At 66.1% G+C, this 115,343-nt stretch carries 93 protein-coding genes and 1 pseudogene (2 of these 94 only partly in view); 46 read left to right on the forward strand and 48 right to left on the reverse strand.

What is annotated here, in order from left to right; translation table 11 throughout:
* Both ABE543_RS01190 and ABE543_RS01195 read right to left on the reverse strand, forming a co-directional pair.
* Window positions 1-527, reverse strand: partial view of an aldose epimerase family protein gene (locus ABE543_RS01190; RefSeq protein WP_253118501.1) — the start only. The gene continues 616 nt to the left of window position 1, outside the view; 527 of the gene's 1,143 nt are visible here — the first part of the coding sequence; it begins with the start codon at window positions 525-527; the stop codon falls past the left edge of the window.
* Between the two features lie 104 nt (window positions 528-631).
* Window positions 632-1,561: a 2-dehydro-3-deoxygalactonokinase gene (locus tag ABE543_RS01195; RefSeq protein WP_346475155.1), complete on the reverse strand. Its 930-nt coding sequence runs from the start codon at window positions 1,559-1,561 to the stop codon at window positions 632-634.
* A 104-nt stretch (window positions 1,562-1,665) separates the two neighbouring features.
* On the opposite strand from ABE543_RS01195, the gene ABE543_RS01200 reads away from it, so the two are divergent.
* Window positions 1,666-2,667, forward strand: a complete 1,002-nt coding sequence (locus ABE543_RS01200; RefSeq protein WP_346475156.1) for a glycoside hydrolase family 43 protein — start codon at window positions 1,666-1,668, stop codon at window positions 2,665-2,667.
* A 131-nt stretch (window positions 2,668-2,798) separates the two neighbouring features.
* Here the strand turns inward: ABE543_RS01200 and ABE543_RS01205 are convergent, their stop codons facing one another.
* A complete protein-coding gene (locus tag ABE543_RS01205; RefSeq protein WP_346475157.1) occupies window positions 2,799-3,725 on the reverse strand; it encodes a hypothetical protein in 927 nt (308 codons plus the stop codon).
* 192 nt (window positions 3,726-3,917) lie between these two features.
* Here ABE543_RS01205 and ABE543_RS01210 point away from each other — a divergent pair, with 192 nt between their 5' ends.
* From ABE543_RS01210 to ABE543_RS01220, 3 genes are all read left to right on the forward strand, one after another.
* Window positions 3,918-4,079 carry a hypothetical protein gene (locus ABE543_RS01210; protein ID WP_195840294.1) on the forward strand — a complete coding sequence of 54 codons (162 nt, stop codon included), beginning with the start codon at window positions 3,918-3,920 and terminating at the stop codon, window positions 4,077-4,079.
* 78 nt (window positions 4,080-4,157) lie between these two features.
* Complete coding sequence (locus ABE543_RS01215; RefSeq protein ID WP_346475158.1) at window positions 4,158-4,859, forward strand: lasso peptide biosynthesis B2 protein; 702 nt, start codon at window positions 4,158-4,160, stop codon at window positions 4,857-4,859.
* A gap of 13 nt (window positions 4,860-4,872) precedes the next feature.
* Complete coding sequence (locus ABE543_RS01220) at window positions 4,873-6,714, forward strand: asparagine synthase-related protein (RefSeq protein ID WP_346475159.1); 1,842 nt, start codon at window positions 4,873-4,875, stop codon at window positions 6,712-6,714.
* On the opposite strand, the gene ABE543_RS01225 is transcribed toward ABE543_RS01220, so the two are convergent.
* From ABE543_RS01225 to ABE543_RS01240, 4 genes are read right to left on the reverse strand one after another with little or no spacing between them, the layout of a single operon-like run.
* Window positions 6,711-7,421 (reverse strand): ABC transporter ATP-binding protein, encoded by a 711-nt coding sequence (locus tag ABE543_RS01225; RefSeq protein WP_346475160.1) that lies wholly within the window; start codon window positions 7,419-7,421, stop codon window positions 6,711-6,713. The two genes, ABE543_RS01220 and ABE543_RS01225, sit on opposite strands and share 4 nt — an antisense overlap.
* Window positions 7,422-7,430: 9 nt before the next feature.
* Window positions 7,431-8,789, reverse strand: coding sequence for an ABC transporter permease subunit (locus tag ABE543_RS01230; RefSeq protein WP_346475161.1), 1,359 nt, complete (start codon window positions 8,787-8,789; stop codon window positions 7,431-7,433).
* Window positions 8,786-10,249, reverse strand: coding sequence for a DUF3526 domain-containing protein (locus ABE543_RS01235; protein ID WP_346475162.1), 1,464 nt, complete (start codon window positions 10,247-10,249; stop codon window positions 8,786-8,788). The genes ABE543_RS01230 and ABE543_RS01235 overlap by 4 nt, the downstream gene beginning before the upstream one ends.
* 5 nt (window positions 10,250-10,254) lie before the next feature.
* Window positions 10,255-12,618 carry a TonB-dependent receptor gene (locus ABE543_RS01240; RefSeq protein ID WP_346475163.1) on the reverse strand — a complete coding sequence of 788 codons (2,364 nt, stop codon included), beginning with the start codon at window positions 12,616-12,618 and terminating at the stop codon, window positions 10,255-10,257.
* Window positions 12,619-12,756: 138 nt separating this feature from the next.
* Between ABE543_RS01240 and ABE543_RS01245 the strand changes: the two genes are divergently transcribed.
* Window positions 12,757-14,439, forward strand: coding sequence for an ABC transporter ATP-binding protein (locus ABE543_RS01245; protein WP_346475164.1), 1,683 nt, complete (start codon window positions 12,757-12,759; stop codon window positions 14,437-14,439).
* 116 nt (window positions 14,440-14,555) lie between these two features.
* The gene (locus ABE543_RS01250) at window positions 14,556-15,374 is read left to right on the forward strand and encodes a trypsin-like serine protease (RefSeq protein ID WP_346475165.1); all 819 of its coding nucleotides are present in this window, start codon (window positions 14,556-14,558) and stop codon (window positions 15,372-15,374) included.
* Between the two features lie 12 nt (window positions 15,375-15,386).
* Here the strand turns inward: ABE543_RS01250 and ABE543_RS01255 are convergent, their stop codons facing one another.
* The 3 genes from ABE543_RS01255 to ABE543_RS01265 form a co-directional block, all read right to left on the reverse strand.
* Entirely contained in the window at window positions 15,387-15,665 is a 279-nt protein-coding gene (locus ABE543_RS01255) for a hypothetical protein (RefSeq protein ID WP_053515798.1), read from the reverse strand.
* 187 nt (window positions 15,666-15,852) lie between these two features.
* Entirely contained in the window at window positions 15,853-16,209 is a 357-nt protein-coding gene (locus ABE543_RS01260) for a hypothetical protein (RefSeq protein WP_197570996.1), read from the reverse strand.
* A gap of 469 nt (window positions 16,210-16,678) precedes the next feature.
* The gene (locus ABE543_RS01265; RefSeq protein WP_346475166.1) at window positions 16,679-17,674 is read right to left on the reverse strand and encodes a LysR substrate-binding domain-containing protein; all 996 of its coding nucleotides are present in this window, start codon (window positions 17,672-17,674) and stop codon (window positions 16,679-16,681) included.
* On the opposite strand from ABE543_RS01265, the gene ABE543_RS01270 reads away from it, so the two are divergent.
* The 5 genes from ABE543_RS01270 to ABE543_RS01290 all read left to right on the forward strand — a co-directional run bounded on the left by ABE543_RS01270 (window position 17,673) and on the right by ABE543_RS01290 (window position 22,421).
* Window positions 17,673-18,701 carry a glutathione S-transferase C-terminal domain-containing protein gene (locus tag ABE543_RS01270; RefSeq protein ID WP_263174251.1) on the forward strand — a complete coding sequence of 343 codons (1,029 nt, stop codon included), beginning with the start codon at window positions 17,673-17,675 and terminating at the stop codon, window positions 18,699-18,701. The two genes, ABE543_RS01265 and ABE543_RS01270, sit on opposite strands and share 2 nt — an antisense overlap.
* Window positions 18,698-19,324, forward strand: a complete 627-nt coding sequence (locus ABE543_RS01275) for a LysE family translocator (protein ID WP_346475167.1) — start codon at window positions 18,698-18,700, stop codon at window positions 19,322-19,324. Before ABE543_RS01270 ends, ABE543_RS01275 begins: the two co-directional genes overlap by 4 nt.
* A 119-nt stretch (window positions 19,325-19,443) precedes the next feature.
* On the forward strand, window positions 19,444-20,082 hold the full coding sequence (locus tag ABE543_RS01280; RefSeq protein WP_053515927.1) for a TetR/AcrR family transcriptional regulator: 639 nt from the start codon (window positions 19,444-19,446) through the stop codon (window positions 20,080-20,082).
* Window positions 20,083-20,160: 78 nt separating this feature from the next.
* Complete coding sequence (locus ABE543_RS01285) at window positions 20,161-21,147, forward strand: MDR family oxidoreductase (protein ID WP_065175658.1); 987 nt, start codon at window positions 20,161-20,163, stop codon at window positions 21,145-21,147.
* A gap of 176 nt (window positions 21,148-21,323) precedes the next feature.
* The gene (locus ABE543_RS01290; protein ID WP_346475168.1) at window positions 21,324-22,421 is read left to right on the forward strand and encodes a hypothetical protein; all 1,098 of its coding nucleotides are present in this window, start codon (window positions 21,324-21,326) and stop codon (window positions 22,419-22,421) included.
* A 99-nt stretch (window positions 22,422-22,520) separates the two neighbouring features.
* Here the strand turns inward: ABE543_RS01290 and ABE543_RS01295 are convergent, their stop codons facing one another.
* The 4 genes from ABE543_RS01295 to ABE543_RS01310 form a co-directional block, all read right to left on the reverse strand.
* Window positions 22,521-22,919 (reverse strand): hypothetical protein, encoded by a 399-nt coding sequence (locus tag ABE543_RS01295; protein WP_111186954.1) that lies wholly within the window; start codon window positions 22,917-22,919, stop codon window positions 22,521-22,523.
* The gene (locus ABE543_RS01300) at window positions 22,900-23,295 is read right to left on the reverse strand and encodes a hypothetical protein (RefSeq protein WP_346475169.1); all 396 of its coding nucleotides are present in this window, start codon (window positions 23,293-23,295) and stop codon (window positions 22,900-22,902) included. Before ABE543_RS01300 ends, ABE543_RS01295 begins: the two co-directional genes overlap by 20 nt.
* 119 nt (window positions 23,296-23,414) lie before the next feature.
* On the reverse strand, window positions 23,415-25,721 hold the full coding sequence (locus tag ABE543_RS01305) for a TonB-dependent siderophore receptor (RefSeq protein WP_346475170.1): 2,307 nt from the start codon (window positions 25,719-25,721) through the stop codon (window positions 23,415-23,417).
* Between the two features lie 203 nt (window positions 25,722-25,924).
* A complete protein-coding gene (locus ABE543_RS01310; RefSeq protein WP_111187015.1) occupies window positions 25,925-26,776 on the reverse strand; it encodes a helix-turn-helix transcriptional regulator in 852 nt (283 codons plus the stop codon).
* A 199-nt stretch (window positions 26,777-26,975) separates the two neighbouring features.
* On the opposite strand from ABE543_RS01310, the gene ABE543_RS01315 reads away from it, so the two are divergent.
* The 12 genes from ABE543_RS01315 to ABE543_RS01370 all read left to right on the forward strand — a co-directional run bounded on the left by ABE543_RS01315 (window position 26,976) and on the right by ABE543_RS01370 (window position 41,131).
* A complete protein-coding gene (locus ABE543_RS01315) occupies window positions 26,976-28,172 on the forward strand; it encodes a GAF domain-containing sensor histidine kinase (RefSeq protein WP_346475171.1) in 1,197 nt (398 codons plus the stop codon).
* A gap of 458 nt (window positions 28,173-28,630) precedes the next feature.
* A complete protein-coding gene (gene paoA, locus ABE543_RS01320) occupies window positions 28,631-29,278 on the forward strand; it encodes an aldehyde dehydrogenase iron-sulfur subunit PaoA (RefSeq protein WP_065182255.1) in 648 nt (215 codons plus the stop codon).
* Window positions 29,275-30,225: a xanthine dehydrogenase family protein subunit M gene (locus ABE543_RS01325; protein WP_053515781.1), complete on the forward strand. Its 951-nt coding sequence runs from the start codon at window positions 29,275-29,277 to the stop codon at window positions 30,223-30,225. The genes paoA and ABE543_RS01325 overlap by 4 nt, the downstream gene beginning before the upstream one ends.
* The gene (gene paoC / locus ABE543_RS01330; protein WP_346475172.1) at window positions 30,225-32,429 is read left to right on the forward strand and encodes an aldehyde oxidoreductase molybdenum-binding subunit PaoC; all 2,205 of its coding nucleotides are present in this window, start codon (window positions 30,225-30,227) and stop codon (window positions 32,427-32,429) included. Before ABE543_RS01325 ends, paoC begins: the two co-directional genes overlap by 1 nt.
* A gap of 9 nt (window positions 32,430-32,438) precedes the next feature.
* On the forward strand, window positions 32,439-33,500 hold the full coding sequence (locus tag ABE543_RS01335) for an XdhC family protein (RefSeq protein WP_346475173.1): 1,062 nt from the start codon (window positions 32,439-32,441) through the stop codon (window positions 33,498-33,500).
* Entirely contained in the window at window positions 33,476-34,099 is a 624-nt protein-coding gene (locus ABE543_RS01340; protein WP_346475174.1) for a nucleotidyltransferase family protein, read from the forward strand. Before ABE543_RS01335 ends, ABE543_RS01340 begins: the two co-directional genes overlap by 25 nt.
* 523 nt (window positions 34,100-34,622) lie before the next feature.
* Window positions 34,623-35,255, forward strand: a complete 633-nt coding sequence (locus ABE543_RS01345; RefSeq protein ID WP_346475175.1) for a hypothetical protein — start codon at window positions 34,623-34,625, stop codon at window positions 35,253-35,255.
* Window positions 35,252-36,382: a hypothetical protein gene (locus ABE543_RS01350; protein WP_346475176.1), complete on the forward strand. Its 1,131-nt coding sequence runs from the start codon at window positions 35,252-35,254 to the stop codon at window positions 36,380-36,382. The genes ABE543_RS01345 and ABE543_RS01350 overlap by 4 nt, the downstream gene beginning before the upstream one ends.
* A 393-nt stretch (window positions 36,383-36,775) precedes the next feature.
* Complete coding sequence (locus tag ABE543_RS01355) at window positions 36,776-37,978, forward strand: SIR2 family protein (RefSeq protein WP_346475177.1); 1,203 nt, start codon at window positions 36,776-36,778, stop codon at window positions 37,976-37,978.
* Window positions 37,965-39,869 (forward strand): DUF87 domain-containing protein, encoded by a 1,905-nt coding sequence (locus tag ABE543_RS01360; RefSeq protein ID WP_346475178.1) that lies wholly within the window; start codon window positions 37,965-37,967, stop codon window positions 39,867-39,869. Before ABE543_RS01355 ends, ABE543_RS01360 begins: the two co-directional genes overlap by 14 nt.
* A 4-nt stretch (window positions 39,870-39,873) precedes the next feature.
* Entirely contained in the window at window positions 39,874-40,092 is a 219-nt protein-coding gene (locus ABE543_RS01365) for a KTSC domain-containing protein (protein WP_346475179.1), read from the forward strand.
* Between the two features lies 1 nt (window position 40,093).
* Entirely contained in the window at window positions 40,094-41,131 is a 1,038-nt protein-coding gene (locus tag ABE543_RS01370; protein WP_346475180.1) for a hypothetical protein, read from the forward strand.
* 150 nt (window positions 41,132-41,281) lie between these two features.
* On the opposite strand, the pseudogene ABE543_RS01375 reads toward ABE543_RS01370, so the two are convergent.
* Window positions 41,282-42,139, reverse strand: a pseudogene (locus ABE543_RS01375) (site-specific integrase).
* A gap of 327 nt (window positions 42,140-42,466) precedes the next feature.
* Here ABE543_RS01375 and ABE543_RS01380 point away from each other — a divergent pair.
* Window positions 42,467-42,715, forward strand: a complete 249-nt coding sequence (locus ABE543_RS01380; RefSeq protein WP_164152119.1) for a DUF3653 domain-containing protein — start codon at window positions 42,467-42,469, stop codon at window positions 42,713-42,715.
* 207 nt (window positions 42,716-42,922) lie between these two features.
* Here the strand turns inward: ABE543_RS01380 and ABE543_RS01385 are convergent, their stop codons facing one another.
* Window positions 42,923-43,906 (reverse strand): LacI family DNA-binding transcriptional regulator, encoded by a 984-nt coding sequence (locus tag ABE543_RS01385; RefSeq protein WP_111186961.1) that lies wholly within the window; start codon window positions 43,904-43,906, stop codon window positions 42,923-42,925.
* Window positions 43,907-44,065: 159 nt separating this feature from the next.
* On the opposite strand from ABE543_RS01385, the gene ptsP reads away from it, so the two are divergent.
* The 4 genes from ptsP to ABE543_RS01405 all read left to right on the forward strand — a co-directional run bounded on the left by ptsP (window position 44,066) and on the right by ABE543_RS01405 (window position 50,645).
* Entirely contained in the window at window positions 44,066-46,576 is a 2,511-nt protein-coding gene (gene ptsP / locus ABE543_RS01390) for a phosphoenolpyruvate--protein phosphotransferase (protein WP_346475181.1), read from the forward strand.
* Window positions 46,573-47,529, forward strand: a complete 957-nt coding sequence (locus ABE543_RS01395) for a 1-phosphofructokinase family hexose kinase (RefSeq protein ID WP_111186963.1) — start codon at window positions 46,573-46,575, stop codon at window positions 47,527-47,529. The genes ptsP and ABE543_RS01395 overlap by 4 nt, the downstream gene beginning before the upstream one ends.
* 83 nt (window positions 47,530-47,612) lie before the next feature.
* The gene (locus ABE543_RS01400) at window positions 47,613-49,313 is read left to right on the forward strand and encodes a fructose-specific PTS transporter subunit EIIC (RefSeq protein WP_053516393.1); all 1,701 of its coding nucleotides are present in this window, start codon (window positions 47,613-47,615) and stop codon (window positions 49,311-49,313) included.
* 78 nt (window positions 49,314-49,391) lie between these two features.
* Entirely contained in the window at window positions 49,392-50,645 is a 1,254-nt protein-coding gene (locus tag ABE543_RS01405; RefSeq protein WP_346475182.1) for a carbohydrate porin, read from the forward strand.
* Between the two features lie 48 nt (window positions 50,646-50,693).
* Here the strand turns inward: ABE543_RS01405 and ABE543_RS01410 are convergent, their stop codons facing one another.
* The 7 genes from ABE543_RS01410 to ABE543_RS01440 are packed head-to-tail and all read right to left on the reverse strand — an operon-like array spanning window position 50,694 to window position 62,660.
* Window positions 50,694-51,545: an aldose epimerase gene (locus ABE543_RS01410; RefSeq protein ID WP_053516389.1), complete on the reverse strand. Its 852-nt coding sequence runs from the start codon at window positions 51,543-51,545 to the stop codon at window positions 50,694-50,696.
* A complete protein-coding gene (locus tag ABE543_RS01415) occupies window positions 51,535-52,572 on the reverse strand; it encodes a glycoside hydrolase family 43 protein (RefSeq protein WP_346475183.1) in 1,038 nt (345 codons plus the stop codon). Before ABE543_RS01415 ends, ABE543_RS01410 begins: the two co-directional genes overlap by 11 nt.
* Before the next feature lie 16 nt (window positions 52,573-52,588).
* Complete coding sequence (locus tag ABE543_RS01420; protein ID WP_262100664.1) at window positions 52,589-54,073, reverse strand: MFS transporter; 1,485 nt, start codon at window positions 54,071-54,073, stop codon at window positions 52,589-52,591.
* Window positions 54,060-56,765, reverse strand: coding sequence for a glycoside hydrolase family 3 C-terminal domain-containing protein (locus ABE543_RS01425; RefSeq protein WP_346475184.1), 2,706 nt, complete (start codon window positions 56,763-56,765; stop codon window positions 54,060-54,062). The genes ABE543_RS01420 and ABE543_RS01425 overlap by 14 nt, the downstream gene beginning before the upstream one ends.
* A complete protein-coding gene (locus ABE543_RS01430; protein ID WP_346475213.1) occupies window positions 56,765-58,447 on the reverse strand; it encodes a glycoside hydrolase family 43 protein in 1,683 nt (560 codons plus the stop codon). The genes ABE543_RS01425 and ABE543_RS01430 overlap by 1 nt, the downstream gene beginning before the upstream one ends.
* A gap of 59 nt (window positions 58,448-58,506) precedes the next feature.
* Entirely contained in the window at window positions 58,507-60,489 is a 1,983-nt protein-coding gene (locus ABE543_RS01435; protein ID WP_346475185.1) for a sialate O-acetylesterase, read from the reverse strand.
* Window positions 60,486-62,660 (reverse strand): alpha-glucuronidase family glycosyl hydrolase, encoded by a 2,175-nt coding sequence (locus tag ABE543_RS01440; RefSeq protein WP_346475186.1) that lies wholly within the window; start codon window positions 62,658-62,660, stop codon window positions 60,486-60,488. Before ABE543_RS01440 ends, ABE543_RS01435 begins: the two co-directional genes overlap by 4 nt.
* Before the next feature lie 92 nt (window positions 62,661-62,752).
* Here ABE543_RS01440 and ABE543_RS01445 point away from each other — a divergent pair, with 92 nt between their 5' ends.
* Window positions 62,753-63,811 carry a LacI family DNA-binding transcriptional regulator gene (locus ABE543_RS01445; protein WP_053516379.1) on the forward strand — a complete coding sequence of 353 codons (1,059 nt, stop codon included), beginning with the start codon at window positions 62,753-62,755 and terminating at the stop codon, window positions 63,809-63,811.
* A gap of 73 nt (window positions 63,812-63,884) precedes the next feature.
* Here the strand turns inward: ABE543_RS01445 and ABE543_RS01450 are convergent, their stop codons facing one another.
* From ABE543_RS01450 to ABE543_RS01485, 8 genes are all read right to left on the reverse strand, one after another.
* The gene (locus ABE543_RS01450) at window positions 63,885-66,434 is read right to left on the reverse strand and encodes an exo 1,3/1,4-beta-D-glucan glucohydrolase (RefSeq protein WP_346475187.1); all 2,550 of its coding nucleotides are present in this window, start codon (window positions 66,432-66,434) and stop codon (window positions 63,885-63,887) included.
* Between the two features lie 5 nt (window positions 66,435-66,439).
* On the reverse strand, window positions 66,440-67,864 hold the full coding sequence (locus tag ABE543_RS01455) for a sugar porter family MFS transporter (protein ID WP_180875208.1): 1,425 nt from the start codon (window positions 67,862-67,864) through the stop codon (window positions 66,440-66,442).
* Between the two features lie 30 nt (window positions 67,865-67,894).
* Window positions 67,895-69,229: a xylose isomerase gene (gene xylA, locus ABE543_RS01460; protein ID WP_053518508.1), complete on the reverse strand. Its 1,335-nt coding sequence runs from the start codon at window positions 69,227-69,229 to the stop codon at window positions 67,895-67,897.
* Between the two features lie 46 nt (window positions 69,230-69,275).
* On the reverse strand, window positions 69,276-70,769 hold the full coding sequence (gene xylB / locus ABE543_RS01465; RefSeq protein ID WP_111186972.1) for a xylulokinase: 1,494 nt from the start codon (window positions 70,767-70,769) through the stop codon (window positions 69,276-69,278).
* Window positions 70,770-70,966: 197 nt separating this feature from the next.
* A complete protein-coding gene (locus ABE543_RS01470) occupies window positions 70,967-72,499 on the reverse strand; it encodes a tryptophan halogenase family protein (protein WP_111186973.1) in 1,533 nt (510 codons plus the stop codon).
* 8 nt (window positions 72,500-72,507) lie between these two features.
* Window positions 72,508-73,524, reverse strand: a complete 1,017-nt coding sequence (locus ABE543_RS01475; protein WP_262218096.1) for a cupin-like domain-containing protein — start codon at window positions 73,522-73,524, stop codon at window positions 72,508-72,510.
* 9 nt (window positions 73,525-73,533) lie between these two features.
* Window positions 73,534-74,292, reverse strand: coding sequence for a SapC family protein (locus tag ABE543_RS01480; RefSeq protein ID WP_283219304.1), 759 nt, complete (start codon window positions 74,290-74,292; stop codon window positions 73,534-73,536).
* Between the two features lie 137 nt (window positions 74,293-74,429).
* Window positions 74,430-77,567, reverse strand: coding sequence for a TonB-dependent receptor (locus ABE543_RS01485; protein WP_053518517.1), 3,138 nt, complete (start codon window positions 77,565-77,567; stop codon window positions 74,430-74,432).
* A 402-nt stretch (window positions 77,568-77,969) separates the two neighbouring features.
* Between ABE543_RS01485 and ABE543_RS01490 the strand changes: the two genes are divergently transcribed.
* From ABE543_RS01490 to ABE543_RS01500, 3 genes are all read left to right on the forward strand, one after another.
* Entirely contained in the window at window positions 77,970-79,217 is a 1,248-nt protein-coding gene (locus ABE543_RS01490) for an arsenic transporter (RefSeq protein WP_340044848.1), read from the forward strand.
* A gap of 173 nt (window positions 79,218-79,390) precedes the next feature.
* The gene (locus ABE543_RS01495; RefSeq protein ID WP_346475188.1) at window positions 79,391-81,586 is read left to right on the forward strand and encodes a hypothetical protein; all 2,196 of its coding nucleotides are present in this window, start codon (window positions 79,391-79,393) and stop codon (window positions 81,584-81,586) included.
* A gap of 66 nt (window positions 81,587-81,652) precedes the next feature.
* Window positions 81,653-82,138 carry a TspO/MBR family protein gene (locus ABE543_RS01500; protein WP_111186977.1) on the forward strand — a complete coding sequence of 162 codons (486 nt, stop codon included), beginning with the start codon at window positions 81,653-81,655 and terminating at the stop codon, window positions 82,136-82,138.
* A 13-nt stretch (window positions 82,139-82,151) separates the two neighbouring features.
* Here ABE543_RS01500 and ABE543_RS01505 read toward each other — a convergent pair whose 3' ends face one another.
* Window positions 82,152-82,406 carry a hypothetical protein gene (locus tag ABE543_RS01505; protein ID WP_181452142.1) on the reverse strand — a complete coding sequence of 85 codons (255 nt, stop codon included), beginning with the start codon at window positions 82,404-82,406 and terminating at the stop codon, window positions 82,152-82,154.
* Between the two features lie 240 nt (window positions 82,407-82,646).
* On the opposite strand from ABE543_RS01505, the gene ABE543_RS01510 reads away from it, so the two are divergent.
* The 4 genes from ABE543_RS01510 (at window position 82,647) to ABE543_RS01525 (ending at window position 88,377) form a co-directional block, all read left to right on the forward strand.
* Window positions 82,647-83,189, forward strand: coding sequence for a biliverdin-producing heme oxygenase (locus ABE543_RS01510; protein ID WP_231108703.1), 543 nt, complete (start codon window positions 82,647-82,649; stop codon window positions 83,187-83,189).
* A 97-nt stretch (window positions 83,190-83,286) separates the two neighbouring features.
* Window positions 83,287-85,524: an ATP-binding protein gene (locus ABE543_RS01515; RefSeq protein ID WP_346475189.1), complete on the forward strand. Its 2,238-nt coding sequence runs from the start codon at window positions 83,287-83,289 to the stop codon at window positions 85,522-85,524.
* Entirely contained in the window at window positions 85,521-85,988 is a 468-nt protein-coding gene (locus ABE543_RS01520) for a response regulator (protein WP_053518529.1), read from the forward strand. The genes ABE543_RS01515 and ABE543_RS01520 overlap by 4 nt, the downstream gene beginning before the upstream one ends.
* Complete coding sequence (locus ABE543_RS01525) at window positions 85,981-88,377, forward strand: response regulator (RefSeq protein ID WP_346475190.1); 2,397 nt, start codon at window positions 85,981-85,983, stop codon at window positions 88,375-88,377. Before ABE543_RS01520 ends, ABE543_RS01525 begins: the two co-directional genes overlap by 8 nt.
* Before the next feature lie 21 nt (window positions 88,378-88,398).
* Here ABE543_RS01525 and ABE543_RS01530 read toward each other — a convergent pair whose 3' ends face one another.
* The 3 genes from ABE543_RS01530 to ABE543_RS01540 are packed head-to-tail and all read right to left on the reverse strand — an operon-like array spanning window position 88,399 to window position 90,400.
* Window positions 88,399-89,067: an NAD(P)H-binding protein gene (locus ABE543_RS01530; protein WP_346475214.1), complete on the reverse strand. Its 669-nt coding sequence runs from the start codon at window positions 89,065-89,067 to the stop codon at window positions 88,399-88,401.
* A gap of 32 nt (window positions 89,068-89,099) precedes the next feature.
* Window positions 89,100-89,780, reverse strand: a complete 681-nt coding sequence (locus ABE543_RS01535; RefSeq protein WP_193396570.1) for a ChrR family anti-sigma-E factor — start codon at window positions 89,778-89,780, stop codon at window positions 89,100-89,102.
* Window positions 89,777-90,400, reverse strand: a complete 624-nt coding sequence (locus tag ABE543_RS01540) for a sigma-70 family RNA polymerase sigma factor (RefSeq protein ID WP_065182216.1) — start codon at window positions 90,398-90,400, stop codon at window positions 89,777-89,779. Before ABE543_RS01540 ends, ABE543_RS01535 begins: the two co-directional genes overlap by 4 nt.
* 131 nt (window positions 90,401-90,531) lie before the next feature.
* On the opposite strand from ABE543_RS01540, the gene ABE543_RS01545 reads away from it, so the two are divergent.
* The 9 genes from ABE543_RS01545 (at window position 90,532) to ABE543_RS01585 (ending at window position 98,585) form a co-directional block, all read left to right on the forward strand.
* A complete protein-coding gene (locus tag ABE543_RS01545) occupies window positions 90,532-91,299 on the forward strand; it encodes a hypothetical protein (RefSeq protein ID WP_128988607.1) in 768 nt (255 codons plus the stop codon).
* A 93-nt stretch (window positions 91,300-91,392) separates the two neighbouring features.
* Window positions 91,393-92,343, forward strand: a complete 951-nt coding sequence (locus tag ABE543_RS01550; RefSeq protein ID WP_164152110.1) for an acyl-CoA desaturase — start codon at window positions 91,393-91,395, stop codon at window positions 92,341-92,343.
* Window position 92,344: 1 nt separating this feature from the next.
* Complete coding sequence (locus ABE543_RS01555; protein WP_193396567.1) at window positions 92,345-93,622, forward strand: FAD-dependent oxidoreductase; 1,278 nt, start codon at window positions 92,345-92,347, stop codon at window positions 93,620-93,622.
* Complete coding sequence (locus tag ABE543_RS01560) at window positions 93,619-94,386, forward strand: DUF1365 domain-containing protein (protein ID WP_346475191.1); 768 nt, start codon at window positions 93,619-93,621, stop codon at window positions 94,384-94,386. The genes ABE543_RS01555 and ABE543_RS01560 overlap by 4 nt, the downstream gene beginning before the upstream one ends.
* The gene (locus ABE543_RS01565) at window positions 94,383-95,642 is read left to right on the forward strand and encodes a cyclopropane-fatty-acyl-phospholipid synthase family protein (protein WP_180875144.1); all 1,260 of its coding nucleotides are present in this window, start codon (window positions 94,383-94,385) and stop codon (window positions 95,640-95,642) included. The genes ABE543_RS01560 and ABE543_RS01565 overlap by 4 nt, the downstream gene beginning before the upstream one ends.
* Before the next feature lies 1 nt (window position 95,643).
* Entirely contained in the window at window positions 95,644-96,192 is a 549-nt protein-coding gene (locus tag ABE543_RS01570; RefSeq protein ID WP_346475192.1) for a DUF2878 domain-containing protein, read from the forward strand.
* Window positions 96,189-96,974, forward strand: a complete 786-nt coding sequence (locus ABE543_RS01575) for a DUF1295 domain-containing protein (protein WP_346475193.1) — start codon at window positions 96,189-96,191, stop codon at window positions 96,972-96,974. The genes ABE543_RS01570 and ABE543_RS01575 overlap by 4 nt, the downstream gene beginning before the upstream one ends.
* Window positions 96,971-98,044 (forward strand): cyclopropane-fatty-acyl-phospholipid synthase family protein, encoded by a 1,074-nt coding sequence (locus ABE543_RS01580; protein ID WP_346475194.1) that lies wholly within the window; start codon window positions 96,971-96,973, stop codon window positions 98,042-98,044. The genes ABE543_RS01575 and ABE543_RS01580 overlap by 4 nt, the downstream gene beginning before the upstream one ends.
* A 7-nt stretch (window positions 98,045-98,051) precedes the next feature.
* On the forward strand, window positions 98,052-98,585 hold the full coding sequence (locus tag ABE543_RS01585) for a lipocalin family protein (protein WP_065175694.1): 534 nt from the start codon (window positions 98,052-98,054) through the stop codon (window positions 98,583-98,585).
* A gap of 52 nt (window positions 98,586-98,637) precedes the next feature.
* Here the strand turns inward: ABE543_RS01585 and ABE543_RS01590 are convergent, their stop codons facing one another.
* The 13 genes from ABE543_RS01590 to ABE543_RS01650 all read right to left on the reverse strand — a co-directional run bounded on the left by ABE543_RS01590 (window position 98,638) and on the right by ABE543_RS01650 (window position 115,016).
* Window positions 98,638-99,390 (reverse strand): SapC family protein, encoded by a 753-nt coding sequence (locus ABE543_RS01590; RefSeq protein WP_346475195.1) that lies wholly within the window; start codon window positions 99,388-99,390, stop codon window positions 98,638-98,640.
* Window positions 99,391-99,500: 110 nt separating this feature from the next.
* Window positions 99,501-99,773: a hypothetical protein gene (locus ABE543_RS01595; RefSeq protein ID WP_019659661.1), complete on the reverse strand. Its 273-nt coding sequence runs from the start codon at window positions 99,771-99,773 to the stop codon at window positions 99,501-99,503.
* Between the two features lie 156 nt (window positions 99,774-99,929).
* Window positions 99,930-101,966, reverse strand: a complete 2,037-nt coding sequence (gene fusA, locus ABE543_RS01600) for an elongation factor G (RefSeq protein ID WP_346475196.1) — start codon at window positions 101,964-101,966, stop codon at window positions 99,930-99,932.
* A 370-nt stretch (window positions 101,967-102,336) separates the two neighbouring features.
* Window positions 102,337-103,104 (reverse strand): heme ABC transporter ATP-binding protein, encoded by a 768-nt coding sequence (locus tag ABE543_RS01605; RefSeq protein ID WP_346475197.1) that lies wholly within the window; start codon window positions 103,102-103,104, stop codon window positions 102,337-102,339.
* Window positions 103,101-104,144, reverse strand: coding sequence for an iron ABC transporter permease (locus tag ABE543_RS01610; protein ID WP_053518563.1), 1,044 nt, complete (start codon window positions 104,142-104,144; stop codon window positions 103,101-103,103). Before ABE543_RS01610 ends, ABE543_RS01605 begins: the two co-directional genes overlap by 4 nt.
* Entirely contained in the window at window positions 104,141-105,193 is a 1,053-nt protein-coding gene (locus ABE543_RS01615) for an ABC transporter substrate-binding protein (RefSeq protein ID WP_262218073.1), read from the reverse strand. Before ABE543_RS01615 ends, ABE543_RS01610 begins: the two co-directional genes overlap by 4 nt.
* A gap of 51 nt (window positions 105,194-105,244) precedes the next feature.
* Window positions 105,245-106,633: an ATP-binding protein gene (locus ABE543_RS01620; RefSeq protein ID WP_128988579.1), complete on the reverse strand. Its 1,389-nt coding sequence runs from the start codon at window positions 106,631-106,633 to the stop codon at window positions 105,245-105,247.
* Window positions 106,634-106,755: 122 nt separating this feature from the next.
* Entirely contained in the window at window positions 106,756-107,784 is a 1,029-nt protein-coding gene (locus tag ABE543_RS01625) for an alpha/beta hydrolase-fold protein (RefSeq protein ID WP_065182201.1), read from the reverse strand.
* A 201-nt stretch (window positions 107,785-107,985) separates the two neighbouring features.
* Entirely contained in the window at window positions 107,986-108,375 is a 390-nt protein-coding gene (locus ABE543_RS01630) for a DUF805 domain-containing protein (protein ID WP_197571038.1), read from the reverse strand.
* A gap of 81 nt (window positions 108,376-108,456) precedes the next feature.
* The gene (locus tag ABE543_RS01635; protein WP_227255445.1) at window positions 108,457-109,734 is read right to left on the reverse strand and encodes a replication-associated recombination protein A; all 1,278 of its coding nucleotides are present in this window, start codon (window positions 109,732-109,734) and stop codon (window positions 108,457-108,459) included.
* A 186-nt stretch (window positions 109,735-109,920) separates the two neighbouring features.
* Window positions 109,921-110,559, reverse strand: coding sequence for an outer membrane lipoprotein chaperone LolA (gene lolA / locus ABE543_RS01640; protein WP_065182198.1), 639 nt, complete (start codon window positions 110,557-110,559; stop codon window positions 109,921-109,923).
* A 111-nt stretch (window positions 110,560-110,670) separates the two neighbouring features.
* The gene (locus tag ABE543_RS01645; RefSeq protein WP_346475198.1) at window positions 110,671-112,614 is read right to left on the reverse strand and encodes a DUF3857 domain-containing transglutaminase family protein; all 1,944 of its coding nucleotides are present in this window, start codon (window positions 112,612-112,614) and stop codon (window positions 110,671-110,673) included.
* A gap of 38 nt (window positions 112,615-112,652) precedes the next feature.
* A complete protein-coding gene (locus tag ABE543_RS01650) occupies window positions 112,653-115,016 on the reverse strand; it encodes a DNA translocase FtsK 4TM domain-containing protein (RefSeq protein ID WP_346475199.1) in 2,364 nt (787 codons plus the stop codon).
* A 233-nt stretch (window positions 115,017-115,249) separates the two neighbouring features.
* On the opposite strand from ABE543_RS01650, the gene trxB reads away from it, so the two are divergent.
* On the forward strand, window positions 115,250-115,343 hold the start of the coding sequence (gene trxB, locus ABE543_RS01655; RefSeq protein WP_053517948.1) for a thioredoxin-disulfide reductase. Its footprint extends 878 nt past the window's final position; only the first 94 of its 972 coding nucleotides appear in the window; it begins with the start codon at window positions 115,250-115,252; its stop codon lies off the right edge, out of view.

The raw sequence follows: 115,343 nt of genomic DNA on the forward strand, positions 1-115,343 counted from the left end.
TTCAATGCGTAGGTTGCCGTGACCGTGAGCGTGCCCGGATAACCCTGGTCGCCGTCAGGGCTGACATGCTGCAGGGTGGCGTGATCGGCGGCGGCGTCGACGATCTTCCACACCACCTTGTCGAAGCCGCGGGTGCCGCCGTGCAGGCTGTTCGGCCCATTGTTGACCGGTACCTGATAGGTCCTGCCATCCAGGGTGAAGCGACCCTTGGCGATGCGGTTGGCGAAGCGGCCGACGATCGTGCCGAAGTACTGCGGATTGTCGAGCGTCGCCTTGAGCGTCGCGTCGCCAAGCAGTACATCGGCGTATGCGCCATCACGGTCCGGCACTTCCAGTGAATGCAGTGCAGCGCCCAGCGTCAGTACCGTGGCCTGCATGCCGGTGCCGTCACGCAGCAGGATCGACTCCACCACGGTGCCATCGGCCGTCCGGCCTACCACAGCGCGTTCCTGTGCCTGACCTGCGCCCACTGCAGACAGTGCCAGTACGCCGATCAGCCCTGCCGTCTTCCCCTTGCCAGCACGCATTGCTCAAGACCCCTCTCGATGTCGTGATGCGCACAAAAACATATAATCAGACAATACGCACGTTGCGACGCAGCACGTGATCGGACCGCCGTGCCCACCCGTGGTCAACGCGCAGTCGCGGTCATCGCGTGCAGTGCGGAGAAGCCGCACACCACGGCGTCGGCGGACGCCACCGCGTGCGTGGCGATGCCGATTTCCGACAGCGCCGCCTGGTACAGCCGGGTGACCGGTCCGGAGCCCACCAGGGGCACCGACGCCGACCTCAGCCCGGGGAACAGCGCCAATGCGTCTGCAATCTCCGCACCGGCCAGCAGTCCGCGCAGGTAAGCGCTGGTCGCCGTGCGCGGCAGGGTGCCGCGGATCATCCGTGCCCGCACACCGAAGAGCAGCGCACCCAGGCCCAGTCGGCGGTCGGCGCCTGCATGCACACCCTCGGCGAAGGCCGGTCCTGGCTCACCCGGTCCGTCCAGCACCGAGGCAAGCAGGCCGCCACTGGCCAGTCGATCGAACAGTTCGCCGGACATCGAGGTCATGAAGCTCTGCACCTGGCCGTCGATCAGCTGGATCCACTTGGTATGCGTACCCGGCAGCGCCACGATGGCATCGGGGCCGACATCGCCGCCGCGCAGCAGCCCCAGCAGCTCGGTCTCCTCGCCGCGGAGCACGTCCGGCATGCCATCCACGGGGCGCACGCAGGCCATGCCGGGCACGATGCTCACGGACAGCCCGCCGATCCGGGTCGGCACCAGCTGCTGCGCGATCGAGGCAACACCTGCAGGGCACTCCACGTAGCCGGCATCGATCCAGCCGACATTCGACCCGATCATGCCCGCCGCATAGGCGTGGCGTGCAGCCGGCCAGCGTGCGCGGATCGTGTTGGCGGCCACCACCATGTCGTCACGGTCCAGCGTGGCCACGCCCGCGGGCATTTCATGGGCATCAAGCCGCTCACCGTTGGGTCCGATCAGATAGGCGCGCAGATTGCTGCTGCCCCAGTTGATGCCGATGATGCTGTCGGGGTGTTCCTGCTGCATGGTGGTTCCTCGGAGCGATGGTGTTGCCTATTGTCTGATTATATGGTTTGGTTGCCGCTCGCTGGCAAGCCTGCCGGCGCAGTTCCAGTCGGGAGGGGAACGCAATGAACGGCACGCTTTCCATGGCGCTTGCAGCGCTGCTTCAGGTATCGACGAACGCGTCCGCCGCAACGCCGGCGGTGGACAATCCGCTGCTGGACTCCGGGCCGGACCCGTGGATCACCCGCGATGGGGACGTGTTCTATTACATGGGCACGCACGGTGATCGCCTCGCCATCCGCGCCACCCGCGACCTTGCGCACCTGGCTGACGCGCGCGAAGTCACGGTGTGGCGTCCGCCGGCAACGGGGGCGAATGCCAAGTCGATCTGGGCGCCGGAACTGCATCGCATTGATGGGCGCTGGTACATCTACTACACGGCGGCAGCGGGCGATGCACCCGAAGGCCAGGAAGACGCCCATCGGGGGGTGTTCGTGCTGGAGAACAGCAATGCCGATCCGACCCGGGGTACATGGACCGATCGCGGACGGCTGGCCACGGCACACCCCGGCATCGACGGCACCACTTTCTTAACCGGCGGCAAGCGCTACTTCGTGTATTCACCCTACGTGGGACCGGACAGCGTGCTGGCCATCGTGGCCATGGCCAACCCCTGGACCCTGCGGGGCAGCGAAACCATCATTGCGCGGCCCGACCAGGCGTGGGAGCGACAGGGCGGGCGGCAGATCCTGGAGGGGCCGGAGTTCCTGCAGGGCCCACGCGGCGATCTGTTCCTGACCTATTCGGGCAGTGCGTGCTGGTCGGATGACTACGCGATTGGACTGCTGCACGCCAAGGCGGGCGCCGATCCGCTGGATGCGAGCGCGTGGCACAAGGCGAAGCAGCCGATCCTTGCCAAGCATCCTGCTGGCAACGTGTACGCGCCGGGGCACAACGGTTTCTTCCAGATGGCCGACGGCGCGTCGTGGATCATCTACCACGCCAACCCGGGGCCGGACATGGGCTGCACCGCCAGGCGCTCGCCGCGCATCCAGCCGGTGCATTGGAGCCAGGACGGCATGCCGCTGCTGGATGCGCCGTACGGGCGCGGAGTCGGGGTGAAGTGATTGCGTCGGCGGTCGAATGCTCTCACGCTTCTTCAGCAGCCTTGTCTGGCGCCAGGGCGGCCGCGCGGCTGTGATGAAACGCCGCCGCAGGGCTGGAGGTGGGAGGTGCCGGATTGTTCCGATGCTTTGCGCTACACCGCCGGCACCGTGATCCTCTGCAGGTCCAGCGTGGCCCGCAGCGCATAGTTCTTGCGGATTACCGGCACGATGCGGGTCAGGCGTGGATCGAAGTAGTCCCTGAACAACGGCGGCCGTGCCGAGCCCAGATAGAACGCACGGTCCTGCTTGACTGCTGCCGGCAACAGCACGTCACTGAAGTCGCTGTCGGAGGCGTCAGTCACCAGGCACGGTACATGGCGGAGCCCAAGCTGGCGCAGCAGGTACAGGCGATGGGAGCCATTGGTCAGGATCAGGCGGTTGCCGATCCGGGTGGCACTGACGAGGTTGTCGCTGAAGCCCAGATAGATGACCAGCGCGTGGCTGGCTGCACCGAAGGGTTCGTAGCCGGCGATGGCGGACGGGTCGATCGTCGCCACGTCCAGAAAGCGCAGGTCGTTGGAGCTGGACGCAAAGGTGTAGCTGCCTTCGGACCGGGACGCGCGGACCGGCGGGTGAGCGTGCCGCCCGTTGCGTGCAACCAGCTCCATGATGTCCTGTGCCGTGGGGGAGGCGGGGAAGGCGGCGGCAAGCTCGCCGACATGGCGCAGGTTGATGCACTCCTGGAAGACCACCAGCCGGTCGATCTCGACCATCTGCCATGCGCGCGGCACGTTGTTCGTCATGCGGTGCATCGACGGTTGGCGTGGCGCGTGGTCGGCCAGCGCCGCCATCTCCGCAGGAAGTGCATGCACCTCGACCGCGTCGGCGTCATTGGCCTCTTCCTTCAGCTGGCGCAGCGCGTCGGCGCGGGCGTTCTTCCATTCCTCCACCAGCATCGCCTCATCGAAGCATCCGGGCGGGCATCGCTCCCTGATGAAGCGGATGAACCTCGGCAGCGGGAACGGTCCTTTGAGCAGAAGGGTGGGCTCAAGGCCATCGTCACTGGTCGGGTCGCTCATCCATTTCCCCTTCGAGAAGGCGTGTCGACGTTGCCGGACAGCGACAGTCGTCACACTGAAATAATATGTTATATCGTAACATTTGCATGCCTTGACGGCAATCGCTTAGCAACACGCGCAGCGATGGTGGCTTGGCTGCTCCGTATCCGTGGCACGACGCCCGGATACATCCACTGACAAGAGGAGATGTTCATGAACGAGCTGATTGAGCTGGGTGTAGTGGCAGGACAGCAGAACCCTGAAGGCCAGGGTGTGGGCGGTGATCTGATCGAGCTGGGCTCGGTGGTTTCGGAAACCAAGGCACACAACCACGGCACCTTGTGGGATGGCGTGTTCCCGACCACCTCGCCCTGATCCACTGCGGCATGCATGACCTGCGGTGCATGCCCTGCGCATGCACCGCTTCTCCGCCTGGACTGAAGAGATCACGTAATGGAACAGCCTGCGGCGCGCTATTTCCTGTCGAAGCAGGCCCATGTCTGTGTCACCGGCGATGCAATGGTGATCCTGGACCAAGCGACGGGAAAATACCTGTCGCTCGACCGCCATCGTGCTGCCAGCCTGGGCGGGCTGGTGCTGGGTTGGCCGTTGCCGGCAGATGGCCGGCGGATGCCGGATCTGTTGCAGTCGCTGCTGCAACGCGGGCTGATCACCGACGATCCGCAGCGAGGCAAAGCCGCGACCAGTGCTTCGATCGCGCTGCCGCGCCACTGGATACGCGACGGTGAACCTCGCGGTTGTCCGCGCATCACCGCACGTGACGTCCGCAGATTCATGGCTGCGTGCATGCGTGCCGGATGCAGCAGGACGTTCCTTCCTTTCAGCCAAACAGTGTCCTCGGCGCGCAGGCGTGCGCAGGCATCACAGCGCACGGACGTAGGCGTGCAGGAGCTGGCCCTGCGCGTCCGGGTGTTCGACTGGCTGCGGCCGTTGGCCTTCAGGAAGACGGACGAGTGCTTTCTCTACTGCCTGGCGATGCGCGAATTCCTGTCCAGGCATGGAATCGTCGCGGACTGGGTGTTCGCGGTCAGGACCCAGCCCTTCGCGGCGCACTGCTGGCTGCAGCACGGCGATCAGGTCCTGACCGATATCCCCTTCAACCTGCGCCGGATGGTTCCCATCCTGGTGCTGTAGAGGCGCCTCACGCATGTATCGATACATCGCCGTGCTCTGGAACACCTCCTGCGACTCCGCAACCGCCCGGGCGCAGCAGGCGATGCAGCGCATCGAGGCCATGCACGCCGGCGTCACCTGCGTGATGAACGACCACGGCGCCGCGATTTATGTCCAAAGTGACAACCCGGGCTACCTGGACTGCAGCCGCTGCGGCTCGCTGGTCGTGCTCGGCGCGCTGTTCGACAGGAATTTCGGCCGGGATACCGTGCCCGCGCGCGTGCCACTGGATGCGGCCGCCGCCGATGCGGCCTGCCGCACGCAGGGAAAAACCCTCGTGCAGCACTACTGGGGCCGCTATGTAGCGTTCGGCTACCAGCCGCAGTCATCGAGCTGGTTCGTCCTGCGTGATCCCACCGCTGAAATTCCCTGTTACATGACGACGGCGGATCAGCTGACGGTGGTCTTCTCCAGCATGGAAGACTGCCTTGCACTGGGCCTGCGCGATTTCAGCATCGACTGGCCCTTCCTGTCCTACTCGCTGCTGTTTCCGTTCCGTGACGGGTTGCAGACCGGCTTCAGGGAGGTCACCGCCATCGAGGCCGGGGAGGCCGTTTCGATCCGCGATGGCGAGCCGGTCAGCCGGCAGTGCCAGTGGGACATCGTGCGCCTGGCCCGCGACGAACCGATCGAAGACCTGCAGGAGGCGGTGCAGCTCGCGCGCTCCACGCTGCTGGGCTGCATCGGTGCCCTGGCCAGCCGGCACCGGCGTATCCAGCTGCAGCTGTCGGGTGGGCTGGATTCCTCCATCATCCTCGCCGGCCTGCTGCACGCACCTTCCATGCCGGAAGTGGACTGTGTCCACCACTATGACGACGGCATCGGTGCCGATGAGCGGATGTTCGCCCGCATGGCGGTGGCCGGTGCCAGTGAGTCGTCGGGCCGGCGCTGCGGGTTCGTCGAGTACCGGCGGCAACCCCACTGCGCGCTGGAAGAGATCATGACCTTCCCGCGGACGGCGCGGCCGGCACATTGCTCGGGCTACCTTCTGCATCGCCGTGATGTCACCTTTGACGCAGATACCGTGCAGTTCACCGGCGTCGGCGGCGACGCGGTCTTCCTGCGCTTCAAGGGCAACGCTGCGGCGATCGACCATGCCTGGCGGCGCGGCATCGACCGCCACTTCTTCCGGGTCGCCTTTGAAACCGCACAGTCGGGCGATTCGCTTTATGGCGTCCTCAAGGATGCGGTGATCCATGGGCTGCTCAGGCGGCCGGCCAGCATCAACGGTCGCTGGGGCAACCCCTGCGAATGGGTGAAGGTCGACGCGACCGAGCAGGACGTCACGCCACCGGCCTGGCTGCGCCATGCGCGCAACGAAGGCCATGAGGTGTCACCGTACAAGCTTGCGCACATCAGCCGGATGGTGTTTCCGACCAGCGTCCTTGATCCGTTCGAGGGCGCGGGTCGCTGGCACGGTGTCTCTCCGATCAGCGCACAACCGCTGGTCGAACTGTTCGCGCGCATGCCGCTGCGTCTGCTCATGGCGGACGCGGAGGACCGGACGATCGCACGGCGTGCCTTGCAGGGGCTGCTGCCGGACGCTCTACTGTCGCGGAAGGTGAAGTCCTACCTCGACGATCATTCGGTCGCGGTCACCCAGGGCCATCAGGCGTTCATCCGCAGCCTGCTTGTCGATGGGCTACTGGCCCGGCGTGGGTACATCGACAGCGCCTCGGCCGACGCTGGCATCCGCCGGGTCGGCCTGGATCATTCGTCGCAGGTGCTCGGCATCTTCGGCCCGCAGGTCAACATCGAAGCCTGGCTCAGGCGCTGGGCAGAGCGGCCCGCAGGGCAGGGAGCCGGAGTCGCCTAGGCGCTCCGGCTCATCTCCTCGAGGTACAGGCTCTCAAGATCGTTGGCGGTGATGGTGGTGGCATCCAATGTCCTGCGCAGCCGCCCGGCCTGCATGAGGCCGATCGTGGTGGCGACCTCGCGGGCGCGGAACAGATCGTGCGTGGCCATCAGGATGGCGGTGCCACGATCACGCTGTCGCACGATCAGGTCATGGAACTCGGCCGACGCAGTGGGGTCGAGGCCGGACGTCGGCTCGTCAAGCAGCAGCACCTTGGCGTCCTTGACGATGGCCAGGGCAATGCCGACCTTCTGCCGCATGCCCTTGGAGTAGAGGCCCACGCGTCGTCCGAAGACATCCGGCGCCAGGCCCGCTGTACTCAGTGCATCCCGCAGCCGGGCGGGTGAGCGGTCGTCCACGCCGGCCAGACGCGCGAAGTAGTCCAGGTTCTCAAGACCGGACAGCTCGTCGTACAGCGCCACGGTCTCGGGGATGTACAGCAGCCTGCGTCGCACCTCCTGCGGGTGCCGGTGCGCGCTGAGTCCATCGACTTCCGCGGATCCGGAGGTAGGGGTGAGGAAGCCCAGAAAGAGCTTGATCGTGGTCGATTTTCCCGCACCGTTGGCTCCGAGCAGGCAGAAGATCTCGCCGGGTCCCACCTCGAAGCTGACATCGTCGAGTGCCCGGTGGGTGCCGTGTTCCTTGACCAGGTTCTTTGCAGAAAGCATGTGGGCTCCTCAAGGGGTCGCCAACCGGCGACGCATCGATCCGGCGGCGATCAGCAGAATCAGGGTGGCGGCGAGCAACGCCGCGAGATCGGCACGCACTCCACGCCGGCCCACGCCGGCCGGCTCCGCGAACCGGAAGCGGGGCAGGGCTTCATATTCGGCAAGTGTCTGCGGCGCGTCGCGATCCAGGTACGCCTTGTGCAGCAACCGACGGGCCTGCCAGAACGCATGGACCTGGTCCTGGAAGGCGAGCGCGCGATCCGCGTCCGAGCCGGCGATGCGGTCCAGCGCGTCCTGTACTGCGACCGCGGGCATCAGCAACCGCACGTTGTCCAGCACCCGGCGGCGTGCATCCTGCGCCCGCTCATGCGATTCGATCAGCGGCGCAAGGTCGAGATCGGTCGCCAGCAGGTCGGCATAGGCCTCGCGCACGTCGTCCGGAATCACCGGTGTCGAAGAACGTACAGCCGTTGAAGCACTGCGGCGATGGAGTGTCTGTTGCCTGGCCGTTGCGGCCAGCCGCGCCTTCACGTCGGTCGCGAGCTGCATCTGTGATGGCGGCGGAACGGCCAGATTCACTGCGGCGAGGGTCAACGACGGGGCCATCACCACGATCAGCAACCACACTCCGCCGGCCGCAATGGCCGCCTCCGTGGTGCGCCGGGCGAAACAGCCGATCAGTACCGCTACCGCCAGCCAGAAGCCGCCATAGGCGAGGATGACCAGCGAGAGCAGGCCGAGGCCGGCAAGGCTCTCCGCACCGGACCACGCCGCCGCGCCGACCAGGATCACTCCCGCAGGCAGCAGCACCACTGCGCCCCGGGCCAGCGCCTTTACCGCAATCAGCCGTCCCGCCGCGACCGGCTGCGACAGTACCAGCGCAGCGATGCCACGCTCGCGCTCGCGGGCCCAGAGGTCATAACTGGCTGCCAGGATGACCAAGGGCAGCAGAAAGACGATGACGAACGCCAGATCGAACCGGCCTGCGGCCCGCGCTGCCGGATTGCCGATGTCGGCCCACACGTTCCTGAAAAGCTGGGTGCGATCGCCCAGCGCCACCACATCGGCCGTATAGGGATAGGCCTCCGCCTGCCCGATCGATACTGACGCCATCGCAGCCGGCGGCAGCACGGGTTGGACGCGCGGCAACACCGAGGGCGCCTTGCCGACGAACACCCGGCTGCGGTCATGGGTGTGCTGCTCTTCGAGCTGGATCACGCCGATGGCGGCGTTACGCTGTTCGACCCACGCCCTGCCATTCCACGCGGCGTAGGCGGCCAGCGCCAGCAGCAGCGTCAGCAGGGTGGGCAGCGCCCGATCGCGCAGCAGCCTGCGCACCTCATGGCCGGCAACTGAAAGACTGCTCATGGGGTCGTCCCCAGGCGCCGGGCCGAGAAGAACACCAGTCCAAGCGCCAGCAGCACCCAGCCCAGCAGAATGGCCAGGTTCGCCGCCTGTGCCGCGGCAGTGCCGGCCAGGCACTGTTGCCCCGGCGTGTAGGCTACGGACCGGGTGAGGGTCGCGATGTCGGCGCGGTGCTTCTCCCCCTGCGGCGCCTTGTGCTGCTTCACTTCCGCATTGAGTGCCTGGATCAGGCGGTAGCGGTAGTCTTCCACGCTCTGCAGGAAGGCCAGGTGCGCCGCGAAATCGGTGCGGGCGAATGCGCGTGACCATGACTGCAGCGCGATGGCCGGAGAAACGAAGGCGAATGCGCGCTGTGTTGCTTGCTGCTGCCGATAGGTCGCATGGATCCGCTCGAAATGGCGGTTGTAGGTGTCCGTCGAGTTCCTCTCTGCGAACTCCAGGGCCACGCCCCGGAAGTTGACGGGAAGCTCTTCCACCGTGTCGACCTGGTAGCGCGCCATCAGCGCGTGTCGCAGGGCGTCCAGCCGCTTGTCCGCAGGGTCATGGCCATCCACACCGTTCTCCGCCTCTTCCGTCACGGCGGCCCTGAACGCCGGCGCGGTGGGCGTGGGATCCAGCGATTCGGCCACCGCTGGCGCCATTCGTGGCACAAGCACGGTGGCCACCACCCAGAACCCCAGCAGCACCACCAGCGAGGTCCGCGCCGAGCTGGACAACGCCGAGACACCGACCGTGAGGGCACAGAACACCAGCAGATAGAGTCCGTAGGCCGCGCACATGGCCAGCAGCGCGGCGATGTCCATCCAGCCGGCGTTCTGTCCCGCCACAGCGGGAACCGTCGCCGCCAGCATGGCAAGCACCAGCAGCAGGGAAGCACTTGCCAGAGCAATCAATCGGCCGATGATCAGCACCGCAGGCGACGCCCCGGTGCCGAGTTCCTGGCGAAGGGTTTCGCGGGCGACGTCACCGGACAGCGTGGCGAAGCCGGCAAGGATGATGAGCAGCGGCGCTACTACCTGCAGCGCCCAGGCGGCAGAGAAACCGTCGAACCGGCTGAGGGCGGTGCCCGCGTCCATCGCGCGATGCCTGGCCGGGTTCTGTGCGTGACCTTCGATGAACACCGAGGTGCCCAGTACATCGGTCAGTCCCGGATCGAGCGCGGCCAGGGGTCGCACCGGTGCGGGAATGGCGCGTCCCACATGCGCCGCGGCATGGGGATCGATCACGCCCTGGCCGTCCCACAGCCGCGCTTCCTCCGCTGCTACGGCCTGGCGCTCCTGCGCCTGCAGGGCCAGGCGCGCGGCACCCGTGGCAACGGATGCGCCCGCAAGCAGCAGCAGGACCAGGGCGAGCCACGGCAGGCGCCGCTCACGCCACATCAAGGTCAGCTGGGTTGCCGCGACACCAGCAGCTTGCCGAAGCGTCGACGCAGGCCGGAAGCGGGCGGGGGAGGGCGGACTCATCCGGCTTACCAGCGATGCGTGAGGGTCACCGACAGGAAGCGCCCCAGCGCGGTCGCATTGGTTGGGTCGTAGCCGGTGTTGATGCTGTTGATGATGAAGGGCGGATCCCGGTCGAGAAGATTCTGCACGTTGAGGGCGAGCGACGTGCCTTCGTGGTCGCCGGCCGGGGCGCCGAAGTGGTACTTGAGGTTCAGGTCGACGGTCGTCCAGGAGCTGACGTGTGGGTGGGCGATGTTGGCCGGATCGCGGTAGCTGTCCACGTAGTTCACGAAGACGCCGCCTGCGGCCTGGCCCCGGTCCAAGGTCAGGCCGCCGCGCAGCTTGAGGTCGACCGGGTAGTAGACCGCGTTGACCGCGTCCAGCTCGGGCGATGTGCTGGTCACGCGCCGCGTCGATTCGAGGATGTACTGCCCGGCCAGGTTCATCGCGATCCGCGTCTGGCCCACATCGACGCGATAGGACGCGTTGAGATCGACGCCGCGCTGCGAGGTGAAGGCGTTGTTGCGGAAGCGGTTGTCCAGGATCACCTGGCTGCTGGTCTCGTCCAGGCCGGCAGGGAGTGCATACGGCCCCACACGTGAGACGAACAGCCCCAGGCCCGACACGCCCAGTTCGCGCGCCTGCTGGATCTGCTGCTGCGATGGATCGACGGTCAGGATGTCCGCGTAGGGGGCCGTGGACTGCAGGAACAGGGACGGGAAGCTGCCGCCGAAGCCGCTGCCGATCCGGTCCGCATAGTCGATGTGATAGTAGTTGGCATCAACCGTGAGGCCGGGAACGGAGGGCGGCGCGAACGAGAACCCGCCGGTCCAGGTTTTCGCACGCTCGGGGCCGAGATCGGGATTGCCGTTGGAGAGCATCATCAGGACGGTGCTGCCGTTGGCCGCGTTCGGGTTCGGCACGTTCGCCACGACCACGGTGTTGTTCAGCTGCATGTCCTGGTAGACCGGCGCGCGGTAGGAGCGGCCGTAGCTGGTACGGAACGAGAGTCCCTCGGCGGCTTCCCACAGCAGGCCCAGCTTGGGATTCAGGGTGGAGCCGAAGTCGCTGTAGTCGTCGTAGCGGGCCGCCGCGGTCAGCGACAGGCTGCGAACGCCGGGCATCTCCTTGAGCAGCGGGATGTTGAGTTCGGCAAAGGCGGACCTGATCGTGCGCTGCAGATCGAGCGGCTTTTCCAGCCCACGGTGATCGAGCAGCTCATAGCCATCGCGGCGGTAACCGACGCCGACCGCTGCGCGTACCGGGCCGGCGGGCAGGCTGAGCACCTCGCCGTCGGCCACCACGTCCAGGTAGCGCGATTCAGAGTTCGTATCCGTCGGTGGCGCCGTGCTGACGGTGCTGCCGGTAATGGTCGTGCGCTCGTAGGACACCTCGTTCCTGCCGAATCCAGCGTCCAGGCGCGCCTGCCACTGGCGCGGGAGCTCCAGGGTCAGGCCTGCGAACACATCGAACTGCTGCGTGTGCGGGAACAACCGGGTTTCGTCGGCCGTGCCGGAGATGGTGGTGTCCATCTCGCGCTTGGCGAACGAGCCGGTGAGATTCAGCGTCAGCACATCGCTGAGCTCCTGCACGCCATCGACATACAGGCTGTGCCGCTTCGATCCGGGATAGAGATCGTAGGGACTGACCGTGACGTTCCGGGAGAAATCCTTGTCGGCGGCGGGCAGGTTGCCCTGCTTCAGGAACTCGTAACTTGCCAGCACACGGCCGCGGTCCCACGCCCACCCCGCGGACTGCGACACCTGGTACTCGTCCATGTTGCCGGTGGTGACCGTGCCGTACCGCAGCGACGACTCATAGCCGGTGAAGTCCTGGCGCAGGATGATGTTGACGACGCCACCGACGGCATCGGTGCCGTAGATGGCAGAGGCACCATCGGTGAGGATCTCCACGCGTTCGACCGCACTGAGTGGAATCAGCGATACATCGACATACTGGTAGCGGTTCGATGAGGTCACGCGATGGCCGTTGACCAGGGTCAGCGTAGTGCCCGTACCCAGGCCACGCAGGTTGATCGCGGTGCCCTGGCCGAAGTTGTTGCCGGTATCACGGTCAACACCGAGATTGGCCACATTGGCACCATTGGCGCCGCCACCGAAGTTCTGCGGCAGCTTCTCGAACAGCTGCTGCAGGGAGGCCACGCCAGTGCGGTCGATGGCCTCCCGGTCGATCACGATGACCGGCGACGCCCCACCGCCGACGGCATCGCGGATGTTGCTGCCAATGACCAGCACCTTGTCCAGGGTGGCCGTGGGTGCATCGTCGTCGGTGCCCGCGTTCTGTGCTTGGGCCTGCGCTCCGATCTGCAGCGCGGCAGCGATGCTCGCGGCCAGCAACGCGCGCCTACCGCCCATGAATACCTGTTCCATTCCCCGGTCCATCACTCTCATCCGATATCGGCCTGCAGCACGGTCACGTGCATTTGAGGGCGATGTTATATCATATCATTCAACTGTACAGGGACTGCGTTGCCCTGTGGACCGCCGAGACGCCGGGGACCGAGAGTGATGAAGCCGTTCGCTGTGCCCGCGCCTGTCAGCGAAATACTGACGGCCTACTGGAAAGCCGATCGCACGCTGCTGCTGCTCATTGCCGCCACCGTGCTGCTCTCCAGTCTGGCCACCGTTGCCGCGCCCTATCTGTTCTCGCGATTGATCGACCGCCTCCCCGAGCAGGGCGCAGCGGTCCTGGCCGGGTGGTTCGTTCTCTACGCGGTGCTGCTCGGGGTGGGCAGCGTGCTGCAGAACACGGTGCAGTACCTGTCATTCCTCAGCGGCGAGAATCTGGGCTTCATCACCAGTACCCGCTACTTCGCGCGCCTGCTGAAGAAGACCAACAGCTTCTTCGTGGAATACAACGCAGCGGAACTGCAGGTGGCCGGCGAAAAGGGGCGGGCGGCGCTCAAGATCGTCGTGCAGCTGGGCCTGGTGGCCTTCATTCCCAGTGCCCTGCAGATCGTGTTGACCCTGGTCACCCTGGGCGCGCTGATCAACATGCGGATCGTCGCCATCGTGCTGGGCTACGGCACGGTGGCCGTAGCGCTATCTGCCCTCGCTACCCGACGTGCACGCATCCACCGCGAAGCGGCCGTCGAGGCCGGCCAGCAGAACGCCCGCTTCGTCGGCAATGCCATGAATGCCATGGAAACGCTCAGGCAATTCGGCGGCAGCGGCTGGATGGTGCAGCGCTTCGAGCAGAAGGCGCAGAGTGTGCGCGACAGCTGGCGTGCCTACGTGCTGCAGCGCGTAGGCTTCGTCGCCCTGCTGGGCATCGGCCTGGCCATCGAGTTCATCGTCACCTTCAGCCTGCTGCTCCCGGGCTACCAGAACGGGCAGCTGAGCGTGGGCGACATCGTCCTGTTCAATCTGCTGCTGCTCCAGCTCAACCTGCCGCTGGAGATGATCGCGCGCTCCATCGACGACGTCGCGCGCTCGTGGAGCATGCTGGCGCCGCTCTCTACCCTGTGGGCCGCGCCCGAGGAACCGCAGGTGGCCCATGCCGAACGGTTCTCCGCCCGCAGCGGCCTGCTCCAGTTCGACGCAGTGAGCCATCGCTATGACAACGGTCGCGGCGTCACCGATGCGACCTTCCACGCCGGACGCGGCGGCATCACCTTCCTGATGGGAGAGACCGGTACCGGCAAGTCGACACTGTTCAAGCTGGCGCTGAAATCCATCGAGCCCCAGCACGGCCGGATACGGGTGGACGGTACCGACCTGGCCCGAATTGATCGCGCGACGTGGCACGCGGCCGTCGCGGTCGTTCCGCAGGACGTGATGCTGCTCAACGAGAGCGTGGCCGATAACATCCTGCTGGGGCGCCCGCGCGATGACGAGCGGCTGCGGCACGCCGCACGCAAGGCTGCCATCCTCGCCTTGATCGAGGCACTGCCCGAGCGCTTCGAGACCACGGTCGGGGAGCGTGGCCTGAAGCTCTCCGGCGGCGAGCGGCAGCGCATCGCCATCGCACGCGCACTGTATGGCGAGCCGGCGATCCTGTTGCTGGACGAAGCGAGCTCGGCCCTGGATGAGGCCACCGAACGCGAGATCATGGGTCATATTCGGGCGCTGGCCAGCGAGGTGACCGTGCTGGCCATCACCCATCGGCGCAGTGTCGTCACCGACGCCGATCGGGTGGTGGAGCTGGGCGGGGCGCAGATCGAATCCCTTGGCAGGCCAGCGCAGCCCTGATTCCGCGCCCGCTTTGCCGGCCTTCGTCGGCCGGCGCGGGCTCTGGTCGCATGCCGCTCACCAGGCAGGTGCATTTCGGCTAGCGTGGGCACTTGAACACGGGGATGCAGAAATACATGAAACGTTGGCTCTTCCTGATGCTTGTAACGGTCCCGTTTGCTGCCGGGGCCATCGTCATCCGTGACGACGTGGACGATGCCCGTTACCGCATCGATGGATCTGCCTTCCCGGCCCTGGCCGACCTGCCGGGAGAGGGGCACGGCGTACTGATCGCTCCGCGCTGGGTGGTCACCGCCGCGCACGCGGCACCGATGGACGGCATGGGTGCCGAAGTCACCGTCGGTGGGCGCAACTACGCCGTCGCGCGTGTGTATCTGCACCCCGGCTTCAGGCCGATGCCGGCCGCGCTGGGCGAAGAGGCCCTGGCAACAGGCAGTGCAGGGAAGATCCACGCGTTCCTGGCGGCATCGGATGACATCGCACTGATCCGGCTGGCAACGCCCGTTGCCGATGTCGAGCCCGTCGCCCTCTATCGGGGCGCGGGCGAGGTTGCGCAGGTGGCCACCTTGATAGGGAAGGGCGCCAGCGGGAATGGCGCCGAGGGGTTGATCCCCGGAGGGTCGCATCGCACCGCTCTGCGGCGTGCGTTCAACGCCATCACCGGCGGCAACGACCGCTATCTCTGGTACCGCTTCGATCCGCCGCCGCGTGGCCTGCCGCTTGAAGGCGTGCTCGGCAACGGCGACAGCGGTGGCCCGCTGGTCATCAATGTGCAGGACCACTGGCAGCTGGTCGGCCTGGGTTCCTGGATCACCGCCGTTCCCGAGCACGCCCTTGAGGCCGGCTTCTATGGCCAGGTGGTGTTCAACGTGCGCATCTCACGCTACGCCGGCTGGATCGACCGGGTCATGTCCGGGGACGACGCCGGTCGATAGCGGTCGCCGGGTTCAACCCGGCAGCTCGCACTTCATCTTTCCGTCCACGTAGTACGGCTTGGGCACGTTGGGGTTGTCGCTGGTCTTCTCGAAGACCACCTCGAACGAGTCGGTATCCGGCGAGCCCTTGCGATCGGTGCAGGCGTCCTGCAGCTTCTTCTTGACCGCAGCAATGCCGGCATCGCGGTTGGCGCCTTCGGCGCTGTTGGTCAGGTTCACGGTTTCGGCCGAGGCCAGCGGACTCAGGGCCAGCAGGCAGCCGGTAATCAGCACGGTGTGGAGCTTGGTCATGGACTCGCCTCGTGAAGGTTCAGGGGCTTCGAGGATAGTGCGCGGCTGTTAACGGTGCGTGGTTGGGTGTGATGCGTCACGTTAGTAAGTGCCGCCCGCCGGTCAGGGCGGGCCCACATCTACGGACGCTGCGGTCAACGGGAGTGGCTGTGTGTCCCGCGAGCGCCAGCGCCCGCGGGACGAGGCATCAGCCTTCCGGCAACAGGCGTTCACTGGCGTGTGCGGTCAGCCCAAGGCCGGCCATGACCAGCCCTTCCAGCACACGGTCGCCGACGTACTGGTCAGGCTCTCCATTCTTGCGGGCGCGCTCTGCGGCAAGCAGAATTTCCATCACCACGCGCAGGCCATTGAGAGAACAGTCGGCGTCGGACAGTGCCATGCGTCGCCCTGGCGGAAGATGGCCTTCCGGCCAGGGCCGGCCGTTGGACGCGGCACCTGCGCCGATGCTGTGCAGCAGTGAAACAAAGGCGTTGGGATCCGGTGTGGGCTCGTTGGCGGGATGCAGGCGGATCGGGTGCGGAGAAGGGGGGGAGGCGTTGGTCATGGCAGGGCTCCGAACAGATAAACGGAAGCCGCCACCGATGAAGGTGGCGGACGGTGCGAGGTTCGAAACCCGGTCTACGCTAAACCGGCAGGCACAAGGCCTCCGCGCACCGCCCGCCATAGCCGGCCGACGGATTGCCAGCCGGCACCACCTGATGGGTGATGCCGGCTGGCAAGCCTGTACTTCAGCGTAGAACCGGGGTTTCGAAGCCCGGCCAGCCGTTTTCGGTGGCGCGCCAAGAATTACTCCCGGTCATGCGGGAAGCCAAGGGCTTGGGGCTGATGCCGACAACGCCCTCGACGCTTTCGGCATTGTTGCATAGCTGGCCGGGGCAGGGAGGCGCCCATCGTGCAAGGGTTTGGCCTGATTTCAGGCGTGGGCTGTCGTGGTGGTGATGGCTCGAGTCCCGGAGCCTGGAATTCAGGGCAATCACGACACGCGGCAGAAGGGATCTGAAGGTGCTGGGCACTCAGATCACCGTATCGCTAAACGCCGCCTGTTCTTTCAGCCATGCGATCACCGTCGATGCGCCGCTGCGCACATCGCGGTGCAGTGGAAGCGCAATCCAGTAGGCCGGGCCGAGCACTACAGCGGCATCTCTGAATGGCCTTACCAGCGCGCCCGAGGCGATGTCATCGAATGCAAAGCGATGGCGCGCCAGCGCGACGCCCTGGCCCTGCACAGCAGCCCGAAGCACGAGGTCTGACGATGAGAAGCGCGGGCCGGCAGTCACATCCATCGAGGCCGGACCGTACAGCTGCCGCCATGCCTCCCACGATGCATGTGGATCACGATCATGCACCAGCCGCGTCCCGAGCAGGTCGGCCGGCTGCGCCGGTTGGCCGGAAGCTTCGAACAGCGCCGGGCTCATGACCGGATACAGGACTTCGTCCATCAGCGGCTCGCACCTGGCATCGGGCCAGGGCCCACGGCCCATGCGTATGGCCAGGTCGATGTCGCCGGTCTGCAGGTTGTCGATCTTCTGGTCTACAACCACCGACACCTCAAGATGAGGATGCGCCTGCTCGAGTCGCGGAAGGCGCGGAAGCAGCCAGCGTGCCGCAAATGAAGGTGTGGTCGATACGGTCACCGATCGCCCGGAGCGTGCTTCCTGCACTGCGGTGATTGCGCGCTCGATATCGCGGAAGCTCGACAGCGTGGCTCGGCCCAATGCCTCGCCTTGCGGTGTAAATGTGATTCCTCGCCGGCCTGCAGCGTCGCCGACCAGCCGTACACCCAGCCAGAGCTCCAGCTCCGCGAGATGGCGGCTCACCGACGAGTGGACGATGCCGAGCTCGCGCGCGGCCGAGCGAATCCCGCCGTGGGCATACACGGTGGCGAACGCCCGAAGTCCGTTGAGGGGCATCTTCATGGTGGACTCAATAATAGACCAGAAGCGGCGTTCCTTGGACCAGCTTGCCATCACACGATGTTGCATCGAGTCCAGATCGGAGAGGATGAACATGGGAATGCTGGTCGATGGCCGCTGGGTCGATGCCGATTCGACAATGATCGATGGTCGCTTTGTGAGACCGGAAAGCATGTTCCGGCAGGGTCTGGATGGCATTGCGGGCCGACTGCGTGCACAACCGGGTCGCTACTGGCTCATTGCGTCGTCCAGTTGTCCGTGGTCGCATCGCACCCTGCTGCTGCGTGCCCTCAAGCGCCTGGAGCATGCAGTGCCGGTGCAGATCGCGGGTGGTGAGCGAAGGCAGGGCTACGCGGTGGCCGGCGGTGCCTCCTGGGTCGTCCCGGGATGCGGCTCGCGGGTCCGGCACCTGCACGAGATTTACCGTCTGTCGGCACCCCGTTACACCGGCCGGGCAACAGTGCCGGTGCTGTGGGACAGTCAGGCCTGCAGGATCGTCAGCAATGAGTCGTCGCACATCATGCGCGCGTTCGATGCGGCCGATGCGAACGTCGCGGGGGCGTTCACGCTCGTCCCGCCCGCCTTCCGCGGCCGGATCGATGCCCTCAACGCCGCGCTTCAGGCCGGGCTGTTCAATGCCGTCTATCGCGCCGGTTTCGCGCAACGGCAGGACGCCTACGAAGAAGCTGTCGAGAGTGTGTTCGCCATGCTGGATCAGTTGGAGCGGCGTCTTGCGAATGCACGCTATCTGTTTGGCCTGATCATCACCGAGACGGACTGGCGCCTGTTCCCGACATTGGTCCGGTTCGACGCCGTCTATCACGGCCACTTCAAATGTGCACGTCGGCGACTGATCGACTACCCGCACCTGTGGGCCTACGCGCGAGACCTGTACTCCTGGCGCGGTGTCGCCGCTACGGTCGATCTCGATGTGATCCGCAACGGGTATTACTGGCACGATCGAAGCGTCAACCCGTTCGGCATCATTGCCGCCGCACCCGATGCGGACTGGTCGGCTGCGCACGGTCGCGAGCGCTTCGGACCGGCGCGGGTGACGCTTGCCTCCGGGCAAGCGATTGAGGTCGATCCCATGACGCTTCAGCGCGGAGAGGCGGTGCGATGAGCGCTCTCCTGATCGGCGCAGGTGTCATCGCCGTTGCCACCATCACGCCAGGTCCCAACAACCTGCTGGTCATGCGCATCGCCGCGCGAACCGGATTCGTGAGCGCGCTGCCAGCGATCGCCGCCATCGTTGCCGGAGGATTGGGCATGTGGGCGCTGGTGGCGGCCGGAGCAAGCACCGCATTCCAAACCGTGCCGCACCTGTACGCCCTGATGACCCTTGCTGGCGGGGCGTACCTGTGCTGGATGGGCGCCCGCCTGGTCCTGGAAACACTCCGGCCACCTGAGAAGCACGTGCCCACGCCGACCAGTGTCCGGCACGGCAGCGTGGTGGCGCTGTTCTGCTTTCAGTTCGTCAATCCCAAAAGCTGGGTGCTGGTGCTGACGGTGACTGCCGTCGTCGGCAATGGCGCCGAGCCCCTGCGGACCTCCCTTGTGCTGGCGGCAGCGTTTACGGTGATCTCCGCACTTTGTCTCGCTCTCTGGTGCGCGATGGGCGTTTCAATGATGCGCCATCTGGACACAACCGCGGCACGCAACTGGATTGACAGGGTGATGGGCGCGCTGCTGTTCGCATCAGCACTGTTGCTCGTGCTCGCTCCGGCCGACATGCCGAACGCATGATCCCAATCATGATCGGCAGGGTGCTGGTTCCAGCTCTGAGAATGGCGAAGCCTGGCAGCTCTGGAGGGTTCAGACCTGCCCGTTTGAATTTAGAAAACGGTCGGTCTAAAATGTGCGGCATGACTCCTGCTGTCACTACGACTACGCGCCGCCGGGGGCGCCCGCCGAGGGCGGATCGCGGCTTTGATGACACCCGGCGCGAGCTGGTGCGCACTGGGATCGCGTTGTTGACGGAGCGAAGCTTCTCTGCAACGGGCATCGACGCAATCGTCAGGCAGCTGGGTGTCCCCAAGGGGTCGTTCTACCACTACTTCGACAGCAAAGAGGCCTACGGCTTGGCTGTGCTCGAGGCCTACGACGAGTATTTCTGCCGCAAGCTCGACCGGCATCTGCTGGACGAAGAACGCGATCCGCTTGAGCGGATCCTGGGATTTGTCGCCGACGCCTGCAGTGGCCTGGAACGATTCGACTTCCGGCGAGGCTGCCTGGTCGGCAACCTTGGCCAGGAGATCTCGACATTGCCGCAGGCCTACCGTGCCCGATTGATCGAGGTGTTCAACGGATGGGAATCCCGGCTGGCCGCGTGCCTTGAACTGGCCCGGGGGCGCGCTGAGCTCTCGTCCGATGCGCGCTGCTCCGAGATCGCCACCGCCTTCTGGATCGGATGGGAGGGAGCTGTCCAACGAGCACGGCTTGAGCGCAGCGCTGCGCCGCTCACGATCTTCGCCAATGCGTTCCTGGCGGGCTTGCCCCGCTGAGTCCATGTTCCTTTGCCGGCTTGTAGCCGATCAGTCTAAATCACGCAGCAACCTTGCCGCTGCCCCAGGAGGAAGGCCATGTTCAACGCCGTATACATAGACAAGACGGGAAACGAATTGCAGGTCGACGTCAGGCAGGTGCCTGAATCGGCCCTGCCGGAGGGCGACGTCACCGTCCAGGTTTCGCACAGCACACTGAACTACAAGGACGCGATGGCAATCACCGGCCAGGGCGGTGCGGTGGTGCGGTCCTTTCCGATGGTGCCCGGCATCGACCTGGCCGGCACTGTGCTCGAGTCGGCGGACCGGCGCTATCAACCGGGCGACCAGGTGGTTCTCAATGGTTGGGGCGTGGGTGAGCGGCACTGGGGAGGGCTTTCGCAGCTGGCACGCGTCAACGCCGACTGGCTGATCCCGCTTCCAAAGGGCATGCAACCCGAGCAAGCCATGGCCATCGGAACGGCCGGCTATACCGCCATGCTGAGTCTGATCGCGCTGGAGCGCCATGGCCTTTCTCCGGATGCCGGTGAAGTGCTGGTTACCGGAGCGAGCGGAGGCGTAGGCAGCTTCGCTGTGACATTGCTGGCCGATCGTGGCTACAACGTCGTGGCGTCCACCGGACGGCTGGACGAGACCGACTACCTGAAGTCCCTGGGTGCCAGCGAGGTTATTGATCGCAATGTGCTGTCCCAGCCAGGCAAGCCACTTCAGCGGGAGCGGTGGAGTGCCGCCATTGACTCGGTGGGCAGCCACACACTTGCAAATGTGTGTGCCGCCATCAAGGAAGATGGCGCCGTGGCCGCGTGCGGGCTGGCTCAGGGCATGGACTTTCCTGCCACGGTGGCGCCCTTCATCCTGCGCGGCGTGAGCCTGCTGGGAATCAACAGCGTCACGCGGCCCACCGCAGAGCGGCTCGTGGCGTGGGAACGGCTTGCCAAGGACCTGGATATGGCCAAGCTCGACGCCATCTCCCAGCATATCGGCCTGGGAGAGGTTGTAGCCACTGCCGAAGCCCTGATGGCAGGACGCATCCGCGGACGCGTCGTGGTCAACGTCAATCGTTGACGTGAGGATCGTTGCCGCTGCCTGATGATGGCGTGGCGCCGCTGGCCGGGGGCTCTGTCATTTCCTGAAGGCGCGGGCCTGCACCGCGCCGACCATCGACCAACGCCTTCTTCACTGCCCGCGACATTACACTTGCGCGCTTTCACATGCGGAACAGGGAGGCAAGTAGCCCCATCGTGAGAGCCATTTCCTCTATTGCCGCTGCCGTGCTCGTCAGCGCTTCGCTGACAGCGGAGGCATCGGAACGCGATCAAAACGGCGGCACTTACTTCGAGCCGGGCGGCGCGGTAAGGTTCAACTACGGCTGGCTCGACTACGGCGCAACCAGCCGCCTCCAGCTTGAACTGCTGCGTGCAGACCTCGACGCTGGGACCGGGCCGTTCTCCTTCTCTGCCCAATACCGCTGGTACGATGGTTTCGACGCTGTGCATCACGCCTACGCGGGCTGGCAGTTCTCCGATGCTACCCAGCTGAAGGGAGGTATCCAGCAAGTCCCATTCGGGCTGCTCCCTAGCGTTTCGCAGAGTTTCTGGTTCGGCTCCGGCTACTACCTGGGCATCGAGGATGATTACGATCCGGGCCTTGTAGTGATTCACCGCAGCGGCAGCACAACCTGGCATCTGGGCTGGTTCTCCGGAGACGAATACGGATCGGGTGCTCGCTACGATCGCTACTCCTTCGATGTCGCGCAGACCGAGGCGTTGCCGTATCGCGAGCGGCAACGGCTGCATGCACGCGTGGAGAATGCGCGCGACTGGGCTGGCGGGGGCCTGCTGCTGGGCGCATCCGCGTTCGCCGGCAAAGTGCAGAACACACAGACACGACGCCATTACGGTCACCAGGGTGCAGCTCTGCATGCACAGTGGACGCGCGATGGCTGGACCGCGCAGTTGCAGTGGGCGCGGTACCGGTATGACGTGCCCGGAGATCGCATCGCGATGTCGGCGTTCCAATCCCCCTTCCAGGTTGCAGCGCAGGCGGATGTGCCAAGCGCCAACATCGCCTATTCGTTCGGCCAGAAGGGCTGGCTGGATGACATCACCTGCTATAACAACCTCAGCATGACCCGCCCGGTCGGGCACCGCGCGGGCCTACGCAACTCGTGGCAGAACGTGACCGGTTGCAGCCTGCAGAAGGGCGTCATGCTCACCTATGTCGATTGGATCGCCGGACGCAACATGTGGTTTGCCGGCGGCGACGGTATCGGCATCAGCGAGGGAGGCCCTTCGCGCTGGCATTCTCGGTTGAATCTGAACCTCGGTTTCTACTTCTGATCGGCCTCGCGCGCTCAGCAGGCCCTTCAATTGAAGAACTCGGAGGCATGCTGTCAGGAGCGCTGAGGCGCCGCAGGTACAGCGCCCAACGAAGGCGGCTCAGGGCGTCTCGTTTGATTGAGACAGCAGATTCCTCGCCACTTCTATTGCCTTCTCGCGTGAGGTGACAATGTGGAGAGGGTAGCCCCAGAACTTGGAAAAGGGTACCGAGAACGCCTTGTAGGCGACGCGCTTGGCCGGATTGGGCTCGACCAGGACCATCGCCAGAACCAGCCTGCGAAGCTCGGCCTTGTGCTGCTTCATCCACAGCGCCATGCGTTTCTTCTCCGCTGGCGAGTGGTCATGCTCCTCCGATGGCGCCGTATCAGTGAGAAGTACGAAGGGCTCCCCCCGGCGCAGATTTTCCTCAAATGCGTCGAAGTCATCCTGATGTTCGTGTTCGGGGCCTTGCGCGAGGTCCATCCAGACCAGGGGAAAATCACTGCTGTTCATCGACATGGGCGGCTTCCTTGAGTTTGATGTGTCGCCAGGTGGTCGCTGCAGCGAACAGGCCCGGCAGCGTGATGAAGAGGATTGCGGAAAAGGTGACGTGCCAACCGTCCCTGAAACCGTCGAAGACGCCGCCGAGCGTATTCAGCAGCACAAGTGCGCTCCCCAGTATCAGCGCAATCCACCAGGATCTTCGGGTATTTGACAGTGCGAGAAGCACTGTCACTATCCAGCACCCGTAATAGGCGGGAAATGCCCAGAGCGCATCGTGATCAAACGTGATCGCCGGTGCCGCTCCTTTGGCCCTGGCGAAGTCGTTGACGTAGAAGAACAGCTGGAAGGTGACAAAGAGAATGGCGCCAGCGGCAGTTGTCAGCCACAGCAATGCAACTCTGTCTGGAACACTTCCGGGCCGGGGTGGGGCGGTGGGCGAGGAGGGCTGAGTGGGCATGGCGGATTGTTCTCTGATGAGCCTCTATGGATCTTGTCGGGTACAGTGATGAATCAGTATCTGTAGTCCAGCGTCACCATCACATTGCGCGGCGCGCCATAGCCGACGGTGTCGAAATCTCCCTTCTGAAGCGCGTACTTCCTGTCCAGGACGTTGTTGACGTTGATAGCCACACTGGATTTGTCCGTGATGGAGTAGCGACCCAGTACCGAGAGAAGTGCATAGGATCCCTGTTCTCCACCCAGGGAACTGGTTCCTGTGTTGGGCGCGTTGTAGAAGCGGCTTTGCCATTTGAAGCCGCCGCCCAGCGTCAAGCGGTCCCATTGGCCCGGCAACCGATAGGTCGTGAAAAGCTGCGCTGTGGTGCGGGGCAACTGCGTGTTCAAGCGCTCGTGGGCACCGTCCTTCGCAGTGAAGTGCGCGACACCCGCGTAGACGTTCCATCCACGGGACAGCTCTCCCTGAAGATCCAGCTCGATACCGCCAGACCTGGTCCCGTCGGCGCCGCGGTAAGCCTGCGCTCCGCTGGGTGTGTAGGTGCCGGCGACCGATTGCGCGGCGTTGTCCAGTTCGGTGTGGAAGAGGGCAATCGATGCAGTCAAGCGCCCGTCAAGAAGCCCTGCCTTCAGCCCGATTTCGCTTGTTCTGCCTTTTGAAGGGGTCAGCACGTTACCGTTGCTGTCCCGATACTCGGTCTGGGGGTTGAACACTCCTGTGTGGCTGGCGTAGACCGAGTACGTCGCGTTGATGTCGTAGATCAGGCCGGCGTACGGGGTGAACTCGCCACTTTTTCTGTAGTGCACCGGTGCTCCACCGGCCGCATCGTGGATTTCATAGGTACTGAGGCGACCCCCGACGATCAGCTTCAATGGTTCGGCCAGCGAGAGTCGCGCCGCGCTGTAGACGCCACCTTGCTTGATTCGGGTTCGCGTCGGCGTTGTGGACATCGCATCGAAGTCAGGCCTGCGGAATGAGGGGCTCAACTCATACACGTTCACCGGCCAGATGCCTGCATAGAAGGGAGCGACGTCCTCCTGATATGCGTTGCGCCGCGAGCGGGTGGCGCCGACGACCAGATCGTGCTGTCGGCCAAACAGCTGGAAGGGGCCACCGGCCATGACGTCGAACGTGTTCTGGCGACTGCGCCCCTCGGACGCCAGCGCTACCGGATAGGCCCCGTTGGGGAACACGCCCAGCCCTGTGGCACGATCAGGTCGGCCGATCAGGCCGAGGAGCTCGGCGGCATGCTCGGTCCGATATTGATTCGCGGTGGCCTGGAACTTCCAGCCGTTTCCGAAGAGATGCTCGATTTCGGCTAAGGCCGTCTTGAGGGTGTTGTCCCAATAGCTCCAGTCCTGCGCGTAGTTCCTGGAGCGCGGATACTCCGCTTGCGTACCATCGCTGAACCAAAGTGGCAGGCCTCCCCACGTCGATCCCTTCGGCGTGATGTCCTGGTATTCGTACCCCAGGCGGAAGGTCGTGTCGGCGGTCAGATCGGCCTCGATGACGCCATATAGCGACTTCCTCTGCGGCCTGTAACCATCAAGGTAGCTATGTCCGTCCTGGTATGTCCCCACCAGTCGCGACCGGATCCGACCGTCCGCGGTCAGCGGTGTGGAGATGTCGCCGACGCTCCGATAGGTCTCCCAGCTGCCAGCCCCCAGCGAAGCGTTCGCCGAGAAATCACGTGTCGGTCGTTTGCGGACAAGATTGATCGCGGCTGAGGGGTTGCCGGTACCTGTCAGCAGGCCCGATGCACCTCGCACGACTTCCACGCGGTCGTAGAAGGCTGTATCAAGAGCGCCGATGCCACTTCCATTGACGGTGCTGCCGACCACCGTGGGTATGCCGTTGTACTGGATGTTATTGATCAGGAAGCCTCGCGCATAGAAGCTGGTACGCTCACTGTCCGACTGGTACGTGGCGATTCCGGAAGTGCTCTCCAGCGCTGCCTGCACCGAGTCCAGGTGCTGGTCATCCATGCGCTGACGCGTCAGTACAGTCAGTGCCTGCGGCGTCTGCTGGAGCGATAGCGGCATGCGCGTGGCGGCAGAGGACTCCCGCGTCGTATAGGATCCTGTGCCCTCTGTGGCCGCCTTGTCCTTGTGAGCCAGCACTGTAACCGTGGGTAACGCGGTCTCTTCCGGCGCTGTCCATTCGTCCGCGCGATCCGACGGAACGGATTCGCCTGCAAATGCGGTCGGCGCGCCCAGCAGGGCCCATGCAACTGCCACGGCCAGGCCAGCGTATCGGGCGTCCCTCGGGCGCCCGCGCCTGTACTCCAGATCAGAATTCCCATCCGCACCGGCAAGCACGTTGATCGGGTAATGGGGAGCATCGGCGCTCTGCTGGCCAGTCATAAATAATAGTCATTCGCGTTTGGGCGGCACATTTAACAACGAAATCCAGTGGAACACTGGCGAACCCAGGCCAGACTATTGTTCAGTCAGGCCAGGTCGGCAGGCGGCAGGCGGCAGGCGAGAGTCGGCTGCAACGAAGGAGCGGGGTCGAACCGGGCCGGAGGTGGAGCAGGCCAGGGGGGGGCGGGAGCTGGCCAGCCCGTTCAGCCCGGCAGATGGCCGGGCAAGGTGATTGTGGGCGGCGCGATCTGCGGCGCCAGCATGGAGCGTTCTGAAAGGTAGCGCCCAGGTGGCTTTCCCATCGCCTTGCGAAACATGGTTACAAAGCCGCTTGCACTGCCGTACCCCAGATCCAGTGCGATCGTTTGAACGCTTTCACCTTGGGCCAGACGTTGGAGCGCAAGGATGACGTGCAGCTGCCGGCGCCAACGCCCAAAGCCCATGCCGATCTCGTCCTGCAGGAGGCGGCTCATGCTGCGCTCGCTCATGCCGACGCGGCTCGCCCATACGCCCTTCGGGGTCTTGTCGGTCGGGTCGACCAGCAGGCACTCGGCCAGGCGACGGAGTCTTGCATCGCGCGGCATCGGCAGATGCAGATCTTCAACCGGGGCCTCTGCCAGCTGGTCGAGCAATGTGGCAATGAGGCGCTCCTCCTTGCCTCCAGCTGCATACTGCTCAGGAAAATCAGCCGCCTTCAACAGCAGTTCGCGCAGCAATGGCGAAACCGCAACGGTACAGCAGAACGTTGGGAGGTCCGGTGCGGCCTCCGGCTCGACAAACAGGCAGTAGCATTCTGTGTGTCCCGCTCCCCTTGCCGAGTGGGGAAGGTCGCCCGGTATCCAGACTGCGCACTGCGGAGGAACGATCCAGACGCCATCTTCCACCTCACAGGTCAAGACGCCGCGAACCGAATAGATCAGCTGTGCCTTGCGGTGCTGGTGGCGCTCATTTTCCCAGTCCCGCGCCACCGAAGCGGCAGTAACGGCTACAACTGCCTGGTGAAGGCTGTCGACGCTCGCGTGCGCTGCGAAATCAGTGGTGGATACTCTGGACATGATGAAGGGGTCGATAGGCGGACGGCGATCTGCCGGCCGATTAGGGATTGCGGCCATTCACTTGTCAATGAAGCAGGCGCATGCTCGCGGCTGCGGGCTCATCGCCCGTTTGCCCGCTTTGGACGCCCCCTTCTGAACGGAGCCGGCTTGCGATGGCGGTTTCATGGGATGATGCATCACTGTGCCCGCCTGCCAACATATGCATACGCTGACTGATCCCCACCTTCTCAATGACGTCGCTGAGATCGGTCGTATCGAGGCAGTGCCGCGCATCCTCGAAACCGTAGCCCATATCACGGGCTCGAGATTCACGGCGATTGCCAGGGTTACAGAGACGACCTGGACGGCCTGCGCCACCCTGGACACGCTCGGGTTCGGGCTTGTTCCAGGCGGGCAGCTGGTCCTGGAAACCACCATCTGTGACGAGATCAGGCAGTCATCAACCTCCGTGGTTTTCGCACGCGCCAGTACCCACCCGCTGTACTCCAAGCACCACACGCCTCGGATCTACGGGCTTGAGAGTTACGCGTCGGTTCCGATTCATCGGCCGGACGGCAGATTCTTCGGCACCCTGTGCGCCATCGATTCTTCGCCGGGCAACTTCGATGAAGCCCATGTCCGACGGTCCATGGAGCTGCTTGCCGAGCTCGTCGGCAACTATCTGGACAAGGAGGACCGCCTACAGGAAGCGGAGACGGCGCTTTCGGACGCGCAGCGGGATTCCGACTTGCGCGATCAGTTCATCGCGGTACTGGGCCATGATCTTCGCAGCCCCCTCCAGGCAATCAGCGTAGCAGCAGATGCACTTGAGGTTGAGGCGACGTCCGCGCGTCAGCAGCAGATGCTTGCGCACATCGCATCTGGCGTGACCCGGATGGATGGGCTGATAAACGATGTGCTTGATTTTGCCAGGGGCCGATTGGGTGGAGGCATTCCGATCTCGCTCCAGGAAAGCGATACGTTGCAAGCTGACCTTGAACGAGTTGCAGCGGAAGTGGCGATCGCCACCGGCCGCCAGGACATCGATGTGCAGATGCGGATCGAGGGCAGCGTGGTCTGCGATCCCGGCAGGCTGTCGCAGCTGCTGGCCAACCTGCTGACGAACGCAGTGCAGCATGGCGAGCGGTCGGCCCCTGTCACGCTGAGGGTGCACGCTGCATCCAATCGTCTCAGGCTGGATGTGCACAACGCAGGCTGCATTGCGCCCGACAGGCTCGGCACCATTTTCAACCCGTTCTCGCGTGAGAAGGGCGAGCTTCCCAGGCCAGGTCTTGGTCTGGGCATCTATATCGCATCGGAGATTGCCAAGTCTCACGGCGGGATACTCGATGTGGTGTCAAGTGAAAGTGCCGGAACAGTGTTCACGTTCCGGATGCCAAGCGCGGATGTTGCCTGAGCGCCGGGGCTGGCCCTGCTTGACGCCGCGGCATGCACTATCCAGGAGGTAGGCCGCGGTGGACTTTCGCTCAAGCAAGCTGTGGTAGCTCACGTCGAAGCACTTCGTGCGCTGCGCGAGGGCGAAGGCGGACCGTCAGGCCCCGTTGGCCGGACAATGCGCTGCCAACGGAAGCTCTCGCGCATTCAGCGTGGATCGTGCCTCCTTGCTGGGGTTGGTCGGAAAGTTCCTTCTCCCAGTGGCGCAGATCAGTGTCTGTGGCGCACGCTTGCCAGACACGGCATTGAAGATGACCGGCCAGTACGCTCGGCCGATGATGCCGGCATGCCTCCGACCGGCTTCACAAATCTGTACCCCGAAGACGGGCATAGTGCCCTCTGAGTAGTGTGAGCGCGTCCATCCAGCCACGGGGTTTCCCCGAACGCCAGGAGGTCACTGTGCCAAGTTGGGATGAAGGAATGAAGTTGACGCGTCGCCAGGTGATCGCCGGCGGCGCCACGACCGTGGCGATGTCCGCCGCACCAGGGGCGTCATCGCTCGCCGCCGAACTGGCGGCATCCCCGCCGCCCAGGCCGCCGGTCATCAGCACGGTGGCCTTGACCGTCAACGGCGCGCGCCGGGAGCTTGAGCTCGACACGCGAACCACGCTGCTCGATGCCCTACGCGAACATCTGGAGCTGACCGGGACCAAAAAGGGCTGCGACCACGGTCAATGCGGTGCCTGTACCGTGCTGGTCAACGGTGAGCGCATCAATGCCTGCCTCAGCCTGGCGGTGCAGCACCAGGGCGATGCCATCACCACCATCGAAGGCCTCGGAACCCCCGATGACCTGCATCCGATGCAGGCCGCCTTCATCAAGCATGACGGTTACCAGTGCGGGTATTGCACGCCGGGGCAGATCTGTTCGGCGGTAGCGGTACTGGACGAGATCAAGCGGGGTGTCCCCAGCCATGTGCAGGCGGACGTCAGCGCACTGCCCCAGGCCACCAGCATGGAAATGCGCGAACGCATGAGTGGCAACCTCTGCCGATGCGGCGCCTATTCCAACATTGCCGAGGCAATGCAAGAGGTCGCTGGCGTGACCTCTGCAGGGAGGCGCTCATGAGGGCCTTCAGTTACGAACGCGCGAAGTCCCCGGCCGAGGCCGCCAAAGCCGTGGCCGGTACCGAGGGTGCGAAGTTCCTGGCCGGAGGGACCAACCTGCTCGACCTGATGAAGCTGGAGGTCGAGACGCCAACGCACCTGGTCGACGTGCAGGACATCGGCCTGGACAGGATCGAACCCACCGACGAGGGCGGCCTGCGCATCGGCACGCTGGTCACCAATACCGCACTGGCCTCGCATGAACGCGTGCGCCGCGACTACGCGGTGCTGACCCGCGCGATCGTGGCAGGCGCCTCCGGGCAGCTGCGCAACAAAGCCACCACCGGCGGAAATCTGCTGCAGCGCACGCGCTGCCCGTACTTCTACGACCCCCATCTTCCCTGCAACAAGCGCCTGCCCGGATCAGGCTGCGGCGCGCTCGAAGGGTTCTCCCGGCAGATGGGCGTGATCGGCACCTCGGACAGCTGCATCGCGACCTATCCGGGCGACATGGCGGTGGCCCTGCGGGTGCTGGACGCCTCGATCCAGACCGTCAGGGGTGACGGTAGTACACGCAGCATCCCGATCGCCGATTTCCATCGTTCCCCCGGCGACAGGCCGCAGCAGGACAACGTGCTGCAACGCGGTGAGCTGATCACCCACGTCACGCTGCCGGAACCCCTGGGCGGTCGGCACGTGTACCACAAGGTACGTGACCGCGCGTCCTATGCGTTCGCACTGGTGTCGGTCGCCGCGGTCGTGCAGCAAGACGGCTCGGCGCGGTTCGCCTTCGGTGGAGTTGCGCCGAAGCCGTGGCGCATCGAGGCAGCCGAACCCCTGCTGCGCGACGGCGTAAAGGCCGCGGCCCGGCAGGTGTTCGCCGGCGCCCGTCCGACGCGGGAGAACGCGTTCAAGATCGCTCTCGCCGAGCGCACCCTCGCAGCCGTGCTGGTGGAAGGAGAGCACTGATGCCCCTTGAATTCAACGCCCCCGCCGGTGACAACCTGTTCGACAAAGCGAAGGTCGTCGGCAAGTCGACGCCGCGCATCGACGGCCCACGCAAGACCACCGGCACCGCCCCCTATGCGTATGAGCGCCATGACGTGGCACCGAACCAGGCCTACGGCTATATCGTCGGCGCGGGCATCGGCAAGGGGCGCATCATTTCGATGGATGCCTCCCGCGCACGCGCCGCCCCGGGCGTGCTGGCGGTCATCACCGCACCGGAGACCAAGCCGGTCGGCAAATCGAACTGGAACAATGCACCGCTGTTCGGCGGCCCCGAAGTGGCCCACTACCACCAGGCCATCGCCTGCGTGGTGGCAGAGACCTTCGAGCAGGCCCGCGCCGCCGCGGCATTGATCCGCACCCGCTATGAGCGCGGCAAGGGCCGTTTTGATTTTCCCGCACTGGCGCCGTCCGCGCCGCTGGCAAAGGGGCGCGATGGCAAGCCCGACCGGCAGGCGCTGGGCGATTTCGACACCGCCTACGCGAGCGCCGCGGTCAAACTCGACGAGACCTACCACACCTCCGACGAAAGTCATTCGATGATGGAGCCGCACGCCACCATCGCCGCCTGGGAGGGCGACACGCTCACGCTGTGGACGGCGAACCAGATGATCGACTGGGCCAGGCAGGGCATGGCGGCGATCCTCGGCATCGATCCTGCCAAGGTGCGCGTGGACTCGCCCTATATCGGCGGCGGCTTCGGCGGCAAGCTGTTCATCCGTGCCGACGCGGTGCTGGCCGCGTTGGCGGCCAAGCAGGTCGGGCGACCGGTGAAGATCGCGCTGCAACGGCCTTTGATGGCCAACAACACCACCCACCGGCACGCAACCATTCAACGCGTCCGGATCGGTTGCGCGGAAGACGGCAGGATCTCCGCCATCGCCCATGAGAACTGGTCGGGCAACATCAACGGCGAGGACGGCGAGAACGGCACCCTGCAGACGCCCAAGCTCTACGCGGGCGCCAACCGCCTGGTGGCCAACTACATCGCCACGCTCGACATGCCCGAAGGCAATGCAATGCGCGCGCCGGGCGAAGCGCCAGGCCACATGGCGCTGGAAGTGGCGATGGACGAAATGGCCGAGAAGCTGGGCCTCGACCCGATCGCGTTCCGCATCCTCAACGAGCCGGAGGTCGTACCCGGCGACCCGTCCAAGAAGTTCTCCGACCGCAACCTGGTGCGCTGCCTGCGCGAAGGCGCCAAGCGCTTCAACTGGAACAAGCGCAATGCCAGGCCGGCGCAGGTAAGGGAAGGGCACTGGCTGGTCGGCATGGGCGTGTCCGCGGGCTATCGCGGCGCACCGACGATGAAGTCGGCGGCGCGGGTGCGGCTCGACGGCCAAGGCGGCGTGATCGTGGAAACCGACATGACCGACATCGGCACGGGCTCCTACACGATCATCGCGCAGACGGCAGCCGAGACCATGGGCGTGCCGCTGGACCGGGTCCAGGTGACCCTCGGCGACTCCCGTCATCCCGCCTCCGCCGGTTCCGGCGGCCAGTGGGGCGCGGCAAGCTCCACCGCAGGCGTGTACGCGGCGTGTGTCAGCCTGCGCCGCAAGGTGGGCGAGAAACTGGGCTTCGACGGCGACACCGCAAACTTCGCCGATGGCAGCATCCAGGCGGGTGGGCGGACCATCAAGCTGGCGGACGCGGGGACACTGTCGGCGGAGGACGGCATTGCCTTCGGCGACTTCAAACAAGGCTACGACGTCGGCACCTATGCAGGGCATTTCTGCGAGGTCGCCGTGCATGCCTACACTGGAGAGACGCGCATTCGCCGCATGCTTGCCGTATGCGATGGCGGCCGGATCCTCAATCCACTGTCCGCACGCAGCCAGGTCATCGGCGGGATGGTGATGGGTGCAGGCGCGACGCTGATGGAGGAGCTGGTGGTCGACAAGCGGCTTGGCTTGTTCATCAACCACGACCTGGCCGGCTACGAGGTTCCCGTGCACGCCGATATTCCATACCAGGAAGTGGTCTTCCTCGATACGCTGGACCCGGTGATCTCGCCGATGAAGGCCAAGGGCGTGGGTGAACTGGGCATCTGTGGGGTCGGTGCCGCGATCGCCAATGCGGTCTACAACGCAACCGGTGTGCGCGTGCGCAGCTATCCCATCACCCTCGACAAGCTGTTGCCCGGCTTGCCCGACGTGGGCTGACCCTTGCGCATGGACCAACCCGCGGCCTCAGCCACTCTGGAGGCCTCCGCGATAGGCGGAGGAGGGCCCAGGGATGCTGCCGGGCAATTGTCCGCAGCACCGGGCTTCCTCACCGAAGGAAGCCCGCGGAGCGTGCTCGAGACGGCCTTGACGCGCGCGCGCGCGGGGCAGCACGCCGTGCTCGCGCTGGTGCTGGAAACCGATGGCTCCACCTACGCCGGTGCCGGCGACATGGTGCTGTTCTGCAACGGCAGCCAGGTCGGCTGGCTGAGCGGCGGATGCCTGGAGCCCGAGCTCGCGCGACGCGCAGAGCAGGTAAGCGCGGCAGGGCAGGTCGATTGGATCGAGATCGACACGCGCAGTGACGAGGACCTGCTGAGTGGGTCCGCGCTTGGGTGCCGTGGTCGTCTGCGGATTGCACTTCTGCCATTGCGTGCCATGGCCGGCATCGACGTTGTCATCGAGGCATGGCTGCGCGAGGGTGTGCCACTACAGCGCGAGCTACGCGCATCGGGGCAGATCCTTTTCCGCGCGGGCCATCGCGAGCGGACGTGGCAGCTGCACCCGATGGACGGTCCGCAGCCTTTTGGTGAGGGTGCGTGGCGTTTGACGCTGCCCCGGCTTCCGCGGGCCCTGATCCTGGGGGGCGGTCCCGAAACGCCCTTCCTGGTTCCGTTGCTGCGTGGCCTGGGGTGGCAGATCAGCGTGGCCGAACGGCGAGCGCGCTGGGCCTCAGCGGGGCAGGGCGCCGATGCACAGTTGCAGACCAGCCCGGCCGAGGCCCTCCATGGCGACCCGTGCGACGCGGTACTGGTGATGCATCACGATTTCGAACTTGACCGGGAGGCGCTGGTGGCCCTGGCGGATACCAAAGTCGCGTTCATTGGACTGCTGGGTCCGCAGCGAAGGCGCGAGGACCTATTCAAACTGCTGACTCCGGATCAGCGCCACCGCCTGTCCCCGAGACTTCGATCACCGGTTGGCCTGAAAATCGGCGGCCGAGGGCCAGAGGCGATTTCGCTCAGCATCGCCGCGCAGCTGCAGCAATGGCGAAGCGCGCACGGCAGGTGACCGACCCGCATGCGGTCGTCGTGCTTGCTGCCGGCGGGAGCACCCGACTTGGCCAGCCCAAGCAGCTTCTAACCCGGCAGGGCGAGACCCTGGTACATCGCGTGGTCCGATTGGCGCTGAAGCTCGCGCCAGTGCAGGTGCTGGTCGTAGTAGGCGCGAATGCACAGGCAGTGACATCCAGCATTGCCGGGCTGGATGCCACCCCGGTAACCAACCACCACTGGGAACGCGGCCTGGCGAGCAGTCTGCAGGTCGCCGGCGCACACTTGCTGCCGACGGTGAGCGCGGTGATGGTCGTGGCATGCGACCAGCCCGCAATCGAGCGCTCCCATCTGCAGGCGCTGCTTTCAGGTGCCCGCGTCTCGGCGTCAGGGTGCGCTGGCACCCGTCATGGGAGTGCGCTTGGCGTTCCCGCGGTAGTACCGCGCGCCTGGTTCATCCCTGTGGGTGCAGCCGGTGACCGCGGCTTCGGAGCGCGCCTGCGGCAACTTCCTGCCGATATGGTGCATGTCCTACAGGCACCGGAACTGGGCCTCGATATCGACACGCCAGAAGATCTTGCGCGTGCGCGCGATGCGGGCTGGGTCGATACTGAGTGAGTCGCGCGCTCACCTGCCGGGCGCCAGTGAATGGCGTGCATCGCGAAACAAATGGCCGCCAGTACGTGGGCCCCGATTCCGATATAGGTTGCGCGCCGCTTGCTATATGGCAGGTTTGCATCGATGGAGGAGGAAGCGTGGGGCCTAGCCGATGCAGTCGCGACAAGGAAGATTTATCGGGGGTAGGGCATGGTAGTTCCCGCCCCAAAGGCGCCATCCGCGGAGGGTCAACAACCAGTTCTCGTGGCTTGGGCCTGCCTTCTCATATATATCCTTGAGAAGCGGGGCGTCGAAAGTCACCTCTCCGCCCTATCTGGACCCATTCAGATGCCTGACAGAGATGCTCCAGAAGCGGGGGAGTAGTCGTGTCCTCATGATCGTACAGGCCCGTTTAACGCCGGTCCCGCAGCCTTGGCACCTGTCTCAGTCCGTGCGACTGGCCCCGGCTATGGTGGCTTAATAACGTTAGGGGGCGCCCAATGTGGCGCGGTGCTTTGAGGGTTCAAGGAGCGGGGTCGAGAGCATGAGGAGTCATGAGTACGTCCTGCTGGACGGGATCAGCCGAGCGAAGATTGGCCGCTACTTGGGGACGGCGGCGGCGGCCATTTCAGCGGGCATTGTTTACTTGGTCCTGCGTGTGATCGATCTAGCTGGAAGATACGGCCTACCTGCGCATCTGACGCCCTCGGTGATGGCACTAATCGGAGCGGGCACCGTGTACCTGATCCTCTATTGGCTATTCGACCGCCATCTCTGGCGCATACCTTGGCTGGCAAGTTTGCTAAAAGTCCCCGATCTGCAGGGGCAGTGGCGGTGCGAGGGCACTTCGTATGGCGGGGCAGACGATGCGTCGGCCCGAGACTGGACCGGTACGGTGTCCATCGCCCAGAGCTGGGATCGATTACGCATCCGCTTGACCACCGAGAAATCCGGGTCCGACAGCGTGGTCGCAGCACTGATGCACGATGAGGCGGGTGGCTACCGGCTGTTTTACAACTATCGCAATGATGCACGCATCGATCAGCCTGAGCTTGCTAATCACGTGGGCTTCTGCGACATGACTGTGAGCGCGGACCAGCAGCAGGCGGAAGGCGACTACTTCAATGGACGGGGACGTGCGACCTACGGTCGAATGCGCTGGAGGCGCCAGCCATGACCACGATCGACCAACGGCTCCAGAAGCTACGCGCCAGGCGATCGGGCGCTGACCGCGCCACCGCAGTGGCGACGGATCAGCAGATCGAGATCCTGCGCAAGCAGGTATTGGGGGAGGCCTATGAGCGACGGGCCGGGGGCAAACCCTTCACCCGCTACGCCTTGGGCGCCATGCAGGAGGTCGATCCTGACTACACACGTATCAGCGTCGAGACCGCCAACCGTGTCGAAAACCAACTGCGGCAGCGGTTAGCGGCCGAAGGGCTCAATACCACCTACCGCTTGCAGGGTTCGGTGCCGTTGAATGTTCACATTCGGGGCGTTAGCGATGTGGATCTGCTGACGATCGGGCTAGACTCGTTGTATTACGCACCGGCCGGTGTGCGGGCCCAGCGCGGTGATTACTCCCCCCCGCTGCGCGACACGTTAGTGTTGCTGCGCGATCTACGTCGCATGAGTGAGCCAGCCTTGCGTGCCGCCTTCCCAGCGGTCGACGTAGACACGACCAACGCCAAGGCCATCAAGCTCAGCGGCGGCTCGCTGGCTCGTCCTGTCGATGTCGTCCCGGCGGTCTGGTGGGATACAGTGCAGTACCAGCTCAGTGGCCTGGAACATGACCGCGGCGTCTCGATCTACCACAAGTTCGACAATGTCACGATCGATAATCTGCCATTTCTCCATATCAAGCGGGTGTCAGACCGAGACGTTGTTGCGTTCGGCAGCCTTCGCAAGGCTATCCGGCTGTGCAAGAACGTCAAAGCCGATTCGGAAGAGGAGGGCACAGTGATCAATTTATCCAGCTTTGAGATCGCCGGCTTGCTCTATCACGCGGACCTGACCGCGCTGCGCGCTGGTGCGCAATGGGAGCTGGGCATCCTGGCGGAGACGCAACGGCACTTGGATTGGTGCTATCACTATCCCGCAGAAGCTCAAGCGCTGATGACGCCCGACGGCTCGCGGCGCATTCTTGACACGCCAGAGAAAGTCACCGCGCTAAGGCGACTATCGATGGAAATGGACAAACTGTTGCGGCAGGTGGCGCGGGAACAGAATGCGGCCCTGTACTTGCAGGAATCTCCAAGCCTGGAAAGCAGCCGCCGCGTGGTGGAGCAGCTGATCGTCCAATGAGAATGGCGCACCCCTGCCGTAGTGTCATCGAGGACCGAGGTCCGGAGCGCGACCATCAAATAGGTGTGTGGCCGTGCTGGTGGTGACAGCGCCGGCTTGGAAGTAGCCCACCACGTTGGCTATGGCCGGTCGGTCATGGTCACTAGCGCGGGCAGGACGATGCCTTGACGGAGGTCTTCGGGGTAGCTCTTCTGGCGCGACCGCTCATCGGCCCGATGCATGCACCTCAGCATTGGTCGTCAGACTACACGCGCGGACGGAATACCTCGTTCGCCAATTCGTGATCGGTAAAGACCTGATCAGGGTGGGTCAGGTCAGGTATCAATGCAACTAGTTTTATCTTATATTGCTCGACAAAAGGTGATGTTTCATTAGTGCATGCTAGGGGGCGAGATGCAAAAACATGATCCGGCTCGTCAGATTAGCTTCATTCAACAAGCCCTATCGCAGAACCGCAAACCGATAGGCTTCTTTCTGGGCGCCGGGTGTCCGCTGTCGATCCGAGTCAATGAGCGGAAGGAGGGCGGAAAGATCGTAACCGACCCTCTGATCTGGGACGTGGCGGGGTTAACGAACGTGATCGCAGAGCAGCTGTCCAGCAAGGACGTCGACAACCCGTCTACCTGGGACAAGATCGTCAAGATCGTGACCGATGACGGCGGCGATGGCGGTAATATTGAGCTTCTGCTCAGCCGCATCCGCGTGTTTTCGAGCGTCGCCGGCGCCGGCGATGTGCGTGGGCTGACCGCCGCCGAGCTCATCGCTCTCGACACTAATGTCTGCGACGTGATCTCCAAAGAGGTCCGGCGCGAGCTTCCGGCAAAGGATAGCCCCTATCATAATCTTGCGATCTGGAGTCGTTCGATCCGTCGCGAGCGGCCGGTCCATCTCTTCACGACCAACTACGATCTGTTGATGGAGCAAGCGCTCGAGGAGAGCTCGGCGCCCTATTTCGATGGCTTCATCGGCGCGCGAAAAGCCTTCTTCGACCTTGGCGCGGTCGAGGATGAGGCCTTGCTACCGCCACGCTGGACCCGGCTCTGGAAGATCCACGGCTCACTTAACTGGCGTCTTGAAGGCAAGACCGATGTCGTGCGCAGCGACGAGAAGACCGACAAACAGAGTTATCTGATCTACCCATCGCATCTCAAATATGACCAGAGCCGCAAGATGCCGTATCTCGCGATGCTCGATCGCCTGAAGGCCTTCTTGCTCTCTCCGTCGTCGCTGCTTTTCATCTGCGGCTATTCGTTCGCAGACGAGCATATCAACGACGTCATCTGCCGTAGCCTCGAGGCCAATCCGACCGCACATGCCTTCGCTTGCGTATTTGGTGAGCTTGAGTGGGAGAAATACAAGCTTGCACGCCAATGCGCGCTGGCGACGCCAAATCTGAGCCTTCTTGGGTTCGACAAAGCTATCGTCGGCCGCACGCTCGGTGAGTGGTCGGGCGAAGGGACCGATGATCTCTTGCTGCCGTCCAGCATCCTCGTGAAGGATGGCGACAAGATTACCCTGCGGCTCGGAGACTTCGCCGCGCTCGGCATGCTGTTACGTGGCCTTTCGGGTGATGGGATGAGCAATGATCCGGTCTGACATTGCCGACCGGGCGACCGTCATCGGCACGGTCCAGGACGTCAGCGGCACGTCGGTCAGCGTCACTTTGACGTCGGACCGCTTCTCGGGCCTGAGCTTCGTGCAGGGCCAAGGACATAAGATCGGCCAGATCGGCAGTTTCGTCAAAATCCCGGTCGGTTATGTCGATCTCTACGGCATCGTCTCTCAGGTGGGAGCAAGTGCGGTGCCCGAGAAGGCGGCCCTCTCGATGCCCAATGGCCTACGCTGGATGACGGTCCAACTGATCGGCGAGGGCTACCGCACGGGCCGGTTTCAGCGCGGTATCTCGCAATATCCAACTTTCGAGGACGAGGTCCATCTCGTCTCCGAAGCCGATCTTCAGGCGATCTATGGCCGGTCGGACAAGCAGAACCACCTCGTCCGCGTTGGTCATGTCGCGGGCAGCGAGTCGATTGATGCGCTGGTCGACGTCAACAAGCTTGTGACCCGTCACAGCGCCGTGGTCGGGACAACCGGTTCGGGCAAGTCGACGACGGTCGCGGGGCTCTTGAATGTCTTGTCAGACGAAAGCCGCTTTCCGTCGGCGCGGATCGTCGTGCTCGATCTCCACGGCGAATATGGCAAAGCGCTCGGCGATCGCGCGAGCATCTTCAAGATCAGCCCCGACGCCCGCTACGCCAACGAACGCCGGCTGTGCATTCCCTTCTGGGCGCTGAGTTTCGACGAGTTGTTGCGGGTGACGTTTGGGAGCCTCCCGTCCGATGGAAAGGCCCGCAACATCATCCTCGAGGAGATCCTTGCGGCCAAGATCGCGAGCCTGGCAGTCCAGCCCATCGCCGGTGTGGACCCCGCCAGCATCACCGCCGACAGCCCGGTTCCCTTCTCGCTCAACAAGCTCTGGTACGGACTCTATTGCCGGGAATTTGGCACCTATCTCAGTGCCAATGGCGCGAGCCCAGCGGATCAATCGAACTGGGCCTATGAGCTTGACGCCTCCAACGCGAAAGTCATGGGCGATGCCCAAGCCGGCATACCGCCACGTTTTCGTAAGGTCAAAAATGTCGCGAACGATCCGGAGAAGATCAACTGGCTGCCGGACGCCCTCAACATCCGGGGGCCACTCGAGGCGTTGGGTGCTCGGCTCCGTGTCGCCCGTTACGACTTCTTGCTGAAGGCGGGTGACTGGCATCCCGACCTTGACGGCAAGACGACCAAGACGCTCGCCGACTTGGTCGGTGAATGGCTCGGCAGCGACAAGCCGATCACTATCCTCGACCTGTCGGGCATCCCCTCGACCGTGACGAACGACATCATCGGCAATATCTTGCGCGTTCTTTACGATGGCCTCTTTTGGGCACGGAACCTATCGGAAGGTGGGCGCGAGCGTCCGCTTCTCGTCGTGATGGAGGAAGCGCACAGCTATCTTGGCGACGACGGGAGTAGCGCGGCCTCGATCGCGACGCAGCGTATCGTCAAGGAAGGTCGCAAATATGGAATCGGCGCGATGATCGTTAGCCAACGTCCGGCTGAGATTAACCCGACGATTCTGTCGCAGTGCGGGACCTTCTTCGCGATGCGGTTGAGCAATTCCACCGATCGCTCGCATGTGACCAGCGCGCTCTCGGACAATCTTGAGGGCCTGACAAGTATGTTGCCAGTGCTGCGCACCGGTGAGGCGATCATCTTAGGTGAAGCGGTTCGATTGCCGATGCGCACTATGATCCAGGCGCCGCCCCGTGATCGTCGTCCTGACAGCCAGGATCCACTAATCTGCGATGAGGTCGCGCCCGAAGAATCGATGACGCCGGGCGGTTGGAATCTGAAGTCCCATTTCCCCGCGGACTATAGATATTTTGTTGAGACTTGGCTCCAGCAGAACCCTGTCCACACTCCACCCAAGAAGGAATGACTACATGGCCTGGTACGAATTTGCTCCCTTTACTTCGTCGAACGTCGCGGCTATCCGCTATGACGAGGATCAGCTGCTGCTCGAGATCGAGTTTCTCAACGGCGGGCGATACCATTACTATGAGGTGCCGCCGCAGATCGCTCAGGCATTCGATCAGGCCGGATCGAAGGGCGAGTTCCTCGCAGCGTCCATCAAGGGTCATTATCGCTACAGCCGAGTCTAAGATGCCACTTGTCAGCCTCGATCAGAAGAATAGCCGCGTTCAGTTCGATGCCTTCGAGGTCGACAACAAAATCCTGTTCGAGTTCTTCAATAGGCTCGCCGCCGCGGATCGCGATGAGCAGCTCCACAAGGCCCTCTATATCGGAGTTCTGGCGCTCATGGAGGACCGACTTTCAAGCTTCCTCTCGCGAACCGCGAACGAGCTCGGCACCGAGCTCGAAAGTTTGAAGCTTATCTTCGACATGAAGAAGGAACTTTTCTATCGGTCGGCGGTGAAGGGCGTACTCGCCGAGGCCGATATCGCCGACTTCCTGTCGGAGTTTTTCGATCGCCAGAAGATCACTGACAGGATCGAACTGACCGGCGATCGCACCGGGACGATGCGTCGCAATAAGACAGGCGACATTGTGTGCCATTTGGCCGGCGACAGCGGCAAGCGGATCGCGATCGAGTGCAAGTTCGACAAGAGCATCCGCCTGGGGGACATTCGGACCAAGGACGTCTTCACCAAAAAGGCGGATACCGCTTGGAGCCAATTGCTTGAGGCGCAGGCGAATCGCGACAGCCAGGCCGGAATCATCGTGTTCGACGTCTCGCTCATCGACAACAGCATCCTTGCCGCCGTCCAGGACGTGAAGTTCCTCCCCGGTATCGGTCTGATCGCAATTATTGATTCCCAGAAGGGCGATTATCGCAATCTCGCCATTGCTTATATGCTTGCGCGCGACATCGCGCTCAATGCGAAGACGCTCGAGCTCGACACCGACGTCCTCAAGATCATCGTGAATCGGCTGATCAAAGATGCACGAGACATGGCGTTGGTGAAGCATCTCGTCATCGCCAACATCGACAATATGAAGCAGATCCTCGCGCAGATCGAGAAAGGCATCCTTCTTGCCGAATTCAATCAGCGCTACCTCATCAAGTTCCTCGCCGAGGGGACTCTCACCAAGGAAGACATGCTCGCTTTTTATGCGGGTGAAGAGATTAAGGAGCGTTTCCGGCTCGTCGAACGCGAGATCGGCGACCTTTGCACCTGAGAGTTCGAAATGCCGCCCTGTAGGCTGCCTTGCCCCGAGCTAGCGCCTTGAGCCTGTAAGTTAGTTTTCGGTCGTTTTTATATCACTGGATGATGACGGCCATGCAAAGTGCTGATGTTGGGCCTTTGGCCGTTTGCAGACGAGCTCAGATCACTTCAGCAAGCGAGCGGCAGGGTTATCTTCCGCAGTTCCGGCCTGGAAGTAGCCAATCACGCTCGCAACAGAACGGTGTTCTGTCATGGCCATCACCGCCGGTAAAGGTACGCCTTGCTTGCCCGCTTCTGTGACAAACCCAGATCGAAGGCTGTGCGCTCCGAAGTCCCCTTCAAGCCGCGCCAACTTCGCCCGGCGCTTCACGATAGACGCCACTGACCCCGGTAGCAGGGCAGGGCCGACACGCCCTGTCCAAATGCGCCGGAAGATCGGACCCTCATGAATCTCCCCCGCATCGAGCCAGGCTGCGAGCGCTTCGGCGCTACGCCCTAGAATTGGCTTGTCTGGCGTCGAATCCACCGTCACCCCCGCCTACTGCGTCTTCGAGTACTCCAGTCGATAGATGTAGCCGTCCTCGCCGACCTTGCGTAGGTCGCGCATGTCCGCTGCCGCGATCTCGCTGCGCCGACGCCCGCCACTGGCGAAGCCGAAGCAGAGCAGGGCACGGTCACGCCGGCCTTCTAAGCTGTCATCGCAGGTGGCCAGCATGGCCTCCAGCTCGGCGCGGGTGATAGCGGTCTTTTTGGCCGGCCGCTCTCCACGCTTGACCGCCGCACGCCGCGCACGACTGAGCAGGGTGCGCACGCTGGGTAGCTCGCAAGGGTTGGCGAGCCGCGTGAGCTTGTGCGCGGTGGACAGAACAGCCACGCGCTGGACCACGGTCGACAGCTTCAACGGCCCGACCTTGGCCTTGAGGCCGACGGCGACCAGCGCCTGGTCGATCGCCGGAGGCAGCTCGCTGACTAGACCGGTCTTGTTCTTGCGCTGGATGTGGTCGACTAAGAACTGGATCACCGGAGCCTCGCTGGCCGCCACGGCCAGTCAGTCTGCCGATATCCTGCGCGGCAAATGTTAGGATGATGAGCAAAGGCTCATGTTCTAAAGGCGCTGTGTTCGAACACGTAACACTTTTACTTGGCGCTTGGTAACAGATTTACCTGCTTCGTCAGCAGGCAAGAGCCAAGCCAGAGCCGGAACCATTGCCAAGCCGAGCCCACGAACCGGATCAGGTCAAGCATGGCATTTCGCATAATGTATATTATGTTCGAGCCGACCCAGCAAGGGCATCCCGGCACGCCTCTTGCCGCGTCCCGGCTCCTACTCTGACATCGAGCCACAATGATGCGTGATCGGAAATTTACCGGTGCTTGGGCCGGCTTCTCGTTCAAGGGCGGCCGACTGGTCACGCCTGAGGGTCGTGAACTGCTCCCCGAGGACTTGGCATGGCTTTCCCTTCTTGCCGTGCAGGCCCATGAATGGCGCCGTTTGATGGAGACCGCGCAAGGTGGCCAGAAGCGTCCGTTTGGTCGGGCCGGCATCATTGATCTGGCCGACGTAATCCGTCGCCGGGCCCGCAGCTCGCTGGAGTAACCATCAGCCTCGCGACTGATGCCTGTTCTGCTACTCACGGCAGCGCAGCCATTCGCCCTTGGCGTTGCGCAGCTGCTCCTGGTCGCTCAGCAAGGCATCTCATTACACATTAGCCGTGACGCGTCACGTTAATCGGTACGAATCGGCCGAGATCATCTGTTCTCCACGATCTGCAACGCAGTTCCGCAGGCCCCGGGCGTCCGGAAACTATCGCGAAGCGGTTGATCCCCGGACCACGCAGCGACCGGTCATCACCAGCCGGCGCACCGGCATGTCAGGTGCACGCAGGCGCTCCAGCAGCAGCGACATCGCGGCTCGCCCCATCTCTTCCACCGGTTGCTCGACGACGGTGATGCCCGGTTCAACCAGTTCGGTCCAGCGCTCGTTGTCGAACCCCGCCAGCGCCAGCGCGCCTGGAATCGCCAGTCCTGCGCTGCGTGCCGCTTTCAGTGCTCCCATCAGCAGCAGGCTGTTGCTGGTAACCAGCGCCTCGGGCCTCGAAGGCCCAGCCAGCCACTGTCCGGCGGTGCTGATGGCGGCCTCGGCCGTGGGTTCGACTTCCCGGTAGTCCGGTTCCAGCCCATGCCTGCGCATGGCCGCAAGATAGCCATCACGACGTTCGGCCGCAGTGGTACTGGTACTGCCGAACAGGCCGCCGATGCGCCGATAGCCGCGTTCAACCAGATGCTCGACCAGGCCGGCCATGGCCGCCGGATTGTCCAGCACCACGCTGTCGATCGCCCCGCCCGGCGCGGCGCGGTCCACCAGTACCGTCGGATAGTCCAGCGCGAGCCGTTCCAGCCGCCCCACCGTGGTCCGGGTCGGCGCGAAGATCAGCCCGCTGATGCGCTCCTCGTGCATCAACTGCAGGTACAGTGCCTCGCGCTCGGGGTCCTCGTCGGTGTTGCACAGGGTGACGCGCAGGCCCTCGCGATAGGCGACCTCCTCCACCGCGCGAATCAGCGCGGTAAAGAAGGGGTTGCGGATATCCGCCACTACCAGCCCGATGATGCCGGTATGCCGGGAGCGCAGGCGCCTGGCCTGCAGGTTCGGGCGATAGCCGGTCTGGCGGATGGCGGCCTCGACCCGGCTGCGCACCTCTCCACTGACCGGGCCGCCACCCAGCACGCGCGACACCGTGGATTTGGAGACGCCCGCCACGCGCGCCACGTCGTTGATGCTGATGCTCATTGGATTGGAAACGTTCCCGGTCAACTGTGCTGGCCGCAGCGCGACGGCCGTTCAGGACAATGCTAACGCCAAAGTACTATTGGATTTTTGTGCAGTGCACATTGAAATGCGGACTGGGAACGTTCCCAATACGCCAGCACACCCTTCCCGGAGCCCGCCTTGTCTTCCCTCCCCGCCCCTGCTCCCGTCAGCCACGAACTGATCCGCCTCGGCGCACGGGCCCGTGACAAGGCAGATGCCATCGCCCAGGCCGCACAGATGCTGCTGGCCGCCGGCTGCGTTGCGCCGGGCTACGAAACCAGCATGGGCCGCCGTGAGCAGCTGGCGAACACCTTCCTCGGCCACGGTGTGGCGATCCCGCATGGGCTCGGCGAGGACCGCCATCTGGTGCGCCGCGATGGCATTGCCGTGCTGCAGTTGCCGGACGGTGTCGAATGGAATCCGGGCCAGGTGACGCGGCTGGTGGTCGGCATCGCCGCCCAGTCCGACACCCACATCACCCTGCTGCGCCGGCTCACCCGGCTCATCCAGGATGACGCCACGCTGCAGCGTCTGTTCACGACCGCCGAAGCGAGCGAGATCGTGACAGCGCTGGCCGGCGACGTCACCACCTTGGCCAACGATGTTCCAGCGCAGGATCTGGCCGAGCATTTCGGCTGGACCATCGCCTACCCCAATGGCCTGCATGCGCGCCCTGCCACTCGCTGGGCCGAGACGGCCCGCAGTTTCAGCGCCCGTGCCCAGGTGCGCGCAGGCGACCAGGCGGCCGATGCCAAGAGCCTGGTCGCGCTGCTGCAGCTGGGTCTGCGTCATGGCGACCCGGTGAGTGTGTCTGCCGAAGGCGCGGATGCGCCGGCACTGCTGGCCGCACTGCGCAGGGTCATGGAGGGGTTGGTGGCTCAGGAAAAGGCCGATGCCGAACGTGCAGCACAGCGCAAGGCGGCGCCGGTCGCGGGCTGGAATCCACCGGAGGCACAGGCAGCGATCGTCGGCATTGGTGCCAGCCCCGGGTTGGCGATCGGCCGGATCCATGTGCTCGCCAGCAGGCAGACCAACGTCGCCGACCACCCCGCCCCGCTCGGGGAAGGCGGTGCACGCCTGCAGGACGCGCTCGGCCGCACCCGCCAGCAGCTGGCGGCGCTGCAGGACGACACCCAGCGCCGGCTCGGCGCATCCGATGCGGCGATCTTCGGGGCCCAGGCCGCGCTGCTCGACGACACAGACCTGATCACCCGCACCTGTCAGCTGATGGTGGAAGGCCATGGCGTCGCGTGGTCATGGCACCAGGCCATCGAACAGATTGCCTCCGGACTGGCGGCGCTGGGCAATCCGGTGCTCGCCGGGCGCGCAGCCGACCTGCGTGACGTGGGTCGGCGTGTGCTGGCACAGCTTGATCCGTCTGCGGCCGGCGGTGGTCTCGCCGACCTGCCCGCCTACCCCTGCATCCTGCTCGCGGCCGACCTTTCACCGTCAGACACCGCCAACCTCGACACCCGTCGCGTGCTCGGTCTGGCCACCGCACAGGGCGGGCCCACCTCACATACCGCGATCCTCTCGCGCACGCTCGGGTTGCCGGCGCTGGTTGCCGGTGGCGCGGATCTGCTGACGATTGAAGCGGGTGTGGAGGCCATCATCGACGGCAGCAGCGGGCGGCTCTATCTGTCTCCGTCCGATGCCGATCTCGCTTCGGCCCGCGCCTGGATCGCCGAGCAGCAGCACATCCGCGAACGCGAGGCCGCGCAACGCGCGCAGCCCGCGCAGACGACCGACGGCCACCGCATCGACATCGGTGCCAACGTCAACCTGCCCGAACAGGTGCCGTTGGCACTGGAACAGGGCGCCGAAGGCGTTGGCCTGATGCGGACCGAGTTCCTGTTCCTCGAGCGCGGCAGCACGCCCAGCGAGGATGGGCAGTACGCCACGTATCGGGCGATGGCCAGCGCCCTGGATGGCCGCCCGCTGATCGTGCGCGCGCTCGACATCGGCGGCGACAAGCAGGTTGCGCACCTGGAGCTGCCGCATGAGGACAACCCGTTCCTCGGCGTGCGCGGCGCGCGCCTGCTGCTGCGCCGTCCCGATCTTCTGGAGCCGCAGCTGCGGGCGCTGTATCGCGCGGCGAAGGACGGTGCGCGCCTGTCGATCATGTTCCCGATGATCACGTCCGTACCGGAACTGATCGCGCTGCGTGCCATCTGCGAACGGTTGCGCATCGGGCTGGAGGCGCCCGAAGTGCCGATCGGCATCATGATCGAAGTGCCCGCAGCCGCAGCCCAGAGCGATGTGCTGGCGCGCCATGCCGATTTCTTCTCGATCGGCACCAATGACCTGACCCAGTACGTGCTGGCGATCGATCGCCAGAATCCGGAACTCGCCGTCGAGGCCGACAGCCTGCATCCCGCCGTGCTGCGCGCGATCCGCGCCACGGTCGACGGCGCACGCACGCATGGGCGCTGGGTCGGCGTCTGCGGTGGCCTGGCGGGCGACCCGTTCGGCGCCATGCTGCTGGCCGGTCTCGGCGTGGACGAGCTGTCGATGACCCCGAACGATGTTCCGGCGGTGAAGGCCCGCCTGCGCGGTACCCGGTTGGCCGATCTGCAGGCGCTGGCCGGCAAGGCACTGGACTGCGAAACCACCGAACAGGTGCGTGCCCTTGAGGGAGCGCGCGCATGACCCCCCGCGCCGTCACCGTCACCCTGAACCCGGCGATCGACCAGACCGTGCGCCTGGCGGGCCTGCAGCCGGGGCATGTGCATCGTGCCTTCAGCAGCCGCGACGACGCGGGGGGCAAGGGCATCAATGTTGCCGCCTGCCTGGCCGACTGGGGCGTGCCGACAGCCGCACTGGGTGTGATCGGCGAGGACAACCCGGGCGTGTTCAGTGCGCTGTTCTCGGCGCGCGGCATCACCGACGGCTGCCTGCGCGTGCCGGGCAGGACCCGCACCAACATCAAGCTTGTGGATGAGACCCACGGCGAGACCACTGATATCAACCTGCCCGGCCTGCCCTTGAACGGCGCCGATCTGGATGCGGTGTGCCGACGACTCGCCGCCGTGCTCCAGCCACAGCTGCCGGTGGTGTTGTCCGGCAGCCTGCCCTCCGGCCTGCCGGCCGATTCATGGACGCGACTGCAGGCGCAGGCGGGCGGCGCGGGCGCGCGGGTACTGCTCGACACCAGCGGCGATGCGCTCGCCGCCGCCCTGAGCAGCGCACACGCGTCAGTGCCCTATGCGGTCAAGCCCAACCGCCACGAACTGGAGTCGTGGGCCGGAACGCCGCTGCCGGATCGGAGCGCCCTGCGCGCTGCCGGCCTGCGCCTGCTTGAACGCGGGGTTGCGCTGGTGGTGATTTCGATTGGCGTCGACGGCGCGCTGTTCATGGATCGCAACGGCGCCCTGATCGCGCGTCCCCCGCGTCTGTCGCAGGGCAGCACGGTCGGTGCGGGCGACGCCATGGTGGCCGGTATCTCCGCCGCACTGCTTGAGCCGGCCTTCGACCTGGCCAGCTGCGCGCGCCTGGCAACGGCCTTTTCGATGAGTCGCCTGCACAGCGGCGACGCGCGACGGCTGGATCCGGCGCAGGTCCGCGGGTGGACGGACGATGTACTGATCGAACGATTGGATTGAAACCCTGCAGGCGGCGCTGCAGGCCCCACGGCCCGCCCCAGCGCCTCACGCAGAACAGAACCCGAAGAATTCCAGGAGTTCCCATGCACCCTTTCCCCGTCATCATCGCCGCTGGCGCGCGCAGCATCGAGGCCGTTCTCGCTGCCGAAGCGCTGCGCCGCGCCGCCCGCCAGCGTGGCCTCGAACTGGTGATCGAGATCCGCAGCGAACAGGGCGTGACCGGCGCACTTGATGCCGCACACGCCACCGCGACGACGCTCCTGCTGGTGGGCGACGGCGAGGCCGATCTGACCCGCTTCGACACTGCGACGGTGGTGCGCGCCGGCCTCGGCGAAGTGCTGGACGATCCACTCGCTGCATTGGCATCACTGGAAACTGCTGTGCCCAAGGCCGATGCGGCGGACCCTCGCAAGCGCATCGTCGCTGTCACCTCCTGCCCGACCGGCATCGCCCACACGTTCATGGCGGCCGAAGGCCTGCAGCAGGCCGGCAAGGCGCTTGGTCACGCAATCCGGGTCGAAACGCAGGGCTCGGTCGGTGCGCAGGATGCGTTGAGCGACGAGGAAATCGCTGCCGCCGACCTGGTGCTGATCGCCGCAGACCGTGAAGTGGATCTGTCACGCTTCGCCGGCAAGCGCCTGTTCAAGAGTGGCACCAAGCCCGCGATCAACGATGGCCAGAACCTGCTCCGCAAGGCGCTGGCCGAGGCCAATGTCCACGCCGGCGCGTCTGCTCCGGGCCGCGCACCCGAGAAGAGCAAGGGCACCGGCCCCTACAAGCACCTGATGACCGGCGTATCGTTCATGCTGCCGTTCGTGACCGCAGGTGGCCTGCTGATCGCGTTGGCATTCGCCCTCGGCGGCATCTATGCCTTCGACGATGCACACAAGGGCACGCTGGCCTGGTCCCTGTTCCAGATCGGCGCCAAGGCCGGCTTCACCTTGATGGTGCCGGCACTTGCCGGCTACATCGCCTACTCCATCGCCGACCGCCCTGGCATCGCGCCCGGCATGATCGGCGGGCTGGTCGCGGTCAACATGGACGCGGGCTTCATCGGCGGCATCCTGGCCGGCTTCATTGCCGGCTATGGCGTGCACTGGATCAACCGAGCGCTGCGCCTGCCGCGCAGCCTGGAGGGCCTCAAGCCGGTATTGATCCTGCCAGTGCTGGGCACCCTGCTGGTGGGCCTGTTGATGATGTACGTGATCGGCACGCCGGTCGCAGGGCTGCTGGCCTGGCTGACCGAATGGCTGCGGGGCATGCAGGGCAGCAGCGCGATCCTGCTCGGTCTGCTGCTGGGCGGAATGATGGCGGTGGACATGGGCGGCCCGGTCAACAAGGCTTCCTATGCATTCTCCACTGCATTGATCTCCAGCCAGGTCTACACGCCGATGGCAGCGACGATGATCGGCGGCATGACGCCGCCATTGGGCATCGCATTGGCGACGTGGTTGTTCAGCAACCGCTTCACGGCCGAGGAACGCGGCACTGCCGGAGCCGCCGGCGTGCTCGGTCTCAGTTTCGTCACTGAAGGTGCGATCCCCTACGCCGCGCGCGATCCGCTGCGCACCATTCCGGCGCTGATCCTTGGCTCGGCCGTGGCCGGCGCGATCTCGATGGCCGCGGGCGTCGAACTGAAGGTCCCCCATGGCGGCGTGTTCGTGCTGCCGATCCCGAACGCGGTCACCCATCTGGGCGTCTACCTGCTGGCGCTGCTGGCCGGCGTCACCGTGACGGCGCTCGCGCTGCGTCTCCTCAAGAAGCCGGTCACCGCCGCGGCCTGACCGTTCTCCCTGCCTCGATCACTCGGCTGTCCCGGCTTTCCGGGGCCGCGTCGTTGCCCATCTACAGGACTTCCGCCCATGCCCCGCTCCTCCCGCCGCCTGCTGCTGGCCGCACTCCTGCTGACGCTGCCCTCGCTGGCCGCGGCCGCCGACCGGGGCGAGGTCATTTCACCCAAGCTTTCCTACACCGGCGAAGCCGCGGCCACGCTCGACGGCGGCAAGAACAGCGGCACCGCCTACGCCGGCCAGCTGATGTTCGGCGCGGACGTGAACCTGGAGGCCGCGTTCGGGTGGCAGGGGGCAACGATCAAGGCCTACGGCATCAACCGCCATGGCACCAACCTGGCTGCCAGCAGCACCGGCAACAGCACCTCGGTGCAGGAAATCTACGGTGGCCAGGGGACGCGTCTGGCCAATCTGACCCTCGAACAGAAACTGCTCGACGACCGCCTGGTGCTCGAAGCCGGACGCAGCGTCGCCAACATCCACTTCCTCGGCTCCGAACTGTGCCAGTACTTCCAGGGCAATTCGGCCTGCGGCAACCCGACCTACGTGTTCCGCACCAGCAACTTCACCTGGTGGCCGGTGTCGAGCTGGATGGCCGATGCCACCACCTGGTTGACGCCGGATGTCTATCTGCGCGTCGGCGCCTACCAGGTCGATCCGAGTCAGGCCGAAGACGGCCAGCATGGCCTGAAATGGAGCACGCACCAGGCCACCGGCTGGATCGTGCCGTACACGATCGGCTGGCGCAGCCCGGCTTCGGCGCGATTGCGGGCCCGGTATGAACTGGGTGGCTGGCAGGACAACTCGACCTATCGTGATCCGTTGCGCGACATCAACGGAATGCCCGCCGTGCTCAGTGGCCAGGACTACGCGAACCGCCACGGTCGCTCCGGTGCATTTGCCCGTTTCGAGCAGCAGCTGACCGGTGATGGCAGCGGTCGCGGCCTGACGGTCTTCGGCGCCGTGCTCAAGGGCACCTCCGGCCAGTTGATCGAGGATCACTTTCTGCAGGCCGGCCTGGTGCAGAAAGGCACCTTCGCCCGCCGTCCACAGGACAGCATCGCCTTCGTTGTGACCCAGCAGAAGTACAGCGGCATCGCCCTGGAGAACCTGCGCCTGGCGCGAGCCGCAGCCGGTGGCAGCGGCACCCCGCATGGCAGCCAGGTGATGATGGAGCTGAGCTACGGCATCCAGCTCACCCCACAGCTGCGGATTGCGCCGAACCTGCACTACATCGTCCATCCCGACCAGTTCAACGAACCTGCGCGCCAGCGTGACCTGCCGGATGCGCTGATTGCAGGCCTGCGCATCGATTGGAGCCTGTGATGGCCCGTTCCGTCGCAGTTCCCGCCCTGCGCTGAACCGCGCCGCAGTTCAGGGGGCGTCCTGCTCCCAGACCAGCTCGAACGTCTGCGCCAGCTGCTGACCGGGCTGCAGCCGGCGCGGCGCAAGCGTGAAGCCATCAGGTGGCCCGCTCTGCGGTTCGACGCAGGTGGCGTGGGGGGCACCGTCGTAGACAACCCAGTGGTCGCCGTCCGATCGCAGCCGCAGGCGCTGCCCGCCGCGCACCAGCGCGATGTCACGATCACGGTCGGTGATGAAACAGTCATCCCATGGACCTGGCGTGGGCGGCACGCACGGCAGAACAGCAATACCCTCCTCGTCACGCGGGTACATCGCGCGAGGCTTGAACAGCAGCCGGTCCGGCTTGCGGAACCACGGGTGCCAGCCCAGTACTGCCGGCATGGCCTGCTGCGCAGCCTGCACCGAGAGGTGCAGCTGCAGGCAGTGTGCCTGCAGGCGTATGACCTGTCGGGCAACGCCACCGAAGGGCCAGTACCTGTCACGCGGCAGATCAAGCGTCAGCGTGGCGCTCGTCGCGTCGAGGCTGTCGATCTGCCAGGGCCTGGAGAAGCCGACCCCGTGAATGGCGTGCCCGCCGAAGTTGACCGGCAATTCATGGGGTGCACCGTCGAAGCTGAAGTGTCCACGACGAATGCGCCCAGCCCACGGCACCATCGGATAGCAGCCCCAGGCGATCGTCGCCGCTCCGCCCTCCTCTGCGTCCACCAGCCAGTCGACGCCCCGGTAACGCATCTGTGCCAGTCGACCCCCTGCCCCGGCCGCCAGCGCCACTTCGAGATCGCCCGCCCGCAGCCAGTGCAGCTCACCGGCCGGCAGCGGGGCGAGCGCGTCGTCCACCGGCAGCCTGCGCTCATGCACCATAGGGGTCGATGGTCCGGATGCGGCCATCGGCCTCCATGTGCAGCGGCGTGCACTTGGCCGAGCGCAGATGCGTCACGCCGCCGGACATCAGCGCATCGTGGTAGAACAGATACCACTGTCCCTTGAAGCTGCAGATGGAGTGGTGCGTGGTCCAGCCCACTACGGGCGTCAGCAGTACGCCGGCATAGGTGAACGGGCCATAGGGGCTGTCGCCGATCGCATAACACAGCAGATGCGTGTTGCCCGTGGAATAGGACAGGTAGTACCGGCCCTGATACTTGTGCACCCACGGCCCTTCAAAGAAGCGGCGCGCATGATCGTCCGCGCGCAGCGGCTGGCCGTGCTCGTCCAGGATCTGCACTTCGCGCGTGGGTTCGGCCAGTTCGGTCATGCCGGCATCGAGCCGGCCCACCCTCGGCCCCAGCGCCGGCGCACTGCCTGTCGGCTCCTCGTGCGCGGTGTCGTACCGATTGTCACGATAGTGCTGCAGCTGTCCGCCCCAGATCCCACCGAAGTACAGATAGTGGCTGCCGTCCTCGTCCTCGAATACGGCCGGGTCGATCGAGTACGCGCCCTGCATCGGTTCGGGCCGGGGAATGAATGGTCCCTCCGGCCGTTCGCCGACCGCCACGCCGATGCGGAACAGGCCCTGCGCATCCTTGGCCGGGAAATAGAAGTAGTAGCGCCCGTCGCGGCAGGCGGCGTCGGGCGCCCACATCTGCTTGTGCGCCCACGGCACGTCGTCAAGGTGCAGCGCCTGGCCGCAATCGATGGCGTCGCCGTCGGGCGTGTCCATCCGCAGTACGTGGTAGTCCTGCATGCCGAAGTGCCCACCCTCGTCGTCGAACGGCTGGCCGCCGTCGATGTCGTGCGAGGGATAGATGTAGAGCCGTCCCTCGAAGACATGGGCCGACGGATCGGCGGTGTAGATATGGGTCACCAGCGGCTGCGAGATGGCGTGCCGGGTGAGCTGCGCGAGGCGGGCGTCGTCGGCCCCGCCGTCGTCGCCTGGAGAGAGGTCGATCATGGTCGTCATCGTTGGGTTACGCGGACGCGTCGGCCGTGCGGCGACGCAGTTGGAGGTCCTGTTCGATGCGGGCTTCCGCGCGCTTGTCGATTTCGTACGCGAACAGCAGCGCCACGGCGAGCAGGAAAGGAAGGGAACAGTAGACGCTTACGGTCAGGCGGATGCCCTCAACCACGCCCTCGGGCTGTGTCGCCATACCCGCCTGGTAGCCGTAGTGGGCAAGAATGCCGGCGACCAGGGCGCCTCCCACGCTGAGGCCGATCTTCAGGCCGCACAGCATCGCCGAGAAGATGATCGCGGTGGCCCGGCGATGGTTCTTCCATTCCGAGTAGTCGGCAACGTCGGCGATCATCGCCCACAGCAGCGGGATGGTGATGCCGTAGCAGAATCCATGCAGCATGAAGGCAGCAAAGGCCACGCCGACCGCCGTCGGCGGAAACAGGTAGAAGGCCAGCAGGAACAGGGTGGAGATGAACAGTGCGCCACCGAAGACGTCACGCTTGCCGAAGCGGTCTGCCAGCCGTCGCGACACGCCGATGCCCAGGATCATGCAGATGATTCCGCAGGCATTGAACAGGCTGAAGGCCGAGGTTGCCGCGTCCTTGGGCCAGCTGAAGCCGGCGAATCCGGCACTACCCAGACCTGCGTTCAGCGCGCCGATCAGGCCGTTGAATCCTGAGTTTTCCAGAAAGTCGACCAGCGCAGCGTCGCTCATGTAGTACTGGAAGTAGTAGATGTACGTGCCGCCCTTCAGCGCCAGGTTGATGAACACCAGGACGGTCAGGGCCAGCATCACCTGCCACGGCCGGTTGTGCAGCAGGTCAGACAGATCCTGCAGCACGCCTCCGGTCTGCTCGCGGGTGGGGACGATGCGCTCGCGCGTGGTGGCGAAGGTGATCAGGAAGAACACCGTCCCGACGATGGCGAACACGGTCATCACCTGTTCGAAGCCACGCACGCGGTCACCGTCACCCAGGATCAGCACCAGCGGCATCAGCAGGACCTGGATGATGAACTGCGCGATCATCACGGCCACGAAACGATAGGCCGACAGGCTGTTGCGCTGTGCCATGCTGCCGGTCAGCACACCACTCAGTGCGGAGTACGGCAGATTGTTCGCTGCATAGACGAAGACCAGCAGAGCGTAGGTGCCCAGCGCATAGATGACCTTGCCGCGCTCGCCCAGTTCTGGCGTGCTGAACGCCAGCAGCGACAGCACGCCGAACGGGATCGCCGTCCACAGGATCCACGGACGGAACCGCCCCCACCGCGTCGAGGTGCGGTCTGCGGCGATGCCGATCAGCGGGGTGAAAACGAACGCGCCGAGCATGCCGACCACGAAGATGATCGTAGCCGCCGTTGCCGGCGGCAGCCGGTAGACATCGGTGTAGAAGAACGCCAGATAGGTGATCAGGGTCTGGAAGATCAGGTTCGCCGCGAGATCGCCCAGGCTGTAGCCCAGCTTCTCGCGCACCGTGAGGGTGTGTTCAGTGCTTGCCATGCACGGCCTCCACCGAGAACCCGGCCCGCGCGCGGATATCGGCACTCGAGGCGCCGACCCGCGCCTCGTAGGCCCCGGGTGGCACCGCATAGGCACCGCCCGCTTCGTCATAACGGCGCAGGTCCCGCGGTGCCTCAAGCGAGAACGTCACGGTGCGCCGTTCGCCGGCGGCGAGATGGACACGCTGGAAGCCACGCAGTTCCTGCACGGCCTCGTCGCTGCCGGCCTGCTGGCGTCGCACATAGAGCTGCACGACCTCGTCACCGCTGCGTGTGCCGGTGTTGGTCACGTCCACGTGCACACCCAGCCGGCCATCGGCATTGATCCTGTCCGCATCAATGCGCAGTGCTGTGTAATCGAAGCGGGTGTACGAGAGCCCGTGGCCGAACGGATACAGGGGGGTGCCGCGGAAGTACCGGTAGGTACGGCCCTCCATGCTGTAGTCGTCGAACGCCGGCAGCGCTTCACCGGCCTTGTAGAAGGTCACCGGCAGGCGACCCGCGGGGTTGACGTCGCCGAACAGCGCCTGGCCCACGGCAGTGCCGCCGCGCTGCCCCGGGTACCAGCTCATCAGGATCGCCGGCAGATGGTCCTGGGCCCAGTCAACGGCCATTGCCGATCCGCCGGTCAGCACCATCACCACCGGCTTGCCGGTGGCATGCAGTGCCTCCAGCAGGGTGCGCTGGGGTGCCGGCAGCCGCAGATCGGTCCGGTCCCCGCCCGCGAAGCCCGGATAGTTGACGGTCATCTCCTCGCCCTCGACGTCGCCGGTCAGGCCGCCGACAAACACCACGACATCGGCGTCGCGGGCCGCATCAAGGGCTTCGTCGAAGGGTGCCTTGGCGCCCGGCATGCGCCAGCCCAGCCGCACGCCCGCATCGCGCTCGTCGTCGTAGTACTCCAGCTTCAGCTCGTAGGTGCGGCCCGCCTGCAGATCGACGTCGATACCTTCGGCGTGCAGACGATCCGAGTTCACCCAGTGGTCCAGCACGCGCTTGCCGTCCAGATACAGGCGGAAGCCGTCGTCGCCGGCCACCTCCAGCCGATAGCGCCCGGATACCGGCGGCAGCAGCTGTCCGGTCCAGCGGATGCTGAAACCATCGCTCGGAATGCCCTGCCCCGGCGCCGCCTCACCACGGGCAAGCAGATTGTCGGTTGGCGAACCGCGGTCCCAGCGGAAGCCGATCTGCGCGTCGGTGCGGACCAGTGCCGGCGTGCCCGACAGGTCGGCCGTGCGGAAGTACTCGCCACGCAGGCCACGCTCGGTCGACGCCGCCGACGGCCGCAGGAAGGTCGGCTCGATCAGCGGCGTCGCGCTGGGATCATCACGCCCCTCGACCAGGTCCACGCCACGGGCGTAGCGCACGTCGATACCCTTCGCCGCATCGCGGATGCCCTGCAGTATCGTGACCGGCGCGGCCGGTGTGCCGAAGTAGTTGCCGAGCAGCGCCATGGTGTCGTCAGCCGTGGGACCGACCACGGCAATGCGCTTGAGGTCACGCGACAACGGCAGTACCCCCTCGTTCTTCAGCAGGACCAGCGATTCCTGGGCGGCCCTCAGCGCCAGGGTGTCGTGCGCGGGCGCCTGGTTGACCGAGGCGGGAATCCGCGCCCAACGCACCCGCTCCGGTGGATCGAACATGCCCAGGCGCATCCGTGCGGCGAACAGGCGTGTCACCGCGTCGTCGATCTCCGCTTCGGTGATCAGGCCCTGGCGCACGGCTGCGGGCAGCGTGGCGTACTCCTGTCCGCACTCCAGCTCGGTGCCATTCCTGACCGCCAGCGCTGCGGCGGCTTCACGGGTGGCAACGATCCGGTGATGTTTCCAGATATCGACGATCGCCCAGCAGTCCGAGACGACGTAGCCCTTGAAGCCCCAGTCACGCCGCAGCACGTCGCGCAGCAGGAACCGGCTGGCACTGGCTGACTCACCGTACACCCGGTTGTATGCGCCCATCACCGCATCGACATCGCCCTCCTTCACCAGCGCCTCGAACGCCGGCAGGTAGGTGTCGTACAGGTCGCGCCGGCTGGGCCGCGCGTCGAAGTGGTGACGGTCGGCCTCCGGCCCGCTGTGCACGGCCAGATGCTTGGCCGTGGCATCGAGCTTGCGGTACACCGGGTCATCGCCCTGCAGGCCACGTACGAAGGCGACGCCCATGCGGGCAGTCAGGTAGGGATCCTCGCCGTAGGTTTCCTGGCCACGGCCCCAGCGCGGGTCACGGAAGATGTTGACGTTCGGGGACCAGAACGTGAGCCCCTGGTAACGCCCGTGCGATCCCTCGCGGAGAAACTGGTGATGCTTCGCACGGGCCTCGTCGCTGATGGTCGTCGCCACCTCGCCCATCAGCGGCACGTCGAACGTCGCCGCCAGTCCGATGGCCTGTGGAAAGACAGTGGCCTGCCCTGCCCGCGCCACGCCATGCAGCCCCTCGTTCCACCAGTCGTAGGCCGGCACACCGAGGCGCTCGATCGCCGGCGCGGCATTCTGCATCTGCGCGGCTTTCTCCTCCAGCGTCATCTGGGCGACCAGCGATGCGGCCCGCTGCTCGAAGCTGGCCGAAGCATCCAGCCACGGCCGCGGCGCAGCGGCCGACGCGGCGGTCGCCACGCACAGCAGCGCAGCATAAAGCGCCCGCCGGCCATGCCGCGTGCCGCGGTGTACAGCGCCGTTGGACGAAGTCGATATCATCATTTGCTCCTCCCGGCGCGCTCATCGCGCGCGAATGGTCCCAGCAGTGCGCCTACGAAGCCGCCTGCGCGATCAGTACTCAGAACCGTGCCATCCACATCGCGTGCCAGCGTCTGCCAGCCCTGCCCGTCACCGGTATCGAACGAGAACGCGTAGTCGGCCTCATCCCCGGCGATCTTCAGACGCAGGACCGCGGATGCGGGGACCTCGCGGCTGGCCAGCGTTCGCGTGGTGCCGCTGCCGTCGCGGCCCTCGAGGAAGACCGACAGACGATCACCGCGCACGCTGCGGACGCCAAGGAAGTACCAGTAGGCCTCGCTCTGGAATGCAGCCAGGCCCGCCGCGACACCGATGGCCGGACGGGACATCTCGGTACTCGCCTCGAAGCGCAGATGCTGCTGGCGGCGACCGAGGAACGCCGGATTGCGCAGCGTGTCCAGATTCTCCGCAAGCGGGTGCACGGCCAGCATGCCCGGCCGGTCACCCAGGTCGGCCCAGGCCTGTTTGGGCACCCGAACGCGCAGCCAGTGGGCGGCAAGCGTCGGCCCATCAAAGGGGTCGTGGTCGACGAAGTTGCCGGTCAGCGGCGCCTGGGACGCCTGCCCCTGCATCCAGGACGGTGCCTTGACCACATAGGGAATGGCCTGGTCGGTCGGCAGGATCTGCGGCCAGCCATCCTGCCAGCGAACCGGCAGCAGATAGGTTTCGCGCCCGGTGTTGTAGTGCCGCTTCTGGTAATTGCGGCTGGCAAGGAACACTGCCCACCACGAGCCGTCCGGGCCCTCGATCAGATCGGCGTGCCCTGCATTGGTGATCGGCAGCGGCCGGTCGTCCGGCAGCTCGCGCTGGGTCAGGATGGGATTGCCCGGATAGGGGATGTACGGCCCCCATACATCACGGCTGCGCAGCACCACCTGCGAATGCTGCGGCCCTGTGCCGCCTTCGGCGTCGGACAGGTAGTACCAGCCCTCACGCTTGTAGATGTGCGGCCCTTCGATCCAGATGGGGTTCTTCGACGGCTCCACGCCACCATCGACCAGCACCCTGCGCGGGCCGACCGGCTTGAAGGCCGACAGATCGATCTGCTGCATCCAGATGGCGCGGTGGCCGTCGTAGCGCGCCGGACCAGGCGGCACATCGTTGTTGATCAGATAGACCTTGCCATCGTCGTCGAAGAACAGTGACGGATCGATGCCATCGATGCTGGGCAACCAGTGCGGATCGGACCACGGTCCCGCCGGATCCCGCGCGGTGGCAATGAAATTGCCACCACTGTCGGTCGCGGTGGTGACGACGTAGAAGGTTCCCTCGTGAAACTCGATGGTGGGCGCGAAGATACCGCGGGAGACGCTCAGACCGTCGAAATCCAGCTGTGTCGGACGGTCGATCACGTTGCCGATCTGCTTCCAGTGGACCAGGTCGACGCTCTCGAACACCGGAATGCCCGGGTAGTAGGTGAAGCTGGAGTTGACCAGATAGAACTTCCCGTTCGCGCCCACGATGCTCGGATCGGCGTGGAAGCCGGCCAGGATCGGGTTGCGGTAGTGGCCCGCCGGCAGCGGCGCCTCAAACGCGGTGTCATGAGCGCGGTACTCGAACCAGTCGAAGTACACCGGCGGCGCGGCCTCCGGCGAGGCGGCATGGGCGGTCGCCGCCGACAGCGCGAACATCGCTGCCAGCATCCGGCGCGCCAGTGACACCCGGGCGCGCCGGGCAGAAGGGTGCTGCAGGGACAACATCTTCATCGTCGGGCCTCGGCGTCGGCAATGGGAAGTTCGAACGGACCGGCCGGCGCCCCGCTGCTGTCACGCAGCGTGCACACCGGGCCATCGGCCCAGCAGTAGCGGACATGCGTCGGGCGCAGGGAAGGCAGGCTGCGCAACACCACCCGGCGTCCATCCAGTTCGGCGTCGCTGTACTCACAGCGCGGGGCAGCGGCATCGCAGAGTTCAAAGCCGATGGGGTGCTTCGAACCGATTGCTGCCAGGGCGCCGTCGACATCCTCGAATTCCACGGCCACGCCTGCCGGCACGCGCAGGGCCCTGGCCGCATCCGGCCCTGACGGGGCCACTGCGTGCTCGCCGTAGATGACGTGGCGCGCGACCCGGGCCAGACGGCGACCCAGTTCCTGCTTGTTCGGTGGGTGGATGTCGTAGGCATCGCCGATGTCGATGGCCACGGCGAGGCCACTGCGGGGATCTTCGGCCGCGACCCGGCGCTGTGCGTCGCGCACCTGCGCCCATCCGCTGTCCGCAGGGGCGACGGGCGGTTGGCCATAGCCAGCCAGTTGCACCAGCAGCAACGGCGTGCCTGCACCGAACTGGCGTCGCCAGTCATCCCGCAGCGAGCGCAGCAGTGCCGCATATCCGGCGCCGTCGCCGGTGTTCGACTCCCCCTGGTACCACAGCATGCCGCGCAGTCCGAACGCGCCCAGCGGCGCGATCATGCCGTTGTACAACGTCGATAGACCCGTCGCCGCCTGCCAGGGAGCGAACGGGGGCGCTTGTCCGCCAGGTGCCATCCGGTACTGCCAGGACGCATCCAGCACCACCCGCTGACCGTCCTCCAGGATCACCGCATGTGCGGTGGCAGGGCCGGCCAGGCCACCTTCACCGTAGGTGTCCAGCACGTTGACCACGACACTGTTGGACCCGGCCTTCAACAGCCCCTTCGGCAGCGGATAGCGCCGCTCACCGGCGCCATACTGGCTGCCCACGGCGACACCGTTCACCCAGGTCATGTCCGTCTCGTCAACGGATGCCAGTTCGAGCGTCGCGCCCTGTGCCGCCTGTTCCGCACTCAGCGTGACCTGCGTGCGATACCACACCATGCCGTTGTAATCGGCAAGCGCCGGGACGTTCCAATGCTCCCATGCGCCCAGCGCTGCCGGCGCCGGTTGCCATCCGCTGTCGCTGGCCTCCGCGCGCCACGGCGCTGCGCCGGGCACAGCCTCATCGCGCGTCGCCCACCACTGCTGCCAGTACCGCCCCCAGCGTGCGCGTGCCGCCAGGGGATCATCGGCATACAGCGCGAGGACATCCAGGGGCTCTGCCATGCCCCGCTGCGCGCGCAGCGCCTCGACGCTGGTCCATGCCTCGATCCGCGAGCCGCCCCAGGCGGCCTGGATCAATCCCATCGGCACGGCGACCGTGCGCCGCAGCTCCCGTGCGAAGTAGAGGCAGGTCGCGGAGAAGTCACGCACCGTGGCGGGCGATGCCGGCGTCCAGGCAACCGCGCTCTGGAATGTCGTCTGCGCCTGCACCGCCGCGGCCTGTGGCACGGTGAACAGGCGGATCGTCGGCAGCGTGGCGGAGGCGATCTCGCTGCCTGCATTGAGCGCGCGCCACACGGGCAGCTCCATGTTCGACTGTCCGGAGCACAGCCAGACATCGCCGACCAGGATGTCGCGGGCGATCTGGATGTCCTTGCCGGACGTTGCCTGCAGCATGTGGGGGCCGCCTGCCGGAGTCGGCTGCAGCGTGGCGTGCCATCGGCCCGTGGCATCCGCCTGCGTGGTCACCGCCTGCCCGGCGAAGGTCACGGAAATTTCCTGCCCCGCAGGCGCCTGGCCCCAGACCGCGATCGGCCGATCACGCTGCAGGACGGCATGATCCTGGAACAGCGGATGCAGCAACGCCGCCGGCTCCCGTGCCGCGACGGACCCGGCCATTGCAGCCAGGGCCAGCAGCAAGGCCGCCCTCCCGGCCCGTCCGATCATGCTCATCGTCCATCCCCCGGTGCGAAAGGAAACTGCAATGCCTGGTAATACGACAGCGGGTGCGGCGGTGGCGGTTCGCCGGGCGGCAACGGCCGGCCGCTGAGCGACTGGAAGTACGCCACGCTGGCATCGCGCCACCATTGCGCCTCCTCCTGCTGGATCTGCAGGAACGCGGCCACGTGCTGATAGCGTTGTGGATCGATCCGGCCCTGCAGGGTTGCCCAGGTAGCCTGCAGGGACTGCACCTGGCGCACGCCACGCGAGTAGCGTCCTACCAGTTCGTCCCACAGCAACCGCCCCGAACGCATGCGGTGATCCCACGGCACATGATGGAACCACAGCAGCAGCGACTCCGGCACCCGCGCCAGGTCGCCGTACTCCGCGGCGACCGCCGGGGCATACTGGGATACCGCGTTGCTCCCGGCTGAGGTGCGGTCGAAGCCCACGCCGTGCCGGTCCGCGCGGTGGTAGTACACGGACGTCCAGTCGGCGCGCGGCCCCCCATCCACCCAGGGACCGGGGCCGTAGTGATGCCCACGGGCCATGAGGTGATGCAGGCCCAGCGGGGTCATGTAGTCCACCGCCGCTTCGCGCGAGGCCATCATCATCCGCACGATCGGGCCGGTCACCTGCGGGTCCGGCGAGAACGTCAGCGCGGCCCAGTCTTCAGCGATGGCGCGGGCAGACTGCTGCGGATTCCAGGCCAGCCGCCCGAAGGCATACCAGTTGGCCTGATCGAAGTGCGAGCCGCTCCAGGTCCGGTCCACGCCGATGTTGGCGACGCCGGCGATGCCGGTCAGCCCGTGGCCGTGCAGCGAACCGTCGACCACGCGCGCGACCGTGGAGCCCGGTCCGCGTACCCGGGTGTCGGCCCGCAGCACTTCCTCGTAAAGCGTGCCCAGGTACACCAGGTGCGTCGCAAATCCCAGATACTCCTTGGTGATCTGGAACTCCATCATCAACGGCGTGCGTGGCATCGCGCCGAACAGCGGATGGAACGGCTCGCGGGGCTGGAAATCGATCGGCCCGTTCTTCACCTGCACGATCACGTTGCGGCGGAAGGCACCGTCCAGGCCGATGAACTCACCGTAGGCCTGCTTGGCGCGATCTTCCGGCACCTCGTGCGAGTAGACGAAGGCACGCCACATCACCACGCCGTTGTGCGGCGCCAGGGCATCGCCCAGCAGGTTGGCACCGTCGGCATGGGAGCGGCCGTAATCCTGCGGGCCCGGTTGGCCCTCCGAGTTCGCCTTGACCAGGAAGCCGCCGAAATCCGGGATGAGGGCGTAGATCTCTTCGACCTTTTTCCGCCACCAGCGCTGCACCTCCGGATTCAGCGGATCGGCCGTGGCCAGACCGCCGAGCTCGATGGGCGCGCTGAAGCGTGCGCTCAGGTACACACGAATGCCGTAGGGGCGGAACAGGTCCGCCAGCGCGGCGGCCTTGGCGAGATAGGCCGGCGACAGGCTCAGGGCGCTGGCATTGACGTTGTTCAGTACGGTGCCATTGATGCCCAGCGACGCGTTGGCGCGGGCGTAGTCGGTATAGCGCGGGTCACGCCACTGCGGCAGGGTCTGCCAGTCCCACAGGGAGCTGCCCGCGTAGCCGCGTTCGACGTAGCGATCCAGGTTGTCCCAGTGATCGAGCACCCGCAGCGCAACCCGGGGCGATTCCCGCACGTCCAGCGACTCCAGCGATCCGCCACGCTGCAGCAGCCGCAGCAGGTGGAACACGCCGTACAGCACACCGATGTCCTGCCGTGCCGCCACCAGCAGAAGATCGCGTCCTCCGCTGCGGACCTTCCTGATCAGGTAGCCATCCTCGCCCAAGGTGGCAATGTCTTCGCGGAACGGCGCGACCAGCATCGAGGACTGCGGCGTGCCCAGCACCAGGGCGTGATCACCGGCGAGGTCCGTGCGGATGGGCGGTGCCGTTCCCAGTACCCCGGGAAGGCCGCGCGCCAGTTCATCACGCGCGGCGCGCTGGGTGGGCGTCTGGTCAGGGGCGACCACCTCGCCCAGCTGCAGCCGATAGCCGGCAGCGACCTCCACGGCCGCCGGCACGTAGCGCATCCACAATGCGTAGCCATCCTCCGCATGTGCGCCACCGGCGCATGCCAGCAAGGCAAGGGCGGCGCACAGCCGTCCGCCGACAGCACGGAACAACGGCGTTAACATTCGACTTTGTAGACTACGACCGGCGCCGGAACGGTTCATCATCTGCCCTCGCACCTGCGCGGCAACGCCACCAAGAACAAAGGGATCGTGCATTGGACAAGCCGAAGAAATCGGTTCGCCGCAGAACCGCGGGCGTGACGATCGACGAGGTTGCGGCCCTTGCCGGCGTTTCGCCGATGACCGTGTCGCGGGTGATCAACCAGGGCAAGGTGCGGGACGTCACCCGCGAGCGGGTGATGCGTGCCGTGCGTGAGCTGGGCTATACGCCCAATCTGGCGGCCAGTTCGCTGGCCGCTGCGCAGCATACGCGCATTGCGTTGATCTATACCAATCCCAGCGGTGCCTACCTGCGCGAACTGCTGGTCGGGCTGCTGCGCGTCGCGTCCAGCTCTGCCATCCAACTGGTCATCGACTACTGGGACAACCTTGACGATGAGTCCGAGCGCACGGCAGCGCGTGCCCTGGCCAGCCGCGTCGACGGGGTGATCCTGCCGCCGCCGCTGTGCGAATCGCAGGCGGCCGTGAGTGAACTGGTGAAGGCCGGCATCCCGGTGGTGGCCATCGCATCGGGGCGCCTGAGCGAGGCCCTGTCCTGCGTCCGCATCGACGACTTCAACGCAGGCAAGGAAATGACCGAGCACCTGATCCGGCAGGGCCACAGCCGCATCGGCTTCATCCGAGGGCGCCGGGATCTGAGCGCGAGTGCGCGTCGCTACGATGGTTTCGTCACCGCGTTGCAGGAAGCCGGACTGTCGGTGGAACCCGGCCTGGTCCAGCACGGCGACTACACCTACCGGTCCGGACTGGCCGCCGCCGAGAAGCTGCTGTCCCAGCGTCGGCCACCGACGGCCATCTTCGCCAGCAACGATGACATGGCGGCAGCCGCCATCTCCGTGGCGCACCGACGCGGCCTGGAGGTCCCCCGCGACCTGTCGGTGGTGGGCTTCGATGACACATCGGCCGCGACCACCGTGTGGCCGGAACTGACGACGATCCATCAGCCGATCGCCTCGATGGCCAATGCTGCCATCGATATCCTGCTGCGCACCATCCGTCGCCCGGCCGGAAACGCCCCCGTACTGCGGGATCATGTCGTGCCGCATCGCCTGATCGCACGCGATTCGGTGGCGGCCCCGCCTACGCACCGGTAGCGCACAGGCCCGTGTCATGCCGGCACCCGCACGGTGCCTGTGTCCAGCGCGCTGGCCTCCAGGCAGGATGCCATCACGCACCGCATCCGAGGGTGGTCTCGGCTTCGTTCAGCGCGCCCAGCGCCACGCGGGACACGGAGATCGTCATTGCATCAGCCGTCCCCACCGACCACGGCCGATCCAGCGCACCCACCTTCGCTCCGGCCGCAGCCAGGCATTTCAGGGGAATGCCCACGCGCGTCCACTGGCCGACCGGAAGCGCCGCCAGCGTGGGCCCGATGGCGATGCGCGCCGAGCACCCGGCACCACAGCCCACCGACAACCACGCCTCGCCACGTGGTGCCACGTCGACACGCAGCGTGGTCAACAGCATCAGATCACCATTGGCTTCCCGCTGCAGGTCCAGCGGCGTGTGCGACTGCAGTGCGACCACGGCTTCCCCCTGACCCGACCAGGCAAGACGCCGGCCGTCCTCCTGGGCCAGATGGTCCACACCGGTGATCTTCAGACGGTCATCTGCCAGTGCATCCGGCACGCTGATCACGGTCATGCCCTGCCCGGCACCATCCTCCAGCCGCAGCGCCATGCCGGCACCTGCATCGCCGCGGGCAAAGAAGACACCGGTCGCCCCCTCGTTGCCGGTGACGCCCGAAACTTCCGGCAGTGCCGCCAGATCGCCCTTGTCGGCATAGCTCAGACCGAAGCCGAACGGGAACAGCGGGGCGTAGTCCTTCTGGCCGACGTTGTTGGCGTACTGCGTGGCCGTACGTGGCCAGCTGAAGCTGAGTCTGCCCTTGAAGTCGTGCTGCATGCGGCCATCCGGACCACGCAGCAGTACGTCGGCAACGCCACCGCCTTCCGATCCCGGCAGCCACGCCGCCACGAAGGCGTCCGCGGCATTGATTTCCCGGTTCACCCAGAGAGGTCGCCCGCTCAGGAAGACCGCCACCACTGGAATGCCGTCTTCCTTGAGCCGGCGAATCAATCCCAGATCCGTTTCATCGCCGGGCTTGTAGGCCAACGTGGGCAGGTCGCCCTGGAACTCGGCATACGGATCTTCACCGAACACCACCACCGCCACATCCGGCTTCACTGTGTATCTGCCATCGATGGCAAGCGTGGCCTCGCCACCCGCGGCCCTGGCCTGCTGCGCAATGCCCTCGAAGATCGTATCCGCATTGGGGAAGTCCTTGCGGGTGGTGCCGGTGCCCTGCCAGTTCAGCGTCCAGCCGCCGGCCTGCTTGCCGACATCATCGGCACCGTCGCCGGCCACGAGGATCCGCTGCTTTGGCGACAGCGGCAGGATGCCGTTCTGGTTCTTCAGCAGCACCAGCGACTCGCGCACCGCCTGCCGCGCCACCGCGCGATGCTCAGGGGCGCCGATCAGCGCGAACTGGCCACCCACCGCCCGGCTGGAAGGCCTGCCCGCCTCGAACAGGCCCAGGCGGAACTTCACCCGCAGGATCCTGCGCACCGCATCATCCAGCCGCTCAGCAGTGATCCTGCCGTCCTTCACGGCCGCCAGGGTGGTTTCGTAGAAGCCCTTCCAGCTGTCCGACGCCATGGCCATGTCCAGGCCCGCATTGATGGTGGCGGGACAGTCGGTGGTCGTGCAGCCCTTGATCTGTCCATGGCCATTCCAGTCGCCGACCACGAAGCCGCCGAAGTTCATCCGCCCTTTCAGCACGTCGGTGAGGTAGTGCCGGTGGCCGTGCATCTTCTCGCCGTTGACGCTGTTGAACGACGCCATGGCGGTCTGTGCTCCGGCAGCGATCGCCGGCGGATAGCCGGCCGCATGGATGCGCACGAGCTCGGCCTCGCTGATGCGGGTATCGCCCTGGTCCTTCCCGCCGGTCGTGCCACCATCGCCCAGGAAGTGCTTCACCGACGCGATCACATGGCGGCCATCAAGAAAGTCAGGCGACCCTATCCTGCCCTGCAGGCCCTCCACCATGGCACCCGCATAACTGGCCACTACGGTGGGAGACTCCGAATAGCCCTCGTAGGTGCGCCCCCAGCGGTCATCCTGCGGAACCGCGACCGTGGGCGCGAACGTCCATTCCATGCCGGTGACGCGTGTCTCCAGCGCGGTGATCTCGCCGATCCTGCGCAGCAGCTCGGGATTGCGAGCAGCGCCGAGCCCGATGTTGTGTGGGAACAGCGTGGCGCCGATGATGTTGCTCTGCCCGTGCACCGCGTCGATGCCGAACAGCAGCGGAATTGCCTTTCCACCCTGCGAGGTGTCCATGGAGGCGTCGTAGAACGCGTCCGCCAGCGCCAGCCACTCGGCGGGCGATGCATCGTAGCGACCGCCAGGATCGGAGTTGCCTCCGGCCAGGATCGAGCCGAGCCGGTATCTGCGCACGTCGTCGGGGGTGATGCTGGCGATGTCTCCCTGCACCAGCTGGCCGACCTTTTCCTCCACGGTCATGCCGGCCATCAGGTCGGTGATGCGTTTCTCCAGTGCGGCATCCTCGGCCAGGGGCCAGGCCACCTGTGGCCATGGATCAGCCTCGGTAGCGGTGGCCTGCGCTGGCCGGCCTCCCCCCTTGCAACCGGCCAGCGCCAGCATCAGTCCGGCGATCAGCGCGCCGGCACGGCGCATGGAATCCTGCGATGTCATGGCGCTCATCCTTCCATCTGCTCCAGTTCCTTGCCCTTGGTCTCGTGCACATGGCGCAGCACGAACACGACCGAGACCACCGCGGCCACCAGGTAGATGCTGTAGGTTGCCGCCAGCCCGGCCGCGGCCAGCAGCATCGGGAACGTCACCGTGACCGCGAAGTTCGACGTCCACTGCGCTGCACCGGCGACGGCCAGTGCCGAGCCCCGGATCTGGTTGGGGAACATCTCGCCCAGCATCACCCACATCACCGGTCCCCAGGACAGATTGAAGAACACGACGTAGGCATTGGCGGCGACCAGCGCCAGGGTGCCCATGCGGCCCGGCAGCTGCAGGTGCCCGTCGGCCAGCGAGCCGCTGGCGAAGGCCACCACCACCAGCGCCAGGGATACGGACATGCCCACCGAGCCGATCCACAGCAGCGGCTTGCGACCGATACGGTCGATCAGCAGCACGGTGACGAGGCATGCGCCGATGCTCAGTGCGCCGGACAGCACATTGATCAGCAGCGCGTCGTTCTCCGAGAACCCGACCGCTTGCCACAGCACGGCGCCGTAGTAGAAGACCACGTTGATGCCGACCAGCTGCTGGAAACAGGCCAGGCCGACACCCACCCAGACGATGGGACGGATCCGCCCGGTCGCCCTGCTCCTCAGGTCGGACAGCCGCGGACGATGATGGTCGGTGGACAGGGAGGCCTCGATCTCGTCGAGCGTGAGCTGTGCCTTGTCGCGGCCCAGCAGCCGGGTGAGAACCCGCAGTGCGTCCTCCTTGCGCCGCTTCACCACCAGGTAGCGGGGGCTCTCGGGGATGGTCAGCAACAGCAGCAGGAACACCAGCGAGGGCACCGCCTGCATCCAGAACATCCAGCGCCAGGCGGCCTGCCCTGCCCACAGAGGTTCCGTCGATGCCCCGGCGGCGGCGGCCAGCAGGTAGTTGGACAGGAACGCTGCGGTCAGCCCGCTGATGATCGCGATCTGCTGCACCGTAGCCAGTCGGCCACGGTAACGGGCGGGTGCCACCTCGGCGATGTAGGCCGGTGAAATCACGCTCGCCGCGCCAACTGCAAATCCCCCTATCACCCGCGCGACGATGAACCACGCGGAAGAACCCGCAGCGCCGGCCCCCAGCGCCGACAGCAGGAACATCACCGCCGACAGGATCAGCACATTGCGCCGCCCCAGCCGGTCGGCCAACCTGCCGGCGCTGAAGGCGCCCACGGCGCAGCCCAGCAACATCGAGGCGATCTCGAAGCCCTGCATCCATTCCCCGGAGCGGAACGCCTGGTGCAGGCCGTCCTGGGTGCCGTTGATGACGCCACTGTCAAACCCGAACAGGAACCCGCCAATCGTTGCCACCACGCTGATCAGAACGATCAGCCGTGTGTTCTCTCCGCCATCTGCTGCCTGGTTCATCGACATCCCCTCGATCGCTCCATTGCCGCCTTGACGCTGCCGTGCTCAGCGCAGCAGATACTGGTTGAGCAGGTTCTCGTAGCGTTCCTGCTTGCCGCTGGTCTGGCGCGGCTCGCCGATATCGGCGGCCAGCGTGGCCAGGTCGGCAAGGCTCAGCGTGCCGCGCTCGAAATCCTTGCCGGCTCCCGTGTCGAAGCTCGCGTAGCGCTCCCTGCGCCACTGCTCCCACGGCGACTCGGTGAGCAGTGCGTGTGCCACTTCCAGACCCCGTGCGAACGCGTCCATGCCGCCGATGTGGGCAATGAACAGGTCTTCCAGGTCAGTCGACTCCCGGCGCACCTTGGCGTCGAAATTCAGCCCGCCCTCCAGGCCACCCTGCCGCAGCACGACCAGCATCGCGCCTACGGTGTCGTACAGATCGCTCGGGAACTGATCGGTGTCCCACCCATTCTGCGCATTGCCACGGTTGGCATCGATGCTGCCAAGCAGGCCATGGTCGGAGGCCACCTGCAGGTCATGCTCGAAGGTGTGCCCCGAGAGCGTGGCGTGGTTCGCTTCGATGTTGAGCTTGAAGTCCTTGTCCAGCCCGTGCTCCTTCAGGAAGCCCACCACGGTCGCGCTGTCGAAATCGTACTGGTGCTTCATCGGCTCCATCGGCTTGGGCTCGATAAGGAAGTTGCCTTTCAGGCCGATGCTGCGGCCGTAGTCGCGGGCCATCGTCAGGAATCGCGCGAAATGCTCGATCTCGCGCTTCATCTGCGTATTGGCCAGCGACGCGTAGCCTTCGCGCCCACCCCAGAATACGTAGTGCTCGCCCCCCAGCTCGACGGTGGCATCCAGCGCGGCCTTCACCTGCACCGCGGCACGGGCAACCACGGCGAAATCAGGATTGGTCGATGCGCCGTTCATGTAGCGCGGGTGCGAGAACAGATTGGCCGTACCCCACAGCAGCTTGACCCCGGTGGCGTCCTGGCGGGCCTTGGCCAGGCGCACCATGTGCGTGAGATTCTTCTGGTACTGGCCAATGTCGTCTGCATCCGGCGCCAGGTCGATGTCATGGAAGCACCAGTACGGCACGCCCAGCTTGGTGAAGAACTCGAAGGCTGCATCGACCTTCGCCTCTGCAGTGGCGAGCGGCGAACCGGCCTCCCACGGAAACTGCCGGGTTCCCGGTCCGAACGGATCGTGGCCGGCGTTGCAGAAGGTGTGCCAGTAGCACACGGCGAAGCGCAGGTGCTCCTGCATGGTCTTGCCGCCGATGACCCGGTTCGCGTCGTAGACCTTGAAGGCGAGCGGATTGTCCGAGTCCCTGCCCTCGAACGGAATGCGGCCGACGCCCGGGAAGTACTCTTTGGCGCCGATGAAGGGCTGCGTGGTCATGGTACGTGCTCCTGTCGTTGTGCGGGATGTTGGAGGGAGGCGGACCTCAGCCGCGCTGCAGCGGCGTGACGGCCTCGAGATGGCGGAGAAAGCGCGAATAGGCGGAGGCATAGGCCCCACTGCGGCCGGAATCCGGACGCGCGGCCAGTGCCGGGTCCACGCGGACATGCTGCGCGGTGACCTCGCTGATCGGCGCGGCATCACCCTGCGACCGCCCGATGGCCCACAGGGCCTGCAGCGCCGCACCGAATGCCGCGCCTTCGGCCTGCACCGGCACGTCGACCGGCAGTCCGAACACATCGGCCACCAGCTGCCGCCACGCGGCACTGTTGCTGCCACCCCCGGTAAGCACGATGCGGTCGAACTGCATGCCGGCGCGCCTGAACGCGTCGTAGCCGAACTTCAGGCTGTAGGTCGCCCCTTCCATGGCAGCGCGGTAGATGTGCGCCGGCGTGAAGTTATGGGTGTCCAGGCCGGCCAGCACGCCCTTGCCCAGCGGCAGGTCGGGGGTGCGCTCGCCATTGAGGAACGGCAGCATGACCAATCCGCCAGCGCCGGGCGACGTCGCGTCGAGGTGGGCATCGCCGTCACGCGTACTGAAACCAAAGGTACTCGCTACCTGCTCGGTCACGACGGTGCAGTTCATCGTGCAGATCAGCGGCAGCCAGCCGCCGGTGGAAGAGCAGAAGGCGGCCCAGGCCCCGTCCGGATCGATCACCGGTGAATCGGAGTAGGCAAACAACGTGCCCGACGTTCCCAGGCTCATCGCCAGGCGGCCTTCCGTGACGCAGCCGGTGCCGATGGCCGCCATCATGTTGTCGCCACCGCCGACCGCCACCTTCACCGTCACCGGCAGTCCGAGCATGCTGGCAGCCGCGCGGTCGATATCGAACAACGCATCAGGCGGGGCGATGGGGGGAAGGCAGGCGGCAAGATCGCGGTCCGGATCCGTGGCGCGCAGCAGCGCCTGCGACCACGTGCGCGTGCGCACATCGAGCCAGCCCGTGCCGGAGGCATCTCCGTGCTCGCAGAACCGCTGCCCGGTCAACACGAAATTGAGATAGTCGTGCGGCAGCAGGATGGTCGCCAGCCGCGCATAGGCTGTCGGGCGATGCGTCTTCGTCCACGGCAGCTTGGAGGCCGTATAGCCGGCAAGGATCGGATTGCCGGCCAGCGCGATGGTCCGGTCGATTCCGCCGGCGGCATCCATGATCCGGGTGCATTCGGCCGACGTGCTGGTATCGCACCAGAGCTTGGCCGGCGCCAGCACGTCGCCCGCCGCATCCAGCGGCACGAAGCCGTGCTGCTGGCCCGATACGGCCAAACCTGCAATGCGTGACCGGAGCGATGGATCAATCCCGTCGAAGCAGGTGCGCAGCGCTGCCACCCAGTCGGCCGGCACTTGTTCCCGGCTGCCATCGGCGCCGCTGCTCATCTCCAGCGCCGCGCTGGTGCGGGCGACAACGGCACGCGCCTCCGGGTCGTAGACCAGCACCTTCAAACTCTGCGTTCCTGCGTCGACACCGGCAACCAGACCCATCGAAACCGCCTCCGAACACCGAAACGTTAGCGCTACCATTTCTGACATTCAAAAAAGGAGGCCTTGTTGCACTGCCTCCTCGTTTGCACGGCGTGCGTACCGCCCGCCGTGATGCCGCACTGTAACCAGCCGCGGCGGAAAAAGCGTGCTGCAACGCAAAACCCTGCTCGCCGTCGCGGCATCTGCAGGCAGACCTGTTACGACGCCGCCCTGTTCGCGTGCCATACCTCGGGGCCCGACCGGCAATAGCGGTCGATGAATTCCGCCTGCGATGGCATCTGCGTGGCCGCCTGCCGCACCGGCTGCTGGATGCGTTTCAGCAGCGTGCGCAGGTCGGCGTCACTCAGTGCCCGCGCAAGCGGGTGCGGGCGGCCCGGTTGGATGCCCTGGCCAAGCAGCACACTGGTCCACGACTCGACCCGGAACAGCTCGCCGGGGTCCTGCCACGCGTGCGCGCGCTCACGCCACGCGCGCAGCCGCTGCTGCAACGACTCGGGCACCGCCATCTCGCGGCACGCCTTCCACAACGGCTCTTCGCGCTGGGTGGCGTGGTAATGCAGGATGATGAAATCGCGCACGTGTTCCATCTCCTGGCGACTGACCTCGTTGTAGAGCTGCACCAGTGAGGCCGCGACCCCATCGAACGGAAACAACTGGATCAGCCGCACCACGGCGCTGATCGTCAGATGGATGCTGGTGGATTCCAACGGTTCGATGAAGCCACTGGCCAGCCCCAGCGCCACCACGTTCCTGTTCCAGGCCTGCAGACGGCGTCCACTGCGGAAGGGCACCTGCCAGGGTTCGCGCAGCGGCGGTGCGCCCACGTCGCGCAGCAGCTTCGCCCTCGCCTCGTCATCGGACATGTGCCGGCTGGAATAGACCAGCCCGCATCCGACGCGGTGCTGCAGCGCGATATGCCAACGCCATCCGGCTTCATGGGCGATGGCCCGGGTGTACGGCACCGGCGGCGCGATTGATTCGGTCTGTACCGCGACGGCACGATCGCACGGCAGCCATTCGTGCCAGTCCTCATAGCCGGTCTTCAATGTCTGCTCGATCAGAAGGCCACGGAAGCCGGTGCAGTCGATGAACAGATCGCCCTCGATGACCTGCCCGTCGTCCAGCACCAGCGACTGCACCGAACCATCATGCGCATGCTGTCTGACCTCGGCGATCCTGCCCTCCACCCGTCGCAGGCCTTGCGCTTCGGCTCTGCGGCGCAGGAACCGGGCGTAGAGACCGGCATCGAAGTGATAGGCGTAGCTGGGCTGCGGCTGGGTCTGCAGCGAGAAGCGGTCGTCGCGCGAGGCGACGCTCTCCAGGCAGAAATCGCCCAGATCCGATGGCATCCCGCGGCGGAGGCTGTCCAGCCAGAAATGGTGGAACGGCGTGGCCCAGGTGCCATGTCCGATGGTGCCGAACGGATGGAAGAAGCGCTCGCCCGGCAGGCGCCAGTTCTCGAACGAGATCGACAGCTTGAACGTGCCGGCCACCGCGCGCAGGAACTCCTGCTCGTCGATCTGCAGAAAGTGATGGAAAGTGCGGATGGGCGGTACGGTGGACTCGCCGACACCGACCGTACCGATCTGCTCGGACTCGACCAGGGTGATGTCCAGCTGGTCGCGGAATTGATGGGACAGCGCACATCCGGCCAGCCAACCGGCGGTGCCACCGCCGGCAATGACCACCTTGCGGATGCGCCCTTCTGCTGTGCTCGCGGTATCGATCACGGTGCCCCTCAGCGGTTGAGTCTGCCCAGCAGCATCGCGCGCATGCGGCGCGCGCGCTGCTCGTCGAACGGTGCAAGATCCCCCCGCGCATCGTCGGGCAGGTGCTGCCCCGCGCGCTCGCCGGGGCCGAATACGTAATACTGGAAGAGCGCTTCCCACGCCTTCTTTTCACGCGCGGGCAGATCGCGCAGGGCCCACATCGCATGGTGCAGCGCCGGCAGGGGCGAGCCGAGGAAGGCCGGCGAGCTACGCCACCAGTAGTTCACCAGCACATTGAACGGCGCCAGGCTGCGCACATGGTGCCACCACATGCTGGGAATGAAGATGGCATCCCCTGGCTCCAGCACTGCGCTGCGTGCACTCGCCAGGGCCTCCCTGAAGCGGGGATACCGGTCGAAGTCGGGACGTTCGAAGTCCACCACGCTCACCACCTGGCCGCCTGGCGTGGGATCCAGCGGGCCGGGGTAGAGATTGTCGATCTGTTCGGGCGGGAACAGCGTGAACTCGCGTCGGCCCACCGCGCAGCACGCAAGGTTGTCGGGGGTATCGAAATGGCACGATGCGGTGACGCGGTTGCCGATCCAGATGCTGGCCAACGCCTCGATGCCCTGCCCCGCCAACCCTGCGTGGTTGGCCTGTGCGAATGCCGGCAGCAATGCCCGCTCCACCGGCAGCGACGCCACGTAGTAGGTGGGCGGCCTCGGCTCATGCAGTGTCGAGGCGATGCCTTCCAGCACCTCGCTGAGCGATGCGCGACGGACCTCGAAGTTCAGCCGGCTGAAGTCGGCGGTGTAGAACGGGCGCCCGTCGATGTCCGGCCCGCCGAACGAGTACTGGATGGGCACGCCCGCGTCGACGCCGCCCAGGTAGGCCAGCGCGTCCAGCGTGGAGCGCTGTCCAGCCTCGACCAGCGCCCAGTGTGACGCAATGCCTCGCAGCACTACCGGCTCTCCGGCCTCGACCAGCGAGGCCAGGGGCAGCGCAGCAGGATCGATGCCCTCCAGTATCCGCATCGCAGCCCCCATCGCCCGCCCTCAGTTCCTGGCCGTGGACGCTGCTGCATCCTGCGCGCGCAGGCGCCGCTGCTTCTCGGCGATCAGGCGGCGCATGTTGTGCAGCGACGCCAGCATCAGGTAGGCGCCCTCAAGGCAGCCAGCGCGATTCAGCGCGGCCAGCGTCGAGTCGTCCAGCAGCGCCAGGCGCTCACGGTCGATGCCGTGCAATCCGTTCACGCTCACCCGGTGATGCTGCGTGATCTGCACGTCGAGCGTGATCGGCTGGATCAGTCCGCTTTCCTCGAGCATTGCAAACATCGCGGCGCCGAACGCGCTGCCATCATGGATGCCACGCAGCACGCCGGCGATGTGGTCCAGGTAGGGGGTGTTGCCACCCTGCGGCAGGAACAACGGCTCGCCGGCCTCGGTGCTGACCCGGGGATGGTCCAGATCGACATGCATCACCGCCTCACGGGTGAGCACACCGTCGACGTAATGCTCCTGGAATCCGATCAGGAACGGCCCCTTCGCTGCGGCTCCAGGAAGATAGGAGGCGTTCCAGCGGCCGTCCTGCAGGAACAGGTTCTCGTGCTGTTCAAACCCGAGCAGGGCGACGGCCTGCCATTCGCCCGATCCGGCCTGTTTGCGCAGGAAGATGGGATATTCCCGCTGCAGTTCGGCGAACTCGCTGGGATAGGCCGGCACCATGCCCACGGCGTCGCCGAACTCGGGGCCGAAGCCGGTGGCGACCCTCAGGTCCCGATGGGCGATGTTGTTGAGCATTTCATAGCGGGCCATCAGGATGTCCAGTCCGGTGCGGGGCCAGTGGCCGGCAGGGTACCGCCGGCACGTGCGACAGGTGCTGCGTCAGGACAGGCCCGCGCGGTACCGTTGCCGGGACAACGGTACCGTGCCGGACGGGTCCGTCGCCAGACTCAGAACTTGTAGCGGACACCCAGCATGTAGCGTGGGCTCTGGTCAGCCAGCTTCACGATCATCTGCGACGTGCGCGAGCGCCAGCGTACGTCCTCGCCGGTCAGGTTGATCGCTTCCAGTCCGAACGACCAGTGGTCGTCCAGCGTGTAGTTCACGCTCAGATCCCACTGCTCGTAAGCCTCCACATAGTAGGGATTGCGGCTGGCGCCCTGGTTGGCCAGGATCAGGTACTGGTCGCGCCAGTTCCACGCCAGGCGGACCGACCAGCCGTACTTCTCGTACATGAGCATGGCGTTGGCGGTATCACTCAGACCGGTGAGCGAGAACTGGTCGATGCCCGGATCGCCGCCATTGTTGTAGCCGACGTCGCCGCTGACGATCGTGTAGTTGGCCAGCACGCCGAAACCGGTGTCGCCGAAGAAGTACTGCCCGCCGAGCTCCCAGCCGTGCAGCTTGGACTTGTTCTGGTTGATCGGGCGGTTGACATTGAACTGGTACAGCGGATCGTCCGCCTGGCCATACAGATCGTAGGCCGCTTCGGTGGCCAGCACCTGCGCGTCGGTTCCGTTGTAGGCCGCCAGTCCGGCGGGGTTGTTGCGCAGCAAGGCCAGCGCGGTGAACAGCGAGGTGTCGTTGGCCGAGCAGGCGGCCGCATTGGCGGCACCGACCTGGGAGACGCAGGCTGCACTGGTGAGGAAGTCCAGAGCCGCACGCGCATCCGGGCCGGACGTGGGATCGGTCAGCCCGTACAGGCTCTCCTGGACAACGGTATTGCCGATGAAGTTGTCGACCGACTTGTTCCAGTAGGTCAGCGACACATAGCTGGCGTCGGCGAAATACCACTCCAGCCCGAGGTCGAGGTTGTCCGATTCCAACGGCTTCAGGCTGGGATTCTGCGCGTTGCCGCTGGCGCGCGACGACGGATCGATGAGCACCGATCCGAACGGCTGCTGTGCGCCCGGGCCCGCATAGAGATTGCCGTAGGGCGCGCGGGCGATGCTCTTGCCGAACGAGGCACGGCCCTTCAGCTCATCGGTGAAATCGATGCTGAAATCGAGATTGGGCAGGATGTAGCTGTACCTTGCCTTCTCGGTGAAGGGCTGCTGCTCGTCGGACAGCACGATGCGGAAATCATTGTTGGCCTGCCACTCGATGGACTCGGGCACGGCGATGACCGAGGTCGAGACCACGTCGGTGGTTTCGTAACGCACGCCCAGCCGGGTGTTGGTGCGCATGCTGCCCAGCTGGCCATCCAGTTCCACCTGGAAGTAGGCCGCCTTGGTCTTCTCTTCCACGAAGTTGTCGGCCGCGCGTTGCGGGCTGACTCCCAGCCCCACGCCATACTCGTCGGCCGCCCACTGTGCGAGCTGGCCGGCGTTGCCCCGCCATGCGGGCCAGCTGCTGGCGCTGTAGTCATCGAACAGGCCGACGATGTTGACCGGACGCAGCAGATCCATGAGCCCGGCATCGGTATCGCGGTTGACGTTGGCCACGCCCCAGTCGCCCAGGGTCGAGTAGGCCTCGGCTGCCTGGATGCGGTGCGTGGTCGACTTGTTGGTGTCCACGCCGAACTGGAACCGCCCCTGGTCGAAGTTCCATTCGCCATCCACGCGGGCCTGCTTGATCTCGCTCACCTGCGACTGTGCGTTGACACGCAGCACCTGGGTGCCGATCTCTCCCTCCTGGAAGCCCGGGTTGACCACGCCGTTGGTGCCGGCGATCGCATCTGCCGTGCTGGGATACCAGGTCTGCGTGCCGACCGGCAGACCATTGTTGAACTCCAGTTCCTGCACCCAGGAGCCGCCGCAATGGGGGCCACGGGTACAGTTGTTGGTGCCGGCAATGCTCATGAAGATCGAGCCGCCGCCGGTGAGCGGATCATTCGGACGACTCTCGTTCTTCGAATTGTGTGCGTCGAAGCTCAGCTTGAAGCGGTCGGTGACATTCCACACGGCATTGAAGCCAAGCGATCCCAGCTTGTACTCCTGCATGCTGCGCTGCTGTTCCAACCCGAAATCCTTGGTGCCGGCGATCTCACGGATGTAGACCGGGGTGGCCACCGCACCACTGGTATCGAACTGGACGTTGGTGTAGTTGCTGTTCTGCAGCCACATGCCCTGCTCGCCACGGTTCTCGGTGATCTCGTTGGTCGAGTAGGTGTAGTCCACGGTCAGGGTCAGGCTGTCCGTGGGCGCGAACTGCAGAACGGCCTGGCCGTTCACGCGTTCCCGCTCGAACTCCGAGAATGCATAGCGCAGGTCGTTCGGGCGTGCATAGAGCTGGCCGATCTCCGGCGCGTTGACCACCGTCGGGTTGCCGGGCATCGAGCCCGTCCACGGCTGCACGTTCCAGTAGTTCTCCGTGGCCTGCACCGAGCCGCCCTTGCGCTTCTGCTGGCTCGCGCTCAGGCTCACACCGAAGGTCTTTTCCGGGTTGCTGTAACTGAAGATACCCGACAGCTCCGGCGTCAGATCATTGTCGAACGGCTGGCTGCGGTCGGAGACGAGCTTCGCGCCGGCATTGGCGATGATGCCTTCGTGATCCAGCGGCCGCGCCGTCAGGATGTTGATCGTCGCGCCGATGCCGCCGCTGGGTACCTGCGCCTGGCTGGTCTTGTAGACCTCGATGCCGTTGATGGCCTCGGCGGCCAGCTGCGCGAAGTTGAAGGCGCGGGTGCCACCGTCGACGCCACCGATGGCGACCTGCCCGGACGCACCGAATGCATCGGCACCGGGCATCTGGCGTCCGTTGAGGGTCACCATGTTGAACTGCGGACCGAAGCCACGTGCAGTGACCTGTGCACCTTCGCCGTCACGACGCTCGATGGAGATGCCGGTGATGCGCTGCAGCGACTCCGCCAGGTTGGTATCGGGGAACTTGCCGATATCCTCAGCACTGATCGCGTCCACCACGCCAGCCGAATCACGCTTGATGTCCATGGCCTGGCTGAGGCTGTTGCGGATACCGGTCACCTGCACCGCGTCCAGCTGAGTAGGCTGCGTGGGCTGCGTCTGCGCCGTAGGCGGCTGTGCGGTGGTCGTGGAGGCCTCCTGTGCGAAGGCGGGATTGATCACCAGGACGCCGCCGACGAACGTGAACATGGCCCTGGAGCGGAACTTCGCCAAGGTCCGGCTCATGGACGGGTCCTCGGGTCTGGAGTAGCACGGAAACTGCGAGCGCTCATGAAAGTCCCCTATGACATACGATCGAATGGATGTACCGCCCCCTCCCAGGGGCACGCACGGGCGAGGCCCGTATTCCAAACCGAACATCGCGGGCGCCGGACGCGCCGCGACTCAAACTCGCTTTCAAGCCTGCCAGGACGAACACGCGGTAAAGAAGGCAGCCCCTGGACCCAAAACCCCGAATCTATTGGTAGCGCTACCATCGCGTTGAGGCGCAGACTAATCACCCTGGTTCCCGCTTGTCACCGTGCAGCGCAGCAAATCATTCCCGCGGCAGTCCCCTTGTGCGCATCGCACACGCGGCCGCGGCGCGACCCACACGGTATGATGCCGCGTTTCCTGCTCCCCCTCCCCATGCTCGCTTCCTACTCCTCCGCCATCATCTGGTCGGCGGTGGCGCTCGCCACCGTGGGTCTGCTGTTCCGTCCTTTCCGCCTGCCCGAGTATGTCTGGGCCGTCGTGGCGGCGGCGCTGCTGCCGCTGACCGGTGTGATGCAGGTCGGCACGGTCCTCGGCGCGGTCGCCGAAGGCGGTGATGTCTATCTGTTCCTGGTTGGGATGATGGTTCTGGCAGAGCTCGCGCGGCGGGAAGGCCTGTTCGACTGGCTGGCGCTGTACGCGGTGCGGCACGCGGGGGGCTCCGGGCGGCGGCTGTTCGACCTGGTGTTCCTGGTGGGCACGCTGGTGACGGTATTCCTCTCCAACGACGCGACCGCCGTCGTGCTGACCCCCGCGGTCTATGCCGCGTGCAGGGCGGCCCGCGCCAATCCCCTGCCCTACCTGTTCGTCTGTGCGTTCATCGCCAATGCGGCAAGCTTCGTGCTGCCCATCTCCAATCCGGCCAATCTGGTGGTGTATGGCAGGCACATGCCACCGCTGCAGCAGTGGCTGGCGCAGTTCGCGTTGCCGTCGCTGGCGGCGATCGGTGCGACCTACCTGGTCCTGCGCTGGGTGCACCGCCGCGAGATCGCGCAGCCACTGGCCCCGGCGCCGGAACATCGCCCCCTGTCTGCTGGCGGTCGCCTGAGTGCTTACGGCGTGCTGTTCACCGGCTCAGCGCTGCTGGTGACGTCGGCGTTGAACGGCCCGCTGGGTCTGGTGACCTTCTGCGCAGGCAGCGCGAGCGTCGTCGCCGTCGCCCTTCGCCAGCGCCAGAGTCCGCTGCCGCTGCTGCGCAACGTGTCCTGGGGCGTGCTGCCGCTGGTGGCAGGTCTGTTCGTTCTGGTCGAAGGCGTGGCACAGACCGGCGTGATACAGATGGCGGCCAGTGCGCTGGAGTCCCTTGCCCGCACCTCACCCCACCAGGCCGGGTGGCTGGCCGGCTCGGTCGCAGCCCTGCTCAGCAATCTCGCCAACAATCTGCCGGTGGGTCTGGCCGCAGGCTCACTGGGGCAGATGGCCGACCTGCCGGCGCAGACGCGCGCGGCACTGCTGATTGGTGTGGACCTCGGCCCGAACCTGTCGGTGACCGGTTCGCTGGCGACCCTGCTGTGGTTGGTGGCCCTGCGTCGGGAAGGCGAACATGTCAGCGGGCTCGACTTCCTGCGCATCGGCGTACTGGTGATGCCGCCCGCGCTGCTCGGGGCATTGCTGCTGCTCTGAGCCATCGCTGGTCCGGCACAGGGTTCAGTGCGGCTGCCTGCGCGAGCGGAACGCCGCCACCTTCATGCGGTTTCCGCACTGGGCCATGCTGCACCAGCGCCGCCAGTCACTTCACATGGTGAACCACGGTACTCGGCCATAGTGGCCGGAGTTCGTCATCATGTTGAGCGTTCATGGCAGCAGTCCGCGCGCACCTCAAGCATTTGCCTAGCCGGTGGCGCACAGCGCTCTACATCCTGCTCGGCCTCTACGCAGCCTATCTGTTGGCGGGCAACGTCTTCCTCAACACGCCGCTGTTCGACAACGTCACCAACCGCAAGCCGCAGAAGTTCGTGATGACAACGGGCCCGGCGATCACACTGGTGCCGGGCCACGTGATCGCCTGGAACGTGCACATGCGCGGCCACGTCAACCACACGGTCTATGTGCTGCATGCGGAACGTGCCAGTGCGCGCCTTGCCCTCCTCCCCCTGTTCCGGCGCGAAGTCCGGGTGCCGCGGCTGCAGGCGACCGGTGTTTCGGCCGACGTCAGTCGCGTCGATCAGGTCGTCCCCTCGCCCCCCCGCGGTACCCGCGGGTGGACGCTGCGCTTCAACGCCATCCATAGCGACAGCATCCGCAGCGCCCGGCTGGGCAAGCTGCTGATCATCGGCAAGGGAGCCGGAACGGTCGGTTTCCTCAAGCAACTGCGCGGCGGTCCGTCGGAACTGTTCGATTCCCAGGTCCGCTTCGATGCCGCCGACGTCAGCTATGACGGCGTCCAGCTGCTGGGCGACACAGAACTCACGTCCCGCTTCAGCTATCCCCGCCATTTCCGCGACCAGGCGCCCGGCCTGGCCAAACTGGGCCTGTTGCGGGCTGCGCTCGAGGTCAACGCACGAAGCCAGGGGCTGCGCCTGGATACCGGCCTGGCGCAGCCGCGGATCGCCAGTGCCCCGGTGCCGGGGCGACTGCAGATGGACATCCGCATGGACCATGGACGCCTGCAGCCCGGCAGCCACGCGCTGTGGCACGTGCCCCTGCTGCTCGGTGACGGCGCTCCCGGCCGTGGCGTTCTGGCCCTGCAGCTCAACACCGCCGACGACATTCGGCTGCAGGCCCGGCTGCCTCCCAAGGAAGGAACGGGCGCAGCGCTGGACGCCGATCTGCGGATTGCTGGCCGTGAGATTCCTTTCCGCCAGATCGACCAGTTGATCGAACGGACCTCGGGAACGGTGCGCGGCGAGTGGACCTTCACCTCGCTCAACTGGATCCCCGCGCTGTTCGTTCGCAAACCCTGGCTGCAGCTCGATGGCGGCGGCGTCCTGCAGGCGGATCTGAAGCTCCGCAACGGTGAACTGGTGGCGGGCAGCACGGTCGACATTCCCTCCGCCAAAGCGGTTGCCGGTATTGCCGGCGTGACGATGGCGGGCACGGCCAGCGCGCATGGTGAGCTCAAGGACGGATCGCCCACCCGCGCCGAGCTGTCGGTACGCCTGCCCCGCTTCACTGCCAACCCGACGGACGCGCCGCGCACACGGCTGTTCGATGGCCGCGATCTGCAGGTGACGCTGAGCGGTGACGGCCGTATCCGCGAGCTGCGCAACGGTGTGCGCGCGCACCTGCGTTTCAGTGACGCCACCATTCCGGACCTGGCGGCCTACAACCGCTATCTGGGCACGGACCAGGTACGGCTGCTCGGCGGCACCGGCCAGGTGAGCGGCGAGATGCGGCTGGACACCAATGGTCGCATCGGCCAGGGCAGCGCCCGCCTGCTGGGCCGGCAGGCACGTGCGCAGGTCGCCGGGCTGTCACTGGCCGGCGACGTGCAGCTGGATGCAGCCCTGCGCCGCGGCAACTTCACTGACCGCCATTTCGACGTCTCCGGCAGCACCGTCGAGCTGCGCAACATCCAGATCGCCGGTGTCGCACGCAAGACGCCGTGGCGCGGACGTATCGACATCCAGTCCGGGCGCATCGATGCACAGTCGCCGTTCCAGGTGGACGCACGTGGCGCCGTGGCAATGAGCGATGCCTCGCCCCTGCTGGCGGTGTTTGCCGAGCGCGGCGACTATCCGCGCTGGGTGCTGTCGCTGCTCGACGCTGGCCAGGTCGATGCGCAGACCGCACTGCGCTGGCGGCCGGGGCATCTCACCCTGGACGAGCTGACTGCGGAGAATGACCGGTGGTCCGTCCGCGCCCGCCTCGATCTTCCCGGTCAGCACAAGCGCGGCGATCTCTATCTGCGCTGGGGCGTGCTCGGGGCCGGCCTCGAGCTCGACGGCGAGCAGCGCCGCTGGCACCTGGCAAAGGCCCGCGAGTGGTTTGATGAGCGCCCCTCCCTGCTGCCCGCCTCGGCGGCACCTGCGCAACAAGCGCCTGGGGACTGACGGCCGGCGCTGCATCCAAACGTGCCACTCGTTCGTATTGGTTCGAGACCCACGCGAGGATGCCCGATGAAACGAACAACGCAGGCCCTTGGACTGGCCGGCTGGCTTACGCTGACCTTCGTGGCAGCGGCGCTTGGCGCACGGGCCTCGATCTCGGCATCGGACTTCTACTCCACCCTGTCGCTGCCCGCGTGGGCGCCTCCCGCCGGGCTGTTCGGACCGGTCTGGACGGTGTTGTACGCGCTGATGGCAGTGGCCGCGTGGCTGGTCTGGCGCGAGAAGGAACGGCGCCCCAACACGGTGGCATTGGCGCTCTACGTCGTGCAGCTGGCAGCCAACACCGCATGGAGCTGGCTGTTCTTTGGATGGAAACAGGGTGCGCTCGCCTTCGTGGATATCCTGGCCCTGCTGGCGCTCATCATCGCCACCGTGATTGCCTTCGCGCGCGTCCGGACGCTGGCGGCGATCCTGCTACTGCCCTATCTGCTGTGGGTAGGGTTCGCCGCCGTACTCAACTACGCGGTGTGGCAGGCCAACCCCGGGGCCCTGTAAGGCGGTGCGCGCTTCAGGCGGTTGCTTCAGGCGCAGGCTGCCAGCTGCGCAGGGTCGCGCCCTTCAGCGACTGCTGCCCGCAGCCGGTCGGGCAGCGCAGCACGCGGATGGCCGACATACTGACCAGGCCCTGCCCCTCCACCGCCTTGAACACCGTCTCGCAGCGCAGGCAGCGTGCCACCATGGAATACAGGTGAACGATGCGGCGGGTGCCGGGGTCCTGCAGAAGATCCACATCCAGCAGCTGGAACTGGCAGCTGTCCGGCATCGCGCGCATGGAGTGGGACGTGTTCGGGGGTGTGTGCAGGTTCACGACGGAGCGCCAGTGGAAGTGTCCTGCGTACGTTATGGAAACCGGCGTGCAGCGGGTGTGCAGTGCACATGCAGTGACCGCGAAATCTTGTGCGGGCCGCGGACCGATTCTGCTAGGGTGCCGCAGATGCACAGTCCATTGCCGTCCTCCGATCCACCCGCCCGCTGCCAGCAGTCTGCCGGTAGTCCGTTGAGCGTGTACCTGAGGGACGCCACGCGGTCGGTGCACGGCAGCCTCGATGCGTTCCTGATCGGGCAACGCCTGTTCGAATCCACATTGCGCTACGGGCGCTTTCTCCAGGTCCAATGGCATTTCCACCACGCCGCCGCGCCGCTGTACATGGACGGGCTGATGCTTCCGGCAACGGCACGACTGCAGCTGGTTGAACAGGATCTGCTGGATATGGGCGCCCCGCTGCCACGCGCGCATGCCTGGCGTCCCAGGCTGCAGCACGCATCCCGTGCGTCGGCATTGGGTTGGCTGTACACCGTCGAGGGTTCTGCCCTGGGTTCGGCCGTCCTGCTCAAGTACGTCGCCGCGCTGGGGCTGGGTGCCGGCCATGGCGCCCGTCACCTTGCACCTTCGCCTGCAGGCGTGGCCGAGCAATGGCGGATCACCCGCGCGCATCTGGATGCGGAACCCCTCACGCAGCAGCAACGCCAGCAGGCCTGCAGCGCGGCTCAACAGGCGTTTGCATTCGTGCGGCGTTGCGCAGCTGAAGTGTTCAGCAATGCGTGAACAGGCATTCACATCGTCCGGACGGTATGCGGCCGCAGCATTTTCCGTCACCATTCCATTCCGCCCGGCCCGTCACGAATCATGAGTACCGCCCTTGATGCCTTCCGCTGATCGCACCTGGAACGATGCACTGTCGGACTGTGCGCGGGAACCCATCCACACACCGGGCGCCATCCAGCCCTACGGCGTGCTGCTGGTGCTGGATCCGCTGACGCTGCTGGTGCGGGAATGTGCCGTTAGCCAGCCCATCGCGCTGCGCCAGTACGGTGATCCGTTGATGCAGCATGTCGAGAACGCACTGGGCGGTGTGATCGGCCCCTTCGTACATCGCCTGCGGCACATCGCACCCGGCGGCACGCTGCACCTGGGCGCGGTCCACCTGGATGGGCTGGGGCGCCACCAGTTGCTCGCGCATCGTTCAGATGACGATCTTCTGATCGAACTGGAAGCCCCCGTTGCCGGTCAACCCGCCTCGCTGGAGGAGCTGTACCCCGCGATCCGCGAACTGATGCTCGCCATCGAGGGGGCCGCGACGGTCGAGGATCTCTGCCAGCTGGCGGCTGCGCACATACGCAGGATCGCCGGATTCGACCGTACCCTCGTCTACCAGTTCGACGCCGGCTGGAATGGAACCGTCGTGGCCGAAGATGGCAACGGCATCCTGCCTTCGTATCTTGATCTGCGCTTCCCGGAATCGGATATTCCGGCGCAGGCGCGCGCCCTGTATCTGCATAACCGGGTGCGGCTGATCGCCGATTGCGATTACACGCCCGTGCCCCTGGTGCGGGCCGGGCATCATCGCCAGGCCACGCCCACCGACCTGAGCCTTTCCACGCTCCGCAGCGTCTCGCCGGTGCACCTGCAGTACATGCGCAACATGGGCACGGCAGCATCGATGTCGGTCTCGCTGATCCACGAGGGACAGCTGTGGGGGCTGGTGTCGTGCCACAGCGCACAGCCGCGCCGGCTGCCCTATCACGTGCGCACGGCCTGCGAGTTCATGGGGCAGATCCTGTCGCTGCAGATCGCACTGAAGCAGCGCGCACGCGCCGTGGAGGAACGGGTCGGGCGCCGGTCCTTGCTGGTCAAGCTGCTGGGCCGCATGGCCGGCGACGAGGACTTCATGGCCGCGCTCCGCCGCGACCCCGACAGCCTGCTTTCACTGACCGGCGCGCAGGGCGCGGCCATCGTGCACAGGAACGACTGCGTGCGCCTGGGCCAATGCCCCGGGAATCCGGAGGTACTTGCGCTGGCACAGTGGCTCGCGACCGCGCACGTGGGCGAGGAAATGTACGTCACCGATCATCTGACCGCGGCCTGGCCGCCTGCGGAGCAGTTCAGCGATGTTGCCAGCGGCGTGATCGCCGTATCCATCTCCCAGCTGCATGACAGCTACCTGATGTGGTTCCGCCCAGAGGTGGTACGCACGGTCAGATGGGGTGGCGATCCACGCAAGAGCGCAGGCGGCAGCGACGCCCTGTCGCCACGGCATTCATTCGAGGCATGGAAAGAGACCGTGCAGCAGCGCAGCCTGCCGTGGAACGAGGCCGACTGCGATGCGGCGCTCGAGATGCGCAACGCCATCGTCGACATCGTGCTGCGCAAGGCGGAAGAGATGGCCGAACTGAACGAGCAGCTGATGCGCAGCAACAAGGAGCTGGAAGCGTTCTCGTATTCCATCAGCCATGATCTGCGCGCCCCGTTCCGGCATATCGTGGGCTATTCCGAACTGCTGGGCAGCTCGGCAGCCGAGCGCTTGAACGAGACCGAGCGGCGTTTCCTCGACACCATCGTTGATTCGGCCAAATCGGCCGGCACGCTGGTGGATGATCTTCTGAGCTTCTCCCAGATGGGCCGCTCGACGCTGGGTCGCGCACGCATCGACATGGCAGCCATGGTGGAGGATGTGCGGAAGATGCTGGAGTTCGAATACCACGGACGCGACGTCCACTGGCAGATCGGGGACCTGCCCCAGGTTGAGGCCGACCCCACCATGATGCGCCTGGTCTGGCAGAACCTGCTGTCCAATGCAGTGAAGTTCACCCGCGAGCGCACGCACGCGGTGATCGCAGTGGCGCACGAGCGCTCGGAAAGCGAGGATGTCTTCACTGTGCGCGACAACGGCTGCGGCTTCGACATGCGCTATGTGGACAAGCTGTTCGGCGTGTTCCAGCGGCTGCACCATGTCGAGGAATTCGAAGGTACCGGCATCGGCCTGGCCAACGTGCGCCGCATCATCGGCCGCCATGGCGGCCGCACCTGGGCCGAGGGCGAGCCGGGCAAAGGCGCCACCCTCCATTTCACCCTGCCCCTGCATTCTGGAGATGTTCAATGAGGGACCTGCGGCCGATCCTGCTTGTCGAGGACAGCCCCAAGGATGCTGAGTTGACCCTGGCCGCGCTGTCGCGTTGCCAGCTGCTCAATGATGTCATCCATGTGCGTGACGGCGCCGAGGCGCTGGACTATCTGCGATGCGAGGGCGCCTTTTCCGGTGCCCGCCATGGCGGCCCCGTGGTCGTGCTGCTCGATCTCAAGCTGCCGAAGGTCAATGGACTGGAGGTGCTCGAGCAGGTTCGTGGCGATCCCGTTCTCAGCAGCACCCCGATCGTGATGCTGACCTCGTCGCGGGAGGAGCAGGATCTGATCCGCAGCTATGAACTAGGGGTCAACGCGTTCGTGGTCAAGCCCGTGGATTTCAAGGAATTCTTCGACGCGATCCAGGGTCTTGGCATGTTCTGGGGAATCACCAATCAACCGCCGCCGCATCGCCCGAACGGCTCGGGACACCACCATGGGTGATATCACCGACCGCGGCGAGCGCCTGCGCATCCTCATGCTGGAGGACAGCGCACTCGATGCGGAGCTAATCTCCGCCCAGCTGCTGCGGGCCGGCCTGGATTTCGAGGCGGAGCGCGTATGGACGCGTCGGGGCTTCCTCGATGCCATCGACAGCGGCACGCATGACGTCATCCTCGCCGATCATGTATTGCCCGGCTTCGATGGCGATGCGGCCCTGGCCCTGGCGCGCGAACGCGTCCCCCATACGCCATTCATTTTTGTTTCCGGCACGCTTACCGAAGAACTGGCGGTGCAGGCCCTGACCCGTGGCGCGCGCGACTACGTGGTGAAGCAGCGGCTGCAACGACTGCCGGACGCGATACGGCGTGCACGGCAGGAGGCCCACGAGCGTGGCGAGCTGGCCCAGGCCCAGGCGGCGCTGAATGACAGCCAGGCGCAGTTGCAGCAGATCACCGACGTGGTTCCGGCGCTGATCGCGCAGTTCGATCACGAACACCGCTTCCGCTTCGCCAACCGTGCGTTTCTCGACTGGCACGGGGTAAGCCTGGCCGAGCTGCAGGGACGGACTGCGCGCGAGATCAGCGGGATTTCAGCCTTCGAGGAGGCGCTGCCCAGCCTGCAGCAGGTCCTCCAGGGAGAGCGCGCCAACTTCCAGGCACGTCTTGCCCATCGCAGCGGTGAGACACGCTTCGTACAGATGGACTGCGTACCGGAGCGCGCAGCCGATGGCCGCGTGGTCGGCTACATCTGCGTGGGCAGCGACGTTTCCCAGCTCAAGCGCGCCGAACTGGCCCTGCGCGAGGACAACCAGTCGCTGGAGCGGCAGGTTCAGGCGCGCACCGCCGAGCTCCGGGCCAGCAAGCGACGTCTGCAGTCCATCTTCGAGTCCAGCTTCCAGCATCAGGTGCTGCTTGACCTGTCCGGGCGTGTCGTCGACGCCAACGTCGCCTCGCTGGCCGCGGTGCTGGCCGAGAAGGCGCAGGTTGTGGATACCCCCTACTGGCAGACGCCCTGGTTCACCACCACGCCCGGAATGAGCGAGGTGATCGACAAGGCGGTTGCCGATGCCGTAAGTGGGCGCAGCTCCCTGCACTCGCTCGAACTGGAGCTGCCCACCGGCCGGCGAAGTTTCGACGTTTCATTCCGTCCGTTGCAGGACGGCGCCGGCGAGGTCACCGCGGTGGTGTCCGAAGCCGTGGAGACCACCGCACGACTACAGGCAGAGCATGCACTTCGGCAGGCGCAGAAGATCGAGGCCGTCGGGCAGCTGACCGGCGGCATCGCCCATGACTTCAACAATATCCTGACGGTCATCTCCGGCAACGTCGAGCACGCGATGCTGTTGAGCGGCCATCCTGGAGCGTCGGCCGAGGCGACCACACGCGCACTGGACAACGCCCTGAAGGGCGTCTCGCGCGCGGCAAGCCTGACCCAGCGGCTGCTGGCCTTCGCGCGCCGCCAGCCGCTGCGCAGCCAGGCCGTCAATCTCAACGACTGCATGCTCGGAATGCAGGACATGCTGCAGCGGGCGCTGGGCGAGCTGGTGCGACTGGAGATCAGCACGGCTGCCGGCATCTGGTGCGTGGAACTGGACGTCGCGCAGCTGGAGGCCTCCGTGCTCAACCTCGCGGTGAATGCACGCGATGCGATGCCCAGCGGCGGCAGGCTGAAGGTCGAGATCGACAACAGCCATCTCGACGGCGACTATGCCGCCCTGTTCCCCGATGCGGCTCCGGGCGAGTACGTGATGCTGCGCGTCCGCGACAACGGCCACGGCATGCCGGCCGATACGCTGGCGCGGGTGTTCGAGCCGTTCTTCACCACGAAACAGGTGGGGCGTGGCAAGGGCCTGGGGCTCTCCATGGTGCATGGTTTCGTCAAGCAGTCCGGCGGCCACGTCCTGATCGACTCCGTGGAGGGCGGAGGAACCAGCATCACCATGATGTTCCCGCGCTCGCCGCTGCCACTGCCCTGTGAATCTCCCGCGCCGGCAGCGGGCCTGGCCGGCTATGAACAGCGCGGCGAGACCATCCTGGTCGCTGAAGACAATGACGATGTCCGCGCATACACCGTCGACGCCCTGCGCCAGCTGGGCTACCGCGTGCTGGAGGCACATGACGGGCCGTCCGCGCTGCGCCTGCTGGAACGCCCGGACGCGCGCATCGATCTGCTGTTCTCCGATATCGTGATGCCCGGCATGTCCGGCTGGGAACTGGGTCGCGAAGTCCGGGAGCGCTGGCCTGAGGTGGCGATTCTGTTCACATCCGGCTATCCGCGCGATCATGACGCCCCCGGGGGCGCGGGCCGCTCTGCGGCGCTGCTGAGCAAGCCATTCACGCGCGCCGATCTGGCCGAATCGATCCGCGGCGTGCTGGCGTCCTCCAGCTGACGGACCGGGGCGCGCGTCGGCTCAGGGGCCTTGCCTGGTTCCGAGCAGGTTGATCTGCGCGCACTCAACGACGCCCGGCGGCTGTGGCATGTCGGCCAGTGCAACCATCGCCCGCCCCAGGGCCAGATTGCTGGTCGCGATGGAAGGGGCCATGCGTGCGACCAGCCCCAGCACCGGGGCGCCGACACCATAGAGTGGCTTCATCCACGAATGCACCGTGCCTGTACCTGCAACAGGCTGGACACCGCCTGGTCGCAACATCACCATACGGATCGGCAAGCGGGCCAGCGCCTGTTCGGTCTGCCCCTTCACCCGCAATGGCATGATGCGGCTCTGCGGATCAGCATGAGCCCCGGACACGTACAGAAAGCGCCCCTGCGGACATGCCTGGGCGAACGCCGAAGCCACGGCAAGCGTGGCATCGAAGGTCACCGCGCGGTACTCGGCTTCGCGGGTTCCCACCGGCGGCGCTCCGGCGCAGTAAAGGCAGGCGTCGAATCCCGAAAACAGGTCCACACTGCCGGCGGCCTGCCGGAAATCGGCGAGCAGCAGTTCGGCGACCTGCTGCCCCGGCCGGCTGCCCGGCCTGCGGACCAGTGCCGTGACACGCTGCACCCGGGGCGATTCCAGGCAGGCCAGGACAACGCCCTGCCCCACCAGCCCTGTTGCACCGGCAACGAGCAGCTTCATGCGGCCAGGGGCGGCGTGACTGTCCACGGGGCTCAGAGTTTCACGAAACGCTGGATGCGGCGCGCCAGCCAACCACTGAACACCAGCGGGGCATCCAGCGCGGACACACAGATGCAGGGCACGCCCGGCGCCGTCACCGGCTGGTGCTCAACGTCCTCGTCAAGATCCGCGACATCGCCAGGCGCGAACAGGCCCAACGCATCGTTGTAGGAACCGCGCAGGATCTGCGTCAGTTCGCTCTGTCCGTGGCTGTGCATCGGCAGGCACTTTCCGGGGGCGATCTTCAGCATGATCAACGATGGCATCTGTTCGGCCCGGATGCAGTGCACGCCAGGCGCGATCCAGCGCCAACGCAGCGCTGCCAGTGACCTGCCGAAATACGGGTGCAGCGATGCCGGCAGGTAGTCCGGATCAGCCTCAGGCCGTTCATGCGGCACCTCCCGCGGCGATGATGGCTCGGCCGCTGCTGAGACCGCCTGCGAGGACAGATGGGCCAGCATGGCCTCGCGCAGGGCGTCCCGGCGGTCTTCGGCAAGCGCAGGCTGGGTGTGTTCCAGCAGCGCCGAACCGATCGCCTCAGCCTCCCGCAGGCGCTGCCGGCACACCGGGCAGCGCTCCAGATGCGTGCCGGCGACGATGCTCAGTGGCGCCGGCAGTGCGCCGGCTGCATAACTCATCAACGTCGATTCGTGCAGATGGTGGTGCGGGCTCATTGCGCACCTCCGATCCGCGACTGCAGGCGCAGGAATGCGCGGCGGAGATGCGACTTCACGGTCCCCAGCGGCATGCCCAGAATGGAGGCGATCTCACCGTGGCTCTTGGCCTCGAAGTAAGACATACGGACCATGCGCGCCTGCACGGCCGGCAGTTCGTTGATGCGCTGGCGCAGCCGTGCATGGTCGGCAAACTGCTCGGCGCTGCTGCGCTCGACCAGGTCCGCGGCAGCGGCCTCTTCGACGGCCGCCTGGACCTGCATCCAGCTGCGCTCGCGCCGGACCCGGTCGATATGCAGGTTGCGGGCGATCCGGTAGAGCCATGTACTCAGTGCCGCCTGCGCCGGATCGTAGTCTCCAGCGCGCAGCCACACCTTCAACAGGCATTCCTGCGCAAGCTCTTCAGCCACGGCATCCGGCACGCCGAGTCCGCGCAGATAGACGCACAACCTGGGCATGAAGTGGTCATAGATGCGCATGAAGCAGTCGCGGTCGCGCAACCGCGCCACCGCGTCCATGTCACCGGTCCAGTTCAGTGCGTCAGTGCTGGGCTGCTGGGAACTGGACACGAGGCGGGCGGTGTCGAAGGGAACGGGAGGGCTGGCGGCGTCAGGGTACATCTGCGGTCGCGGCGGGCTGGTGAAGGTCTGTCCTGAGTACGGGCCACGGGCCCATTTGGATGCAGCACCGACCTGCATCCAGCAACGGCCCTGCCGCGTATGCCAGAACACATCCCGCCGGAGCGCCTTCGATGCGCATCACTCTCCTGCTGCTGTGCCTGCCCTGCCACGCACTCTCGGCCACCCTGCTGCACAACGAGGGCATCGCCACCCTGCCGGATGGCCGGGTGGCCTACCGCGAGATGCACTGGCAGCGGGGCGCCACGGAAGGCGCCGAGCGCTGGGTCCAGTACCTGTGCCCGGACGGCCAGCCCTTTGCAAGAAAACACATGGCGGCCACGGATCGACCGCTGGCGCGCGGCTACCGGCTGCTCGACCAGCGCTCCGGTCAGCAGGCTGACGTGGAGATGTCCAGCGATGCAGTCCGCATCTCGTGGAAGGAGAGTGCCTCGTCCACATCGCGGCAGGCACGCCTGCCAGCGCCTGCCGGTGCAGTCGTCGATGCCGGCTTCGATGCGGCCGTGCGCCAGCACTGGACACCGCTGCTGCAGGGAGCCGAGGTGACCCTGCCCTTTCTCGTCCCCGGGCGCCAGCGCTTCTATCCGGTCAAGGTCAGCTGGCGTGGTGCGAACCGCTGGCGCGGGCTGGCTGCACAGTCATTCGAGGTCCAGCTGGACACCTGGTATGGCGGCGTGGCCCCACGCCTGTCACTGGTCTACGCCGAGGCCGATCGTCGCCTGCTGGAGTTCCGCGGCACCAGCAACCTGCGCGATGCACGTGGCACTTACCCCGCCGTGGTGGTGCGCTTCGACAGCCCGCCTGCGCCCCAGCCGGACAGCCAGTGGCAGCAGGCGTGGGCGCGGCCTCTGGTCGCCGGGTGCGCCGTTACGGCGAAGTGAAGACAAACAGGAAGACGAAGAATCTGCGACGAGGCGCATCCATTTCCCGCCCTGCTGCGTAGAGAAACACACGCCTCTCTCGAGATCCGCCCCATGGCTTCCGCAGCGCCCCTCCGCAGCCGACGCGAACGCCTTCTGAGCACCATCCGGCGCTGGTTCGACGCCGGCACTGCAATGGACACCGACAGTGGGCGTGCGGATCGGATCGACTGGCTGCGCGCGGTGCCATTCGCACTGATGCACCTGGCCTGCCTCGGCGTGATCTGGGTGGGGGTGTCCTGGATCGCCGTGGCCGTGGCAGCTGCGCTCTACGCGATCAGGATGTTTGCGATCACCGCTTTCTATCACCGCTACTTCTCGCATCGAACCTTCCAGGCGCCGCGCTGGGTGCAGTTCGTATTCGCGGTGATCGGCGCTTCCAGCGTGCAGCGCGGCCCGCTGTGGTGGGCCGCGCACCACCGGCATCACCACCGCCACGCCGACCAGCCGCAGGACCCCCATTCCCCACGCCAGCGCGGATTCTGGCGCAGTCACATGGGCTGGTTCCTGACCCGCGAGGCGTTCACCACAGACCTTGCCCGGGTGCCTGATCTGGCCCGGTTCCCGGAACTGCGCTGGCTGGACCGCTTCGACATCGCGGTGCCGGTACTGCTGGCGGCAGGCCTTTATGTACTGGGCGAACTGCTCGAACGGGCAGCGCCCGGCCTGCACACGTCCGGGCCGCAGCTTCTGGTCTGGGGCTTCTTCGTTTCCACCGTCGTCCTGTTCCATGCCACCGTCACCATCAACTCGCTGGCGCATCGCTTCGGCCGGCGCCGCTTCGATACCCGTGACGACAGCCGCAACAATCTGTGGCTGGCACTGCTGACCTTCGGCGAGGGTTGGCACAACAATCATCACTTCTTTCCCGGCTCGGTCAGGCAGGGCTTCCGCTGGTGGGAGGTGGACATGACCTGGTACGGGCTGCGCGCAATGGCCGCCCTGCGGCTGGTCAGCGGGCTCAAACCCATCCCTGCGTGGGTCCTGGACAAGGCGAGATACTGACATGCGCATCGCAGTCATCGGCTCGGGAATCTCTGGTCTGGCCAGTGCATGGTGGCTGGACGGCGAACATGACGTCACGTTGTTCGAGGCCAACGACTATCTCGGCGGACACACCCACACCCACGACATCGAGCTGGGCGGGACGCGGATGGCTGTGGACACCGGGTTCATCGTGTTCAATCCGCTGCACTATCCGCTGCTGAGCGCGCTGTTCGACGAGCTGGGCGTCACCTCGCAGCCCACCACCATGAGTTTCTCCATGCACAGCGAGCGTTCGGGCGTGGAGTACAACGCCACCTCGCTGGACGGCCTGTTCTGCCAGCGACGCAACCTCGTTTCGCCGCGCTTCTGGGGAATGCTCTCCGACCTGCGGCGCTTCTATCGCGATGCGCCGCTGCTGCTGGCCGAGCGGGAAGGCCCAACGCTGGGCGACTATCTGCGCAGCCAGCGCTATGGCAAGGCCTTCGTCGACGAGCATCTGCTGCCGATGGCGTCGGCGTTGTGGTCGTCGCCGACGGCGACCGTCCTGGACTTCCCCGCACGCTACCTGGCCCAGTTCATGGCCAACCACCAGATGCTGCAGATGACCGGCCGCGCGCCGTGGCGCGTGGTGGAAGGTGGTTCGGCGCGCTACGTGGACGCCCTGCGCCGCCGCTGGCGGGTGCACGAGCGCCTGGAGTGTCCCGTCCTCGCCGTCGAGCGGATGCCTTGGGGCGCGCGCGTGCACAGCGCTGCGGGCGTGGAAGGATTCGATGAAGTGATCCTCGCCTGCCACAGCAACCAGGCGCTGGCACTGCTGGCCGATGCCGATCCGATCGAGCGTGACGTACTGGGTGCCATCCGCTACCAGCCCAACGACGTCGTACTGCACACCGATGCATCCCTGCTGCCCCGCAACCGCAAGGCATGGGCTGCATGGAACGCGCACGTGCCGCGCGATCCCGCCGCTCCCTGCACCGTGAGCTACTGCATGAACCTGCTGCAGGGACTGCCCGGCGACATCCCGCTGGTCGTGACGCTCAACCGCACCGAGGCGATCGACCCACGCCGCATACTGCGTCGTATGAGCTATGCACACCCGGTGCACGATCATGCTGCAGTCCGAGCCCAGCAGCGCTGGGCCGACGTACAGGGCCGCCGCCACACCTGGTTTGCCGGAGCCTATTGGGGGTGGGGTTTCCACGAAGATGGCATCCGCAGTGCCCGTCGCGTCGTCGACGCGATGCGGACCTGTTCGCCGCAGCCACGTCCCATGACACAGGACGAGGCCGCCGCATGAGCGCCAGCGCCCTCTACTTCGGCCACGTGATACACCGCAGGCACCAGCCGCACGCGCACGCCTTCCGCTACCCGGTCGCGCAGCTGCTGCTTGATCTCGACGAGCTGGACACGATCTTTGCCGGACGATGGCTGTGGTCCTTGAACCGCCGCAATCTGGCGGAGTTCCGGCGCAGCGACTACTTCGGCGCCCCCTCGATGCCGCTTCCCGAGGCGGTCCGCCGCCATGTCGCAGGCGTGCGGGGTCATCGCCCGGCGGGCCCCATCCGCCTGCTGACCCATCTGCGCTTCGGCGGGCACGTCTTCAACCCGGTCAGTTTCTATTACTGCTACCAGCCTGACGGCAGCACACTGGACTGCATCGTGGCCGACATCACCAATACACCCTGGAAAGAGCGCCACGCCTACGTCCTGTCAGTGGCAGAAGCGGCCAGCGAGCCGGGCTCACTGCGCTGGCAGTTCCAGAAACGCTTCCATGTGTCGCCTTTCATGGCGATGGACTGCACCTACGACTGGCGGTTCAGCACGCCCGGCGAGGACCTCAGGGTCCACATGCAGGTTCTGCAGGAGGGCGTGCGCCAGTTCGACGCCACGCAGCACATGCAGCGACGACCGCTGGACGGGCGCGGCCTGGCGAAGGTGCTCACCCTGTATCCCTTGATGACCGTGCAGGTCGTTGCGGCGATTCACTGGCATGCGCTGCGGTTGTGGCTCAAGCGCAACCCTGTCCATGACCACCCCTCACTTGCCGGAAAACCGCGATGAACGAGATGACTCCATCGGCAGCCATGCCCCGGGCCGGCGCGCTCGACGCATACCTGCGCCAACGCCTGCTGTCCCAGCTTGCGCCGCTGCGCGAAGGCCAGCTGCGGGTACGGGATGCCCTCGGCGAAACACTGCTGGGCGACGCTGCGGGGGAACTGCATGTCACTGTGACCATCGATGACCCGGCGTTCTACCGCAAAGTCGCCGCACAAGGCAGCGTAGGCGCAGGCGAGAGCTACATCCATGGCGACTGGCAATGCGACGACCTGGTTGCGCTGGTACGCCTGCTGGTGCGCAACCGCGATCTGCTGGACGGCATGGAACGTGGCCCGGCACGCATCGGCGGCTGGCTGCTGCGCGGCTGGAACCGGCTGCGCCGCAACAGCCGCGAAGGCAGCCGGCGCAACATCGCGGCTCACTACGATCTCGGCAACGACTTCTTCGCCCTGTTCCTGTCAACGGACCTGATGTATTCATCGGCGCTGTTCGCCAGCGAGCAGGACACGCTCGAGGACGCCTCGCGGCGCAAGCTCGATCGCATCTGCCAGCAGCTGCGCCTGGCACCCGGAGACCGGGTGGTCGAGATCGGCACGGGGTGGGGCGGGTTCGCACTGCATGCCGCGCAGCATTACGGCTGCCATGTCACTACCACCACGATCTCCGCCGAGCAGCATGCGCTGGCCACGGCACGGGTGCGCGCCGCGGGCCTGGAGGATCGCATCACCCTGCTGATGAAGGACTATCGCGACCTCGACGGGCAGTACGACAAGCTGGTCTCGATCGAGATGATCGAAGCGATCGGCGCCCAGTATCTGGACACCTACATGGCCACCCTGCAACGGTTGCTCAAGCCGGACGGGCTGGCCCTGCTGCAGGCGATCACCATTGAAGACCACCGCTATGAGCAGGCGCGCCGAAGCGTGGACTACATCAAACGCCACGTGTTCCCCGGCAGCTTCATCCCTTCCATCAACGCGATCATGGCCGCCAAGACCCGTGCCAGCGATCTGCAGCTGCTGGCGCAGCAGGACTTCGGCCATTCCTATGCCCTCACGCTGCGGGCGTGGCGCCAGCGATTCCTCGCACAGCTTCCCGCAGTGCATGCGCAGGGGTTCGACGCCCGGTTCTGCCGTCTGTGGGAGTTCTACCTGGCCTACTGCGAGGGCGGCTTCCTGGAACGTTCGATCGGCGTTTCACACCTGCTGCTGGCACGCCCCGGCCATCGGGGCAGCGCGCACGCCACAGGCGCACACTGACATGCGCCGCACCTGGCTCAATCTGCTCGGCAACCAGGCGGTCTGGCTGTGCGCGGTCGCTGGCGCCGGGCGCGGGCTGCAATGGCCAGCACTGCTGGCCGCCACACTGTTCGTGGCCAGCCAGCTCAGCACCAGTCCCCTGCCCCGGGTCGAGCTCCGCCTGCTGGTCCTGGCCCTGGCCTGTGCGTGGCTGGTCGATGGCGCCGCTGCCGCCGCGGGCGTGGTGCGTTATGCCGCTGCGCCCCTGGGCTGGATGCCACCGCCCTGGATCCTCGCACTCTGGGCGTCCTTCGCGATGACGATCAATGCATCGATGGCCTTCCTGCAGCGGAACACGGCGCTCCCCGTGTGCTTTGGCCTGCTGCTTGCCCCGCTGGCGTACCTGTCCGCCAGCCGCGGCTTCGACGCCGTGCAGCTTTCGCCCCCGGCCTGGAAAGGCCTGCTGACGCTGGGTATCGGCTGGAGCATCGCCCTGCCGCTGCTGTGTAGCGCTGCGCGTCGCTGGTCGAGGCTGGCCATCCGCCCACCGTTTGCCGGAGCCCGACCATGAACGCCCTGCCCTGGGTTGCCCTGTATGCCCTGCTCATCATGGCCTCGGGATGGGCATGGCAACGCCGCCACCGCAACATCGGCATCGTCGATGTGCTGTGGGCGAAGGGCCTCGCTGCATCGGCGCTGATACTGGCCCTGCTCGGTGACGGCGCCGCGCTGCCGCGTGTGGCCCTTGCGGTGCTGGGAGGCCTGTGGGGCGGCCGACTCGCGCTGCACCTGTGGGGCCGCGTGCGGCGCGAGGCCGAGGATGGGCGTTACCGATACCTGCGAGATCACTGGCAGAGCCACCAGGGCAAGATCTTCGGCTTCTTCATCGCCCAGGCGCTGCTGATCGTGCTGTTCTCCCTGCCATTCGTGGCCGTCGCCAGCAACGACTCGCCCGCCACGGCGGGCTGGGTTGCCGCCGCTGCCGCAGTCTGGCTGTTGAGCGTCGGCGGCGAGGCGCTGGCCGACCATCAGCTCGCACGGTTCCGCGCCGACCCGGCCAACAAGGGGCGCACCTGCCGCACCGGCCTCTGGCGGTACTCGCGGCACCCCAACTACTTCTTCGAATGGCTGCACTGGTTCACCTACGTCCTGCTCGCGGTCGGCTCGCCATTGGGCTGGCTTGCCTGGACAGGACCGGTGCTGATGTATCTGTTCCTGCGCTATCTCAGCGGCATCCCCTTCACCGAAAAGCAGGCGTTGCGCAGCCGTGGTGAGGACTACCGCGACTACCAGCGCAGCACGCCGATGTTCTTCCCGTGGTTTCCGCGTTCGTCCAAGGAGCACCTGCCATGACTGTCGCCACATCGCTCGCAACGCCTGCCGATCCGGAAACCGGGCTGATCGCCTGGGCCGAGCGCGGCCTCATTCCGGATGTGGCCCTGCGCTCCGGTATCCGCCGGCTGTGCGCCCAACGACTCCAGGAAGAGAGTGCCGGGGGCATCGAGGCGCAGTCCGTTCGCTTCAACCAGTGCCTTGAGCAGTTGGCCGGCAGCCCGGTCGCGCTGCATGTCGATGCCGCCAACCGGCAGCACTATGAAGTCCCCGCCGCATTCTTCCAGGCCTGTCTCGGCAAGCGCCTGAAATACAGCAGCTGCTACTACCCGAGCGGTCGCGAGACCCTGGACGAAGCCGAAGTCGCCATGCTCGAGCTCTACGGCGAGCGTGCCAGCCTGGCTGACGGGCAGCACATCCTTGAACTGGGGTGTGGCTGGGGCTCGCTGACCCTGTGGATGGCCGAGCGCTTCCCGGGCGCGCGCATCACGGCGGTGTCCAATTCGCACAGCCAGCGCCAGCACATCCTTGAACAGTGCAGGCTGCGCGGGCTGGGCAATGTCGAGGTGATCACCTGCGATGTGAACCGGCTGGAGCTGCCCGCCGGCCGTTTCGACCGCTGCGTTTCGGTGGAGATGTTCGAGCACGTCCGCAACCATGCGCAGCTGATGTCACGCATCGCGCAGTGGCTGAAGCCCGACGGCGTGCTGTTCGTGCACATCTTCGCCCACCGCACCCTGATGTACCCCTTTGAAACCGAAGGCGGCGACAACTGGATGGGGCGGCACTTCTTCACGGGCGGGCTGATGCCCGCTGCCGACACTCTGCTGCACTTCCAGCAGGACCTGCGCCTGCAGCGGCGCTGGCTGCTGGATGGCACGCATTACCAGCGTACGGCTGACCACTGGCTGGCGAACCAGGATGCCGCGCGTGAACGCATCATGCCGATCCTGGAGGCAACCTATGGCAGGCCGGCGGCAAGGCAATGGTGGAACCGCTGGCGCATGTTCTGGATGGCCTGCGCCGAGTTGTTCGGCTACGACAACGGCCAGCAGTGGCTGGTTGCCCATTACCTGTTCCGGCCACGTTGAGGTCACCATGCGCCCCCTTCCGCTGCTCTCGTTCCTGGCGATCGCCCTGTTCGGCACCGGCTGCAGTTCAAGTGACCTGCGCCCCCTGCCGCGACCGCAGGCGGTCGACGTTCCCCGCTTCATGGGCGACTGGTACGTCATCGCCCATATCCCTTCCTGGCCGGAACGCGAAGCGTTTGACGCCATTGAAAGCTACGCGCCGCGGCCGGACGGCCGCATCCAGACCACCTTCACGTATCGCAAGGGCAGTTTCGACGCACCACAGCGATCGATGCACCCGATCGGCAGGGTCGAGAAGGAAGGCAACGGCGCCATCTGGGGCATGCAGTTCGTATGGCCCATTCAGGCCGAGTACGTCATTGCCTGGATCGATAGCGACTACCAGCAGACCATCGTGGCGCGTAGCAAGCGCGACTACGTGTGGTACATGGCGCGCACCCCGCAGGTCTCTGCGGAGGACTATGCGCAGGCGGTGAAACGCATCGCCGCGATGGGATATGACACCCGCGAGCTGCGGCGCGTTCCGCAGTCACTGCGCTGACGTCCCGCACGGACCGGGCCCCGCTGCGCGGGAGCCCGGCCCTTCAGCCCGCTCAGGCTGCCAGGCGTTCGACCTGGCGACGGGTCAGGTCGTTGAAGCGGCCCAGCGACATCAGGTGCTGGTGGATCAGGGCCAGCCAGCCGCTGCGGTGCCATTCGATCACGGTTTCCTCGGGCAGCGCGACGAACTTCTCGACGTCGACCACCTGGAAGCCGTTGAGGTTGAACTCCTGGCCGTTCGGAGCGCGTACGGTCGCGTTGCGCTCGACCAGCAGTCCCTTCTCGATGAGCGCCTTGGAGAAGGCCTGGGTCTGTTCGTGCTCGCGGGTGTACTGGCCGCAGAACTCCAGCGCCTGCTGCACCATGTCGGTAGCCTTGCCGTCGGCGAACAGCGCCTGGCCTTCCTCGCCTCCCTTGACCACGCGCGGGCTCGCTTCATCGATGCCGAGCAGGAAATCATTGTCCGCGCCGGTGTCGATGAAGATGAAGGGGTGGCGACGCAGATAGGCCGGAATGTAGGCCTCGCCTTCCCACAGCCCGTCCTTGATGAACAGGTTCTCGTTGGTCACGCCGACGGCGGCCATCGGAACGGCGCCCGGGCCGGCGAACAGGATCGGGAAATGATGCAGTGCCAGCGAGAACTCGCCGAGCACCAGCGGAATGGCGTTGTTGCCGGCGGCGAAATCAAGCTTGCCCGGCAGGATGCGCAGGTCGGCGTGCACATCAGCCTGCAGCGGCACCGGACGGGTGTAGAACAGGGGGGTGCCGGCCTGCGCCGCTTCGGTGGTGGTGTCGCTGGTGGTCATCGTAGGAACCGTTTCGTCATGCGCGCCTGCCATCCCGGGCGCGCCAGCGGGAACAACCTGAATCCCGCATTATCAACAAGCCGGGTGACGACCACCACCCCGGCACTGACTTATTTCAGCTGCAGCGGATAGCGCTGCCACAGGACGTGGACAAGGAAGCCCGCCAGTTCGGTGTCGCGCGCACTGACCGCGGCGCGGATCTTGTCCAGCAGGACCATGTCACTGCAGGAGCGCACATCGGCGTGGTTGGCCTGGCCCGACCTGCGTGCGCGGTAACGCGCGGCGCGCTGCGCATCGCTCATCGCGTACCCGAATTTGGGCGGACGACCGCGCTTGCGCGGCAGGGTCAGCTCCAGGGTTCCGGGGTCTTTGTCATCACGCATGAGTGGGGGCAGACAGCGGCAAGCAACGACGGGTGCGCAATTTATCGTGAGGCATCACTTTAATCCAGCTTTTTCTACACTTTTGTTGCACTGCAATGCGCCCTGCCGCCGCTCGCCGGCAGCAAGAGGGGCCCGCGAACGGGCCCCTTGCACACTTCAGGCAGCGCGTACCGGCTCGTAACCGTGCAGGTGCGATTCACTGCTGGCGCGCCCCTGGCTGAGCGAGCGCAACGCAGTGGTGTAGCCCACCAGCTGCGCCAGCGGTGCAAAGCCGCTCACTTCGGCACGGCCCTCCTGGTCCTCGATGCGCGCGACGCGACCGTGGCGACGGTTGAGGTCGCCGACCACGTCGCCCACCGACGCCGAGGGCGAATGCACCGTTACCGCCATCACCGGCTCCAGCACCTGCGTGCCGGCACTGGCCAGCGCGGCCCTGACGGCCTCACTGCCGGCCCGGTGGAACGCCATGTCCGAGGAATCCTTGGCATGGGTCTGGCCGTCCACCAGGGTCACTTCGATGCCCACGACCGGATGCCCATGCGGTCCTTCCGACAGCGCCGCACGCGCACCCTTCTCCACCGCTGCGATGAAACCACGGGGGATCACGCCTCCGACGATGCGATCGTTGAACACCACCTGGTCGTCCTCACGCGGCGCCACGTCCAGCACCACATGGGCGAACTGGCCCTGGCCACCGCTCTGCTTGACGACCCTGCCGACCACGCCGGAGACCGCGCGCAACGGCGTTTCCTGGTAGGCAACGCGCGGCGAACCGATGCCGACATCGACCTTCCATTCGCTGCGCAGGCGCTCGACCATCACCTCCAGGTGCAGTTCGCCCATGCCCCATACCAGCGTTTCGCCGCTCTCGCGATCAGTCTCCACGCGGAATGACGGATCCTCCTGGGCGAGGCTGGCCAGCCCCTGCGCCATGCGGATCAGGTCCGCTGCACGCGCAGGTTCCAGGCGCCACGCCAGCACCGGCGCCTGTGCCTGGATGCTCTCCAGGCGCAACGGCTGATCGCGTGCGCTCAGCGTTTCACCGCTGATCGCATCCTTCCAGCCCAGCACCGCGACGATGTCACCGGCCACGGCCTGCTCGATGTCATGGGTCTGGTCTGCCTGCACCCGCACCAGACGGCTCACACGCCGACCCTGCGGATGCTGCGAGCTGGCCACAGCGTCGCCTGCCTTCAGCGTCCCCGAATACAGCCTCACGAAGCTCAGCGCACCGTGCTGCTGATGGGTGATCTTGAACAGCAGGCCCGCCAGCGGACCCTCCGGATCCGGCGGCAGCAGCACGTCGCCGGCCTCGCCTTCGGCAGTGACGGCAGGCCGATCCAACGGCGAAGGCAGGTAATCGACCACCGCATCCAGCAGCGCCTCGATGCCTTTGTCCTTGAACGCCGCACCCGCAAGCACCGGCACGCCCGCACCGGCCAGCGTCGCCCGCCGGAGTGCCGCGCGCAGCAGTTCCGCATCGATCACCCGGCCTTCCAGCCACGCATCGGCCAGACCCTCGTCATGGTCGGCCACGGCCTCCACCAGCGCGTCGCGCCGCGGTTGCCACTGGCTGCGTGCAGCGTCATCCCACGGCGTGATGGTCACCACGCCGCCGTCGCGCCACTGCAGCACGCGCTCATCCACCAGATCGACCCAGCCGCTGAAGTCGCTTTCGCTGCCCAGCGGCACACCCAGCGCCCACGGCCGCGCCTGCAGCTTGTCCCGCAGCTGCTCCAGCACGCGCTCGAACGAGGCGCCGACACGATCCATCTTGTTGACGAAGGCGATCAACGGCACCCGGTGCCGGCGCGCCTGGCGCCACACCGTTTCCGACTGCGGCTGCACGCCATCCACGGCAGAGAACACCGCGACGGCACCGTCGAGCACCCGCAGCGAACGCTCGACTTCAATGGCGAAATCGATGTGGCCCGGTGTGTCGATCAGGGTCAGCCGATGCGGCGGCAGATCGCGCGGCGCCCACTGCGCCTGCACGGCTGCTGCGCCGATGGTGATGCCACGCTCGCGCTCGATCGCCGAGAAATCGGTGGTGGCGTTGCCGTCATGGACCTCACCGACGCGGTGGATCTCGCCGCTCTTCCACAGCAGTCGTTCGGTGAGCGTGGTCTTGCCGGCGTCGATGTGGGCAATGATGCCGAGGTTGCGACGACGGGAAAGGATCTGGGTGTTCATGTGATGGGCTCCTGCAAGCCAACTTCGGGGGCCGCGCACCCCGGTTGGCGACAGGGTGCGCGGCTAGCGTTCGGTCTCGGCGATCTGGTGCATGGCACGTTCTCCTTGCGGTGCAGCGGGTGGATGAAAGGGACTGCGGAAACGAAAAGAGCGCCCCGGAGGGCGCTCTGTGGATGGTCCAACGGTGGCCGATTCAGCGGCCCCGTCGAGCTCCAGGCAGACACGCCCGTTCCGCGCTTGCGCGGGTCAGGGTGAAAAACTTCAGGAGCGGCATCCGGTTCATGGGGCGCATTCTAGACCTGCCAATCTGGCGCGCAAGTGCTGATTGCGCGCACCAGTGGAACGATGAGGATTCCTTTCGCCGCCCGGATCAGGTGACCACCACCAGCGGCACGCCCCGCTTCGGATGCTCCAGCACGACCACGTCCTGCTGGTAGACCCGCTGCAGCGTGTCCACGGTCAACACCTGCGCGGGTGAGCCGTCGGCGGCCACCCTGCCCTGTTCCAGCAGCACGATGCGGTCGGCATGGCCGGCGGCCAGATTCAGGTCGTGCAGCACCACGATCACGCAGGCCCCGGCCCCGGCCTCGGCACAGGCACGCACGCTGCGCAGCGTACGCTCCTGGTGGCGCAGATCCAGCGCAGCGGTCGGCTCGTCGAGAAGCAGCAGCGGCGTATCCTGCGCCAGCACGCGCGCGAACGTGGTCCGGGCCGATTCGCCACCGGACAAGTGCTGCACCTCGCGCAGGCGCAGCGCCTGCAGTTCGGTTGCGTCGATCGCGGCCTCCACCTGCGTGTCATCGCGTACGGGATCGGGCGGGTGTGGCAGGCGCCCCATCGCCACCACCTCCTCCACGCTGAAGGCGAAGCGCACGCCGTGCTCCTGCGGCATCACCGCGCGCTCGCGCGCCAGTGGACCGGCCTTGTAGCCGGCCAGCGGCCTGCCAAGCAGGCTCACTTCACCCGCATCGGCATGCAGATCGCCCGCAGCCACAGCCAGCAGCGTCGATTTGCCAGCGCCGTTGGGCCCCACCAAGGCAGTGACCGTCGCCGGCTCGAACGCCAGGTTGATGCCGTGCAGGATCTCGCGCTGCCCGCGTCGCACCACGACGTCGCGCAGATGAAGCAGGGCCGTCATGGGGCTGCCTTGCGGCGCTGCTGCAGCACCAGCCAGAGGAAGAACGGTGCACCCAGTGCAGCCGAGAACAGACCGAGTGGAATCTCCGCCGGCGGGTCGAGCGTGCGCGCGGCCGTATCGGCCACCACGATCAGCAGCGCCCCCAGCAGGCCGGAAAGGGGCAGCAACCAGCGGTGCCCCGGCCCCACCAGCATGCGCGCCACGTGTGGCACCACCAGGCCGACAAAGCTGATCGAACCGGCAAACGCGACGGCCGCACCCACCAGCAGGGCACTGAACGCCACCAGCCGGCGGCGGGTCCGTGCCACGTCCAGGCCCAGATGCTGGGCCTGGCGTTCCCCCAGCGCCAGCATGTCCAGTGGCGTTGCCAGGCGCTGCAGCGCGAACACGCCGATGGCGAACAACGGCACCACGGCGGCGACATCACTCCAGCTGGCGCGGGCCAGCGAACCCATCTGCCAGAACACCAGCGACTGCAGTTCGCTCTCGCTGGCGATGTAGGTCAGGAAACCGATCAGCGCCGAGCAGAACGCCGCCATGGCGATGCCGACCAGCAACAGCGTGGCATTGCCACTGCCCTTGCCCGGCCGGGCAAGGGCGTAGGTCAGGCCGATCGCCAGCGCACCGCCGGCAAACGCGGCCACCGGCACCAACCAGCCGGCCGCACCTGCAGCACCGAGCACGATGGCGGCGACCGCGCCCAGCGCGGCGCCCTGGCTGACGCCGACAATGCCCGGGTCCGCCAACGGATTGCCGAACAGGCCCTGCAGGCTGGCACCGGCCATCGCCAGCGATGCCCCCACCACCGCGCCCAACAGGGCGCGCGGGATGCGCAGCTGCCAGACCACCGCCAGGTCGCGGCTGCTCACCGCCTGCGGATCGAGCAGCCCCATCTTCACCGCCAGCGCCTGCAGCACCTCCAGCGGTGGCAAGCGCAGTGGCCCGACCGCAAACGAGGCCAGAATGGCGGCCAGCAGTGCCAGCATCGCCACCATCAACATCGTCCGCCCGCGACGACGGCGCCGGTCCGCCGGACTCATGCCTTCGGCAGCGCCGCCAGCGCCCGCGCCAGCGCCAGTGCGCCAGCCCCGGAACCTACGCTGGTGTACTTGAGCTGCACATCCGGCATCACCCAGACCCGGTTGGCCTGCCCGGCCGGTGTCTGCTTCAGCGTCGGGTACGACTTCCACAGGCCCTCGGCACCGCCGAACAGCTGCAGATCGTGCTCGGTCACCAGAATCACCTCCGGTGCCGCGGCGACCACGCCCTCATTGCTCAGCTGCGAGTAGTTCTTCACTCCCGCTTCGGTGCCGATGTTGACGCCGCCGGCCAGCGCGATCAGTTGCGCCGATGCGCTGTCGGCGCCCGCAACGGTCGGTGCGCCACCGGCACCGGTGGCCGACACATGGATCACACGCGGCGCATGGCCCAGGCCCCGGCCGATCGCTGCGGCCTCATCCAGCTGACGCTGCACCTGCGTGGCAAGCGTCTGCCCTGCTTCGGCCAGCCCGAGTGCGGCGGCGACCTTGCGCACCTTGTCCGGCGCCGGCTGCAGATCGTCGATGACCACCGCCGGCTCCCCCACCTCGCGCAGCTTCTTCGCCAGCTCGGTGTGGCGGCGCAGGCTGTTGCCCAGGAACAGCGAACCCCGCAGGCTCAGCACACCCTCCACACCCGTGGTGCGGTTGAACAGGAACTGGTGCGGCGCAGCCCGGCCAGCCTCGGTGGTGGTGTTGGTCGGGGCGGCAAATACCTGCTTGCCCAGCCCCAGCGCCTCGATCACCGCGATGACGTCGTCGCCACCGGCGATGATCCGGCGGGTGTCGGTCACCGCGATATCGGCGCCGTCATCGGAATGCACCTTGGCCGGCAGCACGGCCTTCTGGTCATGCACGGCCGGCATCTCGGCACCGGCCACGCGTTTCCAGCCTGCCGGCAACGCGGTGTCCGCGGCGGCCGCCATTGCCGCCGGCGGCGGTTCGGAAGGCTTCTTGGCATCGGAGGGAGCCGACGAGCCGCCACAGGCAGCCAGTGCCAGCGAAACAGCCAACGGAAGTGCGCACAGGCGCAGACGGGGCACGATGTTCATGGACGTTCTCCTTGCTGGCAGGGCGACGCGCGCGCCGCCCTGCCGTCTGACTTACTGCTTCGGGGTGATGCGGGTGATGCGGTCACCCTTCGGGTCTTCAGCGCCGCGCGACTTGTTCACCGCGAACACGTTGCCCTTGCCATCGGCACGGACGTGGTTCGGCAAAGTGCCGCCGTCGAGGTTGGCGACCACCTTGCCCTCGCGGTCGACCACGGTCACGGTGCCGGCGCCACGGTTGCTGACATAGGCCAGGCCGGATGCATCATCGAAGGCGACGTTCAGCGCACCCGCGCCCACCGGCACATCGTGCAGCACCTTGCCGGCTGCGACGTCGACGATCAGCAGGTTGTCGGTGCCCTGCGACGCCACGTACAACCGGTTGCGCGCCGCGTCGAACGCCACGCCCGACGCGCTGATCGAGTTGCCCAGATCGATCACCTTCTCGACCTCACCGCTGGCCACGTCGATCACCGCCGCCTCCGGCGTGCCGATGCTGACGGTGAACAGCTTGCCGCCCTTCTCGTCCAGCACCAGGCTCATCGGCGTGAACTTGCCGTCATCCACGCCCGATTCAAGCGTCACCGCGGGCAGCTCCTTGAACGTCTTCGCATCGAATACCGACAGGTGATCCTCACCGGTGGCCGAGGCAAACACCTTGCCGCGGGTACCATCGATCACCACGTCGCGCGCATGCGGCACCGCATCGACCGGGAACTGGTGCACCAGCGACAGATCCTTCTGGCGATAGACGGCCACGCTGTTCTGACGGGTATTGGTCACCCACACGTTGCCGTTGGCATCATCCACGCCCACGCCGTACACCGCATAGACCGCGCCGTTGGTACTGCCCGGCACCTGCGCCGGAGTGATCGCCTTGCTGACCTTCAGCGACGCCGGGTCGATCTTCAGCAGCTGCGACTGGGTCACCGGCGGCCGGCCGACCGCGGATGTCACGAACAGCGCATTGCTGGCGGCGCTGTAGGCGGACTGGTACAGGCCCGGCACCAGCTTGTTGGACTGGGTGGTGAACTGCGCCTGGCCCGACAGCGGCAGCTGCGGCGAGACGCGCAGCTTCAGCACCGTCGCGGCGGCCGGCTGGCTCGCCCGCACCACGACCGGATGGGTGCCCGGCACGGCATCGGCGGGAATGGCCAGCTGGGTCTTGAAGTTGCCATCGGCATCAACCACCACCGGCTGGGCGTTCAACACGCTGTCGCCGCGCAGCAGGCTGACCTTCTGGCCCGGCACGAAGCCGCGACCGACCACATCGGCGGTGCTGCCCGGCACCACATTGTCGCCGCGCGAGACCACCTGGCCCTTGAACGTGGCGTTGGCCGGTTGATCGAATACCGGCTGCGCGGTGGCCGCGACGGCCAGCAGCAGGCCGGTGGCCAGAGTGGTGAAGCGAAGCGAAGGACGAAGGGAGGAACGGAACGACATGACAGGCTCCTTGCACACGTAGGCCGCGCCACGTGGCGCGGGATTCATCGGTTGCCTGGGCCGCTGCACGCGGGCAGCCTCGCCTGGGTAGTGGGGTCGCACGGCAGGCCGCGCGAAGGGATTCATTCGCTGGACGGCCCATCCGTTGCACTGGCGCCATCGCCTGCACTGCGATCGGTCACCCCGTACAGCTCATGCAGCGCCGCGTGGAAGGACGCCGGCAGCATCGGGCCATGGCCCAGGCCAGGAAACTCGCGGTACTGCACGCTCAGCCCCGGCACCCGGCGCAGCCGCTCGGACAACTGCATCGCCGCGTCAGGCGTGGCGCCGCCGATGCGGCGCAGGTGCGCGACCACCCGCGGGTTGTTCAGGTCACGCTTGCCGCGGTCGCCGACGCGCTCGGCGCCTCCCAGCATCAACCAGACCCTGGCCGGCTGCCCGTGCACGTTCTGCACGAACTGCTGTTCGGGATCGCCCAGCGCCGCGCCCTGCGCCCACCACAGTGACGGACTGGCGGCGAGATAGGCCTGGAACGCGGCCGGCCGGGTGTACAGCGCGTTGAGCACGAACAGGCCACCGAGCGAGTGCCCCCACAGCGCCTGCTGCCCGGTGTCGACGCGCGCGCGACGCTCCACCTCGGGCTTGATGCGGCGCTCGATCACATCAAGAAACGCCGCAGCGCCGCCGCCGACCGCCTGGGTTGCGCCGCTCTCATCGTCGGCGCGGTCGATCCATGCCGTGTAGTCACGGGTCCGCGCCTTCGAGTCGATGCGCAGATCATTGTCATAGCCGATCAACACCAGCACCGGAGGCGCCTTGAGCGCTGCAAGTTCAGCCAACAGCGGCTGGTCGAGCACCATCGCCACCGCATTGCCATCCAGCGCGTACAACACCGGCGAAGGTGCACTGGAGGCGCGGACCGGAATCGCCAGATTCACCCGCCAGCGGCGCTGCGTGTCGGCACTGTCGATCACGAAATGCTCGAAGCGATAGCTGGCGGCCGGCTCATCCAGCACGGTGTGGCCGATCTTCTGCAGCGGATTGCGCTGCTGCGCGTACGCATACGGGGTAGCCAGGAGCAGACCCATCATCAGGACGGCAAGGCCGCGGGCCAGCGGACCACGGTGCGGAGGCAGGACGAAATGCTTCATCGGCGGGCGACGTCAGCGGCCTGGGCCGCTGTTTCACAAGGGACCGCAGTCTACCTTAAACGCGAATGATTATCACAACGATCAAACGTCACACTGTGTATCACGCGCGCGATAACGCGGCGTCATGGGACGCATCATCTCGTTCCCGCCAAGGCGGGAGGGCCGATTCCCAAGACCGGGCGCTGCCCGGCGGGTGCCGCGTCAAGGGCCCGCAGGCACGGGGCCGTACGGGTTTTCCTGCGGCGTGCCCGGCAGCAGAGCGAACACCAGGATCACCAGGCCGCCCATCGGCACCAATGCGAGAAGATAGAGCCAGCCGGACTGGTTGCAGTCATGCAGACGGCGCACGGTGACGGCGATCAGCGGCACGATCGTCGCCAGCCACATCAGGCCCAGCAGCGCCATCATGCCGATCAGGATGGCGCTCAGTGCGTCCGGACTGGAGCGCATGATGATCGCCAGCACGCCGGCCAGCAGCGACACCGCCGTGGCCACCAGAAACAGGAACAGCTGGAACATCCAGTATTCGCGGCGATTGGCCCGACCCTCGAACTGGGCGTACCGCTTCAACGCCAGAGTCATGTCCTGCATGAACGTCATCCTTGAGAAGTGAACCGGGGATTCTCTCGAATCAGCGTGGACCCGACAATCGGATTGGTTGCGTAACGGCGATCAACGCCGCTTCGCCGCCCGCGCCGCCTCGCGCTCGGCGCGCAACCGGTCGAGCTTTTCCTTCAGCTTGATCTCCAGTCCGCGCGGCACCGGGTTGTAGTACACGCGCTCGCCCATCGCATCGGGGAAGCCGGTCTGATCCAGCGCGATCCCGCCTTCCGCATCGTGGTCATACTGGTACTCGGCACCGTAGCCCAGTTCCTTCATCAGCTTGGTCGGCGCGTTGCGCAGGTGCAGCGGCACCTCTTCGGTACCGCTCTGGCGCACGTCGGCCTTGGCCTGGTTGAACGCCGCGTAGCCTGCATTCGACTTGGCGGTGCTGGCCAGGTACAGCACCAGCTGGGCGAACGCGAGCTCGCCTTCGGGGCTGCCCAGCCGTTCGTAGATGTCCCACGCTTCCAGCGCCATGCTCTGTGCTCGCGGATCGGCCAGGCCGATGTCCTCGATCGCCATGCGGGTCAGCCGGCGCGCCAGGTACGACGGATCACAGCCGCCGTCGAGCATGCGGGTCAGCCAGTACAGCGCCGCATCGGGATTGGAACTGCGCACCGACTTGTGCAACGCCGAGATCTGGTCGTAGAACTGCTCGCCGCCCTTGTCGAAACGGCGGGTACGGTCGGCCAGCACCTGGGTGAGCGTCTGCGGGGTGATGTGCCCGCCCTCGCCCCCCGCCAGTTCGGCAGCGATTTCCAGCAGGGTCAATGCGCGGCGCACGTCGCCATCGGCAGCGGTGGCGATCTCCAGCAGCAGCTCGGGCGCAACCTCGATGGACTCCTGGCCCAGGCCGCGCTCGCGATCGCCCAGCGCCCGCTGCAGTGCCTCGACGATGTCGGTGGGCGAGACCGCCTCCAGCACGTGCACACGGCAGCGTGACAGCAGCGCCGAGTTCAACTCGAAGGACGGGTTCTCGGTCGTGGCACCCACGAACAGGATGGTGCCGCGCTCGATATGCGGCAGGAACGCGTCCTGCTGCGCCTTGTTGAAGCGATGCACCTCATCGACGAACAGCACGGTACGCCGGCCTTCGGCGAAACGCTGCGCCGCTTCTGCCAGGACCTGGCGCACCTCCGGCAGGCCGGACAGCACGGCGGAGATGGCGCGGAACTCGGCATCGGAATACTCGGCCAGCAGCAGCGACAACGTGGTCTTGCCACAGCCCGGCGGGCCCCACAGGATCATCGAATGCACCCGACCGGACTCGACCGCCCGACGCAGTGCGCTGTCCGGAGCGAGCAGGCGCTTCTGCCCGACCATTTCATCGAGCGTCTGCGGACGCATGCGCTCGGCGAGCGGGCGCAGATGATCCCGATCGACACTCAGCAGATCGGGGCCGGGGAAGGAAGTGGAGCGTTGTCTTGGCACCCGCTCATTGTACCGCGCCCCCCGTCGGTAGCGCCGGGCCATGCCCGGCGGATCGGCGAAATGCGCACATCGGTAGCGCCGGGCCATGCCCGGCGTCACCCATCAGTTGCCGATGACGTCGGTGCCGGCCGGCGGGCTGAAGCGGAAGGTCGAGGCCGCGAACGTCGGGTTGCGCTTCCAGCCGCTGAAATTGATCACGGTGCGCTGGCCGACCGCGTCGGTGATCTCCATCCTCGCCAGCCCCTGGGCATTGAAGCCTAGTGCAGCGTACTGGAAGCTGGCCTCGGTATCGCGCTTCGGCGACAGCGACAGCCACTGCAGGCCATCCCGTTGTGCCGCCTCCTCGCTGAGGTCGTACTGCTGCTCCAGCAGCGCCGGGTTGATCAGCGCGGTCAAGGGGCTGTTCTGCTCTTCCTTGCCCTGCTCGCGCACGGTGGCCTGCTCCAGGTCCGGCTCGTACATCCAGACCTTCTTGCCGTCGGCCACGATCAGCTGTTCATGCGGCCGCACGTACTCCCAGCGGAACAGGCGCGGGGCCGACAGGGCCACGCGGCCGCTGGTCGACTCCTTGACCTTGCCGCGGCTGTCGAACACCTGCTGGCTGAACTGGCCATCCAGGCCCTTCAGGCCGCTGGTGAAGTTCTTCAGGTCATCGCGGGCACCCGCCCACGCGCTGCCCGCGGCGGCGCAGGCCATGGCGAGAGTGCTGGCGGCAAGAATACGGCGGAGGCGGACGTTCATGCGGGAATCCTGTGGGCGCGGGCGCAAGGAAAGGTGGATGTCAGTGTGCCCGGGCAAAGATGAATGGGCGATCAGGGCGACATTATGCCGCCCCACACGTCCACCGGCGATTCAGTTGGCAGGCGCAGGCAGCCTTCCATACAGAACCTGTCCGCGGAAGCCGCGGCGCACTTCGCGATACAGCGCGCGGAACGCGGTGTAGTCCTGGGGCTGGCACAGTGCCTCCGGTCCACGCACGGCATTCTGCTGCAGGCGATGGTGGACGATCACCTCCTGGCCCTGCCGGCTCCAGTCCACCCGGTACTCGCCCGCGTCATTGGCAAAACGCTGGCTGGCCGGAACGGCGATGATCGGCGCGTTGGCCGGGAACTGCAGGCGATAGGTTTCTTCACGCAGGCTCGCGTTGCAGTAGAACGGCGTCTCGTTGGCCGGTGCAGACGCGGTAGCGTACAGCCCGCGCACCGACTCGCCGCCTGGCGGATCCGGCACCGCCATGCCCCCGGCCACGCTGAAGTCCACATAGTCTTCCGCCTGGAAGGCCATGCGGTAGCCGAACGGCCGGGTCAGATCGACCGGGACGCCCTGCAGCTGCAGCTGGCCGCGGCCATCAAAACCGGACGCCGCCATGATCGACTCCTCGGCGCGCGCCCGATTCTGCGCGTTGAGCTGGGCGAACTGTGCGCGCATGCCGATCTCCGCATTCTCGCCCAGCTGCGGAACCGTCTCGCCACGCAGATTGCCGTTGGCATCGAACGTGAAGCGCACCTCCATCGAGGTTGCGTTGCGCTGCGGACCATTGGCCGGCGTGCGTGCCAGGCTCGCGTCGGCCGTGCGCATCACCGGCGCGCCCAGGTCACCCTCGGGCAACTGGCCGAAGCGCGCCCAGGCGGTGGTCGAATCCAGGTACAGATCGAACTCGGGAATGTAGGTGATGGCGTGGTTGAAGCGCCCCAGCACCGGAATCTTCGGCAGCGTCGGCCCGCCACCGGCGCCGATCAGCACCGGCGAACTGGCAATTCCCTTGGCGGCCAGCAGGGCTTCCAGCAGGGTCACATGGTCCTTGCAGTCCCCATAGTGGTTGTCGAGGATGCTCTGCGCGCTGTTGGGCTCCAGCCCGCCATTGCCCAGGTACACCGCGACGTAGCGGATGTTCTGAGCGACCCAGCGGTACAGCGCATCGGCCTGCGAGCGACGGTCGCCGATGCCTGCGGTGACCTGGTCGGCCAGCGCCTGGATCTCCGCCGTGACCTGCGCGGCGGGACCGGCCTTGAGCTGGTACGCCCGGCCCATCTGCGCCCAGTCACGATAGGTGCTGGCCATGATGTTCGGGCCGAACTCCCAGCCGGCGGCCGACCAGTTCTGCGCCTGCATCGCCTCGCGGCGCTGGTAGCGCCAGCGCCACTGCGCCTGGCCGTTCCTCAGCACCGGGCGATCGCTGCCCTGCACGCCGCGGCTGTCGACGAACATCGGCAGGTTGGCCGGTGCGCTCAGCGTCACCTCGGCATCCTCGTATTCGGTGAACACATTGAAGGTCTCCCACAGGCCGAAGTAGCCCGGGAAGTACGGCGTGGCCTGGGTGCGGCGCACCTGGTAATACAGGCGCGTGCCCGGCGCCAGGTTCGGGAACACGATCACCCGCACCTTGCGGTCGGCGTACATCGCTGCCGAGGCGCTGGAATAGCTTTCCTGGGTGTAGATGCGATCTGCCGGAACGTCACGGCGCTGGCCATCGGCGGTGATGGTGTAGGCGTCGAGCACCTCCAGCGTCTCCATCTTCTCGCTGTAGCTCAGCCGCACCTGGCTGAACTGCTCGACCGAGGCCTTGGTCTTGAGCAGGACCTCGTAGGTCTCGGTCTGCACATTGCCTGCGTCGGGCCGCACCTGGTAGTCGGCGCGATAGCGGACGATGCTGAAGTTGTTGCTGGCTTCGGTATCGCCGCTGGTGGAAGGCGGCGCCGTAGCGGGCGCGGGGGGGGCGGTCTCCGCCAGGGCCGGGCTGGCGGCCATCAGGCCAGCCAGCGCCAGCGCCAGCGCGCGTGGTACGGGATGAAGCATTCGTCGGATCCTTGGACGTCGTGGGGGTACGTCGGGCCTTACTTCGGCGGCGGCGGTGCCAGCACCGTCCGGTCGCCATTGTGCTCGGGCGCACTGACAACGCCGGCCGCTTCCATGGCCTCGATCAGTCGCGCCGCACGGTTGTAGCCGATCTTCAGCCGGCGCTGCACGCCGGAAATCGACGCGCGGCGGGTATCCGTGACCACCCTCAGCGCCTCGTCATACAGCGGATCCGACTCGTCGCCGCCGGCACTGGTTTCCGGCAGGCCGGTGGCACCCACCACCACGCCGTCCCCCAGGGTCTGAACCTCGTCCAGCACGCCCTCGATGTAATCGGCCGGACCCATCGCCTTGAGATGCTCGACCACGCGATGCACTTCATCGTCGGAGACGAACGCGCCGTGCACACGCTCGGGCATGGCGGTGCCCGGCGGCAGGTACAGCATGTCGCCGTGCCCCAGCAGCGTCTCCGCGCCGGACTGGTCGAGAATGGTGCGCGAGTCGATCTTCGAGCTCACCTGGAACGCGATGCGGGTGGGAATGTTGGCCTTGATCAAGCCGGTGATCACATCCACCGACGGACGCTGGGTGGCCAGGATCAGGTGGATGCCGGCTGCACGTGCCTTCTGTGCCAGACGTGCGATCAGTTCTTCGACCTTCTTGCCGACGATCATCATCATGTCGGCGAATTCGTCGATGAAGATGACGATGAACGGCAGCGTCTCCAGCGGGCGCGGCGCCTCGCCCAGCTCCGGGTTCGGCTTGAACAACGGGTCCATCAGCGGCTGGCCGGCGTCCTCGGCGTCCTTCACCTTCTTGTTGAAGCCGGCCAGGTTGCGCACGCCCACCGCGCTCATCAGCTTGTAGCGGCGCTCCATCTCCGCCACGCACCAGCGCAGGCCGTTGGCGGCCTCCTTCATGTCGGTGACCACAGGCGCGAGCAGATGCGGGATGCCCTGGTAGACGCTCAGTTCGAGCATCTTCGGGTCGATCATCAGCATCCGCAGATCTTTCGGCGAGCCCTTGTACAGCAGGCTCAGTACCATCGCATTGACGGCCACGGACTTGCCCGAGCCGGTGGTACCGGCCACCAGCAGGTGTGGCATGCGCGCCAGGTCGGCCACGGTCGGGCGGCCGGCGATGTCCTTGCCCAGCGCCAGGGTCAGCACGCTGGAGGCCTTGTCGTACTCCTTCGAGCGCAGCAGCTCGGACAGGAAGATCATCTCGCGGGTGACGTTGGGAATCTCCAGGCCGATCACCGACTTGCCGGGAATCACATCGACCACGCGCACCGACTTGACTGACAGGCCGCGGGCGATGTCCTTGTCCAGCGAGCTGATCTGGCTGACCTTGATGCCCGGCGCCGGCTCGATCTCGAAGCGGGTGATGACCGGGCCCGGATAGGCGCCGACCACCTGCGCATCGATGCGGAAATCCTTCAGCTTGAACTCGATCTGCCGCGACAGGGTCTCCAGCGTCTCCTCGTCGTAGCCCTTGGGCTGTGGCTTGGGATCATCGAGCAGGGCCAGCGGCGGCAGGTCCGAACCATCGCCGTTGACGCCGCGGAACATCGGTATCTGGTTGTCACGCTTGGCCCGGTCGCTCTTCTCGATCACCGGTTCCGGGCGCGGTTCGATCTTCACCGGCTCGCGCTTGGCGCGCACCTCGGCGTCCGCCTTGCGGACTTCCTGGCGCTCCTCGCGCAGGGCACGGGTCTGCTTCCACTCCGTCGCCTGTTCCTTCTTGCGCTCCAGCAGCGGCGCCAGCGACATCACCCCACGGCCGATCTTCTCCATCACCGTGAACCACGACAGGCCGGTGGCCAGGGTGATCGAGGCCAGCAGCAGCACCAGCACGAACAGGTTCGCGCCCAGCGCTCCGAACCCGACGGTCAGCGAGTTGCCCACCAGCTTGCCAAGGATGCCGCCCGCACTGGACACATCACCATTGAACAGGCGCACATGCAGGAAGCCGGTACCGGCGATCAGGAAGCCGACCAGACCGACCAGGCGCAGGGCCGGATCGAGGTCGTTCTCGCCCTTGCTTTCCCGCTTGAGGCCGAACATGGCGATCCAGGCCAGTGCGCCGAGCACCACCGGCAGCAGGAACGCGATGTAGCCGAACAACTGCAGCAGCACGTCGGCGATCCAGGCACCGGCGCGGCCGCCCATGTTGTGCACCGGCGCGACCACGCTGCCGGTATGCGACCAGCCGGGGTCCGACGCCGAGTAGGTGAACAGACTTGCCGCCAGGTACAGCAGGGCCGGCGCGATCGCGATCAGGCCCAGGTCGCGCCAGAGGCGCTGGCGGCGGGGGTTGTCGGTCGTCGCCGCCGCCGCGGCCGTGCGACGTGACGCCTTGCTGTCGTCGGACTTGGAGCGTTCGGGGACCTGCTTCGCCACCTTAGACCATACCTTTGGAATGCGCTGTTAGTGATTGATAATAAATGAGACGGCGTCAGTTTTCAGTTATGCGACGCTGCGAGGCGCCCTCCGGGGCCGGAAACCGTCGATGGGCGACGGCGTTCTGTTCATCGGCTTGAATCGCCCTGCCCCAGCCGCCACTCTATGACCTGCCATGGATGCTGCGCAAACATCGCCAGCGCCTTGTCCCACTTACCTTTTCGCGAGTTTACATGAGCACCAGCCTGCCCTCCCGCCACCAACGGCTTGTCATCCTCGGTTCCGGCCCGGCCGGCTGGACCGCTGCGGTCTACGCCGCCCGCGCCA

Source organism: Stenotrophomonas sp. TWI169 (assembly GCF_039674705.1).
GTDB lineage: Bacteria > Pseudomonadota > Gammaproteobacteria > Xanthomonadales > Xanthomonadaceae > Stenotrophomonas > Stenotrophomonas maltophilia_P.

Excerpts from the sequence above, each read along its gene's own strand:
- ABE543_RS01415 (WP_346475183.1), bottom strand. The coding sequence starts at position 52,572 with ATGATCGACCTCTCTCCAGGCGACGACGGCGGGGCCGACGACGCCCGC.
- ABE543_RS01360 (WP_346475178.1), top strand. The coding sequence starts at position 37,965 with ATGATCCGGTCTGACATTGCCGACCGGGCGACCGTCATCGGCACGGTC.
- fusA (WP_346475196.1), bottom strand. The coding sequence starts at position 101,966 with ATGAACACCCAGATCCTTTCCCGTCGTCGCAACCTCGGCATCATTGCC.
- ABE543_RS01440 (WP_346475186.1), bottom strand. The coding sequence starts at position 62,660 with ATGTTAACGCCGTTGTTCCGTGCTGTCGGCGGACGGCTGTGCGCCGCC.
- ABE543_RS01250 (WP_346475165.1), top strand. The coding sequence starts at position 14,556 with ATGAAACGTTGGCTCTTCCTGATGCTTGTAACGGTCCCGTTTGCTGCC.
- ABE543_RS01535 (WP_193396570.1), bottom strand. The coding sequence starts at position 89,780 with ATGAGCCCGCACCACCATCTGCACGAATCGACGTTGATGAGTTATGCA.
- ABE543_RS01395 (WP_111186963.1), top strand. The coding sequence starts at position 46,573 with ATGACCCCCCGCGCCGTCACCGTCACCCTGAACCCGGCGATCGACCAG.
- ABE543_RS01635 (WP_227255445.1), bottom strand. The coding sequence starts at position 109,734 with ATGCGTCCGCAGACGCTCGATGAAATGGTCGGGCAGAAGCGCCTGCTC.
- ABE543_RS01435 (WP_346475185.1), bottom strand. The coding sequence starts at position 60,489 with ATGAGCATGATCGGACGGGCCGGGAGGGCGGCCTTGCTGCTGGCCCTG.
- ABE543_RS01270 (WP_263174251.1), top strand. The coding sequence starts at position 17,673 with ATGGGAATGCTGGTCGATGGCCGCTGGGTCGATGCCGATTCGACAATG.
- ABE543_RS01305 (WP_346475170.1), bottom strand. The coding sequence starts at position 25,721 with ATGACTGGCCAGCAGAGCGCCGATGCTCCCCATTACCCGATCAACGTG.
- ABE543_RS01295 (WP_111186954.1), bottom strand. The coding sequence starts at position 22,919 with ATGTCGATGAACAGCAGTGATTTTCCCCTGGTCTGGATGGACCTCGCG.
- ABE543_RS01380 (WP_164152119.1), top strand. The coding sequence starts at position 42,467 with ATGCGTGATCGGAAATTTACCGGTGCTTGGGCCGGCTTCTCGTTCAAG.
- ABE543_RS01520 (WP_053518529.1), top strand. The coding sequence starts at position 85,521 with ATGAGGGACCTGCGGCCGATCCTGCTTGTCGAGGACAGCCCCAAGGAT.
- ABE543_RS01480 (WP_283219304.1), bottom strand. The coding sequence starts at position 74,292 with ATGGCCCGCTATGAAATGCTCAACAACATCGCCCATCGGGACCTGAGG.
- ABE543_RS01335 (WP_346475173.1), top strand. The coding sequence starts at position 32,439 with ATGGACCAACCCGCGGCCTCAGCCACTCTGGAGGCCTCCGCGATAGGC.
- ABE543_RS01350 (WP_346475176.1), top strand. The coding sequence starts at position 35,252 with ATGACCACGATCGACCAACGGCTCCAGAAGCTACGCGCCAGGCGATCG.
- ABE543_RS01370 (WP_346475180.1), top strand. The coding sequence starts at position 40,094 with ATGCCACTTGTCAGCCTCGATCAGAAGAATAGCCGCGTTCAGTTCGAT.
- ABE543_RS01615 (WP_262218073.1), bottom strand. The coding sequence starts at position 105,193 with ATGAACATCGTGCCCCGTCTGCGCCTGTGCGCACTTCCGTTGGCTGTT.
- ABE543_RS01225 (WP_346475160.1), bottom strand. The coding sequence starts at position 7,421 with ATGCTTTCTGCAAAGAACCTGGTCAAGGAACACGGCACCCACCGGGCA.
- ABE543_RS01405 (WP_346475182.1), top strand. The coding sequence starts at position 49,392 with ATGCCCCGCTCCTCCCGCCGCCTGCTGCTGGCCGCACTCCTGCTGACG.
- ABE543_RS01515 (WP_346475189.1), top strand. The coding sequence starts at position 83,287 with ATGCCTTCCGCTGATCGCACCTGGAACGATGCACTGTCGGACTGTGCG.
- ABE543_RS01575 (WP_346475193.1), top strand. The coding sequence starts at position 96,189 with ATGAACGCCCTGCCCTGGGTTGCCCTGTATGCCCTGCTCATCATGGCC.
- ABE543_RS01530 (WP_346475214.1), bottom strand. The coding sequence starts at position 89,067 with ATGAAGCTGCTCGTTGCCGGTGCAACAGGGCTGGTGGGGCAGGGCGTT.
- ABE543_RS01240 (WP_346475163.1), bottom strand. The coding sequence starts at position 12,618 with ATGGAACAGGTATTCATGGGCGGTAGGCGCGCGTTGCTGGCCGCGAGC.
- ABE543_RS01560 (WP_346475191.1), top strand. The coding sequence starts at position 93,619 with ATGAGCGCCAGCGCCCTCTACTTCGGCCACGTGATACACCGCAGGCAC.
- ABE543_RS01430 (WP_346475213.1), bottom strand. The coding sequence starts at position 58,447 with ATGCTGGCAGCGATGTTCGCGCTGTCGGCGGCGACCGCCCATGCCGCC.
- ABE543_RS01245 (WP_346475164.1), top strand. The coding sequence starts at position 12,757 with ATGAAGCCGTTCGCTGTGCCCGCGCCTGTCAGCGAAATACTGACGGCC.
- ABE543_RS01340 (WP_346475174.1), top strand. The coding sequence starts at position 33,476 with ATGGCGAAGCGCGCACGGCAGGTGACCGACCCGCATGCGGTCGTCGTG.
- ABE543_RS01355 (WP_346475177.1), top strand. The coding sequence starts at position 36,776 with ATGCAAAAACATGATCCGGCTCGTCAGATTAGCTTCATTCAACAAGCC.
- ABE543_RS01325 (WP_053515781.1), top strand. The coding sequence starts at position 29,275 with ATGAGGGCCTTCAGTTACGAACGCGCGAAGTCCCCGGCCGAGGCCGCC.
- ABE543_RS01610 (WP_053518563.1), bottom strand. The coding sequence starts at position 104,144 with ATGAGTCCGGCGGACCGGCGCCGTCGTCGCGGGCGGACGATGTTGATG.
- ABE543_RS01410 (WP_053516389.1), bottom strand. The coding sequence starts at position 51,545 with ATGGTGCATGAGCGCAGGCTGCCGGTGGACGACGCGCTCGCCCCGCTG.
- ABE543_RS01620 (WP_128988579.1), bottom strand. The coding sequence starts at position 106,633 with ATGTCGTTCCGTTCCTCCCTTCGTCCTTCGCTTCGCTTCACCACTCTG.
- paoA (WP_065182255.1), top strand. The coding sequence starts at position 28,631 with ATGAAGTTGACGCGTCGCCAGGTGATCGCCGGCGGCGCCACGACCGTG.
- ABE543_RS01545 (WP_128988607.1), top strand. The coding sequence starts at position 90,532 with ATGCGCATCACTCTCCTGCTGCTGTGCCTGCCCTGCCACGCACTCTCG.
- ABE543_RS01605 (WP_346475197.1), bottom strand. The coding sequence starts at position 103,104 with ATGACGGCCCTGCTTCATCTGCGCGACGTCGTGGTGCGACGCGGGCAG.
- ABE543_RS01280 (WP_053515927.1), top strand. The coding sequence starts at position 19,444 with ATGACTCCTGCTGTCACTACGACTACGCGCCGCCGGGGGCGCCCGCCG.
- ABE543_RS01195 (WP_346475155.1), bottom strand. The coding sequence starts at position 1,561 with ATGCAGCAGGAACACCCCGACAGCATCATCGGCATCAACTGGGGCAGC.
- ABE543_RS01265 (WP_346475166.1), bottom strand. The coding sequence starts at position 17,674 with ATGTTCATCCTCTCCGATCTGGACTCGATGCAACATCGTGTGATGGCA.
- ABE543_RS01645 (WP_346475198.1), bottom strand. The coding sequence starts at position 112,614 with ATGCTTCATCCCGTACCACGCGCGCTGGCGCTGGCGCTGGCTGGCCTG.
- ABE543_RS01310 (WP_111187015.1), bottom strand. The coding sequence starts at position 26,776 with ATGTCCAGAGTATCCACCACTGATTTCGCAGCGCACGCGAGCGTCGAC.
- ABE543_RS01570 (WP_346475192.1), top strand. The coding sequence starts at position 95,644 with ATGCGCCGCACCTGGCTCAATCTGCTCGGCAACCAGGCGGTCTGGCTG.
- ABE543_RS01540 (WP_065182216.1), bottom strand. The coding sequence starts at position 90,400 with ATGTACCCTGACGCCGCCAGCCCTCCCGTTCCCTTCGACACCGCCCGC.
- ABE543_RS01505 (WP_181452142.1), bottom strand. The coding sequence starts at position 82,406 with ATGCCGGACAGCTGCCAGTTCCAGCTGCTGGATGTGGATCTTCTGCAG.
- ABE543_RS01200 (WP_346475156.1), top strand. The coding sequence starts at position 1,666 with ATGAACGGCACGCTTTCCATGGCGCTTGCAGCGCTGCTTCAGGTATCG.
- xylA (WP_053518508.1), bottom strand. The coding sequence starts at position 69,229 with ATGACCACGCAGCCCTTCATCGGCGCCAAAGAGTACTTCCCGGGCGTC.
- ABE543_RS01235 (WP_346475162.1), bottom strand. The coding sequence starts at position 10,249 with ATGAGTCCGCCCTCCCCCGCCCGCTTCCGGCCTGCGTCGACGCTTCGG.
- ABE543_RS01595 (WP_019659661.1), bottom strand. The coding sequence starts at position 99,773 with ATGCGTGATGACAAAGACCCCGGAACCCTGGAGCTGACCCTGCCGCGC.
- ABE543_RS01630 (WP_197571038.1), bottom strand. The coding sequence starts at position 108,375 with ATGCAGGACATGACTCTGGCGTTGAAGCGGTACGCCCAGTTCGAGGGT.
- ABE543_RS01400 (WP_053516393.1), top strand. The coding sequence starts at position 47,613 with ATGCACCCTTTCCCCGTCATCATCGCCGCTGGCGCGCGCAGCATCGAG.
- ABE543_RS01215 (WP_346475158.1), top strand. The coding sequence starts at position 4,158 with ATGGAACAGCCTGCGGCGCGCTATTTCCTGTCGAAGCAGGCCCATGTC.
- ABE543_RS01450 (WP_346475187.1), bottom strand. The coding sequence starts at position 66,434 with ATGACATCGCAGGATTCCATGCGCCGTGCCGGCGCGCTGATCGCCGGA.
- ABE543_RS01580 (WP_346475194.1), top strand. The coding sequence starts at position 96,971 with ATGACTGTCGCCACATCGCTCGCAACGCCTGCCGATCCGGAAACCGGG.
- xylB (WP_111186972.1), bottom strand. The coding sequence starts at position 70,769 with ATGGGTCTGGTTGCCGGTGTCGACGCAGGAACGCAGAGTTTGAAGGTG.
- ABE543_RS01420 (WP_262100664.1), bottom strand. The coding sequence starts at position 54,073 with ATGGCAAGCACTGAACACACCCTCACGGTGCGCGAGAAGCTGGGCTAC.
- ABE543_RS01385 (WP_111186961.1), bottom strand. The coding sequence starts at position 43,906 with ATGAGCATCAGCATCAACGACGTGGCGCGCGTGGCGGGCGTCTCCAAA.
- ABE543_RS01230 (WP_346475161.1), bottom strand. The coding sequence starts at position 8,789 with ATGAGCAGTCTTTCAGTTGCCGGCCATGAGGTGCGCAGGCTGCTGCGC.
- ABE543_RS01485 (WP_053518517.1), bottom strand. The coding sequence starts at position 77,567 with ATGAGCCGGACCTTGGCGAAGTTCCGCTCCAGGGCCATGTTCACGTTC.
- ABE543_RS01475 (WP_262218096.1), bottom strand. The coding sequence starts at position 73,524 with ATGGGGGCTGCGATGCGGATACTGGAGGGCATCGATCCTGCTGCGCTG.
- lolA (WP_065182198.1), bottom strand. The coding sequence starts at position 110,559 with ATGAACGTCCGCCTCCGCCGTATTCTTGCCGCCAGCACTCTCGCCATG.
- ABE543_RS01285 (WP_065175658.1), top strand. The coding sequence starts at position 20,161 with ATGTTCAACGCCGTATACATAGACAAGACGGGAAACGAATTGCAGGTC.
- ABE543_RS01220 (WP_346475159.1), top strand. The coding sequence starts at position 4,873 with ATGTATCGATACATCGCCGTGCTCTGGAACACCTCCTGCGACTCCGCA.
- ABE543_RS01315 (WP_346475171.1), top strand. The coding sequence starts at position 26,976 with ATGCATACGCTGACTGATCCCCACCTTCTCAATGACGTCGCTGAGATC.
- ABE543_RS01490 (WP_340044848.1), top strand. The coding sequence starts at position 77,970 with ATGCTCGCTTCCTACTCCTCCGCCATCATCTGGTCGGCGGTGGCGCTC.
- ABE543_RS01345 (WP_346475175.1), top strand. The coding sequence starts at position 34,623 with ATGAGGAGTCATGAGTACGTCCTGCTGGACGGGATCAGCCGAGCGAAG.
- ABE543_RS01205 (WP_346475157.1), bottom strand. The coding sequence starts at position 3,725 with ATGAGCGACCCGACCAGTGACGATGGCCTTGAGCCCACCCTTCTGCTC.
- ABE543_RS01425 (WP_346475184.1), bottom strand. The coding sequence starts at position 56,765 with ATGATATCGACTTCGTCCAACGGCGCTGTACACCGCGGCACGCGGCAT.
- paoC (WP_346475172.1), top strand. The coding sequence starts at position 30,225 with ATGCCCCTTGAATTCAACGCCCCCGCCGGTGACAACCTGTTCGACAAA.
- ABE543_RS01500 (WP_111186977.1), top strand. The coding sequence starts at position 81,653 with ATGAAACGAACAACGCAGGCCCTTGGACTGGCCGGCTGGCTTACGCTG.
- ABE543_RS01565 (WP_180875144.1), top strand. The coding sequence starts at position 94,383 with ATGAACGAGATGACTCCATCGGCAGCCATGCCCCGGGCCGGCGCGCTC.
- ABE543_RS01495 (WP_346475188.1), top strand. The coding sequence starts at position 79,391 with ATGGCAGCAGTCCGCGCGCACCTCAAGCATTTGCCTAGCCGGTGGCGC.
- ABE543_RS01255 (WP_053515798.1), bottom strand. The coding sequence starts at position 15,665 with ATGACCAAGCTCCACACCGTGCTGATTACCGGCTGCCTGCTGGCCCTG.
- ABE543_RS01585 (WP_065175694.1), top strand. The coding sequence starts at position 98,052 with ATGCGCCCCCTTCCGCTGCTCTCGTTCCTGGCGATCGCCCTGTTCGGC.
- ABE543_RS01555 (WP_193396567.1), top strand. The coding sequence starts at position 92,345 with ATGCGCATCGCAGTCATCGGCTCGGGAATCTCTGGTCTGGCCAGTGCA.
- ABE543_RS01275 (WP_346475167.1), top strand. The coding sequence starts at position 18,698 with ATGAGCGCTCTCCTGATCGGCGCAGGTGTCATCGCCGTTGCCACCATC.
- ABE543_RS01550 (WP_164152110.1), top strand. The coding sequence starts at position 91,393 with ATGGCTTCCGCAGCGCCCCTCCGCAGCCGACGCGAACGCCTTCTGAGC.
- ABE543_RS01525 (WP_346475190.1), top strand. The coding sequence starts at position 85,981 with ATGGGTGATATCACCGACCGCGGCGAGCGCCTGCGCATCCTCATGCTG.
- ABE543_RS01590 (WP_346475195.1), bottom strand. The coding sequence starts at position 99,390 with ATGACCACCAGCGACACCACCACCGAAGCGGCGCAGGCCGGCACCCCC.
- ABE543_RS01365 (WP_346475179.1), top strand. The coding sequence starts at position 39,874 with ATGGCCTGGTACGAATTTGCTCCCTTTACTTCGTCGAACGTCGCGGCT.
- ABE543_RS01260 (WP_197570996.1), bottom strand. The coding sequence starts at position 16,209 with ATGACCAACGCCTCCCCCCCTTCTCCGCACCCGATCCGCCTGCATCCC.
- ABE543_RS01625 (WP_065182201.1), bottom strand. The coding sequence starts at position 107,784 with ATGAAGCATTTCGTCCTGCCTCCGCACCGTGGTCCGCTGGCCCGCGGC.
- ABE543_RS01210 (WP_195840294.1), top strand. The coding sequence starts at position 3,918 with ATGAACGAGCTGATTGAGCTGGGTGTAGTGGCAGGACAGCAGAACCCT.